Below are 109720 nucleotides of genomic sequence, written 5' to 3' on the forward strand. Positions count from 1 at the left end.
GGCGAGCCCCTGAACCACTCGGGCGGGACTGTCCGAAAGGAGGGGCGTACGACCAAGGTCCCAGGCGAGGGCCGTCTCGCGACAGGGGTCAAAGTCGCGTGTGGACCTTACGCTGGCGGACATGCCTGACTCCAAGCCGCGTGACGCCGATGTCGTGGGTGCCGTTGTCCCGTCGTCTCCCGCCGAGGGCGACGACGGCGACGAGGGAGTGCTGGGGCGGGCGTACCGGGCGTTGAGTGTCGGGATCGTGTCCGTCGTGCTGCTCATCGCCTTCGAGGCGACGGCCGTCGGTACGGCGATGCCGGTCGCCGCGCGGGAGTTGGACGGGGTGGCGCTGTACGCCTTCGCGTTCTCCGGGTACTTCACGACCAGCCTGTTCGGGATGGTGCTCGCGGGGCAGTGGTCGGACCGGCGTGGGCCGCTCGGGCCGTTGTCGGCGGGCATCGCCTCCTTCGGGGCGGGGCTGCTGCTGTCCGGAACGGCCGGGGCGATGTGGGTGTTCATCCTGGGGCGGGCCGTGCAGGGGCTCGGCGGCGGACTGGTGATCGTCGCGCTGTACGTCGTCGTCGGGCGGGCCTATCCGGAGCGGTTGCGGCCGGCCATCATGGCCGCGTTCGCCGCGAGCTGGATCCTGCCGTCGATCGTCGGCCCCCTCGCCGCCGGCACGGTGACCGAGCGGCTCGGCTGGCGGTGGGTGTTCCTGGGGATACCCGCCCTGGTCGTGTTCCCGCTCGCGCTCGCCCTGCCGCAGATACGGCGCCGGGCGTCCGGGCCGGTGGGGGAGCCGCCCGCCCTCGGCGGGAAGGCCGCCCCCGCCGCGAAGGCCGCCCCTGGCACGGGGGCTTCCTCCGGCCGCCGTCGCATCCGCCTCGCCCTCGCCATCTCCCTCGGCGCCGGCCTCCTCCAGTACGCGGCCCAGGACCTGCGCCCGCTGTCCCTGGTACCGGGGGCGCTCGGCGTGGCCCTGCTCGTGCCCGCCGTGCTCGGGCTGCTCCCGCGCGGGACCTACCGGGCCGCCCGCGGGCTGCCGTCGGTCGTGCTGCTGCGCGGCGTCGCCGCGGGGTCGTTCATCGCCGCGGAGTCGTTCGTGCCGCTGATGCTGGTCACCCAGCGCGGGCTCAGTCCGACGCTGGCCGGCTTCTCCCTCGCGGCGGGCGGCGGGACGTGGGCGCTGGGCTCGTGGGTGCAGTCGCGGTCGCGGCTCGAACCGTACCGGGAGCGGCTGACGACCGTCGGGATGCTGCTGGTGGCGGCGGCCGTCGCCACGGCACCGAGTGTGCTCGTCGACTCCGTGCCGGTCTGGACCCTCGCCGTCGCCTGGGCCTTCGGCTGCTTCGGCATGGGGCTCGTCATCTCCTCCACGAGCGTGCTCCTGCTCAAGCTCTCCGCCCCCGAGGAGGCCGGCACCAACTCCGCCGCCCTGCAGATCTCCGACGGCCTCTCCAACGTCCTCCTCCTCTCCGCCGGCGGCGCCGCCTTCGCCGCCCTGGGCGGCGGCACCGTCACCCACACCACCACCCATACCTCCGGTTCCCACCCGGCCGCCTTCGCCGCGGTGTTCCTGCCGATGGCGGCGGTGGCCCTGGCGGGCGCGTGGGTGTCGACGCGCCTGCGGGAGCGACGGCCGTAGTCCCGTTCGCGGACCCCGCCGTGGTGAGACGGAGCTGTGACGTCGGTCCCACCCGTGAGGGACGTGGCCCGGTCCGCGCGTGGGCCGGTGGGGCGCGCCGGTAGGGTGGCCCGGTTGTCATACGTAGCCGAGCCGTCAGGCTCCCTCGAACGAGCCGCCCGACCCCCAACGGAGACCGTGACTACCACCGCCGGCACCAGCTCTGCCTCGCACCACCTCTCCCCGGCGTTCCCCGGGCGCGCCCCCTGGGGCACCGCCAGCAAGCTCCGCGCCTGGCAGCAGGGCGCGATGGAGAAGTACATCCAGGAGCAGCCGCGGGACTTCCTGGCGGTCGCCACCCCCGGCGCCGGCAAGACGACCTTCGCGCTGACGCTGGCGTCCTGGCTGCTGCACCACCACGTCGTGCAGCAGGTGACCGTCGTCGCCCCGACCGAGCACCTGAAGAAGCAGTGGGCCGAGGCCGCCGCCCGGATAGGGATCAAGCTCGACCCCGAGTACAGCGCCGGGCCGCTCGGCCGGGAGTACCACGGCGTCGCGGTGACGTACGCCGGTGTCGGTGTCCGGCCCATGCTGCACCGCAACCGGGTCGAGCAGCGCAAGACCCTCGTCATCCTCGACGAGATCCACCACGCCGGTGACAGCAAGTCGTGGGGCGAGGCCTGTCTGGAGGCCTTCGAGCCCGCCACCCGCCGGCTCGCCCTGACCGGTACGCCGTTCCGGTCCGACACCAACCCCATCCCCTTCGTGACGTACGAGGAGGGGAACGACGGGATCCGGCGCTCCGCCGCCGACTACACCTACGGCTACGGCAACGCCCTCGCCGACAACGTCGTCCGGCCGGTCATCTTCCTCTCCTACAGCGGCAACATGCGCTGGCGCACCAAGGCCGGTGACGAGATCGCCGCCCGGCTCGGCGAGCCCATGACGAAGGACGCCATCAGCCAGGCCTGGCGGACCGCGCTCGATCCGCGCGGCGAGTGGATGCCGGCCGTGCTGCGCGCCGCCGACCAGCGGCTGACCGAGGTCCGGAAGGCCATCCCGGACGCGGGCGCGCTGGTCATCGCCTCCGACCAGGACTCGGCGCGCGCGTACGCCAAGCTCATCCGGGAGATCACCGGCACCAGCGCGACCCTCGTGCTGTCCGACGACTCCGGCGCCTCCGAGCGGATCGACGAGTTCAGCAACAACACCGACCGGTGGATGGTCGCGGTGCGGATGGTGTCCGAGGGCGTCGACGTGCCGCGTCTCGCGGTCGGCGTGTACGCCACGACCATCTCGACGCCACTGTTCTTCGCACAGGCCGTCGGGCGTTTCGTACGGTCCCGGCGCCGCGGCGAGACCGCCTCCGTGTTCCTGCCGACCGTGCCCGACCTGCTCTCCTTCGCCAACGAGATGGAGCGCGAGCGCGACCACGTCCTCGACAAGCCCAAGAAGGAGGGTGAGGAGGACCCCTACGCCGAGTCCGAGAAGGAGATGGACGAGGCGAACAAGGAGCAGGACGAGGACACCGGCGAGCAGGACATGCTGCCCTTCGAGGCGCTGGAGTCCGACGCCGTCTTCGACCGGGTCATGTACAACGGCGCCGAGTTCGGCATGCAGGCCCACCCGGGGAGCGAGGAGGAGCAGGACTACCTCGGCATCCCGGGACTGCTCGAACCGGACCAGGTCCAGCTGCTGCTGCAGAAGCGGCAGGCCCGGCAGATCGCGCACAGCCGCAAGAAGCCGGACGAGGAGGCCGACCTGCTCGAACTGCCAGCCGAGCGGCGGCCCGTGGTCTCCCACAAGGAGATGATGGAGCTGCGGCGGCAGCTCAACACGATGGTCGGCGCGTACGTCCACCAGAGCGGCAAGCCGCACGGCGTGATCCACACCGAACTGCGGCGCGTGTGCGGGGGGCCTCCGGCGGCTGAGGCGACGGCGGGGCAGCTGCGGCAGCGGATCGCCAAGGTGCAGGAGTGGGCAACGCGCATGAAGTGACGCCGCCCCCCTTGCGGCCGACGGGCGCATACCACCGCAAACCGCGGCAGCACGCGACGATCACTGCCCGGATTCTGGACGGAGCCTTCCGCTCAGCGAACCCCCTTCGCTACTGTCCCGCTACGCACACGCCCCGTGGCAGCGCCGCCGCGGAGCGCAGCCGTGAAGCGACGCGGTCCGGACAGGCCGGGCCGCCGGCCGATCGGCGGCCTCTGAAGCGCGTTGCCGACGGGACTCGGTGACGCATCCGCCGACCGGGGGGCCGCCGACCTCACCACTAAGGAGTGGGCGTCGTGACCGCGGAGACCTCCCAGACGCTCGACAGGGGACTGCGGGTCCTCAAGCTGCTCGCCGACACGGACCACGGGCTGACCGTGACCGAGCTCTCCCTCAGGCTGGGCGTGAACCGGACCGTGGTGTACCGGTTGCTCGCCACACTGGAACAGCACGCACTCATACGCCGTGACCTGGGCGGACGTGCCCGCGTCGGACTCGGTGTGCTGCGGCTGGGACGGCAGGTCCATCCGCTGGTGCGGGAGGCGGCGATGCCGGCGCTGCGGTCGCTGGCCGAGGACATCGGGGCCACGGCGCATCTGACCCTGGTGGACGGGGCGGACGCGCTCGCCGTGGCCGTCGTCGAGCCGACCTGGACGGACTACCACGTCGCCTACCGGGCCGGGTTCCGGCACCCCCTGGACCGCGGCGCCGCCGGCAAGGCGATCCTCGCCGCCCGGCAGCACCCGATGGCGGAACCCGGCTACACCCTGACGCACGGCGAGCTGGAGGCCGGGGCGTGCGGGGCCGCGGCCCCGCTGCTGGGCGTGACGGGCGTCGAGGGCAGCGTCGGCGTAGTGATGCTGGCCGACGTGGTGCCGGAGCGGGTCGGGCAGCGGGTCGTCGAAGCGGCCCGGGAGGTCGCGGACGCGCTGCGCTGACGGGCGGCCGTGCGGCGCTGAGGGTGGCCGTCCCCGCGCTGGCGGGTGGCGGTGCCCGCGTTGACGGGCGGCGGTGCCCGCGCTGGCGGGTGGCCGTGCCTGCGCTGGCGGGTGGCCGTGCCTGCGCTGGCGGGCGGCGGTGCCTGCGCTGGCGGGCGGCGGTGCCTGCGCTGGCGGGCGGCGGTGCCTGCGCTGGCGGGTGGCCGTGCCGCGGGCGGGCTGTGGTGACCTGGGACCGGCCGCGTCCCGCCCCCGCGTTAGATTGATCCCGTGTTCTCTCGCCTCACGCGCCCCCAGGCCATCGCCGTCTGCGCCCTGCCCGTCGTGGCCCTGCTCGCCACGGCGGTGTTCGCGCCGCTGCCGTTCTCGGTGGCGCAGCCGGGCGAGACGGCGAACGTGCTCGGCGAGCACAAGGGCGAGCCAGTGATCACCATCTCGGGGGCGCCGACCCGGGAGACCCGCGGACAGCTGCGCATGACGACCATCGTGGCGACCTCCCCCGACACCCGCGTCTCGCTCTCCGACGTCCTCGACGGCTGGTTCCGCACCGACGAGGCCGTCATGCCGCGCGACGCCCTCTACCCGAGCGGGGACAGCGTCAAGGAGATCGAGCGGCACAACGAGAAGCAGATGAAGGAGTCCCAGGACGCGGCGACGCAGGCGGCGCTGGGCTACCTCGGCCTCGACGCCGAGGACGTCGAGGTCAGCCTGAAGCTCGCCGACGTGGGCGGGCCCAGCGCGGGCCTGCTGTTCTCCCTGGGGATCGTCGACAAGCTCGACGGTGACGGCACCGGTGGGGATCTCACCGGGGGGCGGGTCATCGCCGGTACGGGCACGATCGCCGCGGACGGCACGGTCGGTGCGGTGGGCGGTGTCTCCCTCAAGACGCAGGCCGCGAAGCGGGACGGTGCGACGGTGTTCCTGGTGCCGAAGGCGGAGTGCGCGGACGCGCGGGCGGAACTGCCGGAAGGGCTACGGCTGATCCCGGTGACCACGCTGAAGAGCACGGTGAGTTCACTGGTGGCCCTGGAGACGGGCAAGGGGTCCGTGCCGAGCTGTTAGTGGGCGGTCAGTGGGCGGGGGCTGCCGTCCCCGGCCGGGTGGCGAGTCTTAAACCGAGCTCCACGAGGGTCCAGCCGAGGCGGATGCGGAGGGTGTCCTTCGGGGCGCGGGTGAGGGGCGTGGATGCCTGGTCACGGAGCTCGGCGGCGCGGGTGTGGTGCAGGGTGAGGTGGATGTCCGGGTGCATGGGTGATGGCCTCTCACAGCTTCGTCTGGGTGGGGAAGACGTGCGTGTGGACGCGTACCGTTTCGGCGTCCGGGGTGCCCTCGGACAGGGGGCGGTAGCTCTGGACGAGTTCGTGCATCCTGCCGATCAGCTCACGGGCGAGGTCCGGAGTGAGCCGTAGGGTGAAGTCGCTCAGGTCGGTGGCGCCGTCCCATTCCTCGGCCCAGTCGTTCGCGGTGCCGAGCCAGGTGGCGATCTCCCTGGTGTGCACGTTCGCGAGCTCGTAGCGGAACAGGGCGACGGCTCCGCGCACGACCGGATCGGGGTCCTTGATCAGGGTCTCGTCGAGCTGGACGCCCTGGTCCATGGCTTTCCACCAGCGCTCCCGGCCTTTGCCGCGCTCAGGATCGTCCGCGACGAAGCCGTGCGCGGCGAGCTGCCGCAGGTGATAACTGGTGGCACCGCTCGACTCGCCCAGTTTCTCCGCCAGTTGGGAGGCGGTGGCGGGTCCGCCGCGTCGCAGCGCGATCAGCAGCTGCATCCGCAGGGGATGAGCCAGTCCGCGCAGTGAGCGGGCGTCGAGCAGACGGGGAGCCGGTTCTTCGGGCATGCGTACAAAGGTAATGTTGCAAAGGCTGCTTTGCAACATGTTCTTTGTAACTCGGGATCACCCCTCCCTGACCAGCCCCTCCCCCACCATCCACTCCAACGCCACCTGATGCGGATCCTCCCCGTCCACATCCACCCTCGCGTTCAGGTCCCGCGCGACCGCGTTGTTCAGCCGCGCCGTCACCGGATCCAGGACGTCCGCGATCGCCGGCCACTCCTTCAGCGTCTTCGCGTTGACCATCGGCGCGGCGTTGTAGTTCGGGAAGAACTCCTTGTCGTCGTCCATCACGACCAGGTTCATCGACTTGATGCGCCCGTCCGTCGTGAACACCTCGCCGTACGGGCAACTGCCCTTCGCCGTCTGCGTGTAGATGATCCCCGTGTCCATCTGCGTGACGTTCCGCGCCGGCACGTTCATCCCGTACCGCTTCTGCAGGCCGGGCAGCCCGTCCGCCCGGTTCGCGAACTCGACCTCCACGCACAGCTTCACGGCGTCCGGGTCGGACTCGGCCAGTTCCGCCACGTCCGACATCGTCTTCGTGCCGTACTTCCGCGCGTTGTCCTGGTTCATCGCCAGCGCGTAGGTGTTGTCGAGGGACGACGGCCGCAGCCAGGCCAGCCCGTTCGCCGCGTCCTCCTCGCGCACCGCCTCCCACTGCCGCCGCGGGTCGGTGATCGGCTTGCTGTGCCCCAGGTACGTGATCCAGGCCGTGCCCGTGTACTCGTACCCGGCGTCCGCCTCGCCCTTGCGCACCGCCTCCCGGCTGCCGATGGAGCCCTGGATGCCCGTGCGGTCGAGCACCTCGGCCCCCGCCGCCTCCAGGGCGATGCCCATGATGGCGCCCAGGATCAGGCCCTCGGTGAACGACTTCGACGTCACCGTCAGACGTGCGCCCTTGAGCGGCTCACCCCGCCCGACCGACCCGGGCCGCACGTCGTCGGCCATGGGGGAGCCGCTGGTCAGGCCACAGCCGGAAGCCGCCACCAGCAGCGCCATCGCGAGGCACGCCCGCCGCCGCGACGCGAGGCACGCCCACCGCGCCCTCCCGCAGTCCGCCCGCCGCCTCACGCGCGCAACCCCCGCGGCCGCAGCAGCAGTTCCGCCAGTGAGGCCAGCCAGTCCACCAGCAGCGCCAGCACCACCGTGAGGACCGACCCCAGCACCAGCACCGGCATCCGCTGGTTGGTGATCCCGGTCGTGATCAGTACGCCGAGGCCGCCGCCCCCGCCGAAGACGGCCAGGGTCGCCGTCCCCACGTTCAGGACGAGGGCCGTCCGCACGCCCGCCAGGATCAGCGGGACCGCCAGCGGCAGTTCCACCCGGGTGAGCACGCCCGTGGGGGACATACCGATGCCCCGCGCCGCCTCCAGCAGGGTCGGGTCGTTGGCCTTCAGGCCGGTGATCGTGTTCGACAGCACCGGCAGGACGGCGTAGGCGATCATGCCGATCAGGGCGGCCCGGCGGCCGATGCCCAGCCAGATGACCAGGAGCGCCAGCAGGCCGATCGCGGGGGTCGCCTGGCCCATGTTGGCGAGGGCCATCGCGACCGGAGTGGCCCTGCTGAACGCCCTCCGGGTCAGCAGGACGCCCAGCGGGATCGCGATGACCAGCACGAAGAACGTGGAGATCGCGGTGAGCTGGATGTGCTGCCACAGGGCCTTGGAGACCTGGCCGCCCGACAGGGCGTTCCGGGAGAGCGCGTCCAGGTCGGCCTGCTGGAACCAGAGCCAGGTGGCGAGCAGCACGGCGATCAGGACCACGGGCAGGAACGTCAGCTTCCGCCAGCCGACGCGGACCGGCCGGGGCCGCTGCTCGGGCCGCCGGGGCTCCGCGCCGAGAGGCTCGGTGGCTTCCTCGACCTCGGTGGCCGTCACCGCTGCCCCCCGGGGCCCACGCCCGTCACGCCCCCGGACCCCTCCTGCTCCGCGTGCGTCTGCGCGGCCCGCAGTTCCTCCAGCTCGTGCCGGTGCTCCCGCGCGTCGAGCCGGTCGGCCTCCAGCATCTCGTGCACGGAGTTCATGAGCGTCTCCATGTCGACGACGCCCGTGTACTCGCCGCGCCGCCCGGTCACGGCCACGCGCCCGGCGTTGTCGGTGAGCACCGCCTCCAGCGCGTCCCGCAGGGTCGCGTCCCGGGTGACCGTGTCGTGCACCAGCGTCCCGGCCCGGGCCAGCGAGCCGCGCGCCCGCATCAGGTCGCCGCGCCGGAGCCACTTGTAGGGGCGGCCGCGCCGGTCGAGCAGCAGGATCTCGTTGGTGCCGGCGGCCCGCAGCCGGTTGAAGATCTGTTGGAGCGGGTCGTCGACCGTGACGGTCGGATAGTCGGTGATCTCCACGTCCCGCACGCGGGTCAGGTTCAGCCGTTTCAGTGCCGCCCCGGCGCCCACGAACCCGGAGACGAAGTCGTCCGCCGGGTTGGTCAGGATCGCCTCGGGGGTGTCGAACTGGGCGATGTGCGAGCGCTCGCGCAGCACGGCGATGCGGTCGCCGAGCTTGATCGCCTCGTCGAAGTCGTGGGTGACGAAGACGATCGTCTTGCGCAGCTCGTGCTGGAGCCGGATCAGCTCGTCCTGGAGGTGGTCCCGGGTGATGGGGTCGACCGCGCCGAACGGCTCGTCCATCAGCAGCACCGGGGGATCGGCGGCCAGTGCCCGGGCGACGCCCACGCGCTGCTGCTGGCCCCCGGAGAGCTGGCGCGGATAGCGGCCGTGGAACTCGCCGGGGTCGAGTCCGACGAGGTCGAGGAGCTCCTCGGTCCGCTTCCTGATCCGGGCCTTCGGCCAGCCGATCATCTTCGGGACGAGGCCGATGTTCTGCGCGACCGTCATGTGCGGGAAGAGCCCGGCGGACTGGATGGCGTAGCCGACCTTGCGGCGCAGCCCCACCGGGTCGATGTCGGTGACGTCCTCGCCGCCCATCCGGATCCGGCCGCCGGTCGGCTCGATCAGCCGGTTGATCATCTTGAGCGTGGTCGACTTCCCGCACCCCGAGGGCCCGACGAAGACGACGACCTCGCCCGCCTTGATCTCCATGCTCACGTTGTCCACGGCCGGCTGCGCACCACCGGGAAACCGCTTGGTCAGGTTCTCCAGCTCGATGGAGGCGCCGTGGCCGTCGGTCTCAGGCACGGATCCCCCTCGGGATGGTCAGCCGCCCGATCAGGACGTACGCGGCGTCGAACAGCAGCGCCAGGACGATGATCCCGAGCGTCCCCGCGAGGACCTGGTTGAGCGCGTTGGCGCTGCCCAGCGAGGCGAGCCCGCGGAAGATGACGTTGCCGAGGCCCGGGCCGGAGGCGTACGCGGCGATGGCGGCGATGCCCATCAGCATCTGCGTCGCCACCCGGATCCCGGTCAGGATCGGCGGCCAGGCCAGCGGCAGCTCGACCCGCAGCAGCCGGGCCGGGCGGGACATCCCGATGCCCGTGGCCGCGTCCACCAACGCCGGGTCGACGCCGCGCAGTCCGACGATCGCGTTGCGCACCACCGGCAGCAGCCCGTACAGCGTCAGCGCGATCACCGTGGGCGCCACGCCGAGCCCCACGACCGGGACGAGCAGGCCGATCAGGGCGAGCGCCGGGACGGTCAGGACGGTGGCGGTGGCCGTGGTCGCGAGGTTCCCGGCCCACTCGCTGCGGTAGGTGGCGACGCCGATCAGCACCCCGAGCACGGTCGCCACGACCATGCACTGGAAGACGGCGCTCGCGTGCTGGTAGGCGTCCGCGAGCAGCTGCTGGTGCCGGCCCGCCAGGTACTCCCAGAAGCTCACACGCGCTCACCCCACGACTCACGTCTCCTCCGCGGCCTGCTCCACCAGCGGGATGATCCGCGGCGGGACGGGGTTCTCCATGACGATCGCCGTGGAGGCCCGGACGATGCCATCAAAACCGACGACCCGGTCGATCACACGCTGGAGATCGGCGTTGGAGCGGGCCACGAGACGGCACAGCATGTCCCCGCTGCCGGTGGTGGTGTGCAGCTCCAGCACCTCGGGCACGGACGCCAAGTGGGCCCGTACGTCGGCTCCTTGGCCCTGCCGGATCTGCAGCGTGGCGAAGGCGGTGACCGGATAGCCGAGCGCGGCCGGATCCACCTCCGGGCCGAATCCGCGGATGACTCCGTTCGACTGAAGGCGGTCCAGCCGCGCCTGCACGGTGCCCCGGGCCACGCCCAGCCGCCGCGACATCTCCAGCACCCCGATCCGCGGCTCCCGGGCGAGCAGCAGGATGATCCGGCCGTCCAGACGATCGATCGACACAGCAGCCTCCCGAGGTGGTCATCCTGTACAGAAGGACCGATACTTCGGCCATCTTGCTGAACAGATTGCCCAGCAGAAACGCAAACTATTGCGCACCTTGCCGAGCGGGGAGACCCTGCGGCTATGACGCAGACCACACACCACACTCCCGACACCGCCCGGCAGGCCGACCCCTTCCCGGTCAAGGGAATGGACGCGGTCGTCTTCGCCGTGGGCAACGCCAAGCAGGCGGCGCACTATTACTCCACCGCCTTCGGCATGAAGCTGGTCGCCTACTCCGGACCGGAGAACGGCAACCGCGAGACCGCTGCTTACGTGCTGGAGAACGGCTCCGCCCGCTTCGTTCTCACCTCGGTCATCAAGCCGTCCACCGACTGGGGCCACTTCCTCGCCCGGCACGTGGCCGAGCACGGCGACGGCGTCGTCGACCTCGCCATCGAGGTGCCGGACGCGCGAGCCGCCCACGCCTACGCCGTCGAGCACGGCGCCCGCTCGGTCGCCGAGCCGTACGAGGTGAAGGACGAGCACGGCACGGTCGTCCTGGCCGCCATCGCCACCTACGGCGAGACCCGCCACACCCTCGTCGAGCGCTCCGGCTACGACGGCCCCTACCTGCCCGGCTACGTCGCGGCCAAGCCGATGGTCGAGCCGCCCGCCCAGCGCACGTTCCAGGCGATCGACCACTGCGTCGGCAACGTCGAGCTCGGCCGCATGAACGAGTGGGTCGGCTTCTACAACAAGGTGATGGGCTTCACGAACATGAAGGAGTTCGTGGGCGACGACATCGCCACCGAGTACAGCGCCCTGATGTCGAAGGTCGTCGCCGACGGCACGCTCAAGGTCAAGTTCCCGATCAACGAGCCGGCCATCGCGAAGAAGAAGTCGCAGATCGACGAGTACCTGGAGTTCTACGGCGGCGCGGGCGTGCAGCACATCGCCCTCAACACCAACGACATCGTGCAGACGGTCCGCACGATGCGCGCGGCCGGCGTCGAGTTCCTCAACACGCCCGACTCCTACTACGACACGCTGGGGGAGTGGGTCGGCGAGACCCGGGTCCCGATCGACACCCTGCGTGAACTGAAGATCCTGGCCGACCGCGACGAGGACGGCTACCTGCTGCAGATCTTCACCAAGCCGGTCCAGGACCGTCCGACGGTCTTCTTCGAGATCATCGAACGCCACGGCTCGATGGGCTTCGGCAAGGGCAACTTCAAGGCCCTGTTCGAGGCGATCGAGCGCGAACAGGCCCGCCGCGGCAACCTGTAGCCCGGCGCCGCGTTCCGGGCGTGCGGGTGCCATGGGGCACCCGCACGCCCCGGGCAGGTGAAGGCCGCCGCCGACGGGTTCACACCGCCGGCCCCCGGTGCGAACCTGTGATCATGAGCCGTATCGAAGCGCCTCCCGACGACCGGACCGGCAACCTCGTCGACCTGCTGCTCGGCGGCCTGCCCGCCGAAGCGGTCCTCACCGACCCCGACATCACGGCCTCCTACGCCAACGACATGGCGAGCTTCTGCCCGGCCGGCACCCCGGCCGTCGTCGTGCTGCCCCGGACGACCGAACAGGTCCAGCACGTGATGCGCACCGCCACCGCCCTGCGCGTCCCGGTCGTCCCGCAGGGCGCCCGCACGGGGCTGTCCGGTGCCGCCAACGCCTCCGACGGCTGCATCGTGCTCTCGCTGACGAAGATGGACCGGATCCTGGAGATCAACCCGGTCGACCGCATCGCCGTCGTCGAACCCGGCGTCGTCAACGCCGCCCTGTCCCGGGCCGTCGGCGAACACGGCCTGTACTACCCGCCGGACCCCTCCAGCTGGGAGATGTGCACCATCGGCGGCAACATCGGCACGGCCTCGGGCGGCCTGTGCTGCGTGAAGTACGGGGTCACCGCCGAGTACGTCCTCGGGCTGGACGTGGTGCTCGCCGACGGGCGGCTCATGTCCACCGGCCGCCGCACCGCCAAGGGCGTCGCCGGCTACGACCTGACCCGGCTGTTCGTCGGCTCCGAGGGCTCGCTCGGCATCGTCGTCCGGGCCGTTCTCGGCCTGCGGCCCAAGCCGCCCCAGCAGCTCGTCCTGGCCGCCGAGTTCGCCTCCGCGGCCGCCGCCTGCGACGCCGTGTGCCGCATCATGGAGGGCGGCCACGTGCCGTCACTCCTCGAACTCATGGACCGTACGACGGTCAAGGCCGTCAACGACCTGGCGCAGATGGGCCTGCCGGAGACCACCGAGGCCCTGCTCCTGGCCGCCTTCGACACCACCGCCCCGGCCGCCGACCTGGCCGCCGTCGGCGCGCTGTGCGAGGCGGCCGGCGCCACCCAGGTCGTCCCCGCCGACGACGCCGCCGAGTCCGAACTGCTCCTCCAGGCCCGGCGCCTGTCGCTCACCGCGCTGGAGGCTGTCAAGGGCGTGACGATGATCGACGACGTGTGCGTGCCGCGTTCCCGGCTCGCCGACATGCTCGACGGGGTCGACCGGATCGCCGAGAAGTACCGGCTCACCATCGGCGTCGTCGCCCACGCGGGCGACGGCAACACCCACCCGACGGTCTGCTTCGACCCGGCCGACCCCGACGAGTCCCGGCGCGCCCGCGAGTCCTTCGACGAGATCATGGCGCTCGGCCTGGAACTCGGCGGGACCATCACCGGCGAACACGGCGTCGGCGTCCTGAAGAAGGAGTGGCTGGCACGCGAGATCGGCCCCGTCGGGATGGAGATGCAGCGGGCCGTCAAGCAGGCCTTCGACCCGTTGAACATCCTGAACCCCGGCAAGCTCTTCTGAGACCGGCGCCCTCACTGGGCGAGCAGCTCGGCCAACTCGTCGTCGAGCCCGAGCCGCTCGCCCTCCGTCCCCGGCGGGACCACCCGCAGCGTGCGCTCCAGCCACGCCGACACCTGCGCCGCCGGGGCCTCCAGCAGGGCGTCCCCGTCGGGTGAACTCAGCGCCATCAGCACGACACCGCGCCCCTCGCTCTTCGTCGGCCACACCCGCACGTCCCCCTGCCCGCACGGCCGGAACACGCCCTCCACCAGCAGGTCCCGGGCGAACGTCCAGTGCACGGGGTGCGCGGAGTCGACGTGGAAGGTGACGTGCACGGCGTACGGATCGCCGGTGAGGTACCCGAGCCGGGCCGGCACCGTGATCCTGCGCTCCGGCGACAGGACGAGCTTCAGCTCCAGTTCCCGCTCCACCACGTGGTGCATGGCGGTCTTCCCTTCTCTCGACGGCTGCCCTCCAGGGCCGGTCGGGAGGAGAGAGCGGGCGGATGCCGCGCCATTACGCGCGTTGTCGGAAGTTTTTTCGCAGGGGAACGCGCCGGGGCCGCGCGACGCGTAGCACATCGGTGCTCGAAAGGGGTGGGTCCGGTGGGAGCGGCGGTGGGGGTTGCGCTCGTCTGATAGATGTGGAGGCCCCCATTTGGCCCCCGAGCAGATACGGGACGACGGACATGAGCGCCCCAACCCCGGCCCCCGGTGACGACAGGCCCCGCGAAGGGTATTACCCGGACCCGTCCATTCCTGGATATGTCCGGTACTGGAACGGTGCCTCCTGGGTACCGGGCACCAGCCGTCCGGCGCCCAAGGACGGCGAGTCGCTCGCGCCGCCGCCCGGTGCGGGAGCGCCGGCCGCCTCGGTCGAGGAGACCGGCCCGCACTTCTTCGACGAGGACCCGGTCGAGGACCGCTCCGCCGCGGACGCCCAGCACGGCAGCCGTCCCGAGCCCGCGTCCGCCTGGGGCGCGGACCGCTCCCGCCAGTCGGGTTTCGGCGGCGACCAGGACCGCCGCGTCTCGTGGGGCGCACCGCAGGGCGCACAGGGCGCGCAGGCGGCTCAGGGGGCTGACCCGAGGATGGCGCACGGGGACCGGCAGCAGCAGGACGGCGAGTCCGTCCCCGCCGACGGCACGTCCACGGCTCGGCCCGCCGACCGGGAGGAGAGCGCCGCGGCCGCCGGCAGCACGTTCGTCTTCCGCCGCCCGACGGGCGAGTCCGGGGGAGGGTCAGCGGCCTCCGCGGACCGCCCCGACGACGGCACGATGACGTTCCGCGCGGTCGCGCCGCGCACGGGCCCGGGCGCGTCCCCGTCCGGCGGCGGCGCGCAGTCGGCGGGCCCCGGCGGCAAGTCCGGCGCCGCGGGCCCCGGTTCGCCGGGCCGCGCGGGTTCCGCGGGCACGGGCGACCCGGCCCGCGGCCCAGCCGGCGCCGCCTTCGGCACCCCGGCCGACGCGGGCGGTCCGGGCGGTCCGGGCAGTGCGAGCGGTCCGGGCAGTGCGTCCGGCTCGGGCGGCGGCTCGGGGTCCGGTTTCGGTGGGCAGGCCGGGGCGGCGGGCCCGGGCGGGAATGCCGGGGCCTCCGGCTTCGGCCCGGCGGGCCCCGGGGGCTCGGCGGGCTCGGCCGCTTCGGGTGGTGGCCCGGCAGGGCCCGCCTTCGGGGCGCAGGCCGCCGGCTCGGGTGGCGGTCCGTCAGGGCCGGCCTTCAGCGCGCAGGGCGGCGCCGCCCCCGCCGGGACCCCGGACCGCCCCGGCTTCGGCGCAGGCAAGGCCGCTGCCGCCCGGGCCGCCGCCGCGCAGGCCGGCGCGGCCGCCTCGACCGCGCTGTCCGGCCCCCAGGCGGCCCCCACTGTCCCTCCGCAGTCCGGCGGGCCGCAGGCCGGTGCCGCCGGCTCCGCCGCCACGCCCCTCGGCTCCGCCGCCACACCCCTCAGCTCCGGCCCCGGCGGCGGTCAGTCCTCCTGGGCGCAGCAGGTGCACCGGCTCGCCGGAGCGGGCGGGGGCGACGAGCAGCCCGTCGCGCCCTGGAAGCCGCCGGTCGACGACCCGTTCCAGGCGGCCGCCCGGCGGCAGGCGGCCGCCCGCCCCGCGGGGCTCGGCAAGCGACTGGCGGCCCGGCTGCTGGACACCGTCGTCCTGGCCGCCGTCACCGCCGTGGCCGCAGTCCCCCTCGGCAGCAAGGCGATCGACCACGTCAACGAGAAGATCGACGCGGCCAAGCTCTCCGGCGAGACGGTCACGGTCTGGCTGCTCGACGGCACCACGTCGGTCTACCTCGGCATCATCCTGGCCGTCCTGCTGCTCGCCGGCGTCGTCTCCGAGGTGCTGCCCACCGCGAAGTGGGGCCGCACCCTGGGCAAGAAGCTCATGGGTCTCGAGGTACGGGACATCGAGGGCCACGACGCACCGGAGTTCGGCGCGGCCCTGCGCCGCTGGCTCGTCTACAGCGTGCCCGGTCTCCTCGCCGTCGGCCTGGTCGGCGTCGCCTGGTGCCTCTTCGACAAGCCGTGGCGGCAGTGCTGGCACGACAAGGCCGCGCACACGTTCGTCGCGGGCTGAGCGGCGGCGACCGCAGGTCCGTCACGGGCCCGCCGCGGATCGCGGCGGTCGGGGGAACAGACGCGGTGCGTCCATGCCTCGGACGGCCGTCCGCCGGATGCGGAGCCAGGGGGTTCGCGGTCGACTCGGGCCATGAGCAGCGAACCGCCCCCCGGCTCCGATCAGCAGCCCCCGGAAGACGACCCGCTCAGGAAGCGGCCCCCGAGCGAGCCGCCCGACGAGGGCACGGGCGGGCCCCACGGCAGCGAACCCCCGCCGTACCCGGATGGCGGTCCCGGTGCGGGCCCTGACGGCGGCTCCGGCGTGGGCCAGGACGGCGGCCCCGGAGGCGGCCCACCCGGCGACGGCCCCTACGGAGGAGGCCCCTACAGCGGTGGCCCGTACGGCGATGGCCCGTACGGCGGTGGCCCCTATCCCGCCGCCCCCGTCTCCGACCTGCCCCCGCTCGCCGACGGCGCCAAGCGCACCCTCGCCCGCCTCATCGACCTGTTCCTGGTCGGCGCCGTCATGTGGCTGGTCACCTGGGGCCTCGACGTCAACGAGTACGACGTGGACACCGACCGCATCGACGTCGCCAAGTCCCTCTGGCGGTCCGTGGTCGCCGCTGTCCTCTACGTCGCCTACGACACCGTCCTGACCGCCAGGACGGGCCAGACCCTGGGCAAGAAACTGATGGGCCTGCGTGTGGTCGACCTCGACAGCGCCGGCACGCCCTCCGCGCAGAACGCGCTGACGCGCGCGGCGGTCCTGTGGCTCCCGTCCACTCTCTGCTGCCCCTGCCTCTGGCTCGTGGTCTGCGGCGGCTGGAGCTTCTTCAACGAGCCCTACAAGCAGGGCCTGCACGACAAGGCGGCCAAAACGGTCGTGGTCAGCGCCAATTGAGGCACAGCGGAAACAACTGGCGTACAGAACAGCACGTAACAGGGCAACGAGCGGTCAGGAAGCCGCCCGCTCGCGCACCGGCTCCTGGGCCGGCGCGGTGACCGGGGCCCGTACGGGCTCCACGGGCGCGGGCTGTTCCACCGCGGCCGGGCGCTTGCCGGGCAGCGGCACCGTCATGGCGACCAGCAGCCCGAGGGCGAGCGCCGCGACGGTGATGACCGCGATCCCGACGCCCGAACTCGTCTGTGACAGCAGGAGCATGGCGAGGGTCGACAGGATCACGGTGCACGAACCGTAGGCGAGCTGTGCGGCAGTCGGACGGGGCATGGCCATCATGTCCTCGAAAGTGGGGGTCCACGGGGGCGTCGGCCTGGCATTCCGCCAGCTTTCGGGCGTTCCGTCAAGCGACTCTAACCGGCAGCGTGCCCGAGCGGAACGAACGGTAAGCGTGACCTAATCAACAAGGGCGGTGCACGGGGGGCGCACGGAGTCATGGCGTCCACCTGGTGGACAGATGTACGCGCCCGGCAGGACGGCGGGGCACGCGATGGTTGTCCGCAAAACGAACCTCGGATCCGCATAGTGCACTTGTCTTGTGCAAGTCAAGGTCTGTCTTTTCTTCTAAACCTCTAGTCAAATGTCGTCACTTGACTACACGCGTCGATCACGCGCGCGCGGACCCTCCACGACCGGGACCCCTTCCTTCCGCGCGCTCGGACGCGGGGGAGGAACTCAAGTGACCAGCAGACCCTGGACGTTCAGAGCGGCTGCCATCGGTGTGGCGCTCGCGGCGGCCACCGCCACCCTCTCGACCTACGGCGTGGCCCAGGCGGACGACGACACCTCCGCTCCCCGGCCCACCACCGTGGACCGTCGCGACCCGGCGGATCACCAGCACGACGAGCACGACCTCGAAGGCCCGCTGAGCAAGACCCAGGAGGCGCAGCGCCAGGAGGCCCTGAACCAGGTCATCTCCGGCAAGGCCACGGTCAAGAACCGTGAGGGCTCCAAGGTCGTCCAGCTCAAGAGCAAGAAGGGCGACAGCAAGTACGTCGAGCTCGGCCGCGAGAAGACCGACAAGATCTTCACGATCCTGGTCGAGTTCGGCGACCAGATCGACAGCCGCTACGGCGGCACCCCCGGCCCGCTGCACAACCAGATACCCAAGCCGGACCGCAAGAAGGACAACTCCACGGCCTGGCGGGCCGACTACGACCGCAAGTACTTCGAGGACCTCTACTTCGGCACCGGCAAGAACACCGAGTCGGTGAAGAAGTACTACGAGAAGCAGTCCTCCGGCCGCTACTCGGTCGAGGGCGAGGTCTCCGACTGGGTCAAGGTCCCCTACAACGAGGCCCGTTACGGCAACAACGCCTGCGGCGACACCAACTGCCCGAGCGTGTGGAACGTCGTCAGCGACGGTCTGAACGCGTGGGTCTCCCAGCAGAAGGCAGCTGGGAAGACCGACGCCGAGATCAAGGCGGACGTGAAGCAGTACGACCAGTGGGACCGCTACGACTTCGACGGTGACGGCGACTTCAACGAGTCCGACGGCTACATCGACCACTTCCAGGTCGTGCACGCCGGTGAGGACGAGTCCGCGGGTGGCGGCGCCCAGGGCACGGACGCGATCTGGGCCCACCGCTGGTACGCCTTCGGCACCGACGCCGGTGCCACCGGCCCCGAGGACAACAAGCTCGGCGGCGCGAAGATCGGCGACACGGGCATCTGGGTCGGCGACTACACCGTCCAGCCGGAGAACGGCGGACTCGGCGTCTACGCCCACGAGTACGGCCACGACCTCGGTCTGCCCGACCACTACGACACCGCGGGCGGCGAGAACTCCACCGGTTTCTGGACGCTGATGTCGTCCGGCTCCTGGCTCGGCACCGGCAGGAACGAGATCGGTGACCTGCCCGGCGACATGACCGCCTGGGACAAGCTCCAGCTGGGCTGGCTGAACTACGACACCGCCAAGGCGGGCGTCAACTCCTGGCACAAGCTGGGCCTCGCCGCGTACAACACCAAGCACAAGCAGGCCCTGGTGGTGGAGCTGCCGAAGAAGCCCGTCACCACCCGCCTCGTCACCCCGGCCCAGGGCGCCACCCAGTGGTGGAGCGGCAGCGGCAACAACCTGAAGAACACGCTGACCCGTTCCGTCGACCTGACCGGGAAGACGTCGGCGTCGCTGACCCTCGACGGCTGGTACGAGATCGAGGCCAACTACGACCACCTCTACGCCGAGGTCTCGACCGACGGCGGTGCCAACTGGACCGCTCTGGACGGCACCGTGGACGGCAAGCCGATCCCGCGTGACGGCAGCGACAAGCCGGCCCTGAGCGGCGCGGTCGACGGCTACAAGAAGCTGGCGTACTCCCTGGACGCCTACGCGGGCAAGAAGTTCGACCTGCGCTTCCGCTACCAGACCGACGGCGGCCTGGCGATGAAGGGCTTCGCGGCCGACCGGATCGCCGTGACCGCCGACGGCGCCACCATCTTCTCCGACGACGCCGAGTCCGCGGACGCGGCCTGGACGGCGAAGGGCTTCTCCCGCATGGGCGAGTCCTTCACCAAGGACTACGCGCAGTACTACATCGCGGAGAACCGCCAGTACGTGTCGTACGACAAGACCCTCAAGGTTGGCCCGTACAACTTCGGCTTCACAGACACCCGTCCGGACTGGGTGGAGCACTACGCGTACCAGAACGGCCTGCTGATCTGGAAGTGGGACACCTCCCAGGCGGACAACAACACCAGCGAGCACCCGGGCACCGGTCTGCTGCTGCCGGTCGACTCGCACCCGACGCCCATGAAGTGGGCCGACGGCACGCTGATGCGCAACCGCATCCAGAGCTACGACGCGCCGTTCAGCACGTTCCGCACGGACGGCATGACGCTGCACAAGGCGGGCGTGGCGACCCGCATCCCGTCGTCGAAGGGCGTGCCGGTCTTCAACGACCGCACCCACGACTACTACGACGAGTCGAACGAGGCCGCCGGCGTCAAGATCACTGACACCAACACCAAAATCAAGATCCTCAAGGAGGCCGGCGACGGCTCGACGATCGAGCTCGAGGTCGGCCCCGCGGTGAAGTAGATCGCGTTTTAGCAGGTCAGGGCATGATCGGCGGTGACCCACTGGCGGGTCACCGCCGATCCGTGTTTAGGTGCGTCCTGTGGCTCGCTTATTGACACCGACCGACACGGGGGTATGACCACATGGCCGCAGGAGGTTTCTGCAAGTTGCCGAACGGCACGGTGGTGGTGGCACTGAACCTGCCCAGCCCCGCCGCCGACGGCCCCGGCGCCGTCCGCGTCCTGGTGCATTCCGCGAACCGCGCCCGAGCCCTGACCAGGCTCCGCAACCTCGGCCTGCGCTCGGTGTACCTGCGGGGCAACGCCGCCCCGCCGACCCCCGACGAGGTCACCGCGGTCCTCCACCACCCGGACGGCCTCATATGGCGCACGGCCCCCGACAACGGTGTCGTCGGCAGCCCGGACCTGGTGCAGGAGCTGTGGCGCCCGATCAGGTCGCTGCTGCGGCGCCCGGCGACTCCCGCGTAGAGCGTCCGGCAGCCGGAAAATCTCCCCCGGGGCGAACGTTTCCCCCTGCTCCTCCGTCTCAGTAGCGATGGTGCCGTCTAGGGGATGCGGTGGGGGACTGTGCTGGCCGAGGAACAGGATCTTCTCAGCGTCGCGCAGATCCGCCGTGTCAAGGCGGTGCTGGCGCTGGGCGGAGTCCCACGGGACGATCACGCCGACGGCGTACAGCAGGTGCGGCTCCGCCTGATCGAACGGCTCGCCCGGGGGGCCGAGGCGCCCCGGGACCTGGGCGCGTGGGCCGTGGCGGTGGCCTCCAACTACGCGGTGGACTGGCACCGCGGCAGGAACCGGCAGGAGCGCGTCAGCGAGCGGCTCAAGACCATGGGCGCGTGGCGGGAGACCGTGCCGGGACCGGAGGACGAGCTGCTCACGCTGGCCGTCGCCGAGGGCCTCGACGCGCTGCCCGCGCTCCAGCGGCAGGTGCTGATCCTGCGGTACTACGCGGACCTGACCGTGCCCCGGATCGCCGAGGTGCTGGCCATACCGGCCGGCACGGTCAAGAGCCGTCTGCACGCGGCTGTCCGGGCCATGCGGGAACGTCTCGAAGCGGATGCGGTGGTGGAGCGGTGAAGGACGCGCGGTCGGGAGACCCGGAGATGGAGGCCCTCATGGGGGAGAAGCTGAGGTTCATCGGAGGTCTCCTGGAGGAGGACGAGCAGCCGGCAGCCGCCCCGCCCCCGGCGAGGCGCGGCAACCGGGTCCGCAACGCGCTCCTGGCGTCCCTGGGCCTCGCGGCGTCGGCGGCGCTGCTCCTCACCCTGTGGGCCCCCTGGTCCTCTCCTGAGGAGACGGAGGCGAAGCCCGACCAGTCGGGGATCGTCGCCTGCTCGAAGCTGATCGTGACGGGCACGGTGAGCGGTACGGAGGCCGCGGGTGACGAAAAGGTGCGCATCCGGCTGAACGTCGAGAAATATCTCAAGCCCTCGACCGGCCCCGAAAAAGCGGAATTCCTGGTACCGCAAGAAGACGGTGCGGCCTATAAAACGGGAGCGCGAGTTCTGGTGAGCGTCTCGCGGTTCGACGGCGAGGTGCCGCTGCTTTTCACGGGCGGGGAGATCGGGCCGACGTGGGAATGGATGGAAGCGGAAGTCAGTAATCCTGATGCCCCCGCCTGCTCGGGGCGCGGATAGAAAATATTCCCCTTCCTCGATGATCCCCCACCTGCTACTGTCGGCGCGATCACAGTCAGGGAAAGATTTCTTTCTGTCTCCGTGGGGGGCTTGTGAAAGTGAAATCAGGGGGATTCCTGCGTGCACTCGCCGCCGCGGCGGTGATCGGGGCCGTGGCGGCCGGGATCGCCACGTCCTCGGCTTCGGCGGAAGGGTCGTCCTCCGCGGCGGGCTCCTCCGCGCACCGTGACGCGCACCCGGAACGGGTCGTGCACGGCCGGGAGGACTTCAGCTTCAGCACCGTGAACGCGTTGGTGGGAACGTCCCCGGTCCTCGTGCGCGGGACGGTGCTGAGCGCCGAGCCCGGCCGGAAGGTCGGCAGCGCGGAGGACGGCGGCATCGACCAGGCGCGCAACGTCAAGCTCCGGGTCGACGCCGTGATGAAGAACAGCGGCTACGAGGTCCCGTCGACCATCACGGTCGAGGAGTGGGGCTGGGACGGGGCCGGCAACGCCTACCAGATGGAGCACCTCACCTGGAGCCAGGTGGGCGACACCGGCTACTTCTTCCTGGACAAGGATGTCATGCTCACGACATGGAGGTATGTGAGCAGTCAGGGCAGGGTCCTGGTCAAGGACGGGCTCACGAAGTCCTCCGCCGACCCTGAGGGGCCGCTGTTCCCGCTGATCGAGGGGCGGACCAACACGGACTTCTACGCGGAGCTCAAGCGGCTGCTCGACCCGGCCAACGCCGGGCAGCTCACCGTCCTGCCGCAGCCCGTGCCGGCCAACGGCGACCAGCAGAACGAGGTGCCCGACGACGGTGCCAGCGAGCCGGTGCCGGACGACTCGACGAACGACGGCTCCGAGCCGACCCCGTACCCGTCGTCCACGTGACGCCGCCCGGTCCTGTCCTCGCCTCGTCTCGCCTCGCAAGGGAGTAGAACATCGTGAAGAGCTCGCGCAGACTCATGGCCGTCGTGGCGGTGTCCGCGGCCCTCGCCCTGAGCGTGCCGTTCACCGCGCACGCCGGCCACGACGACAACGGAACCGACCCGGACAACCGGAACCAGGCGGTCAAGGGGTTCAGCCTCACCACCAACGGCACCAAGGCGATGAACCACGGCAAGAGCCAGCTGGAGAGAAGTGTCATCACCACGTCGTGGGGCGGCGGTGACATCGAGGTCTACGACTCCAATTACGGCGACAACGGCTGGCACGGGAAGGCCGACTGCACCGACTGGAACGCGCTGTGGACGTCCTGCGACATCATGCGGGTGCGTTTCAACACCTACCAGTACAAGACGGCGTCCCAATGGAAGAGCCTGGGCTGCCACGAATTCGGCCACACCGGGGACCTCGGCCACCGCAGCAGGAGCAATGACACGGACAACAATTCGTGCATGCGCGTGGAGATCTGGCCGCAGTACTACGACCAGCACGACCTGAACGCCATCAAGGCGGGTACGTGATGTCGAAGGTATTGTGGGTCGTCAGCTGTGCCGCCGTCGCCGCCGCCGCATTCTTCGCGGTCACCTGGATGCGCACGGGCGGGGAAGGCGTCGATGTGGACGCCTTCCGGAAAACAGCCGCGGCGACGGAATTCTGCGAGGAGGCCGCACCGCTCGACCTCTCCCATGCGGAGGAACTGACTCCGCACGATCGCCGGCACGTCATCCAGGACCTCCAGGCCATGGCGCCCGGCGGCATCGTCGAGGAGTTCGACCGGCTCCTGGAGTGGTACGCGCACCCCGAGGAGGACGAGCGGGACAGGTCGAAGCAGGCCAGCGTCCGCGTCGGCGAGTTCATCGAGCGGAGCTGCGACGACATCAACATCGGAGGAATCCGCGCCTAGCGGTCACCGACGGTCGCTGAAGGTCACCGGCGGTCGCCCCGGGCCCACGGCCCCGGCGGCCGCCGGACACCTACTGCACGACCGGCTTCCCCGAGAGCTCCACGCCCGCTTCCCGCAGCTCCTCCAGGGCCCGCTCGGTGGTCTCCTGGGCCACCCCGGCCGTGAGGTCGAGCAGGACGTGGGTGCGGAAGCCCTCCTTCGCGGCGTCCAGGGCTGTGGCGCGGACGCAGTGGTCCGTGGCGATGCCGACGACGTCGACCTCGGTGACCTCGCGCGAGCGGAGCCAGTCGGCCAGCTTCGTGCCGTTCTCGTCCGTGCCCTCGAAACCGCTGTACGCCGCCGCGTACGCCCCCTTGTCGAACACCGCGTCGATCGACCCGGAGGCGACCGCGGGGGCGAAGTTGGGATGGAAGCCGACGCCCTCCGTGCCGGCGACGCAGTGCGCGGGCCAGGAGCGGACGTAGTCGGGGTTGGTGGAGAAGTGCCCGCCGGGCGCGATGTGGTGGTCGCGGGTGGCCACCACGTGCTGGTAGCCGGACCCGCCCGCCTGTCCGATCAGCTCGGTGACGGCGGCGGCCACATCGGCACCGCCGGCCACCGCGAGGCTGCCCCCCTCGCAGAAGTCGTTCTGCACGTCTACGACGATCAAGGCGCGGCGCATGGTCGGTGTCCTTCGGCTATGAGGTCGGCAAGCCCGGCCGGTGAACTTCCGAGCCTATTGACTTGGGGGAGGAGACGGGAGGGGCACGGGTCGGCGCATCGCTGCACACCCGTTCGTGCGGGGCTGTCCGGCAGGCTCTAACTACCCGAAGGCTCCTGGACATACTCCGTCGGAATGACCGGCTCCCCGCGCGAGAGCTGCGTCGCCGACATCGGCAGGCCCCCGCGCGCCGCCGCGTGCCGGTCGCGCGCCGCGTCCAGCGGTTCGCGGGCCACGACCTCGCCGCCCTTGACCAGCTCCACCAGCAGCTGCCGGTCCGCGAGCGCGGCCGGCACCCGCCCGGTGCCGATCACCTCGGCCTCGGCGACCCCGTAGGAGTCCAGCCGCCGCGCGGCCCACTTGCGCCCGCCCACCGACGTCTTGCCGCCGCTGGACTTCTTCGCCACCGGCACCAGCGGCGCCTTCGGGTCGGCGGACTCGGCCCGCGCGACGAGCTTGTAGACCATGGAGGAGGTCGGGTGGCCGGAGCCGGTCACCAGCTGCGTGCCGACGCCGTAGGCGTCCACGGGCGCCGCCGCCAGCGAGGCGATCGCGTACTCGTCCAGATCCGAGGTCACGATGATCTTCGTGTCCGTCGCGCCCAGCTCGTCCAGTTGCTGCCGCACCCGGTGCGCCACCAGCAGCAGGTCGCCGGAGTCGATCCGCACCGCTCCCAGCTCGGTCCCGGCGACCTCGACGGCCGTCCGGACCGCCTCGGCGACGTCGTAGGTGTCCACCAGCAGTGTGGTGCCCCGGCCCAGCGTGTTCACCTGCGCCTGGAAGGCGTCCCGCTCGCTGTCGTGCAGCAGGGTGAAGGCGTGCGCGGAGGTGCCGACGGTGGGGATGCCGTAGCGGAAGCCGGCGGCGAGGTCGGAGGTGGTGGAGAAGCCGCCGACGTACGCGGCCCGGGAGGCCGCCACGGCCGCCAGTTCGTGGGTGCGCCGGGCGCCCATCTCGATCAGCGGCCGGTCGCCCGCGGCGGCCGACATCCGCGAGGCGGCCGCGGCGATCGCCGAGTCGTGGTTGAGGATCGACAGGATCACGGTCTCCAGCAGCACGCACTCGGCGAAGGTGCCCTCCACCCGCATGATCGGCGAACCCGGGAAGTACACCTCGCCCTCGGGGTAGCCCCAGATGTCCCCGCTGAAGCGGTAGCCGGCGAGCCAGTCCAGGGTCTGCTCGTCGACGATCTCCCGCTCGCGCAGGAAGCCGAGGACGCCCGCGTCGAAGCGGAAGTTCTCCACCGCGTCCAGCACGCGCCCGGTGCCCGCCACGACGCCGTAGCGGCGCCCGTTCGGCAGCCGCCGGGTGAAGACCTCGAACACGCTGCGCCGCTCGGCCGTGCCCGCCTTGAGGGCGCCTTGCAGCATGGTCAGCTCGTACTGGTCCGTGAAGAGCGCCGTCGAGGGAACATCCACCGGCAGCCCAAGGTCCGCTGTGTTCATGGTGAGGAGCGTACCCCCATTGCGTCAATCTGACGATTGCGTCTCCGGGAGACGCGATCGCCTTACTGCCAGGCCCGTTTGTGCGACTACCCCCCTCGGGTGGCAGCATGGGCAGTGTGACGTCACCCGCGCCCCTGGAGATCGAACGCACCGAGTCGGCGGAGGAGGTCTTCGCCGTACCCGAGCCGGACGTCCCCTGGGTCACCATCGTCCACAACGACCCGGTCAACCTCATGAGCTACGTGACGTACGTCTTCCAGACGTACTTCGGCTACTCCAAGGACAAGGCCACCAAGCTCATGCTCGACGTCCACCACAAGGGCCGGGCGGTCGTCTCCAGCGGCAGCCGCGAGGAGATGGAACGCGATGTGCAGGCCATGCACGGCTACGGCCTGTGGGCCACCCTCCAGCAGGACCGCAAGTAGCCAGCAGCCCGCCCAGCAGTGAAAAGGCGTTCATGCCCGGAACCTTCGAACCGCTTCCCGGCGGCGGCGCGGCCGTCGCCCTCGACGACGTCGAGATCTCCATCATCCGGTCGCTGGCCGTCCAGCTCCTGGAGCTGATCGGCCCCGGCCCCGCCGCGGACGCCCCGGACGACCCGCTCGCCGGGCTGTTCGCGGAGGGCCCGAGCGAGCCGCCCACCGACCCGGTGCTCAAGCGGCTCTTCCCGGACGCCTACAGCGACCCCGAGCAGCCCGCCTCGCCCCGGGACGCCGAGGAGCAGCGGGCCTACTCCGCCGAGTTCCGCCGCTACACCGAGAACGACCTGCGGGCCGGCAAGCGGGACAACGCCCTCGCGGTGATCCGCTCCCTGGACGCGCTCGCCTCGGCCGCGGCCGGCGAGGGCGGAGCGGTGCTGAAGCTGTCGCCGGCGGAGTCCCAGCAGTGGCTCGGCGCGCTGAACGACCTGCGCCTCGCGATCGGCTCCCGCCTGGAGATCACCGACGAGGAGGACACCGACCTCCTGTACCGGCTCCCGGACGAGGACCCGCGCAAGCCGATGGTGATGGCCTACCTGTGGCTGGGTGGACTCCAGGAGACGCTGGTCGGAACGCTTATGCCCTGATCCGTGTGGATTTCGTGACCGCCGGGTGGCCCTTCGGTGTTCGCTCAGAGGACACTCAAATCCGGATAACGATCGCGTCACCGCACCCGCCTTCTATGGCCTCTTCGGGTGCGCTTTGTCCAAATTTTCCTGTGCGGTGCGCCACATCGCGCCTCTGTGATCAGTATTGCGGCCGTGATAAATCTTCACGACCGCCCGGCGAGCACCACCCGAATGTTCGGCCGGGTGCGCCACCGAGCCGGCAACCGCCGGCCAGGCACGAGCGGGCTCCCGAGATCCGCTCAGCTCCATCAATCCGGGGGGATCGAGACCCGATCCGAGGCCGACGAGAGGCCCGGGTCGGCATGGAGAAAGGCGCACCACACATGACCTCTGCGCAGGTCGACACGGACACCGTGCCCGAAGAGGGGTACGAGCGCGGACTCGGCAGCCGCCAAGTCCAGATGATCGCGATCGGCGGCGCCATCGGCGTCGGCCTGTTCATGGGTGCCGGAGCGAACATCGCCAAGGCAGGCCCCAGCATCATCCTCATGTACGCCCTCGCGGGCGTCGTCATCTTCTTCATCATGCGGGCCCTGGGCGAACTGCTCCTCTACCGGCCCGTCTCCGGCTCCTTCGCCGAGTACGCCCGCGAGTTCCTCGGCCCGTTCTTCGGGTTCGTCACGGGCTGGACGTACTGGCTCATGTGGGTGGTCACCGGCATGGCCGAGCTCACGGCCGCCGCGATCTACATCCACTTCTGGTTCCCGGAGATCCCGCAGTGGGTCAGCGCCCTGGTGTTCCTGGTGGTGCTCTTCGGCGTCAACCTGATCTCCGTCAAGATCTTCGGCGAGGTCGAGTTCTGGTTCTCGATGATCAAGGTCACGGCCATCATCGGCATGATCGTCATCGGCCTCGGCGTGCTCACCCTCGGCTTCTCCGACGCCGGTGACACCGCCACCGTCTCCAACCTCTGGGCGCACGACGGCTTCTTCCCGAACGGCATCGGCTCCAGCCTGATGACCCTCCAGGGCGTCATGTTCGCCTACCTCGCCGTCGAGCTCGTCGGCGTCACCGCGGGCGAGTCCGAGAACCCCGAGAAGACCCTGCCCAAGGCCATCAACACCCTGCCCTGGCGCATCATCGTCTTCTACGTCGGTGCCCTGCTGGTGATCCTCTCCGTCGTGAAGTGGACCGAGTTCTCCGCGGGCGAGAGCCCCTTCGTCCACGCCTTCGGCGAGATCGGCATCCCGCTCGCCGCGGGCATCGTCAACTTCGTGGTGCTCACCGCGGCCCTGTCGTCCTGCAACTCGGGCATGTACTCCACCGGCCGCATGCTGCGCGACCTGGCCGCCAACAGCGAGGCCCCGCAGGCGTTCGGCAAGCTCAACGCCCGCAAGACGCCCGCCGTCGGCATCACGGTCTCCGTGGCCCTCATGGGCATCGGCGTCGTCCTGAACTACGTCGTCCCGGAGAAGGCGTTCCTCTACGTCACCTCCGTCGCCACCGCGGCCGGCATCTGGACCTGGATGATGATCCTCGTCAGCCACATCCGCTACCGCGCCGCGGTCGACGCGGGCCGGCTGCGCGCCTCGTCCTTCCCCGCCCCCGGCGGAGCGCTCTTCAGCTGGGTCGCGCTCCTCTTCCTCGTCGGCGTGACCTGCATGATCGCCTACGACAAGGACGCCCGGATCTGCCTGTACGTCGCGGCCGGCTGGGCCGTCGCCCTCGGCATCGGCTGGGCGGTCCTCAAGAGCCGCAACCCGCAGATCGCCGAGCGCCGCGACGCGGAGTTCGAGAAGGTCGGCTGACGGGCCTGCCGACGCCCAGCCGCAGGGAGTTCTCGTGGCACTCCCTGCGGCTGCCGCTCAGGGCGTCCGGCATGTGGGCCGTTCCGTACCAACCCTCGGTACGGAACGGCCCTTCTGCTTATCCTGACGAGCATGCTGACCATCACCCAGGCCCTCGTCGACCAGATCGTCGCCCACGCCCGCAAGGACCACCCCGACGAGGCGTGCGGCGTCGTCGCGGGCCCGGCGGGCTCGGACCGCCCCGAGCGCTTCATCCCCATGCTGAACGCGGCCATGTCGCCCACGTTCTACGAGTTCGACTCCGGCGACCTGCTCAAGCTCTACCGCGAGATGGACGACCGCGACGAGGAGCCCGTGGTCATCTACCACTCCCACACGGCCACCGAGGCCTACCCCTCGCGCACCGACATCTCCTACGCGAACGAGCCCGGCGCGCACTACGTCCTGGTCTCCACCGCCGACACCGACGGCGCCGGCGAGTTCCAGTTCCGCTCCTTCCGGATCGTCGAGGGCGAGGTCACCGAGGAGGAGGTCACCGTCGTCGAGACGTACTGAGCAGGCCCTGGAGCCGGAAATCTCGACATGCGGATGAATATCGTCCGAAGTGTGGGATCACACTCCGGAGGCCCGACCGGGAATCGATACGATGAGCCCATGGTTTTCCACGACGTGAGCGAAAAGACGCCGGGCGATCTGCTCGTGGCGCGGCTGCACGTCGACCTGTGCAGGCTCGCCAGCGCCATCTGTTGACGCAGCACCCTGCCGCCGTACGGCCGTGAGCCGCGGCGAAACGCTCCCTCTGCGTACGACCACGCAAGCCCGCGCCGCCGCGCGCCACCAACCGACGACACCTTCCGACAGGAGCCCTGAGCCATGGCCATCGAGGTCCGCATCCCGACCATCCTCCGCCAGTACACCGACGGCCAGAAGGCGGTGGAGGGCACCGGGGACACCCTCGCCGAGCTGTTCACCGACCTCGAGACCCGGCATGCGGGCATCCAGGCCCGCATCGTGGACGGCGACCAGCTGCGCCGCTTCGTCAACGTCTACCTGAACGACGAGGACGTCCGCTTCCTCGACGGCATCAACACCAAGCTGTCGGACGGCGACAACGTCACGATCCTGCCGGCCGTGGCCGGCGGCATGGTCTGATCACCGATGCGCTACGACTCACCCCTGGCCGCGGTCGGCAACACCCCCCTGGTGCGCCTGCCGCGGCTGTCGCCGTCCCCCGACGTCCGCATCTGGGCGAAGCTGGAGGACCGCAACCCGACCGGCTCGGTCAAGGACCGCCCGGCCCTGCACATGATCGAGCAGGCGGAGAAGGACGGCCGCCTCACCCCGGGCTGCACGATCCTGGAGCCCACCTCGGGCAACACCGGCATCTCCCTGGCCATGGCGGCGAAGCTCAAGGGCTACCGCATCGTGTGCGTGATGCCCGAGAACACCTCGCAGGAACGCCGTGACCTGCTGGCCATGTGGGGCGCCGAGATCATCTCCTCCCCGGCCGCGGGCGGCTCCAACACCGCCGTGCGCGTCGCCAAGGAACTCTCGGCGGAGCACCCGGACTGGGTGATGCTCTACCAGTACGGCAACCCGGACAACGCGGGCGCCCACTACGCGACCACGGGCCCCGAGATCCTCGCCGACCTGCCCTCCGTCACGCACTTCGTGGCGGGCCTCGGCACCACCGGCACGCTCATGGGCGTGGGCCGCTTCCTGCGCGAGCAGAAGCCGGACATCCAGATCGTCGCGGCCGAACCGCGCTACGACGACCTCGTCTACGGCCTGCGCAACCTGGACGAGGGCTTCGTGCCCGAGCTGTACGACGCGTCCGTCCTCACCAGCCGCTTCTCGGTCGGCTCGGCCGACGCGGTCACCCGTACCCGCGAACTGCTCCAGCAGGAGGGCATCTTCGCCGGTGTTTCGACGGGCGCCGCGCTGCACGCCGCGATCGGCGTCGGCAGGAAGGCCGTGAAGGCCGGGGAGCCCGCCGACATCGTGTTCGTCGTCGCCGACGGCGGCTGGAAGTACCTGTCGACCGGCGTCTACACGGCGGCCACGACCGAGGAGGCCATCGAGACGCTCCAGGGCCAGCTCTGGGCGTAGCCGGCGGCGAGAACGGACGACGAGAACCGACAAGAAGGGCTGGGGCCGCGACCCCAGCCTTTTTTGCTGCTCACCCCGCCAGGTACCGCACCTGGTCCCACAGCGCGGGATCCACCACCCCGACCCGCCGCCGGAAGCCCCACACCGGTACCTCGCGCAGCTCGTCCGTCTCGAGGAAGCTCGCGCGGCCCTGCGTGTCGCCGACCGAGCCCGGGGGGAGCGGGATGACGCCGGTGCGCGCGTCACGGAAGCGGGTGGTGATCTTCGCGACGGTGGCCCGCTCGCCGCGCACCGCCAGCACCAGGCAGGGCCGGTCCTTCGTCCGGGCCTCGTCCTCGTAGGGGACGTCCGCCCACCAGATCTCCGCCGGCTGCGGTCGTCCCGTCACCGTGCCCGGTGCCGTCACCGCGGCCCGCCGCTCCCGCCACCGCCGACCGCGCCCCCAGCCGTCGACGAGCGTGGCGACGAGCGCGAGCAGTACCACCGCGGCGAGCGCCAGCCACCAGGACGTGTCCATACTGAGACGTTACCGGCGCCATCCCTCCAGCGCGCCCCCCTCGCGAGGATCACCCCCGGGCCTGCCAGCCGAACCGGTGACAGCACAGGTGAGTTCGCCCACAACAGCCCTTGGCGGAGGAGCTACCGGAGGTTTTGCGCCTTACGCTCGACGAACCGCACGACCCCCGACGCCCCTATCAGACTTATCCCGCCAGCGGAGGTTTCTGCTTCATGAAGCTCACCGTCGTCGGCTGCTCGGGGTCGTTCCCGTCCGCGGAATCGGCCTGCTCGAGCTACCTCGTCGAGGCCGACGGCTTCCGGCTGCTTCTCGACATGGGCAACGGTGCCCTGGGCGAGCTGCAGCGCCACTGCGGTCTCTACGACCTCGACGCGATCTTCCTCAGCCACCTGCACGCCGACCACTGCATCGACATGTGCGCGTACTTCGTCGCGCGCTACTACCGCCACGACGGCGGCCGCTGCGACCCGCTCCCCGTCTACGGACCCGAGGGCACGGAACACCGGCTGACCACCGCCTACGCGGACACCCCCTCCGCCTCGTCCATGAGCGAGGTCTTCGACTTCCACACGGTCAAGCCGTCCACCTTCGAGATCGGCCCCTTCACGGTTCACACCGAGCGGGTGGCCCACCCCGTGGAGGCGTACGGCATCCGCGTCGAACACGACGGCAAGGTCCTCACGTACTCCGGCGACACCGGCGTGACCCCGGCCCTGGACGAACTCGCCCGGGACGCCGACCTGTTCCTGTGCGAGGCGGCGTTCACGCACGGCAAGGAGAACATCCCCGACCTGCACCTCAACGGCCGCGAGGCGGGGGAGACGGCGGCCCGGGCCGGCGCCCGCCGCCTGGTCCTCACCCACATCCCGCCGTGGACGGACCCCCGGGTCAACCTGGACGACGCCCGCGAGGTCTACGACGGTCCCGTGGAGCTCGCCGCACCCCGGCAGACGTACGAGATCTGAACGATCCAGACGCCCGAAGGCCCCGGAACCGAGCGGTTCCGGGGCCTTCGGCGCTCCAGCGGACTACTTGGCCTCCGCCTTCTGCAGCTCGGCGAGCTCCTCGTCGGACTCCCGGCCGGGCGTCGGCAGGTTGAACTTGGTGATCGCGAAGCGGAACACCGCGTAGTAGACCGCCGCGAAGCACAGACCGACCAGGGCCAGGCCCCACGGGTTGGTCGCGATGCCCAGGTTCAGGAAGAAGTCCACCGCGCCGGCCGAGAAGCCGAAGCCGTCCTTCATGCCGAGCGCCCAGGTCAGCGCCATGGAGACACCGGTGAGGACGGCGTGGATCGCGTACAGGACCGGCGCGATGAACATGAACGTGAACTCGATGGGCTCGGTGACACCGGTGACGAAGGACGTCAGCGCGAGGGAGAACATCATGCCGCCGACGACCTTGCGGCGCTCCGGCCGGGCGCAGTGCACGATCGCCAGGCACGCGGCGGGCAGGGCGAACATCATGATCGGGAAGAAGCCGGTCATGAACTGCCCGGCGCTCGGGTCACCGGCCAGGAAGCGGGCGATGTCGCCGCTCTTGCCCTCGTAGGTACCGGCCTGGAACCAGGGGAAGGAGTTCAGCAGGTGGTGCATGCCGATCGGGATCAGCGCACGGTTGGCGACACCGAAGATGCCCGCGCCGACCGCGCCGGAGCCGACCAGCCACTCACCGAAGTTGTGCAGGGCCGTGCCGAGGACCGGCCAGATGTAGCCGAAGACGATGCCGATGACCAGACCCGCGAAGGCGGACAGGATCGGCACCAGGCGGCGGCCGCCGAAGAAGCCCGCCCAGTCGGGCAGCTTGGTGCGGTAGAACCGCTGGTAGAGCAGGGCGACGACGAGGCCCATCACCACACCGCCGAGCACCTTGGCGTCCACCGGCGCGTCCGTCATCACGATCTTGCCGTCGACGACCTTCGCCACCTGCGGCAGGTTCTTGTCGGTGAACGTCGCGAGCACGTTCTTGAAGACGAGGTAACCGACCACGGCCGCCAGGGCGGTGGAGCCGTCCGACTTCTTGGCGAAGCCGATCGCGATGCCCACGGCGAACAGCAGGGCCATGTTGTCGAGGATCGCGTTGCCGCCGGCCGCCATGAAACCGGCGATCTTGGTGATGAAGGCGGGGAACGACTCGCGCCCGAGCATGTCGGTGTTGCCGAGGCGGACCAGCAGGGCGGCGGCGGGCAGCACGGCGACGGGCAGCATGAGGCTGCGGCCGATCCGCTGCAGGACGGCCATCACGGCCGACCCCTTGCTCGGGCTCGCGGGCGCGGCGGTGTCTGTGGACATGAACTTCCTCCAGGGGCACGGCGCCGCCCAGGAAGAATGCGACGGGGGACGGCGGCGTCTCAAAGAAAGGGGAACGCGGTCTCCACCGCGCGGCCTCCACCAGGGAGTGGTGTAGACCAGTTGTAGCACGGTAGGCCGAACGAGTGGAACCCGCCAATTCCGCCCGCCGCGACGATCACGCCTTGGCGCTGTCCTCGACGTCCTCCGCGGGCTCCCGCCCCGGAGTCCTCAGGTCGAACCGCGTGATCGCGAACCGGAAGATCACGTAGTAGACGAGCGCGAAGCCCAGCCCGATCGGGACGATCAGCCACGGCCGCGTCGCCAGGTTCCAGTTGATGACGTAGTCGATCAGCCCCGCCGAGAAACTGAACCCGTCGTGCACCCCCAGCCCCCACGTCACCGCCATCGACACCCCCGTCAGCAGCGCGTGCACCGCGTACAGCACCGGTGCGATGAACAGGAACGAGTACTCGATCGGCTCCGTGATGCCCGTGACGAACGACGTCAGCGCCACCGACAGCATCAGACCCCCGACCTCCTTGCGCCGCTCCGGCCGCGCGCAGTGCGTGATCGCCAGGGCCGCCGCCGGCAGCGCGAACATCATGATCGGGAAGAAGCCCGAGAGGAACTGGCCCGCGTCCGGGTCACCCGCCAGGAACATGTTGATGTCACCGTGCACCACCGTCCCGTCCGGCTTCGTGAACGAGCCGAACTGGAACCAGATGGGCACGTTGAGGAACTGGTGCAGCCCCACCACCAGCAGCGCCCGGTTCGCCACCCCGAACACACCCGCGCCCCACGCGTCCAGCCCGTCCATCCAGTCGCTGAAACCCTCCAGCGCGTCACCGACCGGCGGCCACACCCACAGACACAGCGCCGCGAACGCGATCGCCACGAACGCCATGATGATCGGCACCAGCCGCCGCCCGTTGAAGAACCCCAGCCAGTCCACCAGCCGCGTCCGGTGGAACCGCGCCCAGAAGAACGCCGCCAGCAGCCCCATCACGATCCCGCCGAACACCCCCGGGTTCTGGAACGTGAACGCCGTCACCATCCGGTCCCCGTCGGTCACCTGACACCCGACGTTCGGCACCGCCACCGACCCCTCGGGGCAGTCCTCCGGGAACTGCCGCAGCACCGTGAAGTACACGAGGAACCCGGTCACCGCCGCCAGCGCCGTCGAACCGTCCGCCTTCCTCGCCATCCCGATCGCGACGCCCACGCAGAACAGCAGCGGCAGCCCCAGCGAACTGTCCAGCAGCGCCCCGCCCGCGCCCACCATCACCTTCGAGACGTTCGTCCAGCCCAGACCGTCGTCCCCGAACACATCCGGCTGCCCCAGCCGGTTCAGGATTCCCGCCGCCGGCAGCACCGCGATCGGCAACTGCAAACTGCGGCCCATCTTCTGCAACCCTTGGAACAGCCGGTTCCAGCGAGCGCGGGCGGGGCGGGCCGCGGCCTCGGCGCCGGCGCGACTGTCGGCACTCATTCCGGTCCCCTTTGTCGAGAGACGGGCTCGTGGTGTAGACCAGTCGTTCGACGGTCGCGCGAACGTGACGCCATCCTTCGGCACACACGACGAGACCGCTCGCGAAGATGGGCCAACTGTGGGTTACTGCGACAAAGCGGTTCGGATCAGGGAGAACGAACATGGCCACCAAGGCTGAGAAGATCGTTGCCGGGCTCGGCGGCATCGACAACATCGAAGAGGTCGAAGGCTGCATCACCCGCCTCCGCACCGAGGTCGTGGACCCCGCCAAGGTCGACGAAACCGCCCTCAAGGCCGCCGGCGCCCACGGCGTCGTCAAGATGGGCAGCGCCATCCAGGTCGTCATCGGCACCGACGCCGACCCCATCGCGGCGGAGATCGAAGACATGATGTGAAGCGCGGGGATCGTCCCGGGCTTCACCCCTGACGGACCCTGACGCCACCTGCACGGGCCCCTCCCCACCGCGGGAGGGGCCCGTTCCGCACGGACGGATAGGCTCAGCGCCATGTCTCGAATCGACGGCCGCACCCCCCAGCAACTCCGCCCCATCACCATCGAGCGCGGCTGGAGCAAGCACGCCGAAGGCTCCGTCCTCGTCTCCTTCGGCGACACCAAGGTCTTCTGCACCGCCTCCGTCACCGAAGGCGTCCCGCGCTGGCGCAAGGGCAGCGGCGAAGGCTGGGTCACCGCCGAATACTCCATGCTGCCCCGCTCCACCAACACCCGCGGCGACCGCGAGTCCGTCAAGGGCCGCATCGGCGGACGCACCCACGAGATCAGCCGCCTCATCGGCCGCTCCCTGCGCGCCGTCATCGACTACAAGGCCCTCGGCGAGAACACCATCGTCCTCGACTGCGACGTCCTCCAGGCCGACGGTGGCACGCGCACGGCGGCCATCACGGGCGCCTACGTGGCGCTGGCGGACGCCGTCGCCTGGGCCCAGCGCAAGAAGCTCATCAAGGCCGGCCGCCAGCCGCTCACCGGCACCGTCTCCGCCGTCTCCGTCGGCATCGTCGGCGGCGTCCCCCTCCTCGACCTCTGCTACGAGGAAGACGTCAAGGCCGAGACCGACATGAACGTCGTCTGCACCGGCGACGGCCGCTTCGTCGAGGTCCAGGGCACCGCCGAGGCCGAACCCTTCGCCCGCGACGAGCTCAACGCCCTCCTCGACCTCGCCGTCGCCGGCTGCGCCGAGCTCACCGCCCACCAGCGCACCGCCCTTGATACCGTCCTCGAAAAGTAAAGGGCGCACCAAGACGGGTGCTCGGCGCGGGCAACCGCGCCGAGCACACTCGCGTCTGAAGGAGTACGGGCGCACGGCTCATCCCTGTGCGCCCGGCCAGCCACACGGGCCCGACCGGCCCGACCGAACGAGAGGGACCGTTCCATGGCCGCGAGCCGCCGACGCCGCACCGCAGCCGTCGCCGCCACCCTGGCGGCCGTCGCGCTGACCGCCGGACTCACCACCGGCTGCGCCGCCGTCGACAAGGCGCTGGACTGCGTCCAGACCGCCGACGCCATCGCCGACAGCGTCACGGAACTCCAGCAGGCCGTGGACAACGCCGCGAACGACCCGACGCAGCTCGACGAGTCCCTCGACTCCATCGACAAGAACCTCGGCGAGATCGGCGACAAGACGGACAACGCGGACGTCAACAAGGCCGTGGACGACCTCAACGCGGCGGTGGACAACGTCCGTACGGCCATCAAGAACGGCGACGAGACGCCGGACATCAGCCCGGTCACCGACGCGGCGGGTGAACTGACGAAGGTCTGCACGCCGTAGCGCTGCGCCGGCTGGGCCGGACCGCTCGTCTGCCGGGTTCCTCCGGTGGTCGGCTGCGGGCCCGTCGTGGTCGCTCGCGCAGTTCCCCGCGCCCCTTTCGGGGCGCGGAATACTGTGGGGGCCATGAGTCGCCTGATCCTCGCCACCCGTAACGCCGGAAAGATCACCGAGCTTCGCGCGATCCTCGCCGAAGCCGGGCTGCCGCACGAACTCGTCGGGGCCGACGCCTACCCCGACATCCCCGACGTCAAGGAAACCGGCGTCACCTTCGCGGAGAACGCGCTGCTGAAGGCCCACGCCCTGGCCCGGGCGACGGGACTCCCGGCCGTCGCCGACGACTCCGGCCTCTGCGTCGACGTCCTCAACGGCGCGCCCGGCATCTTCTCCGCGCGCTGGTCCGGCCGCCACGGCGACGACAAGGCCAACCTGGACCTGCTCCTCGCCCAGCTCTCGGACATCGCCGACGAACACCGCGGCGCCCACTTCGCCTGCGCGGCGGCCCTGGCGCTGCCCGACGGCACGGAGCGGGTGGTCGAGGGACAGCTGCGCGGCACCCTGCGCCACCAGCCCGCAGGCACCGGCGGCTTCGGCTACGACCCGATCCTCCAGCCGGAGGGCGAAAGCCGCACCTGCGCGGAACTGACCCCCCAGGAGAAGAACGCGATCAGCCACCGGGGGAAGGCGTTCCGGGCGTTGGTGCCGGTGGTTCGGGAGCTGTTGGGCTGAAAGGGACAGCCCCGCACCTCGAATCGAAGGTGCGGGGCTGTGCCCTCTCTGGTACGCCCGGTCGGATTCGAACCGACAGACACGACCACCTAAAGATCGCCGCTCAGCCGTTGGCGTACGGGCGCCAGCAGGTTTCTACTCTACTGGGCGAGATTATGTCGCCGCTGCCCTCCCCGACACCAGGTGCTCGTGACGGCGTGGCAGTTGGGGCACAGCAAGCGCAGATTCTCCAGCCGGTCGTCGCTCCAGTCCCCGTTGATGTGATCGACCTCCAGAGTCAAGGGCTTGCCGAGCCACTCGGGGCCGATCCCGCAGTCCGCGCACTCTTCGGGTACCCCCACTTCCTGAAGCGCCCGGCGCAACACGACCGCGCGGGTACGGCGCGTGCCTGCATGCTTGACCAGGATGTCCTCAGGACGTCTGGCCGAGGCCGGGCGAGACTTCCCGCGCTGGTGGGCCTGTCCCAGAAAGTGCTCCGTGCTGAGCTGGTCCTCGGCGATCCACTGACGCAGCTGCGCACGCTGCGTGCCACTGCCCGAGCGCCCCAGGCGGCGCAGCACCTCTGCAAGCGAGATGGATTCGGCGACCGCGACACGAAGTTCCTCGGGGTGGGCCGTGCTTGCCTACTGTTCACGAGGCACGCCCCTTGCCGCGCCCTCGGTACCTGTCCGTCGTCGCATGGCAGTTGGGGCACAGGAATCGAAGGTTCTCGATCCGGTTGTCCCTCCACCGGCCGTTGATGTGGTCGACCTCCAGGGGAAGCGGGCGGCCCCGCCAGACTGCCTCTGTGCCGCACAGAGCGCATCGCTCCGCAACTCCCGAGGCCGTCATCGCCCACTTGAGGCGGTCACTCGGAATGCGCCTGGCCCGATCGGCCGGCTGCTCGACGAGGAAGGCCTCCGGGGTCCGCGGACGCCAGGGTTTCCCGCGCCTCGTCGGTACGCGGAAGTGCGATGTGTCGATTCCGTACGCCTTGATCCGACGGCTGATGTGCGTGTGATGTCCGCCCACCACCTCGAGCCCGAGATGCCGCAGTACCTCGCACATGTTCGTCGAGGCAGCGACCGCCCGCTCAAGGACGTCCTTCGTCCACTTCACCCCCTCCCTCTCGAAGTGCGACACATCCACCCCGAGTCTCTTCATCCGCCCGAAGACATACCGCCGCGTGGAACTCCCCGGATCCACCCCCAGCCGCCCCAACGCCTCAGGCAACGTCCGAGCCCCGGGCAGCCTCCTCCAGCCGCTCCCTGGTGTACGCACTCGCCCCCACGAGCCCCTCCGTCATTCGACCCTCGATCACCTATTCGTGATCCGCACGGAATAACGAACCAGTAGTCGGACAGTCACGCACGGAATACGGAACGGCCCGTACCGGATTTCCGGTACGGGCCGTGTCAGGAAGTGGCGCGGGGCCTCAGATCCCCAGATCCTTGATGATCTTGGCCACGTGGCCCGTCGCCTTGACGTTGTACAGGGCCCGTTCGACCTTGCCGTCCTCGTCCACGATCACCGTGGAGCGGATGACGCCCACGACCGTCTTGCCGTACAGCTTCTTCTCGCCGAAGGCGCCGTAGGACTCCAGGACCTGCTTGTCCGGGTCGGCCAGCAGCGTGACCTTCAGGGACTCCTTGTCCCGGAACTTCGCCAGTTTCTCCGGCTTGTCGGGGGAGATGCCGATGACCTCGTAACCCGCGCCGGCCAGCAGCTCCAGGTTGTCCGTGAAGTCGCATGCCTGCTTCGTGCAGCCGGGGGTGAGGGCGGCCGGGTAGAAGTAGACGATGACCTTGCGGCCCTTGTGGTCCGACAGGGACACCTCGTTGCCGTCGGCGTCGGGCAGGGTGAAGGCGGGGGCCACGTCCCCCGGCTGGAGTCGCTCGCTCATCGGTCCAGCCTAACCGGGGGTCGACGCGGTGCGATGAGCCGTGGAGCTGACAGACTGTCCGGCACAGGCTTCACACCGACTTCGGAGGCGACACGGTGGCGGACACGGCGGACACCAGGACCCCGGCGCAGATCGAGGCGGACATTCGGCGCCGCCGCGAGACCCTGGCCGAGACCCTCGACGAGATCGGCGTGCGGGTGCACCCGAAGACGATCGTCGGGGACGCCAAGGCCCGGGTCGCGTCCAACATCGATCACACCCTCGGGCGGGCCTACGTGGAGATCAACAGGGCCGTCACCGATGTGCGGTCCCGGTTCGTGGACGAGGACGGGGCGCCGCGGCTGGAGCGGGTCGTGCCCGTCGCGCTCGTGGTCGTCGGCGTGGTGGGCCTGCTCGCGGTCGGCATGCGGCGGCGCAAGGGCTGACCCGACTGCGTACGTTCGCCGGGAAGACAGGTAGGTTTCAGGGCGTGAGCGCCAAGAGAAACGAGCACAGCACCCATCCCGACAAGCTGCCCATCCGGATGCTGCACGACCGCGTACTCGTGCGGCAGGACACCAGCGAGGGCGAGCGGCGTTCCGGTGGCGGCATCCTGATCCCCGCCACGGCGGCGGTCGGTCGGCGGCTGGCCTGGGCCGAGGTCGTCGCGGTGGGGCAGAACGTGCGGACCGTGGAGCCGGGCGACCGGGTTCTGTTCGATCCGGAGGACCGTGCCGAGGTCGAGGTGCGGGGCATTGCGTACGTGCTCATGCGCGAGCGCGACCTGCACGCCGTGGCCGCGGACCGGTTCGAGGGGTCGGAGGACTCGACGGGCCTGTACCTGTAGGGCGCGCGGTACGCGCGAAGGGGCCGGTGACCTGGGTCATCGGCCCCTTCGTGTGGTTTTGCTACGGTGGAACGACCCGACGAGACGCGCCGTACCGGGACGAAGGCAAAGACGACGCACCGACACCGTCAGCCCGTTTCCCGGAGGTGCCCGTCATGGCCTGGGTTCTGCTCGTCGTCGCCGGCCTGCTCGAGGTGGGGTGGTCCGTCGGCATGAAGTACACCGACGGCTTCACGCGCCCGCTGCCCAGTGTGCTCACCGGCGCCGGGATCGTCGCCAGCATGCTGCTGCTGTCGCAGGCCGCCAGGACCCTGCCCATCGGTACCGCCTACGGCGTGTGGGTGGGGATCGGGGCGGCCGGGGCGGCGGTGTTCGGCATGGTGGTGCTGGGGGAGCCGGCCACCGCCGCCCGGATCTTCTTCGTGTGCCTGCTGCTGGTCGCCGTGGTGGGGCTGAAGGCGACCTCGGGGCACTGACCTACTCGCGGCGCATGGTCTGCGGGACCACGCCCCAGTCGGGGCCCGTGGGGCCTTCGGAGTCGCCGCCTTCCGTGGTGCCGCCGTCGTTCGTGCCGCCGTCGGTCGTGCCCCCGTCGGTGGCGGTGCCGCCGTCGCCGGTGCCGCCGTCCGCGGTGCCGCCGCCGGTCGGGGACTCGCCGCCCGTGCCGCCGTCGCCGGTGCCGCCCTCGGTCTGGCCCTCGGTCTGGCCTGCGGGCGCGCTCGGGGTCTGGCCGGGCGTCTGGGTGCCGGTGTCCTGGTCGTCGCCCCCGGTCGTGCCGCCGTCGGTGGTGCCGGTGGTGGGGTCGGCCGGGGCCTCGGTGCCGGGGGCCTGCGAGACGTCGGAGCCCGGCTGGAGCCTCAGGTCGAAGTCCTTGACCGGCTTGCCCTTGAGGGCGTCGCGGGTGAACTGCGCCCAGATCTCCGCGGGCGGTCCGCCGCCGTTGATGCGCGGCAGGCCAAGGGCGTTGTACAGCGGCTTCTGGGCGGCGGTGACGGGGTCCTGGCCCATGACGGCGACGACCGTGGCGAGGTCGGGCGTGTAGCCGGCGAACCAGGCCGCCTTGTCCTCCTCGGCGGTGCCGGTCTTCCCGGCGGCGGGGCGGCCCGCGGCCTGGGCGGCGGAGGCCGTGCCGTTCTGGACGACGCTCTGCAGGACCGAGGTGGTGGTGTCGGCGGCCTCGCGGCTCACGGCCTGCCGGGTGCGCCGCTCGGGCAGCTCGATCGGGGTGCCCTCCTTGGCGACCTTCTCGACCATCGTGTACGTGCCGTGCCGGCCGTGGTTGGCGAGCGTGGCGTACGCCTCCGCCATGTCCAGGACGCTCGCGGTGGCCGTGCCGAGGGCGATGGCGGGGCCGTCGGCGAGGTCGGGGGTGGCTTCGGGGATGCCGAGGTCGATGGCGGTCTGCTTGACCTTCTGGGGGCCGACGTCGGCGGCCATCTGGGCGTAGACCGAGTTCACGGACTTGTCGGTGGCCTCGGTGACGGTGATGTCGCCGTAGGAGACCTGGTCCTCGTTCTCGGGGGCGTAGGGGTCGCCGGTCCAGCCCTGGACGGGGCGCTTGTTGGTGCCGTCGTAGATCGTGTTGGGGGTGATGACGCGGCCGTCCTGCGTCTCGGAGTGGTTCTCGACGGCCGCGGTGAACACGAACGGCTTGAAGGTGGAGCCGACCTGGAAGTCCCTGCGGGTGGCGTTCGGGGTGTACTGCTTGACGTAGTCGATGCCGTTGTACATCGCGACGACCTTGCCGGTCTTCGGGTCGACGGCGGCGCCGCCCGCGCGGACGTAGCGGTCGACCTTGTTGTTCTTCTTGTCCAGCTTGTCCATCAGCTTGTCGTTGACGGCCTTCACGAAGGCGTCCTGCTTCGGCTTCTGCAGGGTCGTCGTGATGCGGTAGCCGCCGGCGTCGAGCTGGCTCTCGTCGACGATCTTGTTCTGGATCAGGTAGTCCTTGACCGTCCGGACGATGTAGCCGCGCTGGCCGGACATGCCGGTGGAGAGGGTGGACTCCTTCGGCACCGGGAACTTCATCCCGGCGCGCTTCGACTCGCTGAGCCAGCCCTTCTTGACCATGCCGTCCAGGACGTAGTTCCAGCGGGACTCGGCGGCCCTGCGGTTCTCGGGGTGGGCGACGACGTCGTACTGGCTGGGCGCGTTGACCAGCGCGGCGAGGTAGGCGGCGCGGGCCGGGTCGAGGTCCTTGGCGTCCATGCCGTAGTAGGCCTGGGCGGCGGCCTGGATGCCGTAGGCGTTGCGGCCGAAGAAGCTGGTGTTGAGGTAGCCCTCGAGGATCTGGTCCTTGCTCTTCTCGCGGTCCAGCTTGATCGCGATGAAGAACTCCTTGGCCTTGCGCGTGACGGTCTGCTCCTGGCGCAGGTAGTAGTTCTTCACGTACTGCTGCGTGATCGTGGAGCCGGACTGCTTGCCCTTGCCGAGGGCGGTGTTCCAGGCGGCGCGGACCATGGCCTTGGGGTCGACGGCGGACTCCGTGTAGAAGTCGCGGTCCTCGGCGGCCAGGATGGCGTGCTGGGCGTCCTTGGAGATCTGCGCGAGGGTGACGTTCTCCCGGTTGACCTCGCCGTCGCGGGCGATCACGGAGCCGTCCGCGTACAGGTAGACGTTGGCCTGCTGGGTGGCGAGCGCGTTGGCGGGCGGGATCTTCACCAGTGAGTAGCCGAGGAAGAAGCCGCCGACCAGCAGGATGACGACGATGATGAAGCCGCCGAGCGTCATGCGCCAGGTCGGGATCATCCGGCGCCAGCCGGTCCGCTTCGGTTTCCCGGCCGCCTGGCCCTGAGGCGCGCCTGGGTCGCCGTCCGCCTGCGGCTCTCTCGGTGCCCAGCCCGGGTTCGGCTGCTGAGGCTCGTCACTCATGTCGTGCACGGACTCCGTTTCGCGTCGTACGTCGTTCCCGTACGTCTCTGCTCGCTCTTGCGCCCCTGTGATGAAGACTGTCCCATCCGGCGATCAGTTCCCTGATCGAGGGCTTCGCCGTGCCGGTCGTGCAGCCACGCCTGTTCGAGGTGCGTTCCCGCTTGCGCGAATTCCCCCGATTGGGGGGACGACCGAGATGCGACTGCTCGCACGCTCCGCCCTGGCCGGCACCGCCGCCACGCTGCTCGCCCTGGCCACGGGCGCCTCGGCCCACGCGGACGTCACGGATCGTACCGTCTGGGCCGGTGCGGACTCGCCCCGCGCCGCCCCCGGGTCCCGCGAAAACCCGTGGCAGGGCGGATCGTCGGCCCACTAGGCTCCTGCGCTTCGGTGCCGGTGGCGAGGAGGGCGGTGGATGTGGGCTCGGGACGGTTGTACGCGGCCGTCGCGGCGGGGGGCTTCAGGCGGTACGCGACCTATCGGGCGGCCATGCTGGCCGGGATCTTCACCAACACCGTCTTCGGTCTGATCCTCGTCTACACGTATGTCGCGCTGTGGGACGAGAGACCCCACCTCGGGGGGTACGACCAGGCGCAGGCCATCACCTATGTGTGGATCGGCCAGGCGCTGTTCAAGACGCTCGGCATCAGCGGCGGCGGCTTCGAGGACGAGCTGATGGAGCGCATCCGGACGGGGGACGTCGCCGTCGACCTGTACCGGCCCGCCGACCTCCAGCTGTGGTGGCTGGCGGCCGACGGGGGTCGGGCCCTGTTCGAGCTGTTCGCGCGCGGCGTGCCGCCCTTCGTCATCGGGGCGCTGTTCTTCCCGCTGGCGCTGCCCGGGGACCTGGCGGCCTGGGCGGCGTTCCTGGTGGCGGTGGCGCTGGCCTGGGTGGTCGGTTTCGCCATCCGGTACCTGGTGGCGCTGTCGGCGTTCTGGCTGATCGACGGCACCGGGGTGGTGCAGATGTCGTGGTTCGTCGGGTGGTTCTGCTCGGGGATGATGCTGCCGCTGAACGTTTTCCGGGCGTGTTCGGCGACGTCGTGCGGATGCTGCCCTGGTCGTCGGTCCTCCAGGCGCCGGCCGACGTCCTGCTCGGCGAGGCCGATCCGCTCGGCACGTACACCTTCCAGGCCGCCTGGGCGGTGGCGCTGCTGGCGGCCGGGCGGCTGCTGCAGTCGCTGGCGACGCGGCGGGTGGTGGTCCAGGGTGGCTGACACGGTGCGCGCGAGCGCGGTGCGCGAGAGTGCGGCGCCCGGCCTGCCCGGCCGGGTCCGGGAGGGGCTGCGCGCCTACGGGCTGATCGCCGCGATGTGGATCCGCTCCACGATGGCCTACCGCGCCTCCTTCGTCCTGACGACGTTCACCAACTTCGCGGTGACAGGGCTGGACTTCATCGCGATCCTGCTGATGTTCTCCAGCGTCGACGCGCTCGGCGGCTTCTCCCTGCCCGAGATCGCCTTCCTGTACGGTCTGTCCAGCCTGGCCTTCGGGCTCGCCGACCTGCTGATCGGGTCGATGGAGCGGTTGGGGCGCCGGGTGCGCGACGGCACGCTGGACACGCTGCTGGTGCGGCCCGCGCCGGTGCTGGCGCAGGTGGCCGCCGACCGCTTCGCCCTGCGCCGCCTGGGCCGGGTCACCCAGGGCGCGCTGGTGCTGGGATACGCGCTGACCACGCTGGATATCGACTGGACGGGCCCGAAGCTGCTGCTGATGCCGGTGATGGTGGTCAGCGGCGGAGCGATCTTCTGCTCGGTGTTCGTGGCGGGCGCGGCCTTCCAGTTCGTGGCGCAGGACGCCTCGGAGGTGCAGAACGCGTTCACGTACGGCGGGGCGACGCTGTTGCAGTACCCGCCGGCGGTGTTCGCGCAGGATCTGGTGCGCGGGGTGACGTTCGTGCTGCCGCTGGCCTTCGTCAACTGGCTGCCCGCGTCGTACGTGCTGGGGCGGCCGTATCCGCTGGATCTGCCGCGGTGGGTGGCGTTCGCGTCGCCGCTGGTGGCGGTGGCGTGCTGCGCGCTGGCCGGGGTGGCCTGGCGGGTGGGGCTTCGTTCGTACCGGAGTACTGGGAGTTGAGTTGACCGGTTCCGAGAGCGGGTTCATCGAACTCGACGGTGTCGAGAAGGTCTTCGAGGTGCGCAAGAAGACCGGCTTCATGAAGCGGGAGCGGCGGCGGGTGCGGGCCGTCGACTCGATCTCCTTCCGCGTGGCACGCGGCGAGATGGTCGGCTACATCGGCCCGAACGGCGCCGGCAAGTCGACCACCATCAAGATGCTGACCGGCATCCTCACACCGAGTGCCGGCCGGCTCCGGGTCGCCGGCATCGACCCCTCCCGCGACCGAACACGGCTCGCGCACCGCATCGGCGTGGTGTTCGGGCAGCGTACGACGCTGTGGTGGGACCTGCCGCTGGTCGACTCCTACCGGCTGATGCACCGCATGTACCGGATCCCGGACGCCCGTTACCGCCAGAACCTCGACCGGCTGGTCGAACTCCTCGACCTGGGCGAGCTGCTGGACGTGCCGGTGCGGCAGCTCTCGCTCGGGCAGCGGATGCGCGGCGACATCGCGGCGGCGCTGCTGCACGACCCGGAGGTGCTGTACCTCGACGAGCCGACCATCGGGCTCGACGTCGTCTCCAAGGCCAGGGTGCGTGAGTTCCTGCGGGAGCTGAACGCCGAGCGCGGTACGACGGTACTGCTGACCACGCACGACCTCCAGGACATCGAGCAGTTGTGCAAGCGGGTGATGGTCATCGACCACGGGCGGCTGATGTACGACGGGCCGCTCGCCGGGCTGCACGAGGCGGGGGAGAGCGAGCGGACGCTGGTGGTGGACCTGGAGCGCGAACTGCCCCCGATCGAGGCGCCGGCGCCCGCGCGGGTCGTCCGGGTGGACGGTCCGCGGCAGTGGCTGGCGTTCCCGGCCGCGGAGTCGGCGGCTCCGCTGGTGGCGCGGATCGCGGCGGAGTATCCGCTGGTCGACCTGTCGGTGCGGGAGCCGGACATCGAGGCGGTGATCGCCAAGATGTACGCCGAACAGGCCGACCGCGCGGTCTCGTAGCCCCCGGCAGGGTGAACTCGTAGGCTGCTGTGTATGACCGACGACGCAGTCCCGGACCTCCGCGCCTCCGACGCCGACCGCGAACGGGTCGCCGACATCCTGCGGGACGCTCTCGCGGAGGGCCGTCTCGACATGGCGGAGTTCGAGGAGCGGCTGGACGCGACGTACCGGGCGCGGACGTACGGGGAGCTGGCGCCGATCACCCGGGACCTGCCGGCCGCCGGCGTCACCGCGCCGGTGGTCTCGCTGAGCAAGGACCCCGCCAACGGATCGGACTGGTCCGGGCGGATCGTCGGCGGTGAGGGCTCCTCCACGTGGGCCGTGGCCGTGATGGCCGGTTTCCAGCGCAAGGGGCACTGGACGGTGCCCCGGAGGTTCACCTGCTTCGCCTTCTGCGGCGGCGGGGAGCTCGACCTGCGCGAGGCGAACTTCACGGAGCGCGAGGTCGAGATCAACGCGATCGCGATCATGGGCGGGGTGGACGTCATCGTGCCGCCCGGGGTCGAGGTCGTCGTGCGCGGCATCGGCATCATGGGCGGATTCGACCACCGCGAGGACGGCGTGCCGGGGGAGCCGGGCGCGCCGCGGGTCGTCATCACCGGCTTCGCGCTGTGGGGCGGCGTCGGGGTCCAGCGGAAGCTGACGCGCGCGGAGAAGCAGCGGGTACGGGAGGAACGGCGGCGGGAGAAGCTGGAGCGGAGGGAGTCCCGGCGGGAGCTGGGCTGAGGACGCCTGCTTCCCGCCGTCTGCGGGCAGGCGTGCCGCAAGGGCGGCACGGGTGGGCGCAGGCGGCACCCCGTAGCGCCGGGTTGCGCACCCGGCCTCAGCACCGGGCAACGGCGGCCAGAACTACAGCTTCGCCGCCACCGACCCCTTCAACGACTCCAGGTCGAACGCCTCGGCCATCCGCGCGTACCCCTCGTCACTCGGGTGCAGATGATCCCCCGAGTCGTACACCGGCCGCAGCCGCCGCGGGTCGTACGGATCCCGCAGCGCCTTGTCGAAGTCGACCACCGCGTCGAACACCCGCCCCGCCCGGATCTCGGCGTTGATGGCCTGCCGCACCGCCTCCCGCGCGTCCGTGTAACCCCGGTGACCGTAGAACGGCATCAGCGTCGCCCCGACCACCTTCAGTCCCCGCGCGTGCGCCTGGTCCACCATCGTGCGCAGCCCGCCGACGATCGCGTCCGGGTCGGCGAGCCGCGGGTTGCGCAGGATGTCGTTGACGCCGAGGTCGATGACGACGACCTTGACGTTCGTCCGCTGCAGTACGTCCCGCGTGAAGCGGTTCAGCCCGCTGGGGTTGTCCGCGGGGCGGCCGAGACCGTCGGTGAGGACCCGGTTCCCGCTGATGCCCTGGTTGACGACGCTGTAGCGCGGCAGGTCCCGCCCGGCCGCGATCTCCGCGCGTAGCCGGTCCGAGAGAACGTCGGTCCACCGGTTGTTGGCACCCGACGTGGAGGTGATGCCGTCGGTCAGCGAGTCGCCGAGGGCGACCACCGTCCCGTCCGCCTCGTTGCTCAGCACGTCCAGCGCGGTCAGGTAGCGCCAGTACCCGCTCTGCTCGGTGTACGGCGTGCCCGTCACGTCCCGTGCGTGGTCGCCCTGGGCGACGTAGGAGGTCTGCCGGGCGCGCGGGTGGTACGTGACCGGGCCGGAGCTGGTCGGCGTGTACGTGGTGATCAGGACGTCCGCGTCGTGCGGGACGACGATGCGCACGGCGTCGCTCATCACCTGCCCGCCGGGCGGGACGACGACCGCGGGGCCGCCGTTGAAGGTCAGCTGCCGCATGGTGTCCTCGAGCGCGGCGGGCGTGCCGCTGCCCGCGGCGACGGCGATCGAGGCCTGCGTGATGTTCAGCGGCGACTGGCCGTAGAGATTGGACAGCGTCACACGGGCACTCGTACCGCCGACGCTGGTGTGGACGACGTTGCGTACCGAGCGGTCCGCCATGCCGGTCGTCTCCGTGCCGGGCTCGGCGCCGGCCGGGGACGTGGACCAGGTGCCGACCCAGGTGCCGGTCGAGGCCGGGGCGGCGGAGTTGTTCGGGACGCGGCCGTCGGCGAGTGCGTTCCGGTTGAGGGTGCCGTCGTCGGACGCCACTCCGACATATATGGCGGTGGAAAGGGCCATGATCGCTGCGACGACCATGGCCAGGAGGGCGTAACCACGACCCCGGGTCATGCTCTTCAGTTCTCCTCGGGCGATGGGAGCCTCAGGCTCCGATCTGATGTTCCCATGATGCGTCATGGGCAAGGGGAAGCTCACAGGACCCCGTCGCATTACCCCCTCCCGACAGACGCCGGGAACTCCTGTTCCGTTCCAGGAGTCGGTCAGGAAGGGACAATGTGTGCGGGATCACCAAGCGGGTGGAGCGGATGGAACGGACCAAAGTGGAAGAAAAGGGCAGTGTCGCGGGGCAGCATGCCCGCCCCGGGCCCGCCGTGAACCGTGCGATGACGACCTTCAGCCCGGCGGACGAGGAGAAACAGCGCGGCGTACGCCGTATGAAACTCACCGCCACCGGACTCCTGCTGTTCGTCGCCGTGGTCTACGTCCTCGCCAAGTGGGCGCAGAACTCGGGCGCCGGCCCCTGGGCGGGCTATGTCGCCGCCGCCTCCGAGGCGGGCATGGTCGGCGCGCTCGCCGACTGGTTCGCCGTCACCGCCCTGTTCCGCCACCCCCTCGGCATCCCCATCCCGCACACGGCGATCATCCCCACCAAGAAGGACCAGCTCGGCGTCTCCCTCGGCGAGTTCGTCGGGGAGAACTTCCTCTCCGAGGACGTCGTACGGCAGCGGCTGCGCGCCGTCGGCATCGGCAGCCGCCTCGGCGCCTGGCTCGCCGTCCCCGAGCACGCCGACCGGGTCACGGCCGAGCTGTCCACCGCCCTGCGCGGCGCCCTGACGGTCCTGCGCGACTCCGACGTCCAGGCCGTGGTCGGCGAGGCCATCACCCGCCGCGCCAACGCCCAGGAGATCGGCCCCGGCATCGGCAAGATGCTGGAGAAGGTCGTCGCCGACGGCGGCCACAAACGGGTCGTCGACCTGATCGTCAACCGCGCCCACGACTGGCTGGTCCTGCACCGCGAGGAGGTCATGGACGCCGTGGAGGGCGGCGCCCCCGGCTGGACGCCGAAGTTCGTCGACCGCAAGGTCGGCGAGCGCGTCTACCGGGAGCTGCTGCGATTCGCCACCGAGATGCGCGACATGCCCGCCCACCCCGCCCGCGGCGCCCTGGACCGCTTCCTCACCGACTTCGCGGGCGACCTCCAGTCCGACACCGACACCCGCGCCCGCGTCGAGCGGCTCAAGGGCGAGGTCCTGGGCCGCGGCGAGGTGCAGGACCTCATCGCGAGCGCCTGGACGGCCGTACGGTCCATGATCGTCGCGGCGGCGGAGGACGAGCGCAGCGAACTGCGGCTGCGCGTCCGTGCCTCGCTGCTGTCGCTGGGCTCCCGGATGGCGGCCGAGCGCAAGGTGCAGGACAAGGTCGACCGGTGGGTGGAGGACGCGGCCGTGTACGTCGTCACCACCTACCGCAAGGAGATCACCTCCCTGATCACGGACACGGTGGCGAGCTGGGACGCCGAGCACACCACACGGAAGATCGAGGCCAACATCGGCCGCGACCTGCAGTTCATCCGCATCAACGGCACGGTGGTCGGCTCGCTGGCCGGCCTGCTGATCTACACGGTGTCGCACGCGCTGGGGGCGTGAGCGGCGGGCCGTGACAGCCGCGGCCGTGACGCGCCGGTGGTGTCAGGTGCCAGGGCGTAAGCAAACGCGCTCAGGGCACTCGACCCGGGTTCTTCTCGATGAGGAGGGAGCCCATGACCACCGCGCAGGCCGAGACCGGCCGAACCGTCACCACCGACATCCCCGCCCGCCTCGACCGCCTCCCGTGGTCGCGCTGGCACTGGACGATCGTCATCGGCCTCGGCACCGTGTGGATCCTCGACGGCCTGGAAGTCACCGTCGTGGGCAACATCGCCAGCCGCCTGTCGGAACCGGGCAGCGGCCTGCCCATCACCTCCGGCGAGGTCACCGGCCTCGCCGCCGCCCTGTACGTGGCGGGCGCCTGCTCGGGCGCCCTGTTCTGGGGCCGCCTGACGGACAAGTGGGGCCGCAAGAAACTCTTCATGATCACCCTGGCGGTCTACCTCGGCGCCACCGCCCTCACCGCGGTCGCCTTCGACACCTGGTGGTTCTTCCTCTTCCGCTTCCTCACCGGCTTCGGCATCGGCGGCGAGTACGCGGCCATCAACTCCGCGATCGACGAACTGATCCCCAAGGAGTACCGCGGCCGGGTCGACCTGATGATCAACGGCAGCTTCTGGCTGGGCGCGGTCTTCGGCTCCCTGCTCTCGATCGTCGCGCTGGACACGGACGTCTTCGCGGCGAACGTCGGCTGGCGCCTCACGTTCGCGCTCGGCGCGGTCCTCGCCCTCGTCATCCTCCTCGTCCGCCGGCACGTCCCGGAGAGCCCGCGCTGGCTGCTCATCCACGGCCGTGACGACGAGGCGGAACGCATCGTCTCCTCGATCGAACGCAAGGTCGAGCAGGAGAACGGCGAGCCGCTGCCCCGCCCGGACGGCGAGATCACCATCCACCAGCGCCGCAGCGTCTCCTTCCTGGAGATCGGCCGCACGGTCTTCTCCGACTACCGCCGCCGCGCCATCCTCGGCTTCTCCCTCTTCATCGGCCAGGCCTTCCTCTACAACGCCATCACCTTCGGCTTCGGCGCCATCCTGACCACGTTCTTCGACGTCCCGAGCGGCAGCACCGGCTACTACTTCGCCGTCATCGCACTCGGCAACTTCTTCGGCCCGCTGCTCCTGGGCAAGCTCTTCGACACGGTCGGCCGCCGTGTGATGATCTCCGGCACCTACCTGCTCTCGGGCCTGCTCCTCTTCGGCACGGCCTGGCTCTTCGACCAGGGTTCGCTGAGCGCGGGCACGCTGACGGCCTGCTGGTGCGTGGTGCTGTTCTTCGCCTCGGCCGGCGCGTCCAGCGCCTACCTGACGGTCTCCGAGGTCTTCCCGATGGAGACCCGCGCCATGTCCATCGCGTTCTTCTACGCCATCGGCACGGCGGCCGGCGGCATCAGCGGCCCGCTCCTGTTCGCCGACCTCACCGGCACGGGCAAGGTCGGCGACACGGTCCTCGCGTTCCAGATCGGAGCGGCACTGATGTGCCTGGCGGGCCTGGCGGCAGCGATCCTCGCGGTCCGGGCGGAACGCCGCTCCCTGGAGGACATCGCCGAGCCGCTGACGGCGAAGGCGACGGTGACGGATCAGGCGGGGCCGAAGTCGAGGGCGGCGACGGACCAGGTGGGGCCGAGGTCGAGGACGGCGACCTGAGCCGCGGGGCAGCCGGGCCGTCGGCCGTGCCGAGGTCGAGGCCGGCGACCTGGGCTGTGGGGCGGCCGGGGCCGTCGGCGGTGCCGAGGTCGCGGACGCTGACCTGAGCTGCGGGGCGGGCCGTCGGCCGTGCCGCCGGCGGTCGGGCTCAGGCGCTACTGGGCCCGGCCCCGCCGCCGCAACAGCAGCAATCCACCGGCGACAGCGGTGACGCCCGCGGCGGCGGCCCAGCCCACGACCTCCTCGGACCCGGTGGCGGCCAGGTCGCGGCCCGTACCGGGGGACGCCGAGGCACTCACCGTCGCCTGAGGCCGGACAGTGCCCTGCGGCCGGACACCCCCGCCCCCGCCGGACGCACCCGGCGTCGTCGCCGATCCGGACGGGTTGGGTGCCGGTGCCGGTGCCGCCGGATCCGCCGCCCTGTCCCGCGTGAACGCCAACGTGCCGAAGCCCAGCTGGTCGTAGCCCCCGCTGTTGGGCCCGTAGTCGCCGCCCCCGCCCTCCGGCGCGGCCTTGGCGGCGGCACGCGTGAGGTACGACGCCGACAGCCCTCGCCGCTTGGTGTAGTGGTTCGCGATCATCGCCCAGATCGGCCGGGTCATGGCCGGATCCGCCACCGCCACATCGGAGGCCGTCTCACTCCCGGACCACCCCCCGATCGCGCCCTTCTTCCGCGTGTTCGCGGTGTACGGCACATCCCCGCCCAGGCTCCACTTGGCCACGTACTGCGCGCCCTTGAGGAACCGGCTGTCGTCGTAGCCGTACAGGTCGATGCCCTGGTTCCACGCCATCTCGCACACCGTGCCCATCAGCCCGACCCCGAGCAGCGCGTGCCCCTGGTCCCGCCCGGCCTCGACCCACTCGGCGAGCCCGTCCTCGTGCACGACCGGGATCGCGTGCTTGACCGAACCCATGCCGTCCCCGTGCTTGAAGTACTCCACCGCCCGGTCCACGATGGCCCGTTCGTCGCAGAAGATCCCGGTGGCGAGCACACAGGCGATCGCCGTCAGGTCCCAGTTGGGCCAGTAGTTGGTGACGACGGCGTTGTTGTGCCGGGTCAGGAAGTCGTCGCTGAGCGGATGGAAGACGTCCAGCAGCAGCTTCTTCGCCCGCCCGAGCTCGAAGTCCCCGTGGTCCCGCACGAGTTCCGCGGCGTTGGCGAACTGATAGCCGTACAACCCCGCCGCCAGGAACCGGTCCGCGCTGCCCTCCAGCGCGGTCAGCTTCCCCGACCAGGCGTTGAGGATCGCCACGGCGGTGTCGGCGTGCGCCTCCTCGCCGCTGACGTGGTACCGCAGGGCGTTCTGGTAGGCGGCGTGGATGTCGTTGTAGAGGATCCGGTAGTTCTCCGGCGTACCCGACCCCCGGTACACGGTGGCCTGCGGATTCGCCCGCCACCCGCTCTGCGCGTGCCGGTTGGCGGTCAGCTTGGCGAACCCGGCCGTGTAGGGTCTCGCGCCCGCCTTCACCTTGGCCGCCATACGGTCCAGATCGGTACGGGTGTGCAGCAGGCCGGGGTGGGCGAAGGAGCCGTCGGCGGTGGTGGCGGCAGCGGCGGCGGGCACGGCCGTGCCGACCCCTGCCGCCGTCCCGATCCCGACGGCTCCGGCTGCCGCGCCCGCGGCCTTCAGCATGCTCCGGCGGCTGATCTGTCGTGTCACGTCGTCGTACCTCAGCGTCATAGGTCGCGTATCTGCGGGGACGGTGAGGAGACGTCCGGACGGTGAAGGCGATAACAAAAACTGGGTTATAGTTGATCTGCATCCGGCCGCCGGAACTCCGGCAGACGGACAGTGCGTTGGTGGTCCAAGGAAAGACGCCCCACTTCCTGTGGGGAGATGCAGGTGCAAGGCCTGCCCGGCGCTCCAACAAAGAACCCGGCCCTGGGTATCAGGGCCGGGTTCTTTGCTGTGTGGTCGGTGTGGTGTGCCGGCTGGGGCGCCCGGTCGGCACGCGCGGTGTGCCGGCTGAGCGGCCGGCCGGCGTCGACCGGCCGTCGGTTTCGCGGGGCCGTCGGCTTCAGGGGTGCCGTCGGGCTCTCAGCCGCGCCGGTCCGCCACCACCCACGACGCCAGCCCCACAGCCCCGGCCACCCCGAACACGGCAGGCCACGCCCCGACCTTCTTCGCCAGCGGATGGGACCCGGCGAAGGCGGCGACATACGCAGCCGACAACGCCCCCGCGGCCACCCCGCCCGCCTGCTGCCGCCACTGCCGCGCGGCCGCCGCCCCGGCGACGGCGAGCACGACCCCGCCGAGCTGCCGCTTCCTGCTCCAGCGGGCCACGCCGTACCCGCCCACGAGACCGCTCGCGGCGACCACCGCGCTGGGAACCCTCGCCATGTCTGCCTCCTGCTCCTGTGCCCGCTCTCGCGAGACCCTGAGGCTAACGCCCCAGGTGACAGCCGCACGCGGTGGGGCACTGGCGGGGCACTGGCGGCGCACCCCAAGATCACCCCTCGGGTATGAGTCGAGGGTTGTCAAGTTTCCTCCCCCGAGTTATATAAGAAGACGCAGAACGTAGGGCATCGCACAGGCAGCGCCTGAAGGAGAGGAGTGACCAGTGATGCTCATGCGCACGGACCCCTTCCGTGAACTCGACCGACTCACCCAGCAGGTCTTCGGCCCCGCCACCCGCCCGTCGGCGATGGCGATGGACGCCTACCGCTCCGGGGACGAGTTCCTCGTCCACTTCGACCTCCCCGGCATCGACCCCGAGTCGATCGAGCTGGACGTCGAACGCAACGTCCTGAACGTGCGAGCGGAGCGCAAGTCCCCGGCCCCCGAGGACGCGGAGATGCTGGTCGCCGAGCGTTCCACCGGCACCTTCACGCGCCAGCTCTTCCTCGGCGAGACGCTGGACACGGAACGCATCGACGCCTCGTACGAGGCGGGCGTCCTGACCCTGCGCATCCCGGTGGCCGAGCAGGCCAAGCCCCGCCGCATCCAGATCACGGGCGGTGACAGCCGCAAGCAGATCAGCGGCTGACCGGCCGCTACCCACGCACCCAGAGGGCTGTCCCGAGGACGTCCCACCCCGGGACAGCCCCGCACTCCCACGCACCCCGCGCCGACGGCGTCGGAGCCCGGCGGCGCGGGGCAGGACCGGATCCGGAGGAAGACCCGCACATGAGCGCGACGACGGTGCCCAGTGTGACGACCGTGCCCCCTGCGACGACGGCATTCCCGCCCCCGTCCCCCAAGACCGTGATCCCCGCACCGCAGCACCACCCGCGGGGCGGCGACGACGCCTGGACCGAACTGGTCGAGGCGGTGCGGGAGTCGGGCCAGTACACCACCAGGTCGGAGGCGGAGCGGGTCACCCGTATCGTCCTGTCAGCCCTCGGCGGCCACGTCATCGGCGACGAACGGGTCGACCTCGCCCGCGCCCTGCCCGAGGAGGCCGCCAGAGTGGTCGCCGGCCAGATCCCGGTGACGCGCCGGCTCACCGCCGCGGAGTTCGTCGAATCGGTCGCGGCCCGCATCGAGGGAGCCACCCCCGCCACGGCCCGCTGGGACGTCAGCTCGGTCCTCAGCGTCCTGCCGCGCCTGATCGGCGACGACCTGGTGACCCGTGTCCTCGCCCAACTCCCCGCGGGATACGCCCTCTTGTTCGGCCGAGCGGACCTGAGCCCGGCGTCGTAGGCTCCCGACCCACAGGCACGACGGCCACCGCGACGGCCCTCGCGGCAGGTCACCACAAGGGCCACCCGCGACGGTCATCGCCGACAGCCCGGCGGTGGCCGTCGCGCGGGGGGGAGGGCCGGCCGGGCCACCGAAGAGACCAGGGGGCTCCTTGACCACCGCCCGCAGCACGTCATCCGGAACCCTCGCCACCCCGGACGGCACGCACCTCGCCTACCGAGACCACCGCCCCGCCACGAAGCCCCTGCCCACAGAGCCCCTGCCCCCGGAGCCCTCAGCCCCGGAGCCCTCGGCCCCGGAATCCCCACCCACGTTCCTCCTCCTGCACGGCCTGGCAGGCACCCAGGGCGAGTGGGACGACCTCGCCACGCGACTGTCGGCCGACGACGGCCATCGCGTGGTGACGTACGACGCCCGAGGCCACGGCGCCAGCACCCGCATCCCGCCGAGCACGACCAGACAGACCCACGTCCAGGACGCGGTATCACTGATCGAGAAGCTGGGCCTGGCCCCCGTGATCCTCCTGGGCCAGTCCCTCGGCGGCCACACGGCCATGCTGCTGGCCGCGTCCCACCCCCACCTGGTGAAGTCCCTGATCCTGGTCGAAGCGGGCCCCGCGGGCCCGACCCCGGACCTCCCCGCACAGATCGCGGCGTGGCTGGACAGCTGGCCGACACCCTTCCCGTCCCTGCGGGAGGCGGAAGCCTTCCTGGGCCACGAGGCCTGGACGAAAACCCTGGAGAAACGAGGAGACGGCTGGCACCCGGCCTTCGACCCCACGACGATCATCGACACGGTCACCGAACTGGCCACCACCGCCTACTGGCCCGAGTGGTCCCGCATCACCTGCCCGACCCTCCTCGTCCAGGGCGAACACGGCACGATGCGCCCCGACGAACCGGCCACGATGCTCACCCACCGCCCGGACACCAGGGTGGTCCGCGTCCCCCACGCGGCGCACGACGTCCACCTGGACCAGCCGGACCGCCTCCACGAGGTGATCAGAACGTTCCTCCTTGACCTCAAGTTTGATTGAGGTCCTAGGTTCATCGCGTCCAGCCGGCCACAGCCGCACGGGAGAGCGAGGACCATGAACACCCACGTCGAGGACCTGAAGGACTACCCCCAGGAGGAACTGGCCACCCAGCCCATCGGCGCCTGGACCGGCCAGGCCTACCGCCGAGTGGTAGGAGCCTTGCGAGCCCAACTCGCGGTCGAGAACCTCACCCAGCCCCACTGGTGGACCCTCAACCACGCCGCCGGCGCCCCCGGCACCTGGACCCGCACCACCCTGACCGACCGCCTCACCCCCTACGACGACCAGAACACCGACTTCGACGAGGTCTACGACGACCTGATCACCCGGGGCTGGCTCACGGAGGACACGACAGGTGCCATGACCCTCACCGAGGACGGCGAGGCGGCCCGCCTCCGCGCCCGTGACCGCAACCTCACGGTCCACCGGCAGACCCACGAGGGCATCACGCCCGCCGACTTCGTCACCACGATCAACGTCCTACGCCGCATCGTCGCCAACCACGGGGGCAACGGAAACCTCCCCGAGTAGCCCGGTAAATAGTTCGACAACCCCCTGCCTCCCACCCCACCCTGCGGATCAACACACGCACGGGAGGCGACACTTGAACCCCACCATCCGCCACATCACCTTCGACTGCACAGGCGAGCCCTACGAACTGGCCCGCTTCTGGAGCGAGTTCCTCGGCCACCCCATCTCCGACGAGGACAAGCCCGGCGACGACGAGATCCTGATCGAACTCCCCAACGACGCGCCCGGCCTCCTCTTCGTAAGAGTCGAGGAGCCCAAGACAAGCAAGAACCGCCTCCACTTCGACCTGCGCCCCACCGGCCGCACCCGCTCCCAAGAGGTCGAACGAGCCGTATCCCTGGGCGCCCACATCCTGACGGACCGCACCCTCCCGAACGGCAGAGGCTGGGTGGTGCTGACGGACCCGGAGGGGAACGAGTTCTGCATCGAGCGGGGGGAACTGGACCGGGTGGAGGACTGAACGGACGACGCCCAGACGCTGACCCGGCAGGCCCGACACGTTCTGGAACCAGTGGCCTCAGTCGGACCAAGCACCAGCTCAACGACCCGTACGCTAAGTCAGCGTACGGGTACGGAGAGTGGACCGTAGTCATAACTATGCGTGACCATGGGCGGGTTCGAGATGTGCAGCGGGGTGAGCGCGCGGGAGGTGGCCAGTCATGGCGGACGGCACGGGCGAGGTGGGCGTGGGCGGCAAGGCGGCCGTGGTGGTGGGCGGTCCGCTGGGCGGGAGTGGTGAGCCGGAGTCGTCGGACAGTCTGAAGACGTTCGGTGCGGTGGTCAGGGGGTTTCGTAAGCGAGCGGGGCTGACGCAGGAGGAGTTGGCCGAGCGGGTGCAGTACTCGGTGCAGACCGTGGCGTCGGTCGAGCAGGGCAGGCGGTTCCCGCGACCGGACTTCGTGACGCGCGCCGAGGCGGTGCTGGACGCGTTCGGCATTCTGCGGGACGCCGCCGTGCATGTGTCACGGCAGCCAGGGCTTGCGAGTTGGTTCCGGCAGTGGTGGAGGCTGGAGGCGGAGGCCATCAGTCTCTACACCTACGAGTGCCGGGTGGTGCCGGGGTTGTTGCAGACGGAGGAATATGCGCGGGCGGTGTCATTCAATGTCCCTCCGTTGCCAGACCCGGAAGAGATGGAGCACCGGATCGCCACGCGGATGGCCCGACAGGAGTTGCTGTCGCCCCGACGGAAGCCGCCGTGCGCGTTTAGCTTCATCGTGGAGCAAGCGGTGCTGGAACGGCGTACCGGTGGGGATGAAGTGACCCGTGAACTGTACGAGCACCTGTTGGACGTGACCGAGCGGCACTGGAACGTGGAGTTTCAGATCGTGCCGTTGATCCAGCCGGTGCACGCCGGGTTGGACGGCCCTCTCCAACTGCTGGAGACGCCGGAGCACGACTGGTTCGGCTACTCGGAGGGGCAGGAAAACGGCCGTCTCATTACCGCCCGGAAAGAGATCAGCATCCTCCAACAGCGGTATGCGAAACTGCGTTCGCAGGCTCTCCCACCGGCGGACTCCTTGAGCCTGCTGAAGCGAATGCGAGGAGCGCTATGAGCACTTCCGAACTGGCCTGGTTCAAGAGCAGCTACAGCGGCTCACAGGGGGACAGCTGCGTCGAGGTTGCGCTCGCGCGCGCCACGGTCCACGTCCGGGACTCCAAGGACAAGCAGAGCCCGGAGCTCGCACTCTCGCCCACCGCATGGAACGACTTCATTTCGTACGCTGCTCAGGGCTGACCCGTACAACAGCGCGCCCCGCACTGAGTGGTGATTCCAGTGCGGGGCGCCTGGGTTCACGCGCTGTTCCCTGGCTTCGGTGCTGTACCACTGTCAAGGAGGTCAGCCTGTGGAGGGATCAGAGCTCGATGGCAAGTCGAAGTACGGTTCGGACCAGTCGACGGAACCATCTGCGTCTGCTTGGGCCACATGCTGCAACAGCAATGCTGTGGGGTTCTGTATGTCGATCTCGGCCTCGCCGATGAGCAAGCGAGTCGTTGTCGGTATCGATGGGTAGTCGATGCCTAGTAGCTTGCATATGTGCTCGAATTCCTCGTTCTTGTTGCCGTCACCGAGGCTTCCATGAAGGTAGTTGTGCAGGCGGGAGCAGATGTCAAGCATCGCATTTCCACTGTCCGTTACGCTGTAATCCCCGCCTTGCAAGCTGTCGCTCCTCAGGAATCCTAGAACGAAGAGCCGTTCCGTTTCGAGTTTGAGGGCATTGAGGTCGATGCCCAGTGCTTTGGCTGTGTGTCGATGGTTTCGATAGCCGTGCTTCTTGACGTGCGACATTATCCCGAGGGGGAGACCAGGCCGCCTAGAGGCTGCGAAACGCGTAACGTCCTGGGGCGTGAGACCCCCTAGTGCAACCTGGAGGAGAAGATCTTTGGTTATTTCTTCCCTCAGGAGATTGCGGACGGTTTTACGGGCGCTTTCATCGTCTGCGTCGAAGTCTGCCGGTACCCAGAAAACTCGCAGACGAGTCAGGCTCTCTCGCATGGTTTTCAGGTAGTCCTGGGTCACCTCGGCGAGGCGGGCACGGTTACTGCTCTCGTGGCGAGCTATGTATACGGCCGCGGCGATGTCCTGCTCGTGTAGAAGCGTCCTAAGGTCCTTGTCGATCCCGTCGCCGCCGTGCCTCCAGAGAGTCTGTCCTGCAACGACCTTTGACCAGTCCTTCTTCAGGTCACAGGAGAAGTCAAAGCGCTTCCGCTGACCTTCTGTGTAGCCGAAGAGACGTGATCTTGACGCGTTCTCCATGATTTCGAGAGCTGTTTTTGAAAGGAAGATGTGCTCTGGTGACTCTGGCATGCTCTCTCCAGGGAAGTGTGCGGGGTTCTCCTACTCGGCCGCGCATCTCGTGTAGCGGTGGTCATCCTCGTAGACGAGGTTGATTCCCTCGGTGTGGAGAAGGCTTAGCAGGTCATCCTGCGGTTTTTCCGGGAGGAGTACAGTCAGCTTGGGGTTGTGCGGCTTGATATGCCGTGCGAAATCCTTCAGTTGGCCTATGGCCATACGTACCTCTTCGCGGCTACTGGCACCTCTTACCGCATAGAGTTCATGCTCGGTAGCGTCGTAGAGGTCAGTCTTGAGAGTGGTCGTCGTGCCGGAGATCTTGACCTGATACGCGAAGACTTCATGCTCGCATTTCGTGAGCTCTTCGAGGTACGCTTCTCGCAGAGTTGATTGGCGCAGGTCGGCTATGAGGCTGGGTTGGGCGGCGCGCCTGCTCTCTGATGCCCGTTTCCTCTTCGGCTCCACCATCTTGCATGTGACGACCGCGGCGGAAACTCGTTGGGCGTTGGTTTCGTTCGCCCGCGTGATCACATCTCGGGAGAGGCGCTCAAAGTCTCCCTTAGGGCGTAGGCGGAAGACGATGATGCGACGACGCTTGCCCGTCTCGTCAGGTGCCTCGCGAACCGTGTACGGCAGCGTGGGGTCCACCCCGAACTCGCCTACGTACCGTTGCTGCTTAGCGGATGAGGTTGGGTCGGGGACCTTGCCTGCTGCCATGAAGACACGCAGCAACTTGCCGCTATCTGCGTGACACAAGACAGCTGCGTTGCGAGATCCGCTCTGCCCCAGAAACGTTTGGTCACCACGAGTGCCCTGCCCTGTGTACTCGAACACAGGGCCGAACTCGTCCTCTTCCTCCAGCCAACCATCCTCGTAGCCGTACTTCTTGCCGCTGTCATGGTCTACGTAGATGAGGATGTTTGGGCTGTTCTTGGGGGTGATGATTCCCCCTTGGCTGCCTCCGCCGAACACCTTGTGCATGTCCGCGCGCGTGGTCAACAGTCCAGGCTTGATCGACCGTAAGTCCATGCCCTGACGTTAACTGATCGCTCTGACACTGCACTTGGTCGCTAGCTTGCAGCGATGGCCGCATACGTCCACACGTCCGCCGGTAGCTCGTGCTGTAGCCGCCATGTGATCGCCATCGGCTTGCTGCCTGTGTGGTCCTCGTACGCAGCGGGGCCCAGGAGCATCCACGGCTGAGACTTCCCGATGTCAGTGTTCTTGTACCGGCGCATGAAGAGCAGCACGTGGCTACCCCGCTCGGCGTGGTGCTGGTAGCGCAGGCCGGTGGGGGAGTTGGCAGCTGTGGAGTTCTGCGACTCCCAGTGGAAGAGGGTGGGGCTGAGGGCGTAGTCCCGGTACCGGATGGTGGGGGAAAAGTCCTTCTCGTTCTTCTCCAGGGTGATCAGTAGGGCGTCGGTCTGGATGTCCTCGACCCACTGGACGCCCTGAGCGAAGGACCTGGGCATCTGGCCGCCGAAGCGTGCTACCCCGAGGGCCGCCAAGATTTCGGAGCGGTTGTAGGAGCAGTGGACCTTCAACGGGAGCTTGCTTTGGCTGCCGGACAGGGGGATGGGGAAGTGGTCGGCCTGTTCGATGACATAGGACAGGACCTGGCGCAGTTCATCCCGGAAGACCGGTTGTTCTCGCAGGGCGTCCAGGCCCTGTTGGAAACTGGTGAAACCGCCGGCGTTGTCCCACAGGTTGAAGAAGAGCATGCGCGCGTAGGTCTGCTCGGTGGGGTCCAACTCGTCGTAGGGTCGTGCGTCGTCAGCGAGGAGGCTGAGGTAGGCAGTGGCGCGGTCGGGGTCGTCGATGTGTAGGAAGGCATGGACGCGCTTGAGTAGAGCTGATTCCCCAGCAGGCGCGGCTGTTTTGATCAGACCTGCTCGGCGAAGGACCGACGTCCAGGAGTTGTCACTCTTGTACAGCTCCTTGATCTCTCTCCGACTCTCGCGGAGGTAGTCCTCCAGACGTGGGGTCTCATAAGCCTTGACTTCGCTCACCAACGTCTTGATGTTGGCGCTCAGTTGGATGCGGATGTTGTCCAGCACCAGATCCTTGGCCTTGCCTTCCAGGATGATCTGACATCCAGAAGGCAGGAGCGGAAAGTCATGTTCGATGTGGTCGACGAGCCGGTTCCTGGAGAGGTTCGTCATGGCTCGGAACTGTTCCTCGAAGCGGAACTCCGCCCGATGCTGTCCGATGAAGTCCAAGACGGTGAGCACGGGCTTGGTCTCTGTACGCCGCAGTCCGCGGCCCAGCTGTTGGAGGAAGACCGTCGCGCTGTTGGTGGGGCGCAGGAGGAGCAGCGTATCGACATCGGGGATGTCGAGGCCTTCGTTGAAGAGGTCCACGGAGAAGATGACCTGCAGCTTCCCCTCCCGCAGATCAGCGAGCGCTTGGGCTCGTACTGCGGCAGGTGAGTCGCTGGTGAGCGCGGCTGCCTGGAAGCCGGCCCTTTGGAAGAAGTCCGCCATGAAGCGGGCGTGCTTCTTGTCCACGCAGAAGCCCAGCGCACGCATGGCGCCGGGCTGGGAGACCTTGTCCCGGATCTGCTTGACGACGATCCGGGCACGCGCCTGGTTGCCGGTGTAGAGGTTGCCGAGTTCTTGGTCTGTGTACGTGCCCCGCTGCCAGGTGAGGTTCGTCAGGTCTGTGCCGTCCGGGATCCCGAAGTAGTGGAAGGGACACAGCAGGTCGTTCTCCAGGGCTTCCCAGAGCCGCATCTCGGCGGCAATGCGGCCCTCGAAGAACTCGTCCTGCACATTGAGTCCATCCATCCGCTCGGGGGTAGCGGTCAGGCCGAGCAGCTCCTTCGGCTTGAAGTGGTCGATAACTCGGCGATACGTGGTGGCGGTCGCGTGGTGGAACTCGTCGATAACGATGACGTCGAAGTGATCGGGAGCCAACTCTTCGAGGCGCTGGATGTTGAGTGACTGAACGCTGGCGAAGACGTGGTTCCACGCCTGCGGGTCTTCACCCCCGTAGAGCAGCTCGCCGAATGAGGCGTCGTCCAGCACCTCCCGGTAGGTGCGCAGAGACTGCTTGAGGATCTCCTTGCGGTGTGCGACGAACAGCAGTTTGGGCCGACGGTCACCGAAGCTTCTGGCCAGGCTCCGGTAGTCCAGGGCTGCCATGACGGTCTTACCCGTACCCGTGGCCGCGACCAGCAGATTGCGGTTCCGTCCACGGAGCTCACGCTCCACCCGCAGGCGCTCCAGCATGTCCTGCTGGTAGGGGAAGGGGCGTACCTCCAGCCCGGAGAGGTTGATCTTCAGGTCGGTGGTGGAGGTGTTGCCGCTCGCCTGGGCTAGGGCTTGATCGAGGCGCTCGCTGTGGCTGTCGGGGTCGTAGGTCTCAAAAGCGGAGTCGCTCCAGTACGCGTCGAAGGTTGCCTCGAACTTGTTCAGCACCGCCGGTGTGGCGACGGAAGAGAGGCGGACGTTCCACTCCAAGCCGTCGAGGAGGGCAGCCTTGGAGAGGTTCGAGCTGCCGACGTACGCCGTATCGAAGCCTGTGTGGCGCCTGAACAGCCAGGCCTTGGCGTGGAGCCGAGTGGACCGGAGCTCATAGTTGACTTTGACGGTGGCGCCGAAATCGCGGACCAGGCGATCGAGGGCGTGGCGGTCGGTCGCGCCGATGTAGGTGGTTGTGATGACGCGGATCGGCACGCCCCGCTCTTTCGCGGCGCGCAATGAATCTTCGAGGACACGAATGCCGTACCACTTCACGAAAGCGCAGAGCAGGTCGATGCGGTCTGCGGTGGCCAGCTCCGCCCTGAGTTCGGCACCAAGGCTGAGGTCCTCGGGAGAGTTCGTGATGAGCGAGGTTTCGGACAACGGAGTGAGAGGGCGAAGGGCATAGACCCCCGGAGCCTCCTGCTGCGCCAGAGCCAGCAGTTGTCGAGGACCCTCGACGATGGCGTCTGCTGCGGCGGTTTCGCTTGGGCTCGGGGCGGCCGAAGCCAACGACTCGAGAATGCGGTTCGCAACTGGGACCCGGTCTTCGGGGCGAAGCTGGGTGAGCCGTTGGCTGACCGCATCGGCGATGTGGCGAGCCAGTACGTGCGGGGCGGACTCCGGTGTGACTTCAGCGTCGATGGCCTTCCAACCAGCTGCCTTGAATTGTTCCAGCTGGTCGTCGACGTCGCGGGTGATCAGTTTCTCGTAGACACCCGCGATCGGCTTCGACGGGTCCCCTGCTTCTGCCATGACTGTTCCCCCCTGATCCCTTGCTCCCACGCACGATCAGTCGTTGCGATATGGATCAGTTCTAACAGCAATGACTGACACCCGACGGGCCGTATCGAAAGGTGCTGCCGTTGGGGAGCAGGGGTCGGGGGTTCCTAGCGCCGTGGTGAGTCGGCCAGGCGTGCCCTGTTGTCCGGCGGGCTCAGGCCGTGCTGCCGTGGCACTCCCCGTACGTTCGCCCCGAGCCGCACCAGCAAGGTGCCCCCTGCTGCGGTGGCCAGGCCACAGCCCGCCCCCGGGCCGCCAGGGTGGTGGCGTACTGGGGAAGCAGCGTCGCGTCGCCCGGGGTCGTGCCCTCCGAGGCCGCGAAGGCCTCGTAGGAGGGGACCGTGCCCGTGACGATGCCGAGGTTCGGGGTGCCGGAGGAGGAGAGTTCGCGGAGGGCGTGCTCTATTGAGGCGAGGTGCTCGGTGTGGGAGGGGTACTCCGGTGCCAGCGTCGGGTACGCGTCGAGGAGTTCCCGCAGTTCGTCCGCCGGCCAGTGGAGGATCGCCACCGGGAACGGGCGGGAGAGGGCCTCGCGGTAGGCGCCCAGTTCGGCGCGGAGGCGGAGGATCTCCGCTTCCAGTTCCGCCGGGTTCTCCGAGCCCAGGGACCACACGCGTTTGGGGTCGTGGAGTTCGTCCAGGGAGATCGGGAGGGAGTGGACCGAGTCCGCTACCGCGTCCCACTCGTCGTGGGATTTGCCCAGCATGCGGCGGACCCGGTGGCGGCCGAAGAGGAGGGGGTGGGTCGGCTGCGGGGGCTGCGGTACGTCCGTCAGGAGGAGGCGCACGGCCTCCGTGAAGGTGTCGTGCGCCGCTTCCAGCTCGTCGTGGGACTCCAGAGACTCGGCCACGATCACCCAGGGGGCCGGGTCCCTGGGGGCCGACGTGCGGACGCCCTCGATGATCGCCCGGGCCTCGGCCTCGTGGCCGTACTCCCAGAGGTTGGAGGCCTTGAGCGCCCGGATCAGGTGCGGGTTGTCGAGGCCTTCGGAGGAGGACAGGAGACGGTCGTAGAGCTTCGTCGCGCTGGGGCGGTCGCCGGAGAGTTCCAGGTGGGCCGCTGCCCGCAGCAGCAGGGCCTCGGCGTCCTCGGGGTACAGGCCGGCGGTCCGCTCCAGGCGTGCCGCCTCGGCGGTGTGGTCGACGTTTTCGGCAGGCGTGTCGGGGCGCATGGGGGACACCGTACTGCCGGGAGGTGACGAGCGTGAGAGATGCGCAGGCCAGACCACCCGGCCTCCCGACTTCCCACGCTCGCCGCCCAGGTTTCACGGTTCGCCCCGAACCGTCGCCTCATCGCCGAGTCCGGCTGGAGCGAGACGTTCTAGAGCGAGACGTTCTAGAGCGAGACGTTGTCGATCTGGAGTGTTTGGACCGATTTTGCCGCGAAGGGAACGCTTACCGATTTGCCGGACAGGCGGATGTCCGAGCGCGGGGTGTAGAGGTCGCCGCCTCCCGTCGTCACCGTGTTCCAGCGGGGGACCAGGCCTCCGGAGCCGCCCGTCACCGTCGTGAAGCGGGAGAGGTCGAAGGTGAGGGTCTGGGCGGAGGTGGCCGTGTTCACGGCGACGATCACCAGGCGGCGGGCCGTGGCGTCGTAGGCCGCCACCGCGTAGCTGACGCCCGTGTCCAGGATCGTCATGCCGGGGCGGATGTGGCGGCTGAACTGGGCCAGGACGTAGTGCTTGGTCTGGACGGTGGTCGGCTGGAGGGTGTTCGCGTCGTAGGCGATCATCGCCCAGCCCGTCGACGGGTCCATGACCTGCCAGTAGCACCAGGCGGTGGGGTGCAGCCAGCGGAAGTCGTAGCAGAGGTTGGACGCCATGGTCAGGCCCGTGCCGTCGCTGTCGCCCGTCTCGGAGTTCCACAGCTTCTTGCGGGACGTCGTCACCACGTCCGTGTAGAGGAGGTCGCGGCGGCCGCCGGAGCCCTGGTAGCCGTGCACGTTGACCTGGGAGACCAGGGACTTGGTGGAGGAGTTGAAGGACGCCCAGGTCGAGCGGGCCGTGTCGTAGTTCGTCTCGTCCGAGGCGGCGATGCGGATGCCCGTCAGGCCGCGCTTGTCCAGCTCGCTGCGCATGTACGGGAGGACCGCCGCCTGGACCGCCGGGTCCATGTGGCAGCCCTCCTGCGTGCCGGTCGCGGTCCACCAGGTGGAGGCCGGCTCGTTGAAGGGGTCGACCGTCGCGAAGTTCACGCCCCAGTTGTTGCGCGCGTACAGGGCCGTCGCCGCCAGGTGGGAGGCGTGCTGGCGGTAGTTCCAGGTCTGGAGGTTGTTGCCGCCGCCGGCCGCGCCCGAGGGGTTGTGGTTGCTGCACATCCACCACATGGGGGAGTTCGCGAACAGCTCGGTGATCGCGCCCCGTTGCACCGCCTTGACCAGCATCGCGCGCTGGTTGCCGTCCGCCGTCCACTTCCAGGCCGAGGAGGTGGGGTCCTCGTTGTTCCAGTCCTGCCAGAATCCCTCGATCTGCTTGAAGCCGGGGATGTTGGGCGACTCGACCATCGTTTCGCCGCCGACGCTGTTCCAGCTGCACGCGCCGAGGTTGTAGCGGGCGATGTTGAGGCCGAGGCCGGGCAGGGAACGGCCGTTGTACGTCACCGACTTGGTGGTGAAGAACAGGTCGGCGAAGTCGTCCCGGGCGCCGAAGACGTTGGCCCACCAGGCGAGGGAGGTGCCCCAGCCCTCCCAGGTGCCGTAGGTCGTCGAGGGGTTGACGGCGATCGTGGCGTCCGCGTGCGCGGTGCCCGTCGCCAGGGTGCTGCCGAGGAACGTGCCCCCTGCTGCGGCCAGCAGGGATCTGCGTCGTATCACGGCTCCTCCGTAAAGGAATCGGGGCAGGCGCCGGTCCCCGGCCCGGCGTCGCGAGTGTTGTCCCGTTCATGGCGACGGGCTCATGGCATCGAGAAGCATCGGGTGCGGCGGGTGGGTTGTCGAGAGTTCTGACGAACCTTTCTCAAACCCGTGTACGAAGTCGAGGGTCCGTTCAGCCGGGCGATCCTGTACGAGGATCCGTTCGGCCGGGCGATGCTGTATAACGAACAGCAGGGCATGTACACGTATGAGAGGAGGGGCAGCCGGATGAACCGTGGTTGGGCGACTCTGCGTCCCGCTCTCGCGCTGCTCTTCCTGATCGTCGAGGTGGCGCTGCTCGACACCGGCAGCCTCTCCGCCACCGTCGCCCTGGCCGCGACCGCCGCCACCGCTGCGACCGCCGCGGCCTCCGCCGCCCTCGCGGTCTGCGCCGTCGTCGCCTCGCGCTGCGCGCCCGCCGTGGCGCGCACACGCGTGCGTACGGCCATCCGCGACCGGGATCGCCGTACGGCCTTCCTGCCCCAGCGCGATCCCGACGCCCGGGGGCGCACCCGTCCCCGCGCACCCGGACACGCCCTCCGGGCGACCGTCGCGTAGGGAACCTCGCGGAGCTTTCAACGAACTCCAGGAGCTGACCCCGCGCGGGTCGTCATGCCGCCATGTCTCCATCCGGCACGACGAGACCCCCGGAGGGCTCACCCATGTCCGTCTTCGCCACCCTGGTCGAGCGACTCGCCGACCTGCTCCAGCCGCTGTTCGGCGCCTCCGCGGCCGCCGCCGCGATCGTCCTGTTCACCGCGCTCGTACGCCTCCTCGTCCACCCCCTGTCCCGGGCCGCCGCGCGCGGCCAGAAGGCCCGCACCGCGCTCCAGCCGAAGATCGCCGAGCTGCGGAAGAAGCACGGGAAGAACCCCGAGAAGCTCCAGCGGGCCGTGCTGGAGCTGCACGCCGAGGAGAAGGTGTCGCCGCTGGCCGGCTGCCTGCCCGGGCTGCTCCAGGTGCCCGCGTTCTTCCTGCTCTACCACCTGTTCTCCAGCGACACGATCGGCGGGAAGGCCAACGAGCTGCTCGGCCACCAGCTGTTGGCCGCGCCGCTGGGGGAGCGGTGGGTGGACGCGCTCGACGGCGGTCTCTTCGGCGGGGCCGGGCTCGTGTACGCCGGGCTGTTCGGCGTCGTCGCCTGTGTCGCCGTGTTCAGCTACCGCCTCAGCAAGCGCATGATGGCCGCGAACCCGGTCGTCCCGGCCGGGGACGGGGAGCAGGTGCCGGGGCTGGGGGCGGTGACCAGGGTCATGCCGTTCATGTCGTTCTTCACGCTCGTCACCGTGGCCGTGGTGCCGCTGGCCGCCGCGCTGTACGTCGTGACCAGCACGACGTGGAGCGTCGTCGAGCGGGCCGTGCTGTACCGGTAGCCGGTCTGCTGTACCGGTAGCCGGTCCGGTGTACCGGTAGCCGGTCTGCTCTACCGGTAGCCCGGTAGTGGTCGGTGAGGTGACGGTCCAGTACGTGAACGGGGTATTGCGGAGTGCACGTGCAGCTTGGAGGATCGACCAGTCCTCCGATGGCTGCCCCGCCGCATCCGGGTCACGCGCGTCGGGCGGGCGCCCGCGATCGAGGGAGACGTGATCATGAAGCTGCTGCGAGTCGGTACGGCGGGGGCGGAGCGGCCCGCGCTGCTCGACGCCGAGGGGACCCTGCGGGACCTGTCGGGCGTCGTCGCGGACGTGGACGGCGCGCTGCTCGCCGACGAGGAGGCGCTCGGCCGGATCCGGGCCGCCGCCGACGCCGGCGAGCTGCCCGTACTGGACGCCACCGGGCTGCGGATCGGCCCGCCGCTCGGGCGGATCGGCAAGATCGTCTGCATCGGCCTGAACTACCACGACCACGCCCGCGAGACGGGCGCCGAGCCGCCCGCCGAGCCGGTCGTCTTCATGAAGGCGCCGGACACGGTCGTCGGGCCGAACGACACCGTCCTCGTGCCGCGCGGGTCCCTCAAGACCGACTGGGAGGTCGAGCTGGCCGTCGTCATCGGGCGTACGGCCAGGTACCTGGAGTCCGAGGAGGAAGCCCTCGCGCATGTCGCCGGGTACGCCGTCGCGCACGACGTGTCCGAGCGGGAGTTCCAGATCGAGCGCGGCGGGACCTGGGACAAGGGGAAGAACTGCGAGACGTTCAACCCGCTGGGGCCGTGGCTGGTGACGGCGGACGAGGTGCCGGACCCGCAGGCGCTGTCCCTGAAGCTGTGGGTCAACGGGGAGTTGAAGCAGGACGGCACCACGGCCGAGCAGATCTTCTCGGTGGGGGAGGTCGTGCGGTACCTCAGCCGGTTCATGACGCTGTACCCCGGTGATGTGATCAACACGGGGACGCCGGCGGGGGTGGCGCTGGGGGCGCCCGAGCCGAAGCCGTTCCTTCGCGCCGGGGATGTCGTTGAGTTGGAGATCGAGGGGCTGGGGCGGCAGCGGCAGGAGTTCAAGAACGCGTAGGCGCTCCGCTGGGAGGGCCGGGGAACTGCGGTCGTCTTTCGGCCGCGGGCCGTGTGCGGCTTGTCGCGCAGTTCCCCGCGCCCCTGAAGAAGGTTCCCGCGCCCCTGGTGAGCTCTACTTGAGCAGAGCCGCCAGGTCGCGCCACGCCTTCCTCGGGAGGGCGTCGCGCGGCTCCTCGTTCACCACCTGGAGGGCGATGTGGTCCGCGCCCGCCTCGAAGAAGGCGTCCATCTTGGCGCGGATCGCGGTGTCGTCGCCCCAGGCGAACAGGGCGTCGACCAGGCGGTCGCTGCCGCCGTCCTTCAGGTCGTCCTCGGTGAAGCCGTGCCGGAGGAAGTTGTTGGTGTAGTTCGGCAGGGGGAGGTAGGTCTCCAGGAACTCGCGGGCCAGGGCGCGGGCCCGGGCCGGGTCCGTCTCCGGGACCACCGCGAGTTCGGGGGCGAGCAGGGGGCCTTCGCCCAGGGCTTCGCGGGCGTGGGCGGTGTGCTCCGGGGTGACCAGGTAGGGGATCGCCCCCGCGGAACGGTCGCGGGTCAGCTTCAGGCTCTTCGGGCCGAGGGCGGCCAGGACCCGGCGGTCGGCGGGCATCCCGGCGGCGTCCAGGTCGTCCAGGTACGACACGAGGGCCGAGTACGGACGCCGGTACTGCTCCGCGAGCCTGGCGTGGCTGACGCCGAGGCCGAGCACGAAACGGCCGGGGTGCGCGGACTCCAGCTCGGCGAAGGCGGCGGCGGTGGCGTCCGCCTCGTGCTGCCAGATGCTCTGGATGCTGGTGCCGACGGTGAGCCGGGAGGTCGCCTCGATCAGCGGTGCGGCGTGGGCGGCGGAGGTGTTGCCGCCCAGCCAGACGGCCCCGTAGCCGAGTTCCTCCAGTTCGGCGGCGGCCTCGGCGAGTTCGCCGCGCCGGTCCGGATCCTCCGAGCGCAGGCCCACGCTCCAGATGCCGTACCGGCCGACGGTCTCCTTCAGGGCTGTGGTCATGGGGTGCGATCCCTCCGATTGGGCGCCGTGCTCGATCATGCGTACGCAGGTGCCAACCGGAGGGATCCGGCACGCATTCCGTCCCGCTAGCGGCCGTTGCCGAGGAACTGCTCCAGGGCCTCCACCACCAGGCGGTGGTCCTGGAGTTGGGGCAGCCCGGACACCGTCACCGCGCCGATCACGCCGACGCCCTCGACGGTGATGGGGAAGGAGCCGCCGTGGGCCGCGTACGTGTCGGGGTCGAGGCGCGAGGACTCCTCGAACGTCGTGCCCTTGGCGCGGAAGCGGGCGCCGACCAGGTAGGAGGCGGAGCCGTAGCGCTCGACCACCCGGCGCTTGCGGGCGATCCAGGCGTCGTTGTCCGGGGTGGAGCCGGGCAGCGCCGCGTGGAAGAGCTGCTGGCCGGCGCGGTGGATGTCGATGGCGACCGGGGCCTGCCGCTCCCGGGCCAGCTCCACGAGGAGGGAGCCGAGCGCCCAGGCGTCGTCGTGGGTGAACTGGCGGAAGACCAGGAGGCGTTCCTGCTTCTCCAGCTCCTCCAGGCTCGGGGTGAGCTCCGGGTGGAACTTCGGGGTCAGCTCCTGGCTGTGGGAGGGGTTGCTCTTGTGGGTCACAGGGTCACCGTCACCTTCTCGCGGGCCGAACGACGGGCGGCCTCCAGTACGTCCAGGGCGGCGGCCGCCTCCCGCGCGGTCACCGGGTTCGGGGCGCCCTCCAGCAGGGCTTTCGCCACGGCCGCATAGTAGGCGGGGTAGTCGCCCGGGAGGGTCGGTTCGGGGCGGCCGCCGCCGGTCACCGGGGACTCGCCGGATCCCACGCGGCCCCACAGCGACTCGGGCTCCGCGCCCCAGTCCGGGCCGGGGCGCCGTCCCTCGCGCAGGGCCGCCTCCTGGGGATCCAGGCCGTACTTCACGTAACCGGCCCGCGAGCCCAGGACGCGGAAGCGGGGGCCGAGCTGGGCGGTCGTCGCGGAGACGTAGAGGTGGGAGCGGACGCCGCTCTCGTGCGTGATCGCGATGAAGGTGTCGTCGTCCGTCTCGGCGCCCGGGCGGCGGATGTCCGACTCCGCGTACACGGCCGCCGCCGGGCCGAAGAGGACCAGGGCCTGGTCGACGACATGGCTGCCGAGGTCGTAGAGCAGACCTCCGATCTCTGCCGGGTCGCCGGACTCGCGCCAGCCGCCCTTGAGTTGGGGACGCCAGCGCTCGAAGCGGGATTCGAACCGCTGGACGTCGCCCAGCTCGCCCTCGTCGAGGAGCTTGCGCAGGGTGAGGAAGTCGTTGTCCCAGCGGCGGTTCTGGAAGACGGAGAGGAGCAGGCCGCGCTCCTCGGCCAGGGCGGCGAGCTCGCGGGCCTCGGCCGCCGTGCCCGCGACGGGCTTGTCGACGACGACCGGCAGGCCGGCCTTGAGGGCGGTGGTCGCGAGCGGCACATGCGTCTTGTTCGGGGACGCGACGACGATCAGGTCCAGCTCGGCGGCCCGGTCGAACAGCTCGTCCGGCGAGGCGGCGAGGCGTACGTCCGGGAACTCGGCACGGGCCTGCTGCTGCCGTTCCGGGTTCGAGGTGACCACCGTGTCGAGGGCGAGGCCCTCGGTGGCGGCGATCAGCGGGGCGTGGAAGACGGAGCCGGCGAGGCCGTAGCCGACGAGGCCGACGCGGAGGGGCGAGCCGGGGGCTGTGCCGAGGGGTGTGCCAGTCATGCCACCCACTTTCGCAACGCTGTTGCCAAAGTGCAAGCGCCGGGGACAATGGGTGGCGTGAACAGGGCGGACGACGGTACGGGCGGGGTGGGCGGCATGCGCGGCGGCGGGGGCTGGGGCGGGGCGAACCTGCTCGCCCTGCGCAGCCACAACACCGCGCTGGTGCTCGACCTGCTGCGGACGGCCGGGGCCGACGGCATCAGCCGGCTCGAACTCGCCGAGCGGACCGGGCTCACCCCGCAGGCCGTCAGCAAGATCACGGCCCGGCTGCGGGAGGACGGGCTCGCGGCGGAGGCGGGCCGGCGGGCCTCCACGGGGGGCAAGCCGCGCACGGTGCTGCGGCTGGTGCCCGAGGCGGGGCACGCGGTGGGCGTCCACCTGGACCGGGACGAGGTACGGGTCGTCCTCGTGGACCTGCGGGGGACGGTGGTGGAGGAGCGGCGGTCCGCGCTGGACCTGGGGGCGGGGGCGGAGGCCGTACTGGGGGCGGTGCGGGAGGCGGTCGCCGAGGTGCTGCCCACCGGGCTCGGCAGGGCCGCCCTGCTCGGGGCGGGCGTCGCACTGCCCGGGCCGCTGGACCACGCCCGGGGCGTGCTGCACCGGGTGACCGGATTCCCCGAGTGGGACGGCTTTCCCCTGCGGGACGCGCTGACGGGCCGGCTCGGGGTGCCGGTGGTGGTCGACAAGGACACCAACGCGGCCGCGCTCGGCCTGGCCGCCGGGGGCGAGGGCGGCTCCTTCGCCTACCTGCACCTCGGTACGGGGCTGGGGGCCGGGCTGGTGATCGGCGGGCGCGTGCACCGGGGGGCCCGGACCGGGGCGGGGGAGTTCGGCCATCAAGTCATCCAGTTGGACGGCCCGCCGTGCACCTGTGGCGACCGGGGCTGCGTCGAGGCGCTGTGCCTCGGCGCGGTGGCGCGCGGCGACCTGGAGGAGGCGGCGCGGGTCCTGGGCGCCGGGGCGGCGAACCTGGTCGGCCTGCTGGACATCGACGTCGTCCTCCTCGGCGGCCGTACGGTGGCCGCGGCTCCGGAGGCGTTCGTGCGCGGGGTCGGCGCGGTGCTCGCGGACCGGGCCCGGCGCACGGGCCAGGACGGCGTGCCGGTCCGACTCGCCCCCGGGGGCGGACGGACCGTGGCGGCGGGGGCGGCTCAGCTGCTGCTGGGGCCGGTGTTCGGGCGTGAGGTCGGCTGAGGCGCCGCCGTCCCCGGCCTGGTCGCCGTCCCTGGGGCGACTGCGGCACAACCCTCGCCGGCCCTCGCCCCGACCGCCGCCCCTGGACCGTCCCCGGCATCCGCCCACGCCCCGCCGGGAAAGATCCGGGCCAGGTGATAGTCCAGTACCCTCCGCACGTCCGCGAGGGAACGGCGTTCGTGCAGGACGTCCAGGCCCAGCCCGACGGCCCCCGAGACCAGCAGGTCCGCCTCGTGCGCCCGGTCGATGCCCGGGGCCGTCCGCCCGGTCGTCTCGGCCACGCCGATGATGTCCGCGACGAGTCGTTCGAACGGCTGCTCGGCGGAGAGGAAGACCGCCGCGAGGGCGGGATCGGTCAGGCTTCGCGCGTAGTACGCCGTGAACACGCGCAGGGCGAAGGCGCGCTGGTCGTCCAGCGGCAGGAACTCGTCCAGCACCGCCCGCAGCAGGGCGCACGGGTCCGTCATGTCGTACGGGATGCGCGCCCGGGCCAGCCGCTCGTTCTCCTCGTGCAGCAGGCGCAGCGCGTCCACAAGGAGAGCGTGCTTGGAGTCGAAGTGGTACTGCACGACCCGCAGCGACACCCTCGCCTCGGCCGCGATCCTGCGCATGCTCGCCGCTTCCAGGCCCTGCCCGGCCGCGATGCGCCACACCGCCTCGGCGATCCGCAGCCGCTGCCGCGCCCGGACGTCCGTCGGCCGGGGCACCGGCGGCGTGCCCGGCTCGGGCAGCGGCTGCCGGCGCCGGCGGTAGGCCCGGGCCTGACAGCTCCGGGAGCAGTAGACGGGCGGACGCCCCCGCTCCGGGCGGGCCACGCGCGCGCCGCACACCGGGCACTTCTTTTCGTCACGCATCACCTCACGGTACCGCGCCGAGAAAGTGTGACGTAAAGAAGAAGAGGGGGTGCTGAATAGGGCCAGAGGCTTTCCTTCCGTTGATACGTTCGTAACGTCACCTCGCGCGGAAGGAAGGCCATGAAGTATGACGTCCTGCAAGTCCTCGGCATGGTGGTGCTGGTCGTGAGCGCCCAGGCACTCGTCCGGCTCCTCGTCGACCACGGGGAACGGGGGGTGCTGGGCGACCTGCCCGGCGGTTTCGCCCCGCTGCTGCTGACCTACGCGGCCCTCACCGTCACCGGCGCCGCCCTGACCGGCTGGGCCCACTCCCGCGCCAAGGCCCTCGGGCGTCGCTAGGCGGACACCCCCCTAGGTCCTGTCGGGCCCGAGCCGCGCGCGGGAGCTGTCCGCCGACCGGGCGGTTCCGCGCCGCCGTTCGGGCAGGTTTCCGGCGACATCGGCGCCAGGTCCTTCCATTCCGGCAAGGTCTCAAGTCCATGCGACTCTGCACGCCCGCTCACCTCTGTCTGGCGGCGACCGCCGCCGTCCTGCTCACTGGTGCTCAACCGGCGTACGCGGATGACCCGGCGCCCGCCTGTGCCGCGCCCGACGACCACACCTTCCCGCTCACCACCCGCATCCACGGCGGGCCCGACTCCTACACGGCCGGGGGCGGATTCGGGACCTGGTACGTCGAGCTGACCAACACCACCGACCGGACCTGCTCGGGCATCCACCCCGTCGTCGTGCTCGTCGACGACCGGCGCGCCCTGGAGCCGTCCCAGCCGCGGCTGGAGTTCTTCGAGGGCGCGCGGGCCCGTCCCGTGCGGTTCGAGAAGACCGGCGAGGACGAACTCGTCGGGGCGTTCGCGGACGACGCGGGAGGCTTCGGCGGGTTCACCGTCGGCCCGGGCAGGACCGTCACGGTGAAGGTGCGGCTCGCGGTCACCTCGGACGCCGTCGCCAACGACGTCACCGCCAACGCGGCCGTCGTACAGCGGCACGACGACGACGGCGACTGGGTGGGGCAGTCCAACGACTACCGGTTCGCCGTCGAGGGCGGCGGGGCGGGGGACGACGGCGGCACCGGCACCGTGCCGGAGGGCGACGCCACCGCCCCGCCCCGCGAGGACCGGTTCCCGTTCGCCGAGGAGCTGGCCCGGACCGGATCCGGCGGCCGGGTCGCCGCGGCCGCCGCGGCCCTGCTGCTCGCCGGGGGCGGGGCGCTGCTCCTCGCGCGCCGCCGTCACTGAACCGCCGTCCCGCCTGTCGGGATGCCATGAGCGGCCCATTCCGCAAGATCCCGCCACTGTTTAGGCTGGGGCGACGCAGGACCGCGTACGGCAGGGAGATCCCGCACATGGCAGACCGCAAGCCCATCGAGTCGTGGCTCACCGACATGGACGGGGTGCTCATCCACGAGGGCGTCCCGATCCCCGGCGCCGACGCCTTCCTGAAGAAGCTGCGCGAGTCCGGGAAGCCCTTCCTGGTGCTCACCAACAACTCGATCTACACCCCGCGCGACCTGCACGCCCGGCTGCGCCGCATGGGCCTGGAGGTGCCGATCGAGAGCATCTGGACCTCGGCCCTGGCCACGGCCCAGTTCCTGGACGACCAGCGGCCGGGCGGCTCCGCGTACGTCATCGGCGAGGCCGGGCTGACCACCGCGCTGCACGACATCGGCTACATCCTGACCGACCACGAGCCGGACTACGTCGTCCTCGGCGAGACCCGCACGTACTCCTTCGAGGCCATGACGAAGGCGGTCCGGCTCATCCTCGGCGGCGCACGCTTCATCTGCACCAACCCGGACGAGACCGGCCCGTCCACCGAGGGCCCGCTGCCCGCGACCGGCGCGGTGGCCGCGCTGATCACCCAGGCCACGGGCAAGAAGCCGTACTTCGCGGGCAAGCCGAACCCGCTGATGATGCGGACCGGGCTGAACGCCATCGGGGCGCACTCCGAGACCAGCGCGATGATCGGCGACCGCATGGACACCGACGTGCTGGCCGGCATGGAGGCCGGGATGCAGACGTTCCTGGTGCTCACCGGCCTGACCCGGCCCGACCAGGTCGACGGCTTCCCGTACCGGCCGTCGCAGGTCGTGGACTCGATCGCGGACCTGGTCGACCGGGTCTGAACCCGGCCCCGGCGGACGGCGTCCCGGGACCCAAACCCGTCGTCACCCGTACGGAGCAGCCGCCGCGTCCCTGCGGATGCGGTCGGCGACCGCGCGGGGGAGGCTCCAGGCGTCTGGAGGTTCACGATGGGTTCCCTGAGAGTCACTCTCTGCACGACCGTCCTGGCCGCGGCCGCCCTGACCCCGGCGGCGTACGCGGCGGACACGGGGGGCGTCTCGGTGATCCCGGCGACCCCCGCGCCCGGCAGTGACGTCACGCTCCGCGTGACCGGCTGCGCGCAGCGGACGGCCGTCGCCGCGTCGGCGGCGTTCGTCGCGGACGCCCGGCTCACCGTCACCGTCACCGACGGCGACCGCGAGCTGGTCGGCGAGAGCCGCGTCCGCTCCACGCTCACGGCGGGGACGTACGCCGTGAAGGTCACCTGCGGGGACGCCGAACGGACCGGCACGCTCACCGTCCGGGACGGCGACCGGCGGCGCGCCGCCGTTCCGGGAGCCGGCGGGCAGTCGGCCGCGTCGGGGGACGGCGGGCACTCAACCACATCCGGGGACGACGGGCAGTCGGCCGCATCGGGAGCCGGCGCCGAATCGTCCGGGCCCGAGGTGTCCGGGCCCGAGGTGTCCGGGCCCGAGGCGTCCGGGCCCGAGGACTCCGAGCTCCAGGCGTCCGGGCCCGAGGCGTCCGGGCCGCCGAGCCCGCACGCCTCCCCCGTCGCCCCCGTGCAGGCGGGCGGTGGCGGCGCCGCCGACCTGGTCGCCGCCGAGGAACGCGGGGCCGGGCCGGGCACGGCCCAGGGCGTGACCGGCCTGGTGCTCGCGGGAGTGGCCGCGGTGGTCGTCGCGCTGGGCGGTGTCCGCCGGAGCCGCAGAACGGACTGACCATGTCCGACCAGGAACAGAGGTTCTCCGCGGGCACCGGCCGCCTGCTGGCCGGCGTGGCCTGGGTGGTGCTGCTGCTCGGGCTGTGGCTGTGGGGCCGCGAGGTCACCGACGTACGGCACGGCATGTCCGCCCCCACCACGGGCGACATGGCGGCGGCCGGCCGGCCCCCGGACGTGAAGCTGCCCCCCGCCCACCGCCCCCTCGCCGACGCGCTGCCGCAGCGCGTCGACATCCCCGGGCTCGGCGTCCAGGCACCCGTCGTGGCGCGCGGCCTGGACGCGCGCGGGGCGCTCGACCCGCCGCCGTACGACCAGCCGGGCGTGGTCGGCTGGTACGCGGGCGGCGTGGCCCCCGGGGCGCCCGGCACCGCGCTCCTGGTCGGCCACGTCGACACCGACACCCGCCCGGCCGTCTTCTACAAGGTCAGCGCCATGCGGCCGGGCCAGACAATCCGGGTGATCCGGGCCGACGCCAAGGTCGCCGAGTTCACCGTCGAGTCGGTCCAGGTCCTCACCCGCGACCGCTTCGACGCCCACCAGGCGTACGGCCCACGCCAGTCGGGCCGGGCCGAGCTGCGGCTGGTCACCTGCGGCGGCAGCTTCGACCGCACGACCCGCAGCTACACGGCGAACGTGGTGGTGTCGGCGTACCTCACGGGAACCGGCCTGTGAGGCGCCCACCCAGCCCGGTCGACGGCCCGCTCCCCCTGAAGCCGCCGACCGGGCCGGTCCTCGACCGCGCGCGCACGGGCCGCGGGAGTGACCCGGCGAGCTGCGCGGGAGGCCGCGGGAGCACGGTGGGTGAATCTCTGGCCGGAGGCCGGGCCCGGCTGAGAAGACTCTAGAACCAAAGGGCCGCCCGGGCCTAGAGGTTGAATAACGCCAAGTCCCGACACGGTGGCTCTGCGTCATCCGCGCAGGTCGGGTTCGGCCTCGTGGGTGCCGCGGGACGTATGTCAGGATTGAGACTTGGAACGGTGCACCCAAGGGGGAGTTGGATGTACGGCAGCAGGGGGGAAGGGGCGTCCGCGGGGAGGCGGATGTCCGCGGTGGTGCTGGGGGCGGCACTGCTGATCACGGGGTGTTCCTCGGACGACGGGGGAGACGAACCGGACAAGAGCGCCGGATCGGGCGCAGGGATCACGCAACAGCCCAAGGAGACCGCCCCGTTCTGGGTCAACCCGGACGGCACCGCGGCCCGGCAGGTCGCCGCCCTGGAGAAGTCCGGCAAGAAGCAGGACGCCGAGGAGATCCGCAAGATCGCCGAGCAGCCGGTCGCCGAGTGGATCGGCCCGGACAACCCCCAGGAGCAGACCCGGGGCTTCACCGAGGCCGCCGACAAGGCGGGCCGTACGGCCCTGCTCGTCCTCTACAACATCCCGCACCGCGACTGCGGCCAGTACTCCCAGGGCGGCGCCGCCGACGGCAACGCCTACCGCGAGTGGGTCGACGGCGTGGCCGCGGGCATCGGCGACCGGCCGGCCACGGTCATCCTCGAGCCGGACGCCCTGCTCCACCTCGTGGACGGCTGCACCCCGGAGCAGTTCCACGAGGAGCGCTACGACCTCCTCAAGGGCGCCGTCGCCAAGCTGAAGTCCCTGAAGAACACGAAGGTCTACCTCGACGCGGGCAACGCCGGCTGGCAGAACCCCGACCAGATCTTCGAGCCCCTGAACCGCGCGGGCATCGCCCAGGCCGACGGCTTCTCGGTCAACGTCTCCAACTTCTACTCCACCGAGGACTCCATCGCCTACGGCAAGCAGCTCTCCGCCAAGGTCGGCGGCAAGCACTTCGTCATCGACACCAGCCGCAACGGCAAGGGCCCGTACACCGAGGGCAACCCGGACGAGCGCTGGTGCAACCCGCCCGGCCGCGCCCTCGGCGAGACCCCGACGACGAAGACGGCCGACCCGCTGGTCGACGCCTACCTGTGGGTCAAGCGGCCCGGCGAGTCGGACGGCGAGTGCAAGGGCGGCCCGAAGGCGGGCCAGTGGTGGGAGGACTACGCGCTGAAGCTGGCGAAGGCCAGCTCCTAGCAGACGTCCTCGACCTGGTCGGGGTCGACCGCCACCTCCCTCTCCCTCTCGGTCAGTTCCCGCTGCGCGAGGCTGCACAAGCGGTCGGCCCACCGGTCGGGGTCGAGGGGGACCACGGAGGTTCGTGACCCGTCGATCATGGTCAGGTTCCTGCCGTCGGTGCTCGGGGAGAGGACCGATCCGTAGCCGACGTAGTAGCGGTAGGTGTCCTGGCGGTCGGTCACGTCCCAGACGACCTGTTCGCCGGCGGCGGTGGTGGTGTGGAGCCCGCGGTTGCCGAGGAAGCGGCCGAGATAGTAGACGCCGTTGGTGGTGAGGGTCTGTTTCCAGACCTTCTTCCGCACGTCCCACAGGTGCACCGAGCCGCCGGCATACTGCACGGCGAGCAGCTTTCCGTCGGGGGAGAGGCTGAAGGAACGGATCGGCCGGTCGCGTCGGCCGTCGGGATCCTTCTCGAACCACTTCGTGAACTCGCCGGTGGTGAAGTCCCAGACCCCGACCTCCTCCAGCGTGCGCACCAGTGCCTGCGGTTTGCCGGGGACGGCGGTGGCGAAGGTGCCCGCGGCTTCGTTGGCGAGTTGCTCGGCTGCCTGGGCCCTGGGCTGGTAGGTCTCACCGTCCGGCTTGCCGGTGTCGAGCCGCCAGCGGGAGACGTACGACAGTCCCGAGATCACGGCATGGTCGTCGTCGGAGAAGCTCAGGTTGATCCAGGACGGGACGAGCCCTGTGGTGGGGTCCGGGCCGGAAGCCGTGATGCCCTCGGGGGCGGGCAGTTCGAGGACGTGCTCCTCCCTGAGCGAGTTGCCCTCGATCCGCCAGACGAGGACCGTCCGCTCGTCCTGGGCGATGGTCAGCATCCGCCGTCCGTCCGGGCTGAAGGCCGCGTACATACGGGCCAGCGGCCGGGACGGACGCGCGGTCGCGAGGAGGCGGTGGTCGGCCAGGTTCCACAGCTGGAGTCCGGTGCCCTTGGAGTCGACGACGGCCATCCTGCCGCTCGGCCCGTCCGGTGTGCGGATGCGGTTGAGCAGGGCGTTGGTGTCGAACGAGGTGGGCGGCCGGACCCGTACGGTGACGATGCTGCCGCCGACCGCGACGGCCGCGCGCAGGTCATTGGGAGGCCCGGCGAGCGCGACCGCGGGGGAGTTCGCCCTTCCGGTGACGTTCTGGTCCTCCGGAGCGGTGGCGGGTGCGTCGAACGTGGCCGGCCAGCCGTTCTCCAGGTCGAGGACGAGGAACCGCGTCCGGCCGAGGTCCGTGCCGATACGGCCGGTGGGGTTGACGAGGTAGCGACCCGAGGCGTCCAGCCGGGGCGTGTTGAGCGGGCACAACCCCTGGAAGCTGCTGTTGCTCCAGTTCCGGAACCGCTTGGGCGATGAACCCAGCCGCCACGCCTCGAGCACCCCTTGGGTGGTGCAGGTGACCAGGACGGCGCCGTTGCCGCTGACCGTCGCGGAGGCCGTGACCTGCTCGCCCCAGGGGCGGTTCAGCGTGCCGCTCTCGAACTGCCAGGAGACCAGCCGGCCCCGCACGTCGTCCACGGCGGCGTCCTTGGGCACGATCCGCGCCACCACCGTGCCGTCCGCGCCGAACCAGGCCTGTGCCGCGTCCCAGTCCTTCGGCGGGACGAGCGTACGGCCCGTGCGGCGGCCGTCCTCCGCGTTCCAAACGAGCACGCCCTCGCGGGGAATCGCGGCGAGGATCCGCTTCCCGTCCCCGTCGAAACGCAGGTCGTGGACTCCGCGCGGATTCTCCTCGACCGCCTTGCCTTCCCGGAGGGTGATGAGCCGCGGGACATCCGAGGAGGACGGCACCCCGAGGGAGATCACGCCCCAGTCGGTCGCCCGGGCCACGGTCCGGCCGTCGGGTGAGACCGCGATACGTTCGTTGTTGCTTCGCTTCGTGAACTTGACGGGCTTGGGCCGGGCCGTGCCGCGCAGGTCCATTTTCACGAAGTCGCCGTTGGCCAGCACGGCGTACGCGAACGTGCCGTCCTCCGTGAGCGCCACGTCCTCGACCTCGTTACGCCCCTCCATCACCACCCGCTCCACATCCTGCAACCGCAGATACTGCGCCAGCAGCGCGGAACGGGCGTCCGGCCGCGCCTCCGCCCGGTACGCCCCGACCGTGTACAGCGAAGACACCGTCAGGGACGCGCCGTCCAGACTCGCGGCCTGCTGCGCCAGCCGGTCCGAGGCGAGGCGCCGCTGCTCCGTCAGCAGGTTCAGATACAGCACGGACACCACGGCCGCCGCCACCACGGACAGGACGGTGACGACGGCCCACAGCATCCGCAGATACCGCTTCCGGCGCTCGGATCTCGCGGCCTCGGCCGTCTTGCGCTCCCGCAGCCGGACACTCGCCTCGATGAACTCCCGGTCCTCATCGGTCAGTTCGCCCGGACGGTCGGCCAGCCACCGCTCCGCCACCGGAAGCGCCGGATCCTCCAGCAGCAGCCCGTCCGGCCGCCCGGCCCGCCACCAGCGGCTCCGGTCGTAGCGGAGTTCGCCGCGCCAGGTGAGGAACGTACGGTCGTTCTCCACCTGCTCGGCCAGGGGCTGCCAGTGCTCGATGAGGGCCTCGTGGGCCAGCTCGACCGTCTCGCCGCGCTCGGGGTCCGCGCCGAGGACGAGGACCCGGGCCTCGGCCAGCTCGCGGGCGATGGCCCACCGCTCCTCGCCCGCGTCACGGCGGGCGAGCCGGGCGCGCAGGGCCGTGCCGCTGCCGGGCGGGACCTGGACCAGCGCGCGCAGCAGCCCGGTCGCGGCCTCCGGCGTCGCCCCGTGCAGCGCCCGCTGCCACGCCGAGTCGGCCCGGCTGCTCAGCACGCCGCCCAGGCCGCCCAGTTCGCGGTAGGTGTCGAGGCGGAGCCGACCGCCGACCTGCCGGTCCCACAGGGTGGTCAGGACGAAGCCGAGCAGCGGCAGGGCGCCGGGGCGGCCCGCCGCGTCCTCGATGAGCCGGTCGGCCAGTCCGCTGTCGTACTCCACACCCGGGAAGGCCCGCAGCGGCAGCCTGACCACCTCGGTGAGCTGCTCGCGGGTCATCAGGCCCAGCTGGTGCGCGGGCGCCCCGCCGACCAGGCGGCTCAGCTCCGGGTGGCGCAGGGCCGCGTCCTGGAAGTCGGTCCGCAGCGCCACCAGCACCGCCACGCCGGGGTGGCGGGCGGCGTCGAGGAGCGCGTCCACCAGGGCGCGCAGCTCCTCCTCGGGGCGCAGCAGCAGCGCCTCCGCCTGGTCGACGGCCAGCACGAGCCCGCGAGCGGACCGGTGCTCGCGCAGGGCCTCCCGGACCGAGGTGGCGTCCGGCAGACGGCCCTCCGCGCGCAGGGTGACGACCTCCACGTCCCGTTCCTTCAGACGGGGCAGTACGCCCGCCATGAGCAGGGAGGACTTGCCGGAGCCGGACGGGCCGGTCAGGGTCACGCAGCCCTCGGGCGTCCCGTGCGGGCACAGCAGGCCGGTGACGGCGTCGACGTCCTCGTCCCGGCCGAAGAAGTGCGCGCTGTGCTCCTCGGTGTACGGGCGCAGTCCGGGGAAGGGGGAGGAGGGCGCGAGGAGTTCGGCCAGGGTGGGCAGTTCGTCGAGGATCGTGCGGGTCGGGATGCAGAAGCTCTGCCCCCGGTGCGCCGGCGAGATCGAGGCGACGATGCCGACGACGGCACCGAGGTCGGCGTCCCACACGGCGGCGCCGCTGAAGCCGGGCTGGATCGGGTCGCTCTGGCCGTCGAGCGGGGACATCTGCAGGCGGCCCGTGCTGGTGCGGGCGCGGAGGCGGGCGGTGTGCCAGCCTCCGCCCGTGTCGTCCCTGGGCAGTCCGAAAACGATGGCCGGATGGTCCCAGACGTCCCGGGGCGCCACCATGACGACGGGCCGGGCCTCGGGCAGCGGGCGGGCCAGCGACAGGACGGCCACGTCCCCGGTGCCGTTCGCGCGCACCGGCGCCCAGTCGCGGACGACGGCCTCCACCGACTCGCCCTCCCGGAGGACGAGGGTGACGCGCACGAGCCCGTCGGGCCGCTCCTGCCGCCGCTCCGGCAGGCCCAGCGCGTCCAGCACGACATGGGCGCAGGTCAGCACCAGGGTGGGCGCGATGACCGCCCCCAGGCCGCCGATGTGCCCGTCCGCGCCCATGACCTGGACGGTCGCGGCGGCCAGGACCTCCTCGGCCACCGGACCCGACGTGGTCGACTCGGTCATCTCCCGTTTCCCCCGCCACCGTTGACCACACGTGCCGATCTCGTACCGAGAGCACACCACGTGCCCTGTGCAGGTCAAGCCCGTTTCCCGTCAACGGCCCTCGCGGGAGGACATGCGAAAGGGGCGCCCTCCACACCGGAGAGCGCCCCAACCGATCGACGTCTAGGGCACCTTGACCCACTGCGCCTTGCTCGGCGTCCCCCGGTCGTCCGTCACGAACAGCATGTACCAGCCCGCCTGGACCAGGTTCCGGTTCTCCGGCATGGTCACCGTCAGCTTGTCGCCGGACGCCTCGAAGTCCAGCGCGATGGACCGCTGGTCGACGTCCGTGACGTGCGTGGCGGCGCTCGGCCGGATCAGCCGGACCTTCTTGACCTTCGCCGCGTCCGACGAGGTGAACGTCCCCGTCCCGCCGCGCTCGATGGTCTGCGGCCCGCCCGACAGCGAGGGCCGGTCGCCGTCGCCGTAGAGGTACGGCGGGGTGTAGATCTCGATGCGCTGCTCGAACTTGCCCGGCTTGGTGTTGGCCTTGTCGGCGTACAGCGAGTCGGAGCCGAAGAACATCACGCGCCCGTCGGGCAGCAGGATCGATCCGGAGTGGTAGTTGCGGCCGACCAGCGGGTCGGCGACCCGCTTGAGTTCGTTCTTCTCCGTGTCGTACAGCCGCGCCTCGAAGATGTTGGAGTCGCTGCGGCCCCGGTAGTCCTCCGAGCCGCCGGAGATCAGCACGCTGTCGTCGGGCAGGATCGAGGCGTTCGGGTAGCGCGTGCCCTTGTCGAGCGAGGGGCCGTCCACGAAGCGCGGGGCGTCGTCCTTCAGGTCGACGATCCGGGTCTTCTCGCTGGACTCCTGGGACTCGCCGACGCCACCGCCGCCGATCACCATGTACTTCTCGTCCTGCGCCGGCGGCAGCAGCACCGTGCCGGACGTCTCCATCAGCTTGGGGTCGCTCAGCCCGGGCACCTTGGTGAACTTGTTGCTGTCCACGTCCCAGATGCCGGGGTCGCGGCCCACGTTGTCCGGCCCGTAGCCCGCGTTGGAGCCCGAGTAGAAGACCTTGCCGTTCTGCATGAGGAACAGCGCCGGGTAGGTCGGGAACTGCCGGACCTTGTCGGTGTAGGTCCACTTCTTGGTCTTCGGGTCGAAGATCTCGTTCTTGCCCGGGACCAGCTGGCCGATGTCGTCGAGGCCGGAGACGCTGAGGATCCTCCCGTCGCTCAGGGTGGTGAGCGTGGGGTACCAGCGGGCCTCCTTCATCGGGTCGACCTTGATGTACTTCTCGGCCACGGGGTCGAACTCGAAGGCGTCCCGGATCCCCTGGAAGTCCTTCTTGTCGAGGGCGAGCTTCTGCGCGATGCCGTAGGTGTTGCGCGCGTCGGCGCCCTTCAGGCCGTGCACGCGGTAGTTGTCCTGCGTGCCCGTCTCGAACTTCTTGCCCCGCTTCTGCGCCTCGACGTAGATCCGGCCGAGGCCGGGGTCGTTGCGCAGGAACTTGCCGGTCGCCTTGTCGAAGACCTTCTTGGCGCGCGGCACGAGCACCGGGTCCTTCGAGACGAAGGTCTTGCCGTTCTCCTTGCCCGTGAACTTCGTGCCGGCGGGCAGCGTGATCGGCTTGTCCGGGTTCTCGTTGTGGACGATCATCAGGCCGCCGGCCTTGGTGACGTCACCCTTGAGCTTCTCGTACCGCTTGGTGCCGCCCGCGATCAGCAGGTTGCCGTTGGCGAGCTGGGTGTGGCCGGTGCAGAACAGGTCGCTGGGCGTGGGGACCTTCTTGATCGTGCCCTTGACCGGGTCCCAGATGCGGGTGTCGAACTTCTTCGCGTCGAAGTTGTCCTGGTTGTTGCCCGACCCCGCGACGAGCAGCACCTTGCCGGTGCGCAGCAGCGCCGCGTGGATCGTGTTCTGCCGGTACTCCTCGGGAAACTCGATGATCTCCCACTTGCCGTTCGCGGCCTTGTACTCCGGCTGGTTGATCTTGTACTGGTGGTATTTCTCGGTGCTGAAGCGGTAGAGCCACGGCCCGTTCATCCCGGCCAGCGCGAGTACCACCGCCGTGCCGATCGCGAGTCGACGGGCCCGGCGGCGGCCTGCACGGTCGTTCATTCCTTACGTCCCCCAAGTCCACCAAGGGCGATCTGCATGGTCTGGTCGGTTCCCCCGACCTCCCCGTTGCCGCCAGGGGTGGCGGCCCAACTGGGCTTGTTCTGCGGGGCGTGCGGCGCCTGCTGCTGCGGGATGGGCAGCGGCTGCGTCCGGTGCGGCCCGGTAGGGTCCTGCGGCTGCTCCGCGGCGTGGCGGCCGGGCTTCTTCGCGTCCTGCCGCAGCTGCCAGCGCCAGGCGAAGATCGGCGAGGCGGTGATGAGCAGCGCGAACGTCGCCCAGATGATCATCGCGGGGTGGGAGTTCCCGAAGACGAAGCCCGCCGCGATCGAGGCGGCGAAGATCAGGATGAAGTACCAGTGGTAGCGGAACGTGGCGAACCAGCGGTCCGGGCTCGCCGAATCGCCCTTGGGGGTGACCACGAACTTGCTCTTGCGCCGCAGCACCGAGTCGATCAGCGCCTTCGCGTACAGCGGCGCCGACAGCGCGGACATCACCATGCCGGCCACACCGCCGGAGCCCTCCGGCTCGTGCGGCGAGACGTTGTGCCGGCGGTTCCAGACGTAGAGGCCGATCTGCAGGGCGGAGGCGTTGCCGTAGAGCATCAGCCAGACCGCCGGGTCGATGTTCACACCCGAGGCGCCCAGGCCCAGGAACAGCGCACAGCTGAGCGCCGCCAGGATCCAGTTCAGGGCCGACATCGGGTAGAAGATGATCATCATGGTGTAGTTGAAGAGCTTGCTCGGCGGCAGCGAGTACCAGCCCTTCCAGTACTGCCCGATGATCGTCTCGTACGTCCCTCGCGACCAGCGCATCTGCTGGGTGAAGAAGTCCGTCCAGGCGCTCGGGCCCTCACCGACCGCGAGCACGTCCGGCGTGTACACCGAGCGCCACTTCTTCCCCGTCGCCGGGTTCTTGTGGCGGTGCATCTCGAAGCCGGTCGCCATGTCCTCGGTGATCGAGTCGTACAGGCCGCCGATCTGCTTCAGCGCCTTGATGCGCACGGCGTTGGAGGTGCCGACGAACATCGGGGAGCCGTAGCGGTTGCCGGCGCGCTGGATCAGCGCGTGGAAGAGGAACTGCTGCGACTCGGCGGCCTTGGTGATGGGGTTGTCGTAGTTGCCGTAGACCTGCGGGCCGATGACGAAGCCGACGTCCGGGTCGCGGAAGAAGCCGAGCATCCGCTCCAGGTAGTTGGGCAGCGGCACGTGGTCGGTGTCGACCGAGGCGAAGAAGTCGTAGTCGTCGCCGTGGGCTTCCAGCCAGGCGTTGTAGTTGCCGTGCTTTGTCTTGGCGCGGTGCGGGCCCTTGGCCTGGTTCCACTTCGCGACGCCCTTGCGGGAGAAGTGGTGCACGCCGAGGCGCTCGCAGACCGCCTTCACCTCGGGGTCGTCGCCCTCGTCGAGCAGCCACACGTGCATGAGGCCCCGGTGGCGGATCTTCACCGCGGCCTCGAGCGTCTTCGTCACCATCTCCAGCGGCTCCTTGCCGGGCACGAAGGAGGTGAGGAAGGCCACTCTGGTGCCGACCTCGGGCACCACCGGGATCGGGTCGCGGGCGACCAGCGTGGCGTGCGCGTTGGACAGCACGTTCATGCAGCGGAAGAACTCGATCAGGCCGATCGAGACGAGCATGACGACGTCGAGCGCCGGCAGCCAGTCGAAGGCCGGGTAGTCGCGCTCGGTCCAGTGCTCGGGCTGCAGCAGCCAGAACAGCAGCACCAGGGACAGTACCGGGGCCGCGGCCAGCATCAGGGCGACCCGGATGCGGTGCGGCTCCTGCGAGATCAGCGAGCGGTACTGCACCTTGTACGGCTTGCCCGGATCGGGCTGGGTGAGGGGACCCGCGAGCCGGCTGTAATGCTCGTAGTCGTATCTCGGCAGCGTCTTCTTGATCCGCCGGAATGTCCCCGTGGTGCTCATCCGATGCGTCGGCACCCTGAGCTGGGTGGTCTGGGACGGGTCGTGGTCCTGCCGGGCGCCCGTCGGCCTCGACGTCATGAGTCATCCCCCCACACGCGGAACAGCCGCGTGTTTCGTCGCTTCCTACCGTCTGCGACAGGTCCCCCTCGACCTTCACAGACGTATCAGTGGTGGGTCGCTGTCACCACGTCATCCACACCCTATAGACACGGCAACGCGACCTTCCGGTTGCATGATGCCCCCCTCGGCATCGCTTCATGAACGGGGCCCCTACCCCCGCTCGATCCGCAACCGGCTCCGAATCCCCCCAACTGCCGCGAAACCGCAGCATCTTGAAAAACCAGATAACCAGGGTTCTACGGCGTTCATCATGATCGCAAGATGCGAAACGCGGTGTTTACCGGTCATACGCGTTCATTGTGGCGGGTGTGGGGACTCTGTGGAGCCGGTGTGGACAGGCGGGCGCGGATGTTGCCGAAGTGCTCCCTTATGGCCTCCTCCGCCCGCATCGAGTCGCCGGACCGGACCGCGTCGAGGATCTCCCGGTGCTGCCGGCAGGTCACCTTCGGGTCCTGCGGCTCGCCCCCGAGGTCCGTGCGGACCCGGTGGAAGGCGTCCCAGAAGGCTTCCAGGACCTCGCTCAGCAGCACGTTGTCCAGCCCCCGGTAGAGGGTGGCGTGGAAGGCCCGGTCGGTCTCGGCGAGGCCGGCTCCGCGCGCGGCCTGCTCTTCCATACGGTCGACGAGCGCGTCCAGTTCAACGAGGTCCGCGCGCGGTATCCGCCCCGCGAGCCGGGAGACGAGCCCGGTCTCCACGGCCTCGCGGAGTTCGAGCAGCTGGAGCAGGGAGTCCTCGCCCCGGTAGTGCCCGGCGACCGTGCGGAAGGCGAGGCCCTCGATCATCGGTGCGAGTGACATCGGGCCGACATACGTCCCGAACCCGTGCCGGATCTCCACGATGCCCATGGCCTGGAGCGCCTTCAGCGCCTCCCGCACCGAGTTCCGGCTCGCGCCGAGGTACTCCATCAGCTCGGGCTCGGTCGGCAGCGGGGCCCCGGAGGCCAGCCGGCGGTCGATGATGAGCTTCTTGATCCGCTCCTGGAGGTCACGCGCTGCCATGGCGAGAGGGTATCCGGCCAATCGCACGGTGGGCCGGGTTCCGGCCATACAGGGGAGGCACGCGGGGGCAGCGGGCATACAAGAAGGCCCCTCGCTTCCACGAGGGGCCTTCCGGTCGGTGCGATCGAGCCACGCCGCGCTTCGGTCCCGGGGCGCCGTGACGCCGAGGGGAGGGGGTGTGGGTGGCGGAGCCCCCACGGCGCGCTGCGGAGCCGCGCAGAAACGACGATGGCGGCTTGCGTTCGCGTTGTCTGCGAACACAAGCCGCCACCGGCATCGTGCGCCGCCAGGGACTCGAACCCCGGACCCGCTGATTAAGAGTCAGCTGCTCTAACCAACTGAGCTAGCGGCGCCTGCTGACGTCGTAACTCTACAGGACGTCCGAGGGTGCTCCCGACCACCGCCCTGGGGCCGGGGCGGCTCCCGGAAGGCCCCCGCGTACATCATTCGGACCGTCAGCATGCGCGTGCGGAAGACAGTTGCGAAACTGACGACGCGCGCCCGGACGTGCACGGGTGCCGCATTTTCCGCCGGAAGTGTGAGGGGAATCGCATGGAGTCTCCGGTATTCGAGGAAATCGACCCCGCGAGCGACTGCGACTGCCCCGGCTGCGTCCACTGGCGCCGCGTCCTGCCGCATTCCCCGGCCGGCCGCACCACCGCCCACCCGGCCGCGCACCGCGCCCTCGCCCTGGCCGCCGCGGCGTCCGCCGCACTCGGCGCCGGGCATGCCGCACCGGCCGCCGCCGCCCCGCACGCCCCTCACCGCCAGGGCGTTTCCGCAGGTGAGGAGCCTGAGACCCCACAGGGCGAGAAGGCCCCGCTGCACGGCCCCGGAGGTCGGCCCGCCAAGCCCGCGGCCGGCCCCAAGCGCTCCGCCATCACCCGCGCGGAGATCATCAAGCGGGCCAAGACCTGGGTCGCCGCGAAAGTGCCGTACAGCATGACCGCCTACTGGTCCGACGGTTACCGGCAGGACTGTTCGGGCTATGTCTCGATGGCCTGGCAGCTGCCCCGGAACGAATGGACGGGCAATCTCGCCCAGTACGGGGAGCGGATTTCCAAGGAGGAACTCCAGCCGGGCGACATTCTGCTGTTCCACAATGCGTCCGACCCCGACAAAGGCTCGCACGTCACCATTTTCGGCGGCTGGACGGACTACACGCACAGCTACTACATCGCCTACGAGCAGACCCGCCCGCACACCCGCCGGCAGTCCACCCCGTACGCGTACTGGAGCGATTCCGACCAGTACGTCCCCTACCGCTACAAGAACGTCGCCCTTCAGGAGCCGGAGCCCGAGCCCGAGCCGGACAGCGGGAAGCCCGGCGCCCCGGCGGCCACGCCCTACCCGGGAGCGGCGTATTTCGGCCCCGGCGCGCACAACAAGTACGTCACGCTGCTCGGCCGCATGCTCGTCGCGCGCGGGGCCGGGGCCGCCTACGCCTCGGGTCCGGGACCGCGCTGGACGGACGCGGACCGGCGGGCGACCCGGGCCTTCCAGCTGGCCCAGGGCTGGACCGGCGCGGACGCGGACGGCCTGCCCGGGCCGCGCACCTGGGAGCTGCTGGTCACGGGCCGGGGCAAGGACGTGAAGGACGGGGCGGTCGGACCCCCGCCCTCCTCGCACGGTGTCCCCGGCTATCCCGGCCGGGCGATGTTCCGGCCCGGCGCCAGCAACACGTACGTCACCCGGCTCGGGAGGCAGCTGGTGCGCAAGGGATTCGGCAGGTTCTACACCGTCGGGCCGGGGCCGCGCTGGGGCGAGGCGGACCGGCGTGCCGTCGAGGCCTTCCAGCGCACCCAGGGCTGGCGGGGTGGCGCGGCGGACGGCTACCCGGGGCCGGAGACCTGGCGCCGGCTCTTCTCGTAGGCCCGGCCGACGGGTCCCGAACCCCGGTCGGGCCCTTCCGGCGGGTCCCGCACCCGGCACCGGGAACCATCAGTGACGCATCTGGCGCGGAGGCTGGAGGCACGCATGAGTACGACCACTTCCCACACGTCCGAGCCCGACGGACCGGCCGAGGGGCCGGCCCGGCCCACCCGGCTCATCCAGAACGAGGCCACCACCGAGATCCCCGTCCACCTGCTGTTCCGTGACGACCCCGACCCGGCCACGGTGGCGCTCAAGCCCGCGGTGGTGAGCCGCAGGCAGGGCACGGGGGAGCAGCCGCGCCTGCGGCGCGCGGTCGCCGCGGCACCGCGGCCCGTGCCGCAGGTCGACCCCGACCTGGTGGAGCGGCCGGCCCGGGTGCTGCCCGGTGCGGCGGGCGTGCTGGCCGGGGCGTGCGGGGCGGCCGGCTGCGTGGCCACCTCCTGGTGGGCCGGGGTGCTGCCACCGCTCGCCCTGGAGGCGCTGCGGCTGCCCGCGCACGCCGGGGCCGGGCTCGGCCCCGCGCAGTGGGCGGCGTACGCGGGAGCCGTGGCGCTCGTGCTGTTCGGGTTCGGCGGGCTGGCCCGGGGCCGCACCGGGCGGGCCTGGGTGCTGGACCTGTTCGGCCGCTACCGGGGGACCGTCCGGCGCTCCGGCCTGCTGTGGGTCAACCCGCTGCTGCTGCGGCGCCGGGTGGACGTGCGGCTGCGGCACTGGCGCAGCGAGCCGGTGCCCGCGGCCGACGGAGGCGGTGTCGCGCTGCGGGTGGTGGTCCTGGTGGTGTGGCGGGTGCGGGACACCGCGCGGGCCACGCTGGGGGTCGAGGACCACGAGAGGTACCTGCGCGAGTGCGTGGAGGCGGCGCTGGCCCGGGTGCCGGTGGAGCTGCCGGGCGCGGCGAAGGGGGCCGGGGACGCGGCGGCCGAGGCACTGACCCGGCTGGTGGCGGCCGACGCGGCACCCGTCGGGCTGGAGGTGTTCTCGGTGCAGCCGGTCCGGGTGGAGTACGCCCCGGAGGTGGCCGCCGCGATGCACCGCCGCCGGATCGCCGCGCTGGACGCCCAGCACCGGGCGAGCGTGCTCACCTCGGTCGTCGACTCGGTGGAGGACACGGTGACCCGGCTGACCATGCGGGGTCTGGTCGAACTCGACGACTACGAGCGGAAGGTGCTGGTGAAGGACCTGACGGTGGCGTTCTGCGCGGGCCGCGGAGAAACAACCCCGTGATTGGTATGGACATGTTCATCTCACGTCCCTACATTCAAACTTGGTCTAGACCTACCTGCACGTCAGCTCACTGAAACCCCCACGTCTCCAGGAGCGGCAGCATGCGTACAAGGACCAAGTTGTCCGCGATCGCGGTGGGACTGGCCACGACCGGAGCCCTCGTACTCTCCTCCGGCGGCGCCAGCGGCCACGGCTACACCGACCTCCCCATCAGCAGGCAGAAGCTCTGCCAGAACGGCACCGTGACCAACTGCGGCGCCATCCAGTGGGAACCGCAGAGTGTCGAGGGCCCGAAGGGCTTCCCGGCCTCCGGTCCCGCCGACGGACAGATATGCAACGCCGGCCTCGGCCACTTCAGCCAGCTCAGCGCACCGCGGACGCCGTCCGGCGGCGCCTGGCCCGCCACGAAGGTGACGGGCGGCCAGAACTACACGTTCCGCTGGCAGTTCACGGCCATGCACGCCACGACCGACTTCAAGTACTACATCACCAAGCCGGGCTGGAACCAGAACCACAACCTGTCCCGGTCCGACCTCAACCTCACGCCGTTCTTCACGGTGCCGTACAACGGGCAGCGCCCGCCGTCGACCCTCTCCCACACGGGCAGGCTGCCGTCCGGGCTCAGCGGACGGCACGTCATCGTCGCGGTGTGGACGATCGCCGACACGGCCAACGCGTTCTACGCCTGCTCGGACGTCACCTTCTGAACCTCTGAGGTTCTCTTGAGTCACCGGTGCGGCCGGCGTGGGTACGTTCCTGCCACGCCGGCCGATCGGGGCCGGCGCATCGACTGCGGGGGATGCGCGATGCACCTGATCTTCTACGTCGTGCCCGGCCTGATCACGGCCCTGGCGGTCTTCATGGCCTACCGCGTGGTCCGGCGCTGGCTGCAGATCCGGGGCGCGTGGAACAGCGGCCTGACGGCCGAGGCCCGGTGCCTGCGGGCGTTCACGGCGGTGAGCGGCGGCCACGGCGACACCTCGGTCCGCACCACGTTCCACCACGTCTACGAGTTCATCGCCCACGACGGCCGGGTCATCCGCTTCGAGGAGGAGGGCGGCCCCGCGACGACCGTCGAGGGCGACTACGTCACGGTCCACTACACCGACGGCCGCCAGGTCGTGGCCACGGCCCAGCCGCCGAGCCGGGTGAGGCAGGCCATGACCACCGTCGGCATCCTGGCGTTCCTCGGCGTGGTCGTCGTCTTCTGCGCCGGCTTCGTCACCGCGTACGGCCAGACCTTCGGCCCGTACGGCGACTCCGTCTTCAGCGTCGACAGCGGGACGTCCGTGGCGCCCTGACCCTCCACATCTGACGCGCCGTCAACTAACGTGCGCGCCCATGGACTCCAGGGCGAGCACGGTCGCGGAACTCGTGGCCGCCCGGTGGGGCGACCACCGGCCGGGGCTGTGGTGCGGAGAACTGGTGCTGACCCACCACGAGGTGGCGGCCGGGGCCGCGGCCCGGGCGGCCCTGCTGGCCGAGTGGCTGCCGCCGGGCGCCGCACCCCACATCGGCGTACTGCTCGACAACACGCCCGAGTTCCCCCTGTGGCTGGGCGCGGCGGCCCTGGCCGGGGCGGCGGTCGCCGGCGTCAACCCCACCCGCCGGGGCGCCGAACTCGCCCGCGACATCCTGCATACCGAGTGCCGGATCCTGATCACCGAGCGGGCCCACCTGCGGCTCCTCCAGGACCTGGACCTGCCCGGCGTCCGCCTGCTGGTGACGGACGAGGCGGACTGCGCCGAACTCCTCGCGCCCTACGCGGACGCCCGGCCGGACGCCTCCCGCGCCACGCCCCGCGACCGCCTCCTGCTCTACTTCACGTCCGGCTCGACCGGCGCGCCCAAGGCCGCGCTCTGCTCCCAGGGGCGACTGGCCGCCGCCGGACACGCGCTGGCCGGGCAGTTCTCCCTGGGCCCGGACGACGTCCACTACCTCTGCATGCCGATGTTCCACGGCAACGCGGTGATCGCCGGCTGGGCGCCCGCGCTGGTGACGGGGGCGGGAGTGGCGCTGCGCCGCCGCTTCTCGGCGTCCCGCTTCCTGCCGGACGTGCGCCGGTACGGGGCGACGTACTTCACGTACGTCGGCCGGGCGATCCAGTACGTGCTGGCAACCGAGCCGGGACCGGACGACCGGGACAACCCGCTCCGGCTGGGGTTCGGCACCGAGGCGGGCGCGGTGGACGCGGCGGCGTTCGCGCGGCGGTTCGGGGTGCGGCTGGTGGAGGGGTACGGCTCGTCGGAGGGCGGGGCGGCTGTGCAGTGGTCGCCGGGGACACCGCCGGGGGCGGTCGGCCGGGCGGCGCCCGGGCTGGTCGTCCTCCACCCGGAGACCCGCGAGGAGTGCCCGCCGGCCCGCTTCGACGCGGCGGGACGGCTGCTCAACGGGGACGAGGCGATCGGCGAGCTCGTCAACCGGGGCCCGAGCCCCTTCGAGGGGTACTGGCGCAACCCGGCGGCGGAGGCGGAGCGGCGCCGGGGAGGCTGGTACTGGACGGGCGACCTCTTCTACCGGGACGGCGAGGGCTACCTCTACTTCGCCGGCCGCACCGACGACCGCCTCCGCGTCGACGGCGAGAACCTGGCCGCCGCGATGATCGAGAACATCCTCGCCCGCTACGAGGGTGCCGCCGCGGTCGCCGTGTACGCGGTGCCGGACCCGGTGACCGGGGACCAGGTCATGGCCACGATCGCCGGCAGCTTCGACCCGGAGGGGTTCACGGCGTTCCTGCGCGCGCAGCCCGACCTCGGGACGAAGATGGCGCCCCGGTTCGTGCGGGTGGTGGAGCGGATGCCGGTGACGGCGACGAACAAGATCCACCGGGCGGCTCTGCGCAGGGAGGGTGTCCGGTGCGCGGATCCCGTGTGGTGGCGGCCGCCCGGAGCACCGACGTATCGCCCGCTGACCAGGGAAGACGTCGAAGGGCCCCTTGCTCCCACAAGAGGCCCTTCGGCAGGGGGTGTGGGTGGCGGAGCCCCCACGACGCGCGGCGAAGCCGCGCAATAACAGAGATGGCGAGGTGGTTCGCGCTTTCTGCGAACACGCCTCGCCATCGTCATCGTGCGCCGCCAGGGACTCGAACCCCGGACCCGCTGATTAAGAGTCAGCTGCTCTAACCAACTGAGCTAGCGGCGCATGACTCCCGCCGACCGCCGGAACGTGTTCCGCGGTGGGCGACGCAGAAAATAGTACCTGCTCCCGAGGGGTGCTCCGAACCACCCGGCGCGGCGCTAGATCGCCATGGACAGCAGGACCGGCGCGGCGTTGCGGTTGAGGGTGTCCGCGGCCTGGCGCAGGCGGTGGGCGTGCTCGACCGGGAGGGACAGGGCCAGGCAGCCCACCGTGGAGCCGGCTGTGATGGGGACGGCCGCGCAGACCGTGCCGACCGCGTACTCCTGGAGGTCCAGGACGGGCACGGTGGGCGGCTGGGCCTCCAGCCGGGAGAGCAGCAGCCGGTCGCTGGTGATCGTGCGCGAGGTGAGGCGGGCCATCTTGTGCCGGGCGAGGTGGTCGCGGCGGCCGGCGTGGTCGAGCTGGGTGAGCAGGCTCTTGCCGATGGCGGTGGCGTGGGCCGAGGAGCGGAAGTCGACCCACTCGTTGACCTTGGGGGTGGCCGGGCTGTCGGCGTACTGGGTGACGCTGATCTCGCCGTCGACGTAGCGGCTCATGTAGACGGCGGCGCCGACCGAGTCGCGCAGCCGGTCGAGGGTGTGCTGGAGCTTGTCGCGCAGGGCCTGCTCGCGGTGGTGGGCGGAGCCGAGGCGGGCCAGGGTCTCGCCCGCGACGTAGGCGCCGTCGGCGATCTGCTCGACGTAGCCCTCGCGGCGCAGCATGCGCAGCAGCGCGGTCAGCCGCTCCGGTCCGATGCCGGTGCGCCGGGCGAGCTCGGCGTCGGTGACGCCGGAACTGTCCCGCGCCACCGTCTCCAGGACGCGCAGGGCTTCCTGGGCCGAGTGGTAGGGGGTGGTCGGCTCGTGCGTCAGCGCCACGGTGGTCTCCCCTGCGCTTGCTCTGAGGGCCGTAATCCGGTCAGTGAACCTTTCTCAGGTTAACCGGCAAAGAGCCTGTGCGGAGCGGGGGTTGACAAGATTCCCGGGCGTCCGGACCGGGGCATCGACCCGCTGGCATATGCCATGAGCATGCCCCGGCCCGGCGATCCGGCATTCCGCCTGGTCACCGCCCGTAGTCACAGCACTGCGCTGAGAAACTCCCGCGTCCGGTCCTTCTCCGGCTCGCTGAAGATCTTCTCCGGCGGGCCCGCCTCGATGATCCGACCCGAGTCGAACATCAGTACCTGGTCGGAGATGTCCCGGGCGAAGTTCATCTCGTGGGTCACGCAGAGCATCGTGATGTCGGTGGAGCGGGCGATGTCCCTGAGCACGTCGAGCACGCCCGCGACCAGCTCCGGGTCGAGCGCGGACGTCACCTCGTCGAGCAGCAGCACCTGCGGGCGCATCGCCAGCGCCCGGGCGATCGCCACCCGCTGCTGCTGGCCGCCGGACAGCTGCGCCGGGTGCTTGTCGAGGTGGTCGGTCAGCCCGACCAGCTCCAGCAGCTCGCGCGCCCGCTCCTCGGCGGCGTCCTTGGACATGCCGAGGACCGTGACCGGCGCCTCGGTGATGTTGCGCAGGACCGTCATGTTCGGGAACAGGTTGAACTGCTGGAACACCATCCCGATCTTCTTGCGGACCTCGCGGACCTGCTTCTCGGGCGCCGGGAACAGCCGCTCCCCGTCCACGGTGATCGTGCCCTCGTCGGGCTTGGTCAGCGTCATCAGCAGCCGCAGGATCGTGGTCTTGCCGGATCCGGACGGGCCGATCAGTGTGACGTGCTTGCCGGCGTCCACGGAGAAGTCCAGATGGTCCAGGACCGTGTGGTCGCCGAACCGCTTGGTGACCTGCTCCAGCCGGATCAGCTCGCCGCCGCTCCTGGTCGGGTTCTTCTCGGGGTTGGGGAGAGTGTCAGTGGACAAGGCGTCGCTCCAGAACTCGCAGGGCAAGGGAGGCCAGGTAGGAAATGACGATGAAGGCCACTCCGATCACCGTCAGCGGCTCGGTGAACTGGAAGTGCTCCTGCGAGAACAGGCGCGCGTGGCCGAGCATCTCCAGGACGGTGATCGCCATCAGCATCGGCGTGTCCTTGAGCATCGCGATGACGTAGTTGCCGAGCGCGGGCACGACCCGGCGCACCGCCTGCGGCAGGATCACCGCCGTCCACGTCCGCCGCAGCGGCAGGTTCAGCGCCGTCGCCGCCTCCCACTGGCCGGCCGGCACGGCCTCGATACCGGCCCGGTAGACCTGCATGGTGTACGTCGAGTAGTGCAGCCCGATCGCGAAGACACCGGTGGTCAGCGCCGAGAACGTCAGGCCCCACTCGGGCAGCACGTAGAAGAGGAAGAACAGCTGCACCAGCAGCGGGGTGTTGCGGACGAACTCCGTGACCGCCCCGACCGGCCAGGTCACCCAGCGCGACGGCACCCGCATCAGCAGCGCCCACACCAGGCCCAGCACGAAGGAGATCAGCGAGCCGATCACCAGGATCTGCAGGGTGACCAGCAGGCCTTCCCAGAAGTCCGGCATGAAGTCGGAGACCGCGCTCCAGTCCCACTTCATCAGACGGCACCCCCCACGTTGGTCGTCTCGGGGCGCTTCAGCTCAAGGTCGGGGCTGCGCTCCGGTGTCTTTCCGACACCCGCCTTGAGCTTCTTCTCCAGACCGCGCATGACCCGCGTGAGCAGGAAGGCGATCACGAAGTAGATGAGCAGGATGTACGTGTAGATCTCCGCGCTCTCCTGGAGCGCCAGACGCACCAGGTTGCCGCTGAACGCCAGGTCGCCCATGCCCATGATCGACACCAGGGCGGTGCCCTTGAGCAGTTCGATCAGCAGGTTGGAGAACGGCGGGATCATCTCCGGCACCGCCTGCGGCAGCAGGATCAGCTTCATCCGCTGCCACGGCGTGAAGCTGAGCGCGATCCCGCCCTCCTTCTGCGCCGGGTCGACCGCGTTCAGCGCGCCGCGCACGATCTCCGAGCCGTACGCCCCGTAGGTCAGGCCGAGCGCCAGCGTGCCCGCCCACAGCGGCACCAGCTGCCAGCCGAAGGCCGGGGGCAGCACGAAGAACACCCAGAAGATCATCACCAGCGCCGAGGTCCCGCGGAACACCTCGGTGTAGAAGCCCGCGAGGAAGCGGACGATCCACAGCCGGTGGGTGCGCGCGACGCCGACCACGAAGGAGACGGCGGCCGCCAGCAGCGCGCTGCAGACGAGCAGCTGGATCGTCACCCAGACGCCCTTGAGTACCAGTTCCCAGAGTCCCGAGGTCATCCGCCGCACAGCTCCTTCGCGGTCAGATCCGTCATCTCGGCCTCGGTGAAACCGAACGGCTTGAGGATGCGGAAGAGTTCGCCGCTCTTCTTGAGCTTGCGCAGCTCCACGTTGAAGGCGTCCCGCAGGTTCGTCTCGGTCGGCCGGAACGCGAAGGCGCCTCCGTCGACGTGCGGCTTGCCGCCCACGAGCGGCTTGAAGGGCTCGGTGGCCTCCGCCTTGGCGGACTTCTTCACCACCTCGCGCACGGTGAGCGCCGTACCGGCGAAGACGTCCACGCGCCCCGCCTCGACCGCGTTCAGGCCCGCGACCTGGTCCGGGACGATGAGGATGTCGCTCTCCTTGTACCCCGCCTCGACGGCGTACTGGATCTCGGCGTAGCCGGTCCCGGTGGCGAACTTCGCCTTCTTCTCGACGACGTCCTTGTAACTGCGCAGCCCCTTCGGGTTGCCCTTGCGGACGATGAACGCGTCGAGCATCTGGTAGTCCGGGTCGGAGAAGATGACCTGCTCGCAGCGCTCGGGGTTGACGTACATCCCGGCGGCGACGACGTCGAACTGCTGGGAGTTCAGGCCCGGGATGAGCGAGCCGAACTCGGTCGGCACGGGCTGCACCCGGTCGACGCCGAGACGCTTGAAGATCACCTTGGCGAGTTCCGGTGCCTCGCCGGTCAGTTCGCCGTTCTTGTCGATGAAGCCGAACGGGATCTCGCCGGCGATGCCGAGCCGGACGACGCCCGCTGCCCGGAGCCGGTCGAGGAGGTCGCCGCCCTCGACGTCCGAGGCGGTGGCGACCCGGCTGCATCCGGCGGCGCCCACTGCGCCGAGCGCCGCGACCCCCGCGAGCAGCGACCGGCGTGTGGGCCCGGATATGGCCTGGGGTAGGGGTTCGGGTTTTCTCGATGGGCTTCTGCGTGGTGGAGCCATGGGCGCGCGGCTACCCGACCGCATGCGAGTTATGCCGATCTTTTCAAGCCCCGCACTCTCCCCGCGCGCCCTTGACCGCGGGGGCGGGGGGCACTCCCATGGAGGGCATGGCTGATCGCTACATCGAAGTCTCGCTGGTCAAGCGCGACGTGACCTGCACGGCCAGGCTGCTGGACGACCGCGCGCCGATCACCTGCGCGGCCGTCTGGGATTCCCTTCCGCTGGCCGGCGACGTCTACCACGCGAAGTACGCGCGCAACGAGATCTACGCCCTTTTCCCGCCTTTCGCCGCAACCGAGCCACCCCTGGAAAACCCGACCGTCACCCCCATTCCGGGCGATCTGTGTTATTTCACCTTCGCCGGTGCGGAGTTGGGGACCACGTCCTACGGCTACGACCGCGAGGTCCGCGCCGGCACCACGCTCGTGGACCTGGCCCTGTTCTACGAGCGCAACAACCTGCTGCTGAACGGCGATGTCGGCTGGGTGCCGGGCATCGTCTGGGGCCAGGTCGTCGACGGCCTGGACGCCATGGCCGAGGCGTGCAACGACCTGTGGCGGTCGGGAGCGGCGGGGGAGACGCTCAGCTTCCGGAGGGCGTAGGCCGGCCGGCCGTCGCCACCCCGGCCTCGTACAGCGCGTGCGCCGCCCGCAGCACCAGATCGTCCCGGTGCCGGGCGGCCACGAGCTGCAGTCCGATCGGCAGCCCGTCCCCGTCGGCGCCGACCGGCACGCTCGCCGCGGGCTGCTGCGTCATGTTGAACGGGTACGTGAACGGGGTCCAGCCCGTCCAGCGCCGGTGGCCGGATCCTTTCGGCACCTCGGTGCCCGCCTCGAACGCCGTGATCGGCAGGGTCGGGGTGACGAGCAGGTCGTAGGTGTCGTGGAAGCGGCCCATCCGGCGGCCCAGGTCCATCCGGACGTCCACCGCGGCCAGATACTCCAGCGCCGAGTAGCGGGCGCCCCGCGCGCAGATCTCCCGCAGCCCCGGGTCCAGCGCCTCGCGCTGCCGCGGGCCCAGATGCTGCGTCACCCGGGCCGCCCCGCTGAACCACAGGGTGTGGAAGGCCTCCACCGGGTCGGTGAGGTCCGGATCGGTCTCCGTGACGTACGCGCCGAGCTCCGCCAACCGCTCCACCGCCCGCCGCACCGCCGTCGCGACCGCCGGCCGCACCGCCACCTGGCCGCCCAGCGACGGCGAGTACGCCACCCGCAGCCCGCGCACCCCGCCCGCCAGGCCCTCCGCGTACGCGCCGGGCGGCGGGGCGAGCGCCGACCAGTCACGCGAGTCCGGGTGGCCGATGACGTCCATCAGCAGCGCCGCGTCCGCCGCGTCCCGCGTCATCGGCCCGACGTGCGCCAGCGTGCCGAAGGCGCTCGCCGGATAGAGCGGCACGCGCCCGTACGTCGGCTTCAGCGCGAAGATCCCGCAGAACGACGCCGGGATCCGCACACTGCCGCCGCCGTCCGTGCCCAGCGACAGCGGTCCCGCGCCGAGCGCCACGGCCGCCGCACTGCCCCCGCTCGACCCGCCCGCGGTGCGCGCCGGGTCCCAGGGGTTGCGGGTCACACCGCTGAGCGGCGAGTCCGTCACGCCCTTCCAGCCGTACTCGGGCGTCGTCGTCTTGCCGAGGAACACCGCCCCGTGCTCCCGCAGCCGCGCCACGGACGGCGCGTCCTCGTCCCAGCGCCCCGCCGGATCCACGGCCCTCGACCCGCGCAGGGTGGGCGTCCCGCGCAGCAGCAGGATGTCCTTGACGGTGACCGGCACCCCGTCCAGCAGCCCGCGTGGCTCACCGCGCCGCCAGCGCTCCTCCGACTCCCGGGCCCGCTCCAGCGCATCCTCGGCGGTCAGCCGGACGAAGGCGTTCACCTCCGGCTGGATCGCCTCGGCCCGCTCCAGCGCCGCCCGCGTGGCCTCCACGGGACTCCACTCGCCCTTGCGGTAACCGTCGAGGAGCCGTACGGCGGTCAGCTCGGTGAGCTCGGTCATCCACCCTCCCAGGAACGTCAGTGGCCGGGTACATACCCACGCTGCTTGTCGACCACGTTCACCAGCGGCTTGCCGGCCTCCCACAGCTCGTACAGCTCCACGAACTGGGCGCCGAGGTCGTCCCGCCAGCCGATCGTGTCGCCGCTCATGTGGGGCGACACGATCAGGCCGGGGAGCCGCCACAACGGGCTGTCCGGGGTCAGGGGTTCGTCGGCGAAGACGTCCAGCGCGGCACCCGCGATCCAGTGCTTGGCCAGGGCGTCGGCGAGGTCGTCCTCGACGACGAGCTGGCCCCGGCCGATGTTGACGAACCGGGCGGACGGCTGCATCACGCCGAAGCGGCGGGCGTCGAACATGCCGTGCGTCTGCTCCGTGAGCGGCGCTGCCGCGATCACCCAGTCGGCGCGGGACAGCAGCCGGTCCAGGTCCTCCGGGCCGTGCACGCCGGTGCGCGGGGTGCGGCCCACGAGCGCGGTCGTGATGCCCAGCGCCTTGAGCGTGCCGGCGATCGCCCGGCCGATCGGTCCGGAGCCGACCACGACGGCCCGGGTCCCGGCGACCTTGTGCGACTCGCGGTGCCGCCAGGTCCGCTCCCGCTGGAGCTCCAGCGTGCGCGGCAGATCCTTGGCCATCGCCAGGACGAGCGCGGCGACGTACTCGGCGATCGGCTGGTCGAAGATGCCCCGCGCGTTCGTCACCACCGTGTCCGAGGCGGCGAGTTCCGGACACATCAGATGGTCCACCCCGGCGCTCGCGGTGTGCACCCAGCGGGGCCGCGGGCCCTCGCCCGGCCAGGCGTCCCGCACGGCGCGCGAGGTGAAGTCCCACACCAGCAGTACATCCGCGCGCGGGAGGTGCTCCGCGAGCCCCGCCGCGTCGGTGTGTTCGATACGGGCGCGGCCGGTGAGGCGGCCGAGGCGGGGGAGGGGTTCGGCGTCCAGGACGAGCAGGGTGGGGGTGGGCATGAGCAGCCGTTTCTCCAGCCGTTCGGCGGACCGGCCGACCCCTCGGGGCTGCCGGTGACGACGAGTTAACCCGGTGTTGACCAGGGAGTGATCCGGGCGGATTGACCACGCTCGCACCCGAACCTACCGTCGTCAACACGGGCGTTCCCACGATCCGTTGCACACTCGTTGCCCAGCGTGAGGCCGGTGCCTGCCATGGACGTCTCATTTCTCGGCGGGCCCAGCCCGCAGCGCGGGGTCGGCGTCGTCGCCCCGTTCGACTTCGCACTCGACCGCGAGCTGTGGCGCTGGGTGCCGGACGGGGTCTCCCTGCACATGACACGCACGCCGTACGTGCCGGTCGAGGTCAGTCTCGACCTCGCCCGCCTGGTCAGCGAGCACGAGACGCTGAGCGAGGCGGTCCGCACGCTCACCGCGATCGCCCCCGAGGTCGTCGCCTACGCCTGCACCTCGGGCAGCTTCGTCGGCGGCGTCATGGGCGAGCGCGCGATGTGCGAGGCGATGAGCCGGGCGGGTGCCGTCCCCGCGATCACCACCTCGGGCGCGCTCCTGGAGGCCCTGGTCGAGCTGGACGTCCGGCGGGTGGCGCTGGTGACGCCGTACACGGTCTCGGTCACGCAGTCCCTGGAGGCCTACGTCGCCCAGGCCGGCGTGGCGATCTCCGGCTGCGCCTTCATGGGGCTGACCCGGCACATCTGGAAGGTGCCCTACCGGGAGGTCGTGGACATGGCGCGCCAAGCTGTCCGCGGCGACGCCGACGCGCTGTTCATCAGCTGCACCAACCTGCCCACCTACGACGTGATCCCCCAGCTGGAGGCGGAGCTGCGCATCCCGGTGATCTCGGCCAACCAAGTGACGATGTGGGCGGCGCTGCGGCGACTGGGTACCCGTGCCGTGGGGCCGTATCAAGCGCTGATCAATCCGGCGGCGCGGTCCGGCCCCGTACCGCCGGGGGCGGACCCCGGTCCCGTAGTGCCGGAAGAAGAGCAGCAGCAGGAAGGCTGGACATGACAGCACTGGGATTCCTCTACCCGGGCCACTCCGCCGAGGACGACTATCCGCGCATCGAGCAGTTGCTGGGCAGCGACATCCGGGTGGACCTGGTGCACACCGACATCGGTGAGGACGCGCACCGGGTGGACGCGCTGCTGGAGATGGGCGCGGCCGGGCGGCTGGCGGCCGGCGTCCAGGAGCTGCGGCACGCCGGCGCCGAGGCCGTGGTGTGGGCCTGCACGAGCGGCAGCTTCGTCTACGGCTGGGACGGCGCCCAGGAACAGGTGCGCACCCTGGCCCAGACGGCGGGCATGCCCGCCTCCTCGACGTCCTTCGCGTTCGTGCACGCGGTACGGGAGCTGGGGGTGCGGCGGGTCGCGATCGGGGCGACGTACCCGGAGGACGTGGCCCAGCTCTTCGCGCAGTTCCTCCGCTCGGACGGTGTCGACGTCGTGTCGGTCAACAGCTCCGGCATCATCACGGCGGCCGAGGTCGGCACCTGGGGCGAGGCGGAGCTCCTCGAACTGGCCCGGAACTCCGACCACCCCGACGCCCAGGCCCTCCTCCTGCCCGACACGGCCCTGCACACGGCCGCGCACATCCCGGCCCTGGAGAAGGAACTCGGCAAGCCGATCCTCACCGCCAACCAGGTCACGGTCTGGGAGGCCCTGCGCCTGGCGGACCGGAGGGTGAACGCGCCGGAACTGGGGGCGCTGTTCACGAGGGAACCGATCGTGCAGGTGTGAGCGGACTCGACACGGCTTCGGACCCGGCGCCCGGAATCGGTCCCACCTCTTCGGCGGGACGGATCCGGGCGCAGCGGGGCGAACTGACCGCCGGAAGGTGAGGAACCCTCAACTCCGGTGCCTCACGGGGCGCTTGAGTTGACCGAAAGCGCGTTCCCCTTCCGTCGTCCACCCCGTGCACACTGGCCACGTCCGCAGCCAGTCGTGCCGTGAAGGACCCCCCGATGGCCGAAACGGGCCCGTTCAGATCCCCTGCAAGCGCTGTCCAGATCGCCGCCCGCCTGCTGTGCTGGAGCCTGGCCGCGGCCATGATCACCGCCGCGGTGGACGCCTCGCTCGGTCCACGGGCCGGTTGGTGGGGCGTCGCGTGGCTCCTGCCCTGGTGGCTGTTCGGTGCGACCGCCCTCGCCTGGACCGTCCTCCGGGCCCGCGAGAAGACCGACCCCCCGACCCCGCCCGGCTGCGCGCGGAGCGACTGGGAACAGGCCGCCTGACAGCTCCCGGGTGCCGCGGCCGGGAATAAGCGGAGACAGTCCCCTGTTAACGCCGGAACGACAGCACACGGCCCACAGCAGGAGGCACCCCACCGTGGCGGCAGACGAGATACGCGGCGCAGAGCAGGGCAGCGCCCCCGTCCCCCTCTCCGTACTGGACCTGGTCACCGTCGGGGCCGGCCGCACCGCCTCCGACGCGTTGCGCACCAGCGTCGACCTGGCCCGTCTCGCGGAGAGCCGCGGCTTCCACCGCTACTGGGTCGCCGAGCACCACTCCATGCCGGGCGTGGCCTCCTCGTCCCCGGCCGTGATCCTGGCCCACCTCGCCGCCCACACCGACCGCATCCGCCTCGGCTCGGGCGGCGTCATGCTGCCCAACCACGCCCCGCTGGTGATCGCCGAACAGTTCGGGACGCTGGAGGCCATGGCCCCGGGCCGGATCGACCTCGGCCTCGGCCGCGCGCCCGGCACCGACGGCGCCACCGCCGCCGCCCTGCGCCGCACCGACCGGCTGAACGAAGGCGCCGACGACTTCCCCCAGCAACTCGCCGAGCTGATCCGGTTCCTCGACGACGACTTCCCCGACGGTCATCCCTACCGCCGCATCCACGCCGTCCCCGGCCCGGTCCAGGCCACCTCCCCCGGCGGCGTCCAGTCCCCGCACCGCCCGCCGGTCTGGCTGCTCGGCTCCTCCGGCTTCAGCGCCCGCCTGGCCGGCGCCCTCGGACTGCCCTTCGCCTTCGCCCACCACTTCTCGGCGCAGAACACCATCCCGGCCCTCGACCTGTACCGGGAGTCATTCCAGCCGTCCGCCGTGCTCGACCGCCCGTACGCCCTCATCGGCGTCTCCGCGCTCGCCGCCGACGAGGAGAAGGAGGCCCGCCGCCAGGTGCTGGCCGCCGCGCTCAGCATGGTCCGGCTGCGCACCGGCCGCCCCGGCCTGGTGCCCACGCCGGAGGAGGCCGAGGCGTACGAGTTCAGCCCCGTGGAGCGCGACTTCGTCGACTCCTGGAACGTCAACGTCGTGCACGGCACCCCGGACGAGGTCCGCTCCGGCCTGGACGACCTCGCCAAGCGCACCGGCGCCGACGAGCTGATGATCACGGCCAACGCCCACGGCGGAGACGTCCGCGTGCGCTCCTACGAACTCATCGCCGATGCCTACGGGTTGCCGACGCCCGCCTGAACGCCCGGCGTGCCCAGCAGCTCGGAGATACGGTCCGGCGGCACCGGACGGGAGTAGAGCCAGCCCTGTCCGGTGTCGCAGCCGATGCTCCGCAGCCGCGTGGCCTGGGCCGAGGTCTCCACGCACTCCGCGGTGACCGTCAGGCCCAGCCGGTGGGCCAGCTGGATCATCGCCTCGACGACGACCTCGTCGGCCGGGTTCGCCCGGGCGGCAGCCTCCCGATCGTCGTACTGGAAGCCCCGCACGAAGGACCCGTCCAGCTTCAGCACCGACACCGGCAGCCGGCTCAGATACGCCAGGTTCGAGTAGCCCGTGCCGAAGTCGTCGATGGCGATGCGGACGCCCATGTCGCTGAGGGCCTTCAGCGCCTGCAGCGGCCGGCCCGCCGAGCCCATCACCGCCGACTCCGTCAGCTCCAGCTGGAGCAGATGCGGCGCGAGGCCCGTCTCGGCCAGGGTCTCGGCCACGTCCGCGACCAGGTCGGAGTCCCACACCTGACGGACCGCCACGTTCACGCTGACGAAGATCGGCGGCTCGTCCGGGTGGTCCAGCTGCCAGCGGCGGGCCTGTCGGCAGGCCGTGCGCAGCACCCAGCGGCCCAGCGGAACGATCGAACCGTCCTCCTCCGCCAGTCCGATGAACCGATTCGGCGTAAGGACGCCGAACTGCGGATGGTGCCAGCGGACGAGCGCCTCGACCCCGTGCAGCCGGTCGTCCTCCATGCCGACCAGCGGCTGGTACTCCAGTTGGAACTCGCCCCGGTCGATGGCCGGGCGGAGCGTGGAGGCGAGCGCCTGGCGGGTCATGCGGTGGGCGTTGCGCTCCGGGTCGAACAGCGTCCAGCGGGCCTTGCCGTCGGCCTTCGCCCAGTACAGCGTCGTGTCCGCGGCCTGCATCAGGGCGGTCGGGGTGGTCCCGGCCGCGTGCCGTTCGACCACGCCGATCGACGCCGACACCGACAGCCGCTGGCCGGAGATGTCGAACGGGTCCTGGATCGCCCGCAGCACCGACTCGGCCAGCTCGGCCAGTTGCTCGGTGCCGGTGGAGTCCTCGACGAGCAGCGCGAACTCGTCACCGCCGAGGCGCGCCACCAGCGGGATGCTGGTCCGGGAGTGACCTGCCTCGTCCGCGCAGCGCGTCAGGCGCTCGGCCACGGCGGCCAGCAACCGGTCGCCGATGCGGTGGCCGAGGGTGTCGTTGATGGCCTTGAAGCCGTCCAGGTCCAGGTAGCACAGCCCGATCCGGCCCGTGCCGCTCTCCTCGTACGACTCGGCCTCCAGTGCGGCCGACAGGCGTTCGAAGAACAGGGTGCGGTTGGGCAGCCGGGTCACCGGGTCGTGCATCTGCAAGTGCCGCAGCCGCCCCTGGAGTTCGCGGCGCGAGCTGATGTCGGCGACGGACAGCAGGACGGCCCGGTCCTCAGCGGGCAGCGGCGCGACCGTCACCTGCACCCACAGCGAGTGCCCGTCGGGGTGCTTCAGGCGGCGCGTGCAGCGCAGCCGGGACTGCCGGCCGCGCAGCACCTCGCGGTAGGCGTGCCAGCTGCGGGCGTCGGAGCCGAGATCGACCAGGTCGGCGGCGACGGCCCCGGCGAGTGCGTCCGGGCTGCTGCCGAGCAGCGCGGCGAGCGCGTCGTTGGCGCTGACGACCACGCCCTCGCGGTCGACGACGGCCATGGCGAGCGGGGCGGCCGTGAAGACGGAGCGGTAGGGCGGCTGCGGCAGGGGCTCGGTACGGGGAGGCGTATCAATCTCACTCTCTGTGACGATCGGCCGGTCGAGGTCTGCCGCGGGCGCCGGCCCTTCGGAGGTTCCGCTCACCGCTCGCTCCCGCATGTATTCGATCTCTGTCCGTGCAGGAAAGGTCAGGAAAGTGTGCCGATCATAGAGGCTGGCCCCAGGGGCTTCCAGCCGGTGTCCAGTCTCCCCGGCCGGTCCGCGCTTCTGCCAGATCGTTTCTGCTCACACCTGGACGACCTCTTCAGGCCTCCGACCAGTTGTGACGTTCCGTGAGTGCTTCGGGGGTGTCGGCTTCCGCGAATTTTCGGCCCACTCACCCAACCGGTGCAGGCAAACAGGGCGCGGTACGACAAATCACCACAGGCTGGGTGCGGTGTCCCGCGAACCGTACCCGGAGGTATCCGTGCCGCGTCCGTTCCCGCGCGCCCGACTGCGCAGCACCGCGGCCGTGTTCACCACCATGTCGGCGCTCGCCGCCACCTCCCTCGGCACCGGCCCCTCGGCCGCCGAGCCCGACTCGGCCGCGCCCTGCGCCCTGACCCGCACCGACGCCCACCACTCGGAGGGCCTGGACACCTGGAACACCGCCTATCCGCGCCCGGCCCGGGCCCTGGACGCGGTCATGGTCTTCCTGTCCTTCCCGGACGCCCACCCGCTGACCACGCCGCAGGAGCTGACCGCCGACCACTTCCCGGCCACCACCCGCTTCTTCGAACGCGCCTCCTACGGCCGCTTCACCCTGCGCCCGCACCCGCTGAGGCACTGGATCCAGATGCCCCGGCCGTCCACCGCGTACGACATACAGCGCGACTGGAGCCCCGAGCACCGGGCCGCCTACCTGCGCGACGCGCTCGCCGGGGCCGACCCGAGGGTGGACTTCTCGCGCTACGACGTCGTGTACTTCGTCGCCGACCCGGACGCGCCGGGCGTGGACTCCGACGCGACGAAGGTCGTGAACCTCACGAGCCCGATGCGGGCCGACGGCACCGATCTGCGCCGGGTCGTCACGGTGTTCGAGCAGCATCCGCCGGACCGGCTGGTCCTCGCCCACGAGACCGGGCACGTCTTCGACCTGCCCGACCTGTACCACCGGCCCGCCGACGGCAAGGGCGACTGGGACACCCACGTCGGCGACTGGGACCTGATGGGCAGCCAGTTCGGACTGGCCCCCGATCTCTTCGGCTGGCACAAGTGGAAGCTGGGTTGGCTGGATTCGCGGCAGGTGCGGTGCGTGCAGGACGCCGGTCCCGCCCGGCTGACGCTGGAGCCGCTGGCCGCGGGGCCCGGGGTGCCGGTCGCGGGCGCCGCCGGGGCGCCGGCCTTCGGGCTCGGGCGGGGCACGAAGCTCGCCGTCCTGCGGACGGGCCGCGACAGCGTGCTCGCCTTCGAGGCGCGGGGACCGGCGGGCAACGACGCGGCGGCGTGCCGGCAGGGGGTGCTCGTGTACCGGGTGCGGGGCGGGACCCAGTCCGGGGGCGGGCCGATCGAGGTGATCGACGCCCACCCGCGCACGGAGGCCTGCTGGGAGGACTCGGTCTACCCACCGCTCGCGGACGCCCCGATCGCCCTCGGGGAGAGCTTCACGGTGCCAGGGGAGGCGGTACGGGTGGAGGTGGAAGGACGCACGGCTTCGGGGGCCTGGACGGTGAAGATCACGGTGGGCCGCTGAAGGGGTGGGCTGCGACGCCGAGTGAAAGGGGGTGTGGGTGGCGGAGCTCCCACGGCGCGCGGCGAAGCCGCGCAATAACAGAGATGGCGAGGTGGTTCGCGCTTTCTGCGAACCCGCCTCGCCATCGTCATCGTGCGCCGCCAGGGACTCGAACCCCGGACCCGCTGATTAAGAGTCAGCTGCTCTAACCAACTGAGCTAGCGGCGCCTGCTGACGTCGTAGACCTTAGCACCCTGGTCGGGAGGAGGAAAAATCGATATCCGCACGGCCGAGCGGGCCGCTCGCACGGCCGCCCACAGCAGGACCTCGGGGCCCGGCAGCCAGGGCTGACGGGTGTCGGGGGCGACGAGCCAGCGGGCGGTGGAGCGGGTCGCGGCGGGGGTGAGCGGGGACGCGCTCTGCGTGGGGGCCGGGACGGTCACCGCGTCGCCGGTGCCGTGGCACAGCAGCGGGGGTACGGCGTCCGTGCGGCAGGCCTCCCGGGCGTCCCCGCCCCGGGTGCCCCACTCCTCCCACTCCAGCAGCACCGGCAGCCGCTGGGCCGTGCCCGGGGCGGCGAACAGCAGCATCCTGCCGCGCAGCTCCGCGACCGGGCCCGAGCCGGGGCCGTCGTCCCACAGCCGGTCCAGCATCCGGCGCCCGAACAGGGCCGGCGCGCTGACCACGTCGAAGACCGACCCGCAGGGCAGCACGACCGGCGCGTCCGGCCGCTCCTCCCAGAGGGCGAGCGTGCTTCGCGGATACGTTCCTGCCGAGGCGAGCCAGGCGGCTCCGTCCGGGGTGACGTGGGAGGCGTTCCATGCGCTGCTCATGCGTCCAGGTGTACCGGGCGTGAGCGTGCGATTCCCGAGGGTTGCGGGAAATCGGGACAGGAGCGGGTGGGAGCGGGTATCTTGCCCGCCTGGCATATGCCGGGTGATCGGGCGGAGGGCCGTTCTAGACCGGGTCGCCCGGCCCGCGGCCCTCGGCGTCGCCCCGCATCAGGTCCCGTCCGAACTCGACCATCTTCTTGGCGTAGTCCTCGGTCCACTCGGCTCGCTCGGCGATGTCCGCCGTCGTCAGCCGGTCGAACCGCCGCGGGTCGGCCAGCTGCGCCGCCGCGATCGCCTGGAACTCCACGGCCCGGTCCGCCGCCGCCCGGAACGCCAGCGTCAGCTCGGTCGCCCGGGCCAGCAGCGCCCGTGGGTCGTCGATCGACTCGAGGTCGAAGAAGTGCTCAGGGTCGGAGGCCGCCTCCGCGGGCTCGAAGAGCAGGGGCGCGGGGCGTAGCCGCGGTTCGTTCCGACGCGGCGTGGGCTCCGCCATGTCTTCTCCTCCTCGTACGTCGCGCACGGCCCTCCCGGTGGAGTGGGCCACCGTCCATTGTCTCGCGGGCGCGCAAGTGGGCATCGCGACGGTGGATACGTCCGCCCCACCACCCCGCGTTCGCTACGGCTGCCAGGACACGCGATGTTCGGCCGGCGTCATGGCCGCCACGCGACCCGGTGCTCGGCCAGGTGCGCCAGCACCGCGTGGTTCGCCTCCCACCCGTCCGGGCTGTGTTCATCGGCCGCCTCCGGCGGCGTGCCGGCCTCCGGCCGGCGGGCGG

General features: G+C 70.7%; 106 protein-coding genes, 4 tRNA genes, 2 pseudogenes and 1 riboswitch. Of the genes and pseudogenes, 65 read left to right on the forward strand and 47 right to left on the reverse strand.

What is annotated here, in order from left to right:
* Positions 1-121 precede the first annotated feature (121 nt).
* The 4 genes from ACSUPV_RS25135 (at position 122) to ACSUPV_RS25150 (ending at position 5604) form a co-directional block, all read left to right on the forward strand.
* A complete protein-coding gene (locus ACSUPV_RS25135; RefSeq protein WP_436948603.1) occupies positions 122-1630 on the forward strand; it encodes an MFS transporter in 1509 nt (502 codons plus the stop codon).
* A gap of 177 nt (positions 1631-1807) precedes the next feature.
* Positions 1808-3607, forward strand: a complete 1800-nt coding sequence (locus ACSUPV_RS25140; protein ID WP_037767428.1) for a DEAD/DEAH box helicase — start codon at positions 1808-1810, stop codon at positions 3605-3607.
* Positions 3608-3900: 293 nt separating this feature from the next.
* Positions 3901-4542, forward strand: coding sequence for an IclR family transcriptional regulator (locus tag ACSUPV_RS25145; protein WP_031113164.1), 642 nt, complete (start codon positions 3901-3903; stop codon positions 4540-4542).
* Between the two features lie 270 nt (positions 4543-4812).
* On the forward strand, positions 4813-5604 hold the full coding sequence (locus tag ACSUPV_RS25150) for a S16 family serine protease (RefSeq protein WP_031113166.1): 792 nt from the start codon (positions 4813-4815) through the stop codon (positions 5602-5604).
* 200 nt (positions 5605-5804) lie between these two features.
* Here ACSUPV_RS25150 and ACSUPV_RS25155 read toward each other — a convergent pair whose 3' ends face one another.
* The 6 genes from ACSUPV_RS25155 to ACSUPV_RS25180 form a co-directional block, all read right to left on the reverse strand.
* A complete protein-coding gene (locus ACSUPV_RS25155) occupies positions 5805-6380 on the reverse strand; it encodes an ArsR/SmtB family transcription factor (protein ID WP_436948604.1) in 576 nt (191 codons plus the stop codon).
* Positions 6381-6437: 57 nt separating this feature from the next.
* Positions 6438-7376, reverse strand: a complete 939-nt coding sequence (locus tag ACSUPV_RS25160) for a glycine betaine ABC transporter substrate-binding protein (protein ID WP_436948605.1) — start codon at positions 7374-7376, stop codon at positions 6438-6440.
* Positions 7377-7444: 68 nt separating this feature from the next.
* The gene (locus ACSUPV_RS25165; RefSeq protein WP_037865459.1) at positions 7445-8254 is read right to left on the reverse strand and encodes an ABC transporter permease; all 810 of its coding nucleotides are present in this window, start codon (positions 8252-8254) and stop codon (positions 7445-7447) included.
* Entirely contained in the window at positions 8251-9507 is a 1257-nt protein-coding gene (locus ACSUPV_RS25170) for a betaine/proline/choline family ABC transporter ATP-binding protein (RefSeq protein ID WP_037767413.1), read from the reverse strand. The genes ACSUPV_RS25165 and ACSUPV_RS25170 overlap by 4 nt, the downstream gene beginning before the upstream one ends.
* Positions 9500-10147: an ABC transporter permease gene (locus tag ACSUPV_RS25175; protein ID WP_031113176.1), complete on the reverse strand. Its 648-nt coding sequence runs from the start codon at positions 10145-10147 to the stop codon at positions 9500-9502. The genes ACSUPV_RS25170 and ACSUPV_RS25175 overlap by 8 nt, the downstream gene beginning before the upstream one ends.
* Positions 10148-10165: 18 nt before the next feature.
* A complete protein-coding gene (locus tag ACSUPV_RS25180) occupies positions 10166-10636 on the reverse strand; it encodes an Lrp/AsnC family transcriptional regulator (protein ID WP_031113178.1) in 471 nt (156 codons plus the stop codon).
* A 123-nt stretch (positions 10637-10759) separates the two neighbouring features.
* Between ACSUPV_RS25180 and hppD the strand changes: the two genes are divergently transcribed.
* Positions 10760-11905: a 4-hydroxyphenylpyruvate dioxygenase gene (gene hppD, locus ACSUPV_RS25185; protein WP_436948606.1), complete on the forward strand. Its 1146-nt coding sequence runs from the start codon at positions 10760-10762 to the stop codon at positions 11903-11905.
* 107 nt (positions 11906-12012) lie between these two features.
* On the forward strand, positions 12013-13419 hold the full coding sequence (locus ACSUPV_RS25190) for an FAD-binding oxidoreductase (protein WP_031113185.1): 1407 nt from the start codon (positions 12013-12015) through the stop codon (positions 13417-13419).
* An 11-nt stretch (positions 13420-13430) separates the two neighbouring features.
* Here the strand turns inward: ACSUPV_RS25190 and ACSUPV_RS25195 are convergent, their stop codons facing one another.
* A complete protein-coding gene (locus tag ACSUPV_RS25195; protein ID WP_031113186.1) occupies positions 13431-13841 on the reverse strand; it encodes an SsgA family sporulation/cell division regulator in 411 nt (136 codons plus the stop codon).
* 245 nt (positions 13842-14086) lie between these two features.
* Here ACSUPV_RS25195 and ACSUPV_RS25200 point away from each other — a divergent pair, with 245 nt between their 5' ends.
* Positions 14087-15967, forward strand: coding sequence for an RDD family protein (locus ACSUPV_RS25200; protein WP_436948607.1), 1881 nt, complete (start codon positions 14087-14089; stop codon positions 15965-15967).
* A 132-nt stretch (positions 15968-16099) separates the two neighbouring features.
* A complete protein-coding gene (locus tag ACSUPV_RS25205; RefSeq protein ID WP_031113190.1) occupies positions 16100-16849 on the forward strand; it encodes an RDD family protein in 750 nt (249 codons plus the stop codon).
* 54 nt (positions 16850-16903) lie between these two features.
* Here ACSUPV_RS25205 and ACSUPV_RS25210 read toward each other — a convergent pair whose 3' ends face one another.
* Positions 16904-17182: a hypothetical protein gene (locus ACSUPV_RS25210; RefSeq protein WP_031113191.1), complete on the reverse strand. Its 279-nt coding sequence runs from the start codon at positions 17180-17182 to the stop codon at positions 16904-16906.
* A gap of 403 nt (positions 17183-17585) precedes the next feature.
* On the opposite strand from ACSUPV_RS25210, the gene ACSUPV_RS25215 reads away from it, so the two are divergent.
* The 7 genes from ACSUPV_RS25215 (at position 17586) to ACSUPV_RS25245 (ending at position 23415) form a co-directional block, all read left to right on the forward strand.
* Positions 17586-19946: an immune inhibitor A domain-containing protein gene (locus ACSUPV_RS25215; protein ID WP_436948608.1), complete on the forward strand. Its 2361-nt coding sequence runs from the start codon at positions 17586-17588 to the stop codon at positions 19944-19946.
* Between the two features lie 122 nt (positions 19947-20068).
* Positions 20069-20413 (forward strand): hypothetical protein, encoded by a 345-nt coding sequence (locus tag ACSUPV_RS25220; RefSeq protein WP_031113195.1) that lies wholly within the window; start codon positions 20069-20071, stop codon positions 20411-20413.
* 84 nt (positions 20414-20497) lie between these two features.
* The gene (locus ACSUPV_RS25225; protein WP_031113196.1) at positions 20498-21022 is read left to right on the forward strand and encodes an RNA polymerase sigma factor; all 525 of its coding nucleotides are present in this window, start codon (positions 20498-20500) and stop codon (positions 21020-21022) included.
* Positions 21023-21060: 38 nt separating this feature from the next.
* A complete protein-coding gene (locus tag ACSUPV_RS25230; protein ID WP_436948609.1) occupies positions 21061-21582 on the forward strand; it encodes a hypothetical protein in 522 nt (173 codons plus the stop codon).
* A gap of 98 nt (positions 21583-21680) precedes the next feature.
* Complete coding sequence (locus tag ACSUPV_RS25235) at positions 21681-22457, forward strand: hypothetical protein (RefSeq protein WP_359791252.1); 777 nt, start codon at positions 21681-21683, stop codon at positions 22455-22457.
* A gap of 53 nt (positions 22458-22510) precedes the next feature.
* Positions 22511-23032, forward strand: coding sequence for a hypothetical protein (locus ACSUPV_RS25240; RefSeq protein ID WP_359791254.1), 522 nt, complete (start codon positions 22511-22513; stop codon positions 23030-23032).
* Positions 23032-23415 carry a hypothetical protein gene (locus ACSUPV_RS25245; protein ID WP_031113203.1) on the forward strand — a complete coding sequence of 128 codons (384 nt, stop codon included), beginning with the start codon at positions 23032-23034 and terminating at the stop codon, positions 23413-23415. The genes ACSUPV_RS25240 and ACSUPV_RS25245 overlap by 1 nt, the downstream gene beginning before the upstream one ends.
* 70 nt (positions 23416-23485) lie before the next feature.
* On the opposite strand, the gene ACSUPV_RS25250 is transcribed toward ACSUPV_RS25245, so the two are convergent.
* Together ACSUPV_RS25250 and ACSUPV_RS25255 are read right to left on the reverse strand one after the other, a co-directional pair.
* A complete protein-coding gene (locus ACSUPV_RS25250; RefSeq protein WP_037766740.1) occupies positions 23486-24076 on the reverse strand; it encodes an isochorismatase family protein in 591 nt (196 codons plus the stop codon).
* A gap of 137 nt (positions 24077-24213) precedes the next feature.
* Entirely contained in the window at positions 24214-25560 is a 1347-nt protein-coding gene (locus tag ACSUPV_RS25255; protein WP_382609717.1) for a nicotinate phosphoribosyltransferase, read from the reverse strand.
* A gap of 107 nt (positions 25561-25667) precedes the next feature.
* Between ACSUPV_RS25255 and clpS the strand changes: the two genes are divergently transcribed.
* The 7 genes from clpS (at position 25668) to ACSUPV_RS25290 (ending at position 30525) form a co-directional block, all read left to right on the forward strand.
* Positions 25668-25985, forward strand: a complete 318-nt coding sequence (gene clpS, locus ACSUPV_RS25260; RefSeq protein ID WP_010039975.1) for an ATP-dependent Clp protease adapter ClpS — start codon at positions 25668-25670, stop codon at positions 25983-25985.
* Positions 25986-26017: 32 nt separating this feature from the next.
* Positions 26018-26626, forward strand: coding sequence for a DUF2017 domain-containing protein (locus ACSUPV_RS25265; protein WP_359791261.1), 609 nt, complete (start codon positions 26018-26020; stop codon positions 26624-26626).
* Positions 26627-26991: 365 nt separating this feature from the next.
* Positions 26992-28416, forward strand: a complete 1425-nt coding sequence (locus tag ACSUPV_RS25270) for an amino acid permease (RefSeq protein WP_031113211.1) — start codon at positions 26992-26994, stop codon at positions 28414-28416.
* Between the two features lie 132 nt (positions 28417-28548).
* Positions 28549-28971 (forward strand): Mov34/MPN/PAD-1 family protein, encoded by a 423-nt coding sequence (locus ACSUPV_RS25275; RefSeq protein ID WP_031113212.1) that lies wholly within the window; start codon positions 28549-28551, stop codon positions 28969-28971.
* Positions 28972-29070: 99 nt separating this feature from the next.
* On the forward strand, positions 29071-29166 hold the full coding sequence (locus ACSUPV_RS25280; RefSeq protein ID WP_311688247.1) for a putative leader peptide: 96 nt from the start codon (positions 29071-29073) through the stop codon (positions 29164-29166).
* Positions 29167-29289: 123 nt separating this feature from the next.
* Positions 29290-29568: a MoaD/ThiS family protein gene (locus ACSUPV_RS25285; protein WP_031113213.1), complete on the forward strand. Its 279-nt coding sequence runs from the start codon at positions 29290-29292 to the stop codon at positions 29566-29568.
* A gap of 6 nt (positions 29569-29574) precedes the next feature.
* The gene (locus ACSUPV_RS25290; protein ID WP_382609712.1) at positions 29575-30525 is read left to right on the forward strand and encodes a PLP-dependent cysteine synthase family protein; all 951 of its coding nucleotides are present in this window, start codon (positions 29575-29577) and stop codon (positions 30523-30525) included.
* Between the two features lie 70 nt (positions 30526-30595).
* On the opposite strand, the gene ACSUPV_RS25295 is transcribed toward ACSUPV_RS25290, so the two are convergent.
* The gene (locus ACSUPV_RS25295; RefSeq protein WP_031113216.1) at positions 30596-31042 is read right to left on the reverse strand and encodes a type II toxin-antitoxin system PemK/MazF family toxin; all 447 of its coding nucleotides are present in this window, start codon (positions 31040-31042) and stop codon (positions 30596-30598) included.
* A gap of 212 nt (positions 31043-31254) precedes the next feature.
* Here ACSUPV_RS25295 and ACSUPV_RS25300 point away from each other — a divergent pair, with 212 nt between their 5' ends.
* Positions 31255-32007, forward strand: a complete 753-nt coding sequence (locus ACSUPV_RS25300; RefSeq protein WP_031113217.1) for an MBL fold metallo-hydrolase — start codon at positions 31255-31257, stop codon at positions 32005-32007.
* Between the two features lie 63 nt (positions 32008-32070).
* On the opposite strand, the gene ACSUPV_RS25305 is transcribed toward ACSUPV_RS25300, so the two are convergent.
* A complete protein-coding gene (locus ACSUPV_RS25305) occupies positions 32071-33333 on the reverse strand; it encodes a PTS transporter subunit EIIC (RefSeq protein WP_031113220.1) in 1263 nt (420 codons plus the stop codon).
* 175 nt (positions 33334-33508) lie between these two features.
* Positions 33509-34822, reverse strand: coding sequence for a PTS transporter subunit EIIC (locus tag ACSUPV_RS25310; protein ID WP_436948610.1), 1314 nt, complete (start codon positions 34820-34822; stop codon positions 33509-33511).
* Between the two features lie 161 nt (positions 34823-34983).
* On the opposite strand from ACSUPV_RS25310, the gene ACSUPV_RS25315 reads away from it, so the two are divergent.
* From ACSUPV_RS25315 to rdgB, 4 genes are all read left to right on the forward strand, one after another.
* Entirely contained in the window at positions 34984-35217 is a 234-nt protein-coding gene (locus ACSUPV_RS25315; RefSeq protein WP_010039992.1) for a glucose PTS transporter subunit EIIB, read from the forward strand.
* A 111-nt stretch (positions 35218-35328) separates the two neighbouring features.
* Entirely contained in the window at positions 35329-36066 is a 738-nt protein-coding gene (gene rph / locus ACSUPV_RS25320; protein WP_031113222.1) for a ribonuclease PH, read from the forward strand.
* Positions 36067-36210: 144 nt separating this feature from the next.
* On the forward strand, positions 36211-36609 hold the full coding sequence (locus ACSUPV_RS25325; RefSeq protein ID WP_114253067.1) for a hypothetical protein: 399 nt from the start codon (positions 36211-36213) through the stop codon (positions 36607-36609).
* A 123-nt stretch (positions 36610-36732) separates the two neighbouring features.
* On the forward strand, positions 36733-37335 hold the full coding sequence (rdgB, locus tag ACSUPV_RS25330; RefSeq protein ID WP_436948611.1) for an RdgB/HAM1 family non-canonical purine NTP pyrophosphatase: 603 nt from the start codon (positions 36733-36735) through the stop codon (positions 37333-37335).
* Between the two features lie 49 nt (positions 37336-37384).
* Here the strand turns inward: rdgB and ACSUPV_RS25335 are convergent.
* From ACSUPV_RS25335 to bcp, 4 genes and pseudogenes are all read right to left on the reverse strand, one after another.
* A tRNA-Leu gene (locus tag ACSUPV_RS25335) sits at positions 37385-37460 on the reverse strand.
* Positions 37461-37475: 15 nt separating this feature from the next.
* Positions 37476-37895, reverse strand: a complete 420-nt coding sequence (locus tag ACSUPV_RS25340; protein WP_382609704.1) for an HNH endonuclease — start codon at positions 37893-37895, stop codon at positions 37476-37478.
* Positions 37896-37965: 70 nt separating this feature from the next.
* Positions 37966-38605, reverse strand: a pseudogene (locus ACSUPV_RS25345) (HNH endonuclease).
* Between the two features lie 144 nt (positions 38606-38749).
* Positions 38750-39217 (reverse strand): thioredoxin-dependent thiol peroxidase, encoded by a 468-nt coding sequence (bcp, locus tag ACSUPV_RS25350; RefSeq protein WP_031113228.1) that lies wholly within the window; start codon positions 39215-39217, stop codon positions 38750-38752.
* A gap of 95 nt (positions 39218-39312) precedes the next feature.
* Between bcp and ACSUPV_RS25355 the strand changes: the two genes are divergently transcribed.
* The 3 genes from ACSUPV_RS25355 (at position 39313) to ACSUPV_RS25365 (ending at position 40519) form a co-directional block, all read left to right on the forward strand.
* The gene (locus tag ACSUPV_RS25355; RefSeq protein ID WP_436948612.1) at positions 39313-39642 is read left to right on the forward strand and encodes a DUF3618 domain-containing protein; all 330 of its coding nucleotides are present in this window, start codon (positions 39313-39315) and stop codon (positions 39640-39642) included.
* Between the two features lie 44 nt (positions 39643-39686).
* Complete coding sequence (locus ACSUPV_RS25360; protein WP_010040015.1) at positions 39687-40043, forward strand: GroES family chaperonin; 357 nt, start codon at positions 39687-39689, stop codon at positions 40041-40043.
* A 50-nt stretch (positions 40044-40093) separates the two neighbouring features.
* Positions 40094-40164, forward strand: a riboswitch (guanidine-III (ykkC-III) riboswitch).
* 34 nt (positions 40165-40198) lie between these two features.
* On the forward strand, positions 40199-40519 hold the full coding sequence (locus ACSUPV_RS25365; protein ID WP_031113232.1) for a DMT family transporter: 321 nt from the start codon (positions 40199-40201) through the stop codon (positions 40517-40519).
* A 1-nt stretch (position 40520) separates the two neighbouring features.
* Here the strand turns inward: ACSUPV_RS25365 and ACSUPV_RS25370 are convergent, their stop codons facing one another.
* Positions 40521-42914 carry a transglycosylase domain-containing protein gene (locus ACSUPV_RS25370; protein WP_382609701.1) on the reverse strand — a complete coding sequence of 798 codons (2394 nt, stop codon included), beginning with the start codon at positions 42912-42914 and terminating at the stop codon, positions 40521-40523.
* Positions 42915-43110: 196 nt separating this feature from the next.
* On the opposite strand from ACSUPV_RS25370, the gene ACSUPV_RS25375 reads away from it, so the two are divergent.
* From ACSUPV_RS25375 to ACSUPV_RS25395, 5 genes and pseudogenes are all read left to right on the forward strand, one after another.
* Positions 43111-43290 carry a hypothetical protein gene (locus ACSUPV_RS25375; protein ID WP_031113234.1) on the forward strand — a complete coding sequence of 60 codons (180 nt, stop codon included), beginning with the start codon at positions 43111-43113 and terminating at the stop codon, positions 43288-43290.
* 35 nt (positions 43291-43325) lie between these two features.
* Positions 43326-44131: pseudogene (locus ACSUPV_RS25380) on the forward strand (ABC transporter permease).
* 4 nt (positions 44132-44135) lie between these two features.
* Complete coding sequence (locus ACSUPV_RS25385) at positions 44136-44990, forward strand: ABC transporter permease (protein WP_436949941.1); 855 nt, start codon at positions 44136-44138, stop codon at positions 44988-44990.
* Positions 44980-45978, forward strand: a complete 999-nt coding sequence (locus ACSUPV_RS25390) for an ABC transporter ATP-binding protein (RefSeq protein WP_435850556.1) — start codon at positions 44980-44982, stop codon at positions 45976-45978. Before ACSUPV_RS25385 ends, ACSUPV_RS25390 begins: the two co-directional genes overlap by 11 nt.
* A gap of 33 nt (positions 45979-46011) precedes the next feature.
* Complete coding sequence (locus tag ACSUPV_RS25395; protein ID WP_037766706.1) at positions 46012-46704, forward strand: DUF1707 SHOCT-like domain-containing protein; 693 nt, start codon at positions 46012-46014, stop codon at positions 46702-46704.
* A gap of 123 nt (positions 46705-46827) precedes the next feature.
* Here the strand turns inward: ACSUPV_RS25395 and ACSUPV_RS25400 are convergent, their stop codons facing one another.
* On the reverse strand, positions 46828-48162 hold the full coding sequence (locus tag ACSUPV_RS25400) for an SGNH/GDSL hydrolase family protein (RefSeq protein WP_037766703.1): 1335 nt from the start codon (positions 48160-48162) through the stop codon (positions 46828-46830).
* Positions 48163-48356: 194 nt separating this feature from the next.
* Between ACSUPV_RS25400 and ACSUPV_RS25405 the strand changes: the two genes are divergently transcribed.
* Positions 48357-49697 (forward strand): DUF445 domain-containing protein, encoded by a 1341-nt coding sequence (locus ACSUPV_RS25405; protein WP_382609686.1) that lies wholly within the window; start codon positions 48357-48359, stop codon positions 49695-49697.
* A 113-nt stretch (positions 49698-49810) separates the two neighbouring features.
* The gene (locus ACSUPV_RS25410) at positions 49811-51340 is read left to right on the forward strand and encodes an MFS transporter (RefSeq protein WP_037766698.1); all 1530 of its coding nucleotides are present in this window, start codon (positions 49811-49813) and stop codon (positions 51338-51340) included.
* A gap of 155 nt (positions 51341-51495) precedes the next feature.
* On the opposite strand, the gene ACSUPV_RS25415 is transcribed toward ACSUPV_RS25410, so the two are convergent.
* Together ACSUPV_RS25415 and ACSUPV_RS25420 are read right to left on the reverse strand one after the other, a co-directional pair.
* Positions 51496-52974 carry an alginate lyase family protein gene (locus tag ACSUPV_RS25415; RefSeq protein ID WP_037766696.1) on the reverse strand — a complete coding sequence of 493 codons (1479 nt, stop codon included), beginning with the start codon at positions 52972-52974 and terminating at the stop codon, positions 51496-51498.
* Positions 52975-53379: 405 nt separating this feature from the next.
* Complete coding sequence (locus ACSUPV_RS25420; RefSeq protein WP_031113249.1) at positions 53380-53682, reverse strand: hypothetical protein; 303 nt, start codon at positions 53680-53682, stop codon at positions 53380-53382.
* A 223-nt stretch (positions 53683-53905) separates the two neighbouring features.
* Between ACSUPV_RS25420 and ACSUPV_RS25425 the strand changes: the two genes are divergently transcribed.
* The 7 genes from ACSUPV_RS25425 to ACSUPV_RS25455 all read left to right on the forward strand — a co-directional run bounded on the left by ACSUPV_RS25425 (position 53906) and on the right by ACSUPV_RS25455 (position 58286).
* Positions 53906-54328: an Hsp20/alpha crystallin family protein gene (locus ACSUPV_RS25425; RefSeq protein ID WP_031113251.1), complete on the forward strand. Its 423-nt coding sequence runs from the start codon at positions 53906-53908 to the stop codon at positions 54326-54328.
* Between the two features lie 140 nt (positions 54329-54468).
* Positions 54469-54984: a DUF2267 domain-containing protein gene (locus ACSUPV_RS25430; protein WP_031113253.1), complete on the forward strand. Its 516-nt coding sequence runs from the start codon at positions 54469-54471 to the stop codon at positions 54982-54984.
* Between the two features lie 151 nt (positions 54985-55135).
* Positions 55136-56020 (forward strand): alpha/beta fold hydrolase, encoded by an 885-nt coding sequence (locus ACSUPV_RS25435; RefSeq protein WP_436948613.1) that lies wholly within the window; start codon positions 55136-55138, stop codon positions 56018-56020.
* A gap of 54 nt (positions 56021-56074) precedes the next feature.
* Positions 56075-56551 (forward strand): MarR family transcriptional regulator, encoded by a 477-nt coding sequence (locus ACSUPV_RS25440; protein ID WP_436948614.1) that lies wholly within the window; start codon positions 56075-56077, stop codon positions 56549-56551.
* Between the two features lie 73 nt (positions 56552-56624).
* Positions 56625-57011: a VOC family protein gene (locus tag ACSUPV_RS25445; RefSeq protein WP_031113257.1), complete on the forward strand. Its 387-nt coding sequence runs from the start codon at positions 56625-56627 to the stop codon at positions 57009-57011.
* Positions 57012-57210: 199 nt separating this feature from the next.
* Positions 57211-58104, forward strand: coding sequence for a helix-turn-helix domain-containing protein (locus ACSUPV_RS25450; protein ID WP_436948615.1), 894 nt, complete (start codon positions 57211-57213; stop codon positions 58102-58104).
* Positions 58101-58286 carry a DUF397 domain-containing protein gene (locus tag ACSUPV_RS25455; RefSeq protein WP_359791289.1) on the forward strand — a complete coding sequence of 62 codons (186 nt, stop codon included), beginning with the start codon at positions 58101-58103 and terminating at the stop codon, positions 58284-58286. The genes ACSUPV_RS25450 and ACSUPV_RS25455 overlap by 4 nt, the downstream gene beginning before the upstream one ends.
* 102 nt (positions 58287-58388) lie before the next feature.
* Here the strand turns inward: ACSUPV_RS25455 and ACSUPV_RS25460 are convergent, their stop codons facing one another.
* The 5 genes from ACSUPV_RS25460 to ACSUPV_RS25480 form a co-directional block, all read right to left on the reverse strand.
* Complete coding sequence (locus ACSUPV_RS25460) at positions 58389-59357, reverse strand: hypothetical protein (RefSeq protein WP_359791291.1); 969 nt, start codon at positions 59355-59357, stop codon at positions 58389-58391.
* A gap of 30 nt (positions 59358-59387) precedes the next feature.
* Entirely contained in the window at positions 59388-60371 is a 984-nt protein-coding gene (locus ACSUPV_RS25465; RefSeq protein WP_436948616.1) for a hypothetical protein, read from the reverse strand.
* Between the two features lie 41 nt (positions 60372-60412).
* Positions 60413-63559, reverse strand: coding sequence for a DUF3427 domain-containing protein (locus tag ACSUPV_RS25470; protein WP_436948617.1), 3147 nt, complete (start codon positions 63557-63559; stop codon positions 60413-60415).
* Positions 63560-63740: 181 nt separating this feature from the next.
* The gene (locus tag ACSUPV_RS25475; protein WP_037766660.1) at positions 63741-64757 is read right to left on the reverse strand and encodes an SEC-C domain-containing protein; all 1017 of its coding nucleotides are present in this window, start codon (positions 64755-64757) and stop codon (positions 63741-63743) included.
* A 164-nt stretch (positions 64758-64921) separates the two neighbouring features.
* Positions 64922-66397: a beta-1,6-galactanase gene (locus tag ACSUPV_RS25480; protein ID WP_436948618.1), complete on the reverse strand. Its 1476-nt coding sequence runs from the start codon at positions 66395-66397 to the stop codon at positions 64922-64924.
* Positions 66398-66664: 267 nt separating this feature from the next.
* Between ACSUPV_RS25480 and ACSUPV_RS25485 the strand changes: the two genes are divergently transcribed.
* The 3 genes from ACSUPV_RS25485 (at position 66665) to ACSUPV_RS25495 (ending at position 68883) form a co-directional block, all read left to right on the forward strand.
* Entirely contained in the window at positions 66665-66994 is a 330-nt protein-coding gene (locus tag ACSUPV_RS25485; protein WP_436948619.1) for a DUF6412 domain-containing protein, read from the forward strand.
* A gap of 104 nt (positions 66995-67098) precedes the next feature.
* Entirely contained in the window at positions 67099-67809 is a 711-nt protein-coding gene (locus tag ACSUPV_RS25490; RefSeq protein WP_037766655.1) for a YidC/Oxa1 family membrane protein insertase, read from the forward strand.
* Between the two features lie 216 nt (positions 67810-68025).
* The gene (locus ACSUPV_RS25495; RefSeq protein ID WP_436948620.1) at positions 68026-68883 is read left to right on the forward strand and encodes a fumarylacetoacetate hydrolase family protein; all 858 of its coding nucleotides are present in this window, start codon (positions 68026-68028) and stop codon (positions 68881-68883) included.
* A gap of 114 nt (positions 68884-68997) precedes the next feature.
* Here the strand turns inward: ACSUPV_RS25495 and ACSUPV_RS25500 are convergent, their stop codons facing one another.
* The 3 genes from ACSUPV_RS25500 to ACSUPV_RS25510 form a co-directional block, all read right to left on the reverse strand.
* On the reverse strand, positions 68998-69864 hold the full coding sequence (locus tag ACSUPV_RS25500) for an LLM class F420-dependent oxidoreductase (protein WP_031113293.1): 867 nt from the start codon (positions 69862-69864) through the stop codon (positions 68998-69000).
* A gap of 86 nt (positions 69865-69950) precedes the next feature.
* Complete coding sequence (locus ACSUPV_RS25505; protein WP_037766648.1) at positions 69951-70478, reverse strand: heme-degrading domain-containing protein; 528 nt, start codon at positions 70476-70478, stop codon at positions 69951-69953.
* Entirely contained in the window at positions 70475-71566 is a 1092-nt protein-coding gene (locus ACSUPV_RS25510) for a Gfo/Idh/MocA family oxidoreductase (protein WP_037766645.1), read from the reverse strand. Before ACSUPV_RS25510 ends, ACSUPV_RS25505 begins: the two co-directional genes overlap by 4 nt.
* Positions 71567-71614: 48 nt before the next feature.
* Here ACSUPV_RS25510 and ACSUPV_RS25515 point away from each other — a divergent pair, with 48 nt between their 5' ends.
* Positions 71615-72760, forward strand: coding sequence for an ROK family transcriptional regulator (locus ACSUPV_RS25515; protein ID WP_436948621.1), 1146 nt, complete (start codon positions 71615-71617; stop codon positions 72758-72760).
* Here the strand turns inward: ACSUPV_RS25515 and ACSUPV_RS25520 are convergent.
* The gene (locus ACSUPV_RS25520) at positions 72718-73614 is read right to left on the reverse strand and encodes a TetR/AcrR family transcriptional regulator (protein WP_382609629.1); all 897 of its coding nucleotides are present in this window, start codon (positions 73612-73614) and stop codon (positions 72718-72720) included. The two genes, ACSUPV_RS25515 and ACSUPV_RS25520, sit on opposite strands and share 43 nt — an antisense overlap.
* A gap of 120 nt (positions 73615-73734) precedes the next feature.
* Here ACSUPV_RS25520 and ACSUPV_RS25525 point away from each other — a divergent pair, with 120 nt between their 5' ends.
* The 6 genes from ACSUPV_RS25525 (at position 73735) to ACSUPV_RS25550 (ending at position 78653) form a co-directional block, all read left to right on the forward strand.
* Positions 73735-73953 (forward strand): hypothetical protein, encoded by a 219-nt coding sequence (locus ACSUPV_RS25525; protein ID WP_031113301.1) that lies wholly within the window; start codon positions 73735-73737, stop codon positions 73951-73953.
* 140 nt (positions 73954-74093) lie between these two features.
* Positions 74094-74849 (forward strand): LPXTG cell wall anchor domain-containing protein, encoded by a 756-nt coding sequence (locus tag ACSUPV_RS25530; RefSeq protein ID WP_359791304.1) that lies wholly within the window; start codon positions 74094-74096, stop codon positions 74847-74849.
* Positions 74850-74956: 107 nt separating this feature from the next.
* Positions 74957-75736 carry an HAD-IIA family hydrolase gene (locus ACSUPV_RS25535; RefSeq protein ID WP_031113304.1) on the forward strand — a complete coding sequence of 260 codons (780 nt, stop codon included), beginning with the start codon at positions 74957-74959 and terminating at the stop codon, positions 75734-75736.
* 126 nt (positions 75737-75862) lie between these two features.
* Positions 75863-76615, forward strand: a complete 753-nt coding sequence (locus ACSUPV_RS25540; RefSeq protein WP_436948622.1) for a hypothetical protein — start codon at positions 75863-75865, stop codon at positions 76613-76615.
* A 2-nt stretch (positions 76616-76617) separates the two neighbouring features.
* Positions 76618-77289 (forward strand): class F sortase, encoded by a 672-nt coding sequence (locus ACSUPV_RS25545; RefSeq protein ID WP_031113308.1) that lies wholly within the window; start codon positions 76618-76620, stop codon positions 77287-77289.
* Between the two features lie 326 nt (positions 77290-77615).
* Complete coding sequence (locus ACSUPV_RS25550) at positions 77616-78653, forward strand: glycoside hydrolase family 6 protein (RefSeq protein WP_037769832.1); 1038 nt, start codon at positions 77616-77618, stop codon at positions 78651-78653.
* Here ACSUPV_RS25550 and ACSUPV_RS25555 read toward each other — a convergent pair.
* The 5 genes from ACSUPV_RS25555 to ACSUPV_RS25575 all read right to left on the reverse strand — a co-directional run bounded on the left by ACSUPV_RS25555 (position 78650) and on the right by ACSUPV_RS25575 (position 88345).
* Positions 78650-82852 (reverse strand): nSTAND1 domain-containing NTPase, encoded by a 4203-nt coding sequence (locus ACSUPV_RS25555; protein ID WP_436948623.1) that lies wholly within the window; start codon positions 82850-82852, stop codon positions 78650-78652. The two genes, ACSUPV_RS25550 and ACSUPV_RS25555, sit on opposite strands and share 4 nt — an antisense overlap.
* A 162-nt stretch (positions 82853-83014) precedes the next feature.
* Positions 83015-84955, reverse strand: coding sequence for a galactose oxidase-like domain-containing protein (locus ACSUPV_RS25560; protein WP_436948624.1), 1941 nt, complete (start codon positions 84953-84955; stop codon positions 83015-83017).
* Complete coding sequence (locus ACSUPV_RS25565) at positions 84952-86952, reverse strand: glycosyltransferase family 2 protein (protein WP_436948625.1); 2001 nt, start codon at positions 86950-86952, stop codon at positions 84952-84954. The genes ACSUPV_RS25560 and ACSUPV_RS25565 overlap by 4 nt, the downstream gene beginning before the upstream one ends.
* A gap of 326 nt (positions 86953-87278) precedes the next feature.
* Positions 87279-87992, reverse strand: a complete 714-nt coding sequence (locus ACSUPV_RS25570) for a FadR/GntR family transcriptional regulator (protein WP_037769838.1) — start codon at positions 87990-87992, stop codon at positions 87279-87281.
* A gap of 279 nt (positions 87993-88271) precedes the next feature.
* Positions 88272-88345: transfer RNA gene (locus ACSUPV_RS25575), tRNA-Lys, on the reverse strand.
* Between the two features lie 199 nt (positions 88346-88544).
* Between ACSUPV_RS25575 and ACSUPV_RS25580 the strand changes: the two genes are divergently transcribed.
* The 5 genes from ACSUPV_RS25580 (at position 88545) to ACSUPV_RS25600 (ending at position 94103) form a co-directional block, all read left to right on the forward strand.
* On the forward strand, positions 88545-89864 hold the full coding sequence (locus tag ACSUPV_RS25580; protein WP_436948626.1) for a peptidoglycan-binding protein: 1320 nt from the start codon (positions 88545-88547) through the stop codon (positions 89862-89864).
* Positions 89865-89969: 105 nt separating this feature from the next.
* Positions 89970-91091 (forward strand): SPFH domain-containing protein, encoded by a 1122-nt coding sequence (locus ACSUPV_RS25585; protein ID WP_436948627.1) that lies wholly within the window; start codon positions 89970-89972, stop codon positions 91089-91091.
* Between the two features lie 101 nt (positions 91092-91192).
* Positions 91193-91798 carry a lytic polysaccharide monooxygenase auxiliary activity family 9 protein gene (locus ACSUPV_RS25590; protein WP_436948628.1) on the forward strand — a complete coding sequence of 202 codons (606 nt, stop codon included), beginning with the start codon at positions 91193-91195 and terminating at the stop codon, positions 91796-91798.
* A gap of 99 nt (positions 91799-91897) precedes the next feature.
* Positions 91898-92392 carry a hypothetical protein gene (locus ACSUPV_RS25595; RefSeq protein ID WP_037769848.1) on the forward strand — a complete coding sequence of 165 codons (495 nt, stop codon included), beginning with the start codon at positions 91898-91900 and terminating at the stop codon, positions 92390-92392.
* 40 nt (positions 92393-92432) lie between these two features.
* Entirely contained in the window at positions 92433-94103 is a 1671-nt protein-coding gene (locus ACSUPV_RS25600; protein WP_436948629.1) for an AMP-binding protein, read from the forward strand.
* Positions 94104-94158: 55 nt separating this feature from the next.
* Here ACSUPV_RS25600 and ACSUPV_RS25605 read toward each other — a convergent pair.
* The 6 genes from ACSUPV_RS25605 to ehuB form a co-directional block, all read right to left on the reverse strand.
* Positions 94159-94232: transfer RNA gene (locus tag ACSUPV_RS25605), tRNA-Lys, on the reverse strand.
* A gap of 95 nt (positions 94233-94327) precedes the next feature.
* Positions 94328-95086: an IclR family transcriptional regulator gene (locus ACSUPV_RS25610; RefSeq protein WP_037769850.1), complete on the reverse strand. Its 759-nt coding sequence runs from the start codon at positions 95084-95086 to the stop codon at positions 94328-94330.
* A 197-nt stretch (positions 95087-95283) separates the two neighbouring features.
* The gene (gene ehuA / locus ACSUPV_RS25615) at positions 95284-96069 is read right to left on the reverse strand and encodes an ectoine/hydroxyectoine ABC transporter ATP-binding protein EhuA (RefSeq protein WP_031120872.1); all 786 of its coding nucleotides are present in this window, start codon (positions 96067-96069) and stop codon (positions 95284-95286) included.
* Entirely contained in the window at positions 96059-96709 is a 651-nt protein-coding gene (ehuD, locus tag ACSUPV_RS25620; RefSeq protein WP_436948630.1) for an ectoine/hydroxyectoine ABC transporter permease subunit EhuD, read from the reverse strand. Before ehuD ends, ehuA begins: the two co-directional genes overlap by 11 nt.
* Entirely contained in the window at positions 96709-97422 is a 714-nt protein-coding gene (gene ehuC / locus ACSUPV_RS25625; protein WP_436948631.1) for an ectoine/hydroxyectoine ABC transporter permease subunit EhuC, read from the reverse strand. Before ehuC ends, ehuD begins: the two co-directional genes overlap by 1 nt.
* Positions 97419-98348, reverse strand: a complete 930-nt coding sequence (gene ehuB / locus ACSUPV_RS25630; protein WP_436948632.1) for an ectoine/hydroxyectoine ABC transporter substrate-binding protein EhuB — start codon at positions 98346-98348, stop codon at positions 97419-97421. Before ehuB ends, ehuC begins: the two co-directional genes overlap by 4 nt.
* A gap of 107 nt (positions 98349-98455) precedes the next feature.
* On the opposite strand from ehuB, the gene ACSUPV_RS25635 reads away from it, so the two are divergent.
* Positions 98456-98950, forward strand: a complete 495-nt coding sequence (locus ACSUPV_RS25635; protein WP_031120867.1) for a DUF3830 family protein — start codon at positions 98456-98458, stop codon at positions 98948-98950.
* Here the strand turns inward: ACSUPV_RS25635 and ACSUPV_RS25640 are convergent.
* Both ACSUPV_RS25640 and ACSUPV_RS25645 read right to left on the reverse strand, forming a co-directional pair.
* Entirely contained in the window at positions 98931-100340 is a 1410-nt protein-coding gene (locus ACSUPV_RS25640; protein WP_031120866.1) for an amidase, read from the reverse strand. The two genes, ACSUPV_RS25635 and ACSUPV_RS25640, sit on opposite strands and share 20 nt — an antisense overlap.
* A 17-nt stretch (positions 100341-100357) precedes the next feature.
* A complete protein-coding gene (locus ACSUPV_RS25645; RefSeq protein ID WP_037769858.1) occupies positions 100358-101305 on the reverse strand; it encodes a D-2-hydroxyacid dehydrogenase in 948 nt (315 codons plus the stop codon).
* Between the two features lie 195 nt (positions 101306-101500).
* On the opposite strand from ACSUPV_RS25645, the gene ACSUPV_RS25650 reads away from it, so the two are divergent.
* From ACSUPV_RS25650 to ACSUPV_RS25665, 4 genes are all read left to right on the forward strand, one after another.
* Positions 101501-102316: a maleate cis-trans isomerase family protein gene (locus ACSUPV_RS25650; protein ID WP_031120864.1), complete on the forward strand. Its 816-nt coding sequence runs from the start codon at positions 101501-101503 to the stop codon at positions 102314-102316.
* The gene (locus ACSUPV_RS25655; RefSeq protein WP_037769861.1) at positions 102313-103044 is read left to right on the forward strand and encodes a maleate cis-trans isomerase family protein; all 732 of its coding nucleotides are present in this window, start codon (positions 102313-102315) and stop codon (positions 103042-103044) included. Before ACSUPV_RS25650 ends, ACSUPV_RS25655 begins: the two co-directional genes overlap by 4 nt.
* Before the next feature lie 224 nt (positions 103045-103268).
* Positions 103269-103538 (forward strand): hypothetical protein, encoded by a 270-nt coding sequence (locus ACSUPV_RS25660; RefSeq protein ID WP_382609593.1) that lies wholly within the window; start codon positions 103269-103271, stop codon positions 103536-103538.
* A gap of 94 nt (positions 103539-103632) precedes the next feature.
* Positions 103633-104724: an LLM class flavin-dependent oxidoreductase gene (locus ACSUPV_RS25665; protein ID WP_436948633.1), complete on the forward strand. Its 1092-nt coding sequence runs from the start codon at positions 103633-103635 to the stop codon at positions 104722-104724.
* Here ACSUPV_RS25665 and ACSUPV_RS25670 read toward each other — a convergent pair.
* Positions 104700-106559: a putative bifunctional diguanylate cyclase/phosphodiesterase gene (locus ACSUPV_RS25670; RefSeq protein ID WP_078651143.1), complete on the reverse strand. Its 1860-nt coding sequence runs from the start codon at positions 106557-106559 to the stop codon at positions 104700-104702. The two genes, ACSUPV_RS25665 and ACSUPV_RS25670, sit on opposite strands and share 25 nt — an antisense overlap.
* Before the next feature lie 277 nt (positions 106560-106836).
* Between ACSUPV_RS25670 and ACSUPV_RS25675 the strand changes: the two genes are divergently transcribed.
* On the forward strand, positions 106837-108132 hold the full coding sequence (locus ACSUPV_RS25675) for a M6 family metalloprotease domain-containing protein (RefSeq protein WP_382609586.1): 1296 nt from the start codon (positions 106837-106839) through the stop codon (positions 108130-108132).
* 133 nt (positions 108133-108265) lie between these two features.
* On the opposite strand, the gene ACSUPV_RS25680 is transcribed toward ACSUPV_RS25675, so the two are convergent.
* The 3 genes from ACSUPV_RS25680 to ACSUPV_RS25690 form a co-directional block, all read right to left on the reverse strand.
* Positions 108266-108339 (reverse strand) — tRNA-Lys (locus ACSUPV_RS25680).
* Positions 108330-108944: a bifunctional DNA primase/polymerase gene (locus tag ACSUPV_RS25685; RefSeq protein ID WP_031111568.1), complete on the reverse strand. Its 615-nt coding sequence runs from the start codon at positions 108942-108944 to the stop codon at positions 108330-108332. The genes ACSUPV_RS25680 and ACSUPV_RS25685 overlap by 10 nt, the downstream gene beginning before the upstream one ends.
* Positions 108945-109068: 124 nt before the next feature.
* A complete protein-coding gene (locus ACSUPV_RS25690; RefSeq protein WP_037769869.1) occupies positions 109069-109437 on the reverse strand; it encodes a hypothetical protein in 369 nt (122 codons plus the stop codon).
* Positions 109438-109720 lie beyond the last annotated feature (283 nt).

The sequence above is a fragment of the Streptomyces sp. SudanB52_2052 genome, from assembly GCF_964272415.1.
Taxonomy (GTDB): Bacteria; Actinomycetota; Actinomycetes; order Streptomycetales; family Streptomycetaceae; genus Streptomyces; species Streptomyces olindensis.

Excerpts from the sequence above, each read along its gene's own strand:
- ACSUPV_RS25245 (WP_031113203.1), top strand. The coding sequence starts at position 23,032 with ATGTCGAAGGTATTGTGGGTCGTCAGCTGTGCCGCCGTCGCCGCCGCC.
- ACSUPV_RS25365 (WP_031113232.1), top strand. The coding sequence starts at position 40,199 with ATGGCCTGGGTTCTGCTCGTCGTCGCCGGCCTGCTCGAGGTGGGGTGG.
- ACSUPV_RS25500 (WP_031113293.1), bottom strand. The coding sequence starts at position 69,864 with ATGACCACAGCCCTGAAGGAGACCGTCGGCCGGTACGGCATCTGGAGC.
- ACSUPV_RS25590 (WP_436948628.1), top strand. The coding sequence starts at position 91,193 with ATGCGTACAAGGACCAAGTTGTCCGCGATCGCGGTGGGACTGGCCACG.
- ACSUPV_RS25270 (WP_031113211.1), top strand. The coding sequence starts at position 26,992 with ATGACCTCTGCGCAGGTCGACACGGACACCGTGCCCGAAGAGGGGTAC.
- ACSUPV_RS25290 (WP_382609712.1), top strand. The coding sequence starts at position 29,575 with ATGCGCTACGACTCACCCCTGGCCGCGGTCGGCAACACCCCCCTGGTG.
- ACSUPV_RS25655 (WP_037769861.1), top strand. The coding sequence starts at position 102,313 with ATGACAGCACTGGGATTCCTCTACCCGGGCCACTCCGCCGAGGACGAC.
- ACSUPV_RS25325 (WP_114253067.1), top strand. The coding sequence starts at position 36,211 with ATGGCCGCGAGCCGCCGACGCCGCACCGCAGCCGTCGCCGCCACCCTG.
- ACSUPV_RS25570 (WP_037769838.1), bottom strand. The coding sequence starts at position 87,992 with ATGGCAGCGCGTGACCTCCAGGAGCGGATCAAGAAGCTCATCATCGAC.
- ACSUPV_RS25580 (WP_436948626.1), top strand. The coding sequence starts at position 88,545 with ATGGAGTCTCCGGTATTCGAGGAAATCGACCCCGCGAGCGACTGCGAC.
- ACSUPV_RS25395 (WP_037766706.1), top strand. The coding sequence starts at position 46,012 with ATGACCGACGACGCAGTCCCGGACCTCCGCGCCTCCGACGCCGACCGC.
- ACSUPV_RS25470 (WP_436948617.1), bottom strand. The coding sequence starts at position 63,559 with ATGGCAGAAGCAGGGGACCCGTCGAAGCCGATCGCGGGTGTCTACGAG.
- ACSUPV_RS25255 (WP_382609717.1), bottom strand. The coding sequence starts at position 25,560 with ATGAACACAGCGGACCTTGGGCTGCCGGTGGATGTTCCCTCGACGGCG.
- ACSUPV_RS25560 (WP_436948624.1), bottom strand. The coding sequence starts at position 84,955 with ATGAACGACCGTGCAGGCCGCCGCCGGGCCCGTCGACTCGCGATCGGC.
- ACSUPV_RS25200 (WP_436948607.1), top strand. The coding sequence starts at position 14,087 with ATGAGCGCCCCAACCCCGGCCCCCGGTGACGACAGGCCCCGCGAAGGG.
- ACSUPV_RS25545 (WP_031113308.1), top strand. The coding sequence starts at position 76,618 with ATGTCCGACCAGGAACAGAGGTTCTCCGCGGGCACCGGCCGCCTGCTG.
- ACSUPV_RS25420 (WP_031113249.1), bottom strand. The coding sequence starts at position 53,682 with ATGGCGAGGGTTCCCAGCGCGGTGGTCGCCGCGAGCGGTCTCGTGGGC.
- ACSUPV_RS25195 (WP_031113186.1), bottom strand. The coding sequence starts at position 13,841 with ATGCACCACGTGGTGGAGCGGGAACTGGAGCTGAAGCTCGTCCTGTCG.
- ACSUPV_RS25210 (WP_031113191.1), bottom strand. The coding sequence starts at position 17,182 with ATGGCCATGCCCCGTCCGACTGCCGCACAGCTCGCCTACGGTTCGTGC.
- ACSUPV_RS25160 (WP_436948605.1), bottom strand. The coding sequence starts at position 7,376 with ATGGCGCTGCTGGTGGCGGCTTCCGGCTGTGGCCTGACCAGCGGCTCC.
- ACSUPV_RS25305 (WP_031113220.1), bottom strand. The coding sequence starts at position 33,333 with ATGTCCACAGACACCGCCGCGCCCGCGAGCCCGAGCAAGGGGTCGGCC.
- ACSUPV_RS25310 (WP_436948610.1), bottom strand. The coding sequence starts at position 34,822 with ATGAGTGCCGACAGTCGCGCCGGCGCCGAGGCCGCGGCCCGCCCCGCC.
- ACSUPV_RS25225 (WP_031113196.1), top strand. The coding sequence starts at position 20,498 with ATGCGGTGGGGGACTGTGCTGGCCGAGGAACAGGATCTTCTCAGCGTC.
- ACSUPV_RS25510 (WP_037766645.1), bottom strand. The coding sequence starts at position 71,566 with ATGACTGGCACACCCCTCGGCACAGCCCCCGGCTCGCCCCTCCGCGTC.
- ACSUPV_RS25490 (WP_037766655.1), top strand. The coding sequence starts at position 67,099 with ATGTCCGTCTTCGCCACCCTGGTCGAGCGACTCGCCGACCTGCTCCAG.
- ACSUPV_RS25155 (WP_436948604.1), bottom strand. The coding sequence starts at position 6,380 with ATGCCCGAAGAACCGGCTCCCCGTCTGCTCGACGCCCGCTCACTGCGC.
- ACSUPV_RS25440 (WP_436948614.1), top strand. The coding sequence starts at position 56,075 with ATGAACACCCACGTCGAGGACCTGAAGGACTACCCCCAGGAGGAACTG.
- ACSUPV_RS25485 (WP_436948619.1), top strand. The coding sequence starts at position 66,665 with ATGAACCGTGGTTGGGCGACTCTGCGTCCCGCTCTCGCGCTGCTCTTC.
- ACSUPV_RS25475 (WP_037766660.1), bottom strand. The coding sequence starts at position 64,757 with ATGCGCCCCGACACGCCTGCCGAAAACGTCGACCACACCGCCGAGGCG.
- bcp (WP_031113228.1), bottom strand. The coding sequence starts at position 39,217 with ATGAGCGAGCGACTCCAGCCGGGGGACGTGGCCCCCGCCTTCACCCTG.
- ACSUPV_RS25460 (WP_359791291.1), bottom strand. The coding sequence starts at position 59,357 with ATGCCAGAGTCACCAGAGCACATCTTCCTTTCAAAAACAGCTCTCGAA.
- ehuD (WP_436948630.1), bottom strand. The coding sequence starts at position 96,709 with ATGAAGTGGGACTGGAGCGCGGTCTCCGACTTCATGCCGGACTTCTGG.
- rph (WP_031113222.1), top strand. The coding sequence starts at position 35,329 with ATGTCTCGAATCGACGGCCGCACCCCCCAGCAACTCCGCCCCATCACC.
- ACSUPV_RS25455 (WP_359791289.1), top strand. The coding sequence starts at position 58,101 with ATGAGCACTTCCGAACTGGCCTGGTTCAAGAGCAGCTACAGCGGCTCA.
- rdgB (WP_436948611.1), top strand. The coding sequence starts at position 36,733 with ATGAGTCGCCTGATCCTCGCCACCCGTAACGCCGGAAAGATCACCGAG.
- ACSUPV_RS25405 (WP_382609686.1), top strand. The coding sequence starts at position 48,357 with ATGGAACGGACCAAAGTGGAAGAAAAGGGCAGTGTCGCGGGGCAGCAT.
- ACSUPV_RS25295 (WP_031113216.1), bottom strand. The coding sequence starts at position 31,042 with ATGGACACGTCCTGGTGGCTGGCGCTCGCCGCGGTGGTACTGCTCGCG.
- ACSUPV_RS25685 (WP_031111568.1), bottom strand. The coding sequence starts at position 108,944 with ATGAGCAGCGCATGGAACGCCTCCCACGTCACCCCGGACGGAGCCGCC.
- ACSUPV_RS25595 (WP_037769848.1), top strand. The coding sequence starts at position 91,898 with ATGCACCTGATCTTCTACGTCGTGCCCGGCCTGATCACGGCCCTGGCG.
- ACSUPV_RS25275 (WP_031113212.1), top strand. The coding sequence starts at position 28,549 with ATGCTGACCATCACCCAGGCCCTCGTCGACCAGATCGTCGCCCACGCC.
- ACSUPV_RS25430 (WP_031113253.1), top strand. The coding sequence starts at position 54,469 with ATGAGCGCGACGACGGTGCCCAGTGTGACGACCGTGCCCCCTGCGACG.
- ACSUPV_RS25660 (WP_382609593.1), top strand. The coding sequence starts at position 103,269 with ATGGCCGAAACGGGCCCGTTCAGATCCCCTGCAAGCGCTGTCCAGATC.
- clpS (WP_010039975.1), top strand. The coding sequence starts at position 25,668 with ATGGGCAGTGTGACGTCACCCGCGCCCCTGGAGATCGAACGCACCGAG.
- ACSUPV_RS25640 (WP_031120866.1), bottom strand. The coding sequence starts at position 100,340 with ATGACCGAGCTCACCGAGCTGACCGCCGTACGGCTCCTCGACGGTTAC.
- ACSUPV_RS25205 (WP_031113190.1), top strand. The coding sequence starts at position 16,100 with ATGAGCAGCGAACCGCCCCCCGGCTCCGATCAGCAGCCCCCGGAAGAC.
- ACSUPV_RS25530 (WP_359791304.1), top strand. The coding sequence starts at position 74,094 with ATGCGACTCTGCACGCCCGCTCACCTCTGTCTGGCGGCGACCGCCGCC.
- ACSUPV_RS25375 (WP_031113234.1), top strand. The coding sequence starts at position 43,111 with ATGCGACTGCTCGCACGCTCCGCCCTGGCCGGCACCGCCGCCACGCTG.
- ACSUPV_RS25645 (WP_037769858.1), bottom strand. The coding sequence starts at position 101,305 with ATGCCCACCCCCACCCTGCTCGTCCTGGACGCCGAACCCCTCCCCCGC.
- ACSUPV_RS25670 (WP_078651143.1), bottom strand. The coding sequence starts at position 106,559 with ATGCGGGAGCGAGCGGTGAGCGGAACCTCCGAAGGGCCGGCGCCCGCG.
- ACSUPV_RS25515 (WP_436948621.1), top strand. The coding sequence starts at position 71,615 with ATGGGTGGCGTGAACAGGGCGGACGACGGTACGGGCGGGGTGGGCGGC.
- ACSUPV_RS25495 (WP_436948620.1), top strand. The coding sequence starts at position 68,026 with ATGAAGCTGCTGCGAGTCGGTACGGCGGGGGCGGAGCGGCCCGCGCTG.
- ACSUPV_RS25520 (WP_382609629.1), bottom strand. The coding sequence starts at position 73,614 with ATGCGTGACGAAAAGAAGTGCCCGGTGTGCGGCGCGCGCGTGGCCCGC.
- ACSUPV_RS25585 (WP_436948627.1), top strand. The coding sequence starts at position 89,970 with ATGAGTACGACCACTTCCCACACGTCCGAGCCCGACGGACCGGCCGAG.
- ACSUPV_RS25250 (WP_037766740.1), bottom strand. The coding sequence starts at position 24,076 with ATGCGCCGCGCCTTGATCGTCGTAGACGTGCAGAACGACTTCTGCGAG.
- ACSUPV_RS25230 (WP_436948609.1), top strand. The coding sequence starts at position 21,061 with ATGGGGGAGAAGCTGAGGTTCATCGGAGGTCTCCTGGAGGAGGACGAG.
- ACSUPV_RS25265 (WP_359791261.1), top strand. The coding sequence starts at position 26,018 with ATGCCCGGAACCTTCGAACCGCTTCCCGGCGGCGGCGCGGCCGTCGCC.
- ACSUPV_RS25370 (WP_382609701.1), bottom strand. The coding sequence starts at position 42,914 with ATGAGTGACGAGCCTCAGCAGCCGAACCCGGGCTGGGCACCGAGAGAG.
- ehuC (WP_436948631.1), bottom strand. The coding sequence starts at position 97,422 with ATGACCTCGGGACTCTGGGAACTGGTACTCAAGGGCGTCTGGGTGACG.
- ACSUPV_RS25550 (WP_037769832.1), top strand. The coding sequence starts at position 77,616 with ATGTACGGCAGCAGGGGGGAAGGGGCGTCCGCGGGGAGGCGGATGTCC.
- ACSUPV_RS25410 (WP_037766698.1), top strand. The coding sequence starts at position 49,811 with ATGACCACCGCGCAGGCCGAGACCGGCCGAACCGTCACCACCGACATC.
- ACSUPV_RS25415 (WP_037766696.1), bottom strand. The coding sequence starts at position 52,974 with ATGCTGAAGGCCGCGGGCGCGGCAGCCGGAGCCGTCGGGATCGGGACG.
- hppD (WP_436948606.1), top strand. The coding sequence starts at position 10,760 with ATGACGCAGACCACACACCACACTCCCGACACCGCCCGGCAGGCCGAC.
- ACSUPV_RS25565 (WP_436948625.1), bottom strand. The coding sequence starts at position 86,952 with ATGACGTCGAGGCCGACGGGCGCCCGGCAGGACCACGACCCGTCCCAG.
- ACSUPV_RS25300 (WP_031113217.1), top strand. The coding sequence starts at position 31,255 with ATGAAGCTCACCGTCGTCGGCTGCTCGGGGTCGTTCCCGTCCGCGGAA.
- ACSUPV_RS25690 (WP_037769869.1), bottom strand. The coding sequence starts at position 109,437 with ATGGCGGAGCCCACGCCGCGTCGGAACGAACCGCGGCTACGCCCCGCG.
- ACSUPV_RS25315 (WP_010039992.1), top strand. The coding sequence starts at position 34,984 with ATGGCCACCAAGGCTGAGAAGATCGTTGCCGGGCTCGGCGGCATCGAC.
- ACSUPV_RS25540 (WP_436948622.1), top strand. The coding sequence starts at position 75,863 with ATGGGTTCCCTGAGAGTCACTCTCTGCACGACCGTCCTGGCCGCGGCC.
- ACSUPV_RS25535 (WP_031113304.1), top strand. The coding sequence starts at position 74,957 with ATGGCAGACCGCAAGCCCATCGAGTCGTGGCTCACCGACATGGACGGG.
- ACSUPV_RS25525 (WP_031113301.1), top strand. The coding sequence starts at position 73,735 with ATGAAGTATGACGTCCTGCAAGTCCTCGGCATGGTGGTGCTGGTCGTG.
- ACSUPV_RS25465 (WP_436948616.1), bottom strand. The coding sequence starts at position 60,371 with ATGGACTTACGGTCGATCAAGCCTGGACTGTTGACCACGCGCGCGGAC.
- ACSUPV_RS25285 (WP_031113213.1), top strand. The coding sequence starts at position 29,290 with ATGGCCATCGAGGTCCGCATCCCGACCATCCTCCGCCAGTACACCGAC.
- ACSUPV_RS25555 (WP_436948623.1), bottom strand. The coding sequence starts at position 82,852 with ATGACCGAGTCGACCACGTCGGGTCCGGTGGCCGAGGAGGTCCTGGCC.
- ACSUPV_RS25650 (WP_031120864.1), top strand. The coding sequence starts at position 101,501 with ATGGACGTCTCATTTCTCGGCGGGCCCAGCCCGCAGCGCGGGGTCGGC.
- ACSUPV_RS25450 (WP_436948615.1), top strand. The coding sequence starts at position 57,211 with ATGGCGGACGGCACGGGCGAGGTGGGCGTGGGCGGCAAGGCGGCCGTG.
- ACSUPV_RS25400 (WP_037766703.1), bottom strand. The coding sequence starts at position 48,162 with ATGACCCGGGGTCGTGGTTACGCCCTCCTGGCCATGGTCGTCGCAGCG.
- ACSUPV_RS25600 (WP_436948629.1), top strand. The coding sequence starts at position 92,433 with ATGGACTCCAGGGCGAGCACGGTCGCGGAACTCGTGGCCGCCCGGTGG.
- ACSUPV_RS25280 (WP_311688247.1), top strand. The coding sequence starts at position 29,071 with ATGGTTTTCCACGACGTGAGCGAAAAGACGCCGGGCGATCTGCTCGTG.
- ACSUPV_RS25220 (WP_031113195.1), top strand. The coding sequence starts at position 20,069 with ATGGCCGCAGGAGGTTTCTGCAAGTTGCCGAACGGCACGGTGGTGGTG.
- ACSUPV_RS25425 (WP_031113251.1), top strand. The coding sequence starts at position 53,906 with ATGCTCATGCGCACGGACCCCTTCCGTGAACTCGACCGACTCACCCAG.
- ACSUPV_RS25135 (WP_436948603.1), top strand. The coding sequence starts at position 122 with ATGCCTGACTCCAAGCCGCGTGACGCCGATGTCGTGGGTGCCGTTGTC.
- ACSUPV_RS25635 (WP_031120867.1), top strand. The coding sequence starts at position 98,456 with ATGGCTGATCGCTACATCGAAGTCTCGCTGGTCAAGCGCGACGTGACC.
- ehuB (WP_436948632.1), bottom strand. The coding sequence starts at position 98,348 with ATGGCTCCACCACGCAGAAGCCCATCGAGAAAACCCGAACCCCTACCC.